The sequence below is a fragment of the Rhodanobacter sp. DHB23 genome (assembly GCF_014842975.1).
Taxonomy (GTDB): Bacteria; Pseudomonadota; Gammaproteobacteria; order Xanthomonadales; family Rhodanobacteraceae; genus Rhodanobacter_A.
Genome location: NZ_JACYXK010000029.1, coordinates 110,784 through 223,099, shown reverse-complemented (window position 1 = coordinate 223,099; position 112,316 = coordinate 110,784). Strand labels below are relative to the sequence as shown.

Annotated in this window: 103 protein-coding genes (2 of these 103 cut by a window edge); 55 read left to right on the top strand and 48 right to left on the bottom strand. The window is 68.3% G+C overall.

Annotated elements, in window-relative coordinates; all coding sequences use genetic code 11:
• The 3 genes from IHE47_RS15835 to IHE47_RS15825 form a co-directional block, all read right to left on the bottom strand.
• Nucleotides 1-319, bottom strand: partial view of a parallel beta-helix domain-containing protein gene (locus IHE47_RS15835; RefSeq protein WP_192107619.1) — the beginning only. 917 nt of this gene lie to the left of the window's left edge; the window shows 319 of its 1,236 coding nt (coding positions 1-319); the start codon lies at nt 317-319; its stop codon lies beyond the left edge, outside the window.
• 128 nt (nt 320-447) lie between these two features.
• Nucleotides 448-1,542 (bottom strand): AraC family transcriptional regulator, encoded by a 1,095-nt coding sequence (locus tag IHE47_RS15830; RefSeq protein ID WP_192107616.1) that lies wholly within the window; start codon nt 1,540-1,542, stop codon nt 448-450.
• 187 nt (nt 1,543-1,729) lie between these two features.
• Nucleotides 1,730-2,476, bottom strand: a complete 747-nt coding sequence (locus IHE47_RS15825; protein WP_192107614.1) for a glucose 1-dehydrogenase — start codon at nt 2,474-2,476, stop codon at nt 1,730-1,732.
• Nucleotides 2,477-2,588: 112 nt separating this feature from the next.
• On the opposite strand from IHE47_RS15825, the gene IHE47_RS15820 reads away from it, so the two are divergent.
• Entirely contained in the window at nt 2,589-2,969 is a 381-nt protein-coding gene (locus IHE47_RS15820) for a helix-turn-helix domain-containing protein (protein WP_192107612.1), read from the top strand.
• Nucleotides 2,970-3,072: 103 nt separating this feature from the next.
• Here IHE47_RS15820 and IHE47_RS15815 read toward each other — a convergent pair whose 3' ends face one another.
• Together IHE47_RS15815 and putA are read right to left on the bottom strand one after the other, a co-directional pair.
• Nucleotides 3,073-3,807 (bottom strand): TlpA disulfide reductase family protein, encoded by a 735-nt coding sequence (locus IHE47_RS15815; RefSeq protein WP_192107610.1) that lies wholly within the window; start codon nt 3,805-3,807, stop codon nt 3,073-3,075.
• Nucleotides 3,808-3,908: 101 nt separating this feature from the next.
• Entirely contained in the window at nt 3,909-7,064 is a 3,156-nt protein-coding gene (gene putA, locus IHE47_RS15810; protein ID WP_192107608.1) for a bifunctional proline dehydrogenase/L-glutamate gamma-semialdehyde dehydrogenase PutA, read from the bottom strand.
• Between the two features lie 103 nt (nt 7,065-7,167).
• Between putA and IHE47_RS15805 the strand changes: the two genes are divergently transcribed.
• From IHE47_RS15805 to IHE47_RS15790, 5 genes are all read left to right on the top strand, one after another.
• Nucleotides 7,168-7,767 carry a DUF2244 domain-containing protein gene (locus IHE47_RS15805; RefSeq protein ID WP_343227493.1) on the top strand — a complete coding sequence of 200 codons (600 nt, stop codon included), beginning with the start codon at nt 7,168-7,170 and terminating at the stop codon, nt 7,765-7,767.
• A gap of 20 nt (nt 7,768-7,787) precedes the next feature.
• On the top strand, nt 7,788-8,738 hold the full coding sequence (gene coxB / locus IHE47_RS15800) for a cytochrome c oxidase subunit II (protein ID WP_192107606.1): 951 nt from the start codon (nt 7,788-7,790) through the stop codon (nt 8,736-8,738).
• A 79-nt stretch (nt 8,739-8,817) separates the two neighbouring features.
• Nucleotides 8,818-10,431 carry a cytochrome c oxidase subunit I gene (gene ctaD, locus IHE47_RS15795; protein ID WP_192107604.1) on the top strand — a complete coding sequence of 538 codons (1,614 nt, stop codon included), beginning with the start codon at nt 8,818-8,820 and terminating at the stop codon, nt 10,429-10,431.
• Between the two features lie 19 nt (nt 10,432-10,450).
• Nucleotides 10,451-10,585, top strand: coding sequence for a hypothetical protein (locus tag IHE47_RS17920; protein ID WP_255523505.1), 135 nt, complete (start codon nt 10,451-10,453; stop codon nt 10,583-10,585).
• Between the two features lie 79 nt (nt 10,586-10,664).
• The gene (locus IHE47_RS15790) at nt 10,665-11,552 is read left to right on the top strand and encodes a cytochrome c oxidase subunit 3 (RefSeq protein WP_192107602.1); all 888 of its coding nucleotides are present in this window, start codon (nt 10,665-10,667) and stop codon (nt 11,550-11,552) included.
• A 235-nt stretch (nt 11,553-11,787) separates the two neighbouring features.
• Here the strand turns inward: IHE47_RS15790 and IHE47_RS15785 are convergent, their stop codons facing one another.
• Nucleotides 11,788-12,003 (bottom strand): twin transmembrane helix small protein, encoded by a 216-nt coding sequence (locus tag IHE47_RS15785; RefSeq protein ID WP_192107600.1) that lies wholly within the window; start codon nt 12,001-12,003, stop codon nt 11,788-11,790.
• 104 nt (nt 12,004-12,107) lie between these two features.
• Here IHE47_RS15785 and IHE47_RS15780 point away from each other — a divergent pair, with 104 nt between their 5' ends.
• The 7 genes from IHE47_RS15780 to IHE47_RS15750 all read left to right on the top strand — a co-directional run bounded on the left by IHE47_RS15780 (nt 12,108) and on the right by IHE47_RS15750 (nt 21,039).
• Entirely contained in the window at nt 12,108-12,794 is a 687-nt protein-coding gene (locus IHE47_RS15780) for an SURF1 family protein (protein ID WP_192108336.1), read from the top strand.
• Nucleotides 12,795-12,809: 15 nt separating this feature from the next.
• Nucleotides 12,810-13,382 (top strand): hypothetical protein, encoded by a 573-nt coding sequence (locus IHE47_RS15775; RefSeq protein ID WP_192107598.1) that lies wholly within the window; start codon nt 12,810-12,812, stop codon nt 13,380-13,382.
• Entirely contained in the window at nt 13,382-14,545 is a 1,164-nt protein-coding gene (locus IHE47_RS15770) for a COX15/CtaA family protein (protein ID WP_192107596.1), read from the top strand. The genes IHE47_RS15775 and IHE47_RS15770 overlap by 1 nt, the downstream gene beginning before the upstream one ends.
• Nucleotides 14,542-15,441 (top strand): heme o synthase, encoded by a 900-nt coding sequence (cyoE, locus tag IHE47_RS15765; protein WP_192107594.1) that lies wholly within the window; start codon nt 14,542-14,544, stop codon nt 15,439-15,441. The genes IHE47_RS15770 and cyoE overlap by 4 nt, the downstream gene beginning before the upstream one ends.
• Before the next feature lie 423 nt (nt 15,442-15,864).
• Complete coding sequence (locus tag IHE47_RS15760; protein ID WP_192107592.1) at nt 15,865-16,071, top strand: hypothetical protein; 207 nt, start codon at nt 15,865-15,867, stop codon at nt 16,069-16,071.
• A gap of 445 nt (nt 16,072-16,516) precedes the next feature.
• Entirely contained in the window at nt 16,517-19,168 is a 2,652-nt protein-coding gene (mgtA, locus tag IHE47_RS15755) for a magnesium-translocating P-type ATPase (RefSeq protein ID WP_192107591.1), read from the top strand.
• Between the two features lie 209 nt (nt 19,169-19,377).
• On the top strand, nt 19,378-21,039 hold the full coding sequence (locus IHE47_RS15750; protein WP_192107588.1) for a Na/Pi cotransporter family protein: 1,662 nt from the start codon (nt 19,378-19,380) through the stop codon (nt 21,037-21,039).
• A gap of 4 nt (nt 21,040-21,043) precedes the next feature.
• Here the strand turns inward: IHE47_RS15750 and IHE47_RS15745 are convergent, their stop codons facing one another.
• From IHE47_RS15745 to IHE47_RS15735, 3 genes are all read right to left on the bottom strand, one after another.
• A complete protein-coding gene (locus IHE47_RS15745) occupies nt 21,044-21,949 on the bottom strand; it encodes a hypothetical protein (RefSeq protein ID WP_192107586.1) in 906 nt (301 codons plus the stop codon).
• A gap of 138 nt (nt 21,950-22,087) precedes the next feature.
• Entirely contained in the window at nt 22,088-22,708 is a 621-nt protein-coding gene (locus IHE47_RS15740) for a DedA family protein (protein ID WP_192107583.1), read from the bottom strand.
• A 97-nt stretch (nt 22,709-22,805) separates the two neighbouring features.
• Nucleotides 22,806-24,602, bottom strand: coding sequence for a DNA primase (locus IHE47_RS15735; protein WP_192107581.1), 1,797 nt, complete (start codon nt 24,600-24,602; stop codon nt 22,806-22,808).
• Between the two features lie 182 nt (nt 24,603-24,784).
• Here IHE47_RS15735 and IHE47_RS15730 point away from each other — a divergent pair, with 182 nt between their 5' ends.
• Nucleotides 24,785-25,420, top strand: coding sequence for an N-acetyltransferase (locus tag IHE47_RS15730; protein ID WP_192107579.1), 636 nt, complete (start codon nt 24,785-24,787; stop codon nt 25,418-25,420).
• 138 nt (nt 25,421-25,558) lie between these two features.
• On the opposite strand, the gene IHE47_RS15725 is transcribed toward IHE47_RS15730, so the two are convergent.
• The 3 genes from IHE47_RS15725 to rpsU form a co-directional block, all read right to left on the bottom strand.
• Nucleotides 25,559-25,729, bottom strand: a complete 171-nt coding sequence (locus tag IHE47_RS15725; protein ID WP_192107577.1) for a DUF1328 domain-containing protein — start codon at nt 25,727-25,729, stop codon at nt 25,559-25,561.
• A 168-nt stretch (nt 25,730-25,897) separates the two neighbouring features.
• Nucleotides 25,898-26,344, bottom strand: coding sequence for a GatB/YqeY domain-containing protein (locus tag IHE47_RS15720; protein WP_192107575.1), 447 nt, complete (start codon nt 26,342-26,344; stop codon nt 25,898-25,900).
• A gap of 162 nt (nt 26,345-26,506) precedes the next feature.
• The gene (gene rpsU / locus IHE47_RS15715; protein WP_192107573.1) at nt 26,507-26,722 is read right to left on the bottom strand and encodes a 30S ribosomal protein S21; all 216 of its coding nucleotides are present in this window, start codon (nt 26,720-26,722) and stop codon (nt 26,507-26,509) included.
• 136 nt (nt 26,723-26,858) lie between these two features.
• Between rpsU and tsaD the strand changes: the two genes are divergently transcribed.
• Entirely contained in the window at nt 26,859-27,881 is a 1,023-nt protein-coding gene (gene tsaD, locus IHE47_RS15710) for a tRNA (adenosine(37)-N6)-threonylcarbamoyltransferase complex transferase subunit TsaD (protein WP_343227505.1), read from the top strand.
• Between the two features lie 111 nt (nt 27,882-27,992).
• Here the strand turns inward: tsaD and IHE47_RS15705 are convergent, their stop codons facing one another.
• From IHE47_RS15705 to IHE47_RS15695, 3 genes are all read right to left on the bottom strand, one after another.
• The gene (locus IHE47_RS15705) at nt 27,993-28,712 is read right to left on the bottom strand and encodes a pseudouridine synthase (RefSeq protein WP_192107569.1); all 720 of its coding nucleotides are present in this window, start codon (nt 28,710-28,712) and stop codon (nt 27,993-27,995) included.
• Nucleotides 28,713-28,812: 100 nt separating this feature from the next.
• On the bottom strand, nt 28,813-29,592 hold the full coding sequence (locus IHE47_RS15700) for an ABC transporter permease (protein WP_192107567.1): 780 nt from the start codon (nt 29,590-29,592) through the stop codon (nt 28,813-28,815).
• Complete coding sequence (locus IHE47_RS15695) at nt 29,589-30,533, bottom strand: ABC transporter ATP-binding protein (RefSeq protein ID WP_192107565.1); 945 nt, start codon at nt 30,531-30,533, stop codon at nt 29,589-29,591. Before IHE47_RS15695 ends, IHE47_RS15700 begins: the two co-directional genes overlap by 4 nt.
• 89 nt (nt 30,534-30,622) lie before the next feature.
• On the opposite strand from IHE47_RS15695, the gene IHE47_RS15690 reads away from it, so the two are divergent.
• Together IHE47_RS15690 and IHE47_RS15685 are read left to right on the top strand one after the other, a co-directional pair.
• Nucleotides 30,623-31,369, top strand: coding sequence for an FAD-binding oxidoreductase (locus IHE47_RS15690; RefSeq protein ID WP_225562012.1), 747 nt, complete (start codon nt 30,623-30,625; stop codon nt 31,367-31,369).
• 213 nt (nt 31,370-31,582) lie between these two features.
• Nucleotides 31,583-31,939, top strand: coding sequence for a hypothetical protein (locus IHE47_RS15685; RefSeq protein WP_192107561.1), 357 nt, complete (start codon nt 31,583-31,585; stop codon nt 31,937-31,939).
• Between the two features lie 62 nt (nt 31,940-32,001).
• Here IHE47_RS15685 and IHE47_RS15680 read toward each other — a convergent pair whose 3' ends face one another.
• The 4 genes from IHE47_RS15680 to IHE47_RS15665 all read right to left on the bottom strand — a co-directional run bounded on the left by IHE47_RS15680 (nt 32,002) and on the right by IHE47_RS15665 (nt 37,259).
• A complete protein-coding gene (locus IHE47_RS15680; RefSeq protein WP_192107559.1) occupies nt 32,002-33,120 on the bottom strand; it encodes a fimbrial protein in 1,119 nt (372 codons plus the stop codon).
• The gene (locus IHE47_RS15675) at nt 33,117-35,792 is read right to left on the bottom strand and encodes a fimbria/pilus outer membrane usher protein (protein WP_192107557.1); all 2,676 of its coding nucleotides are present in this window, start codon (nt 35,790-35,792) and stop codon (nt 33,117-33,119) included. The genes IHE47_RS15680 and IHE47_RS15675 overlap by 4 nt, the downstream gene beginning before the upstream one ends.
• Before the next feature lie 86 nt (nt 35,793-35,878).
• Complete coding sequence (locus IHE47_RS15670; protein ID WP_192107555.1) at nt 35,879-36,625, bottom strand: molecular chaperone; 747 nt, start codon at nt 36,623-36,625, stop codon at nt 35,879-35,881.
• Between the two features lie 88 nt (nt 36,626-36,713).
• The gene (locus IHE47_RS15665; protein ID WP_192107553.1) at nt 36,714-37,259 is read right to left on the bottom strand and encodes a fimbrial protein; all 546 of its coding nucleotides are present in this window, start codon (nt 37,257-37,259) and stop codon (nt 36,714-36,716) included.
• A gap of 576 nt (nt 37,260-37,835) precedes the next feature.
• On the opposite strand from IHE47_RS15665, the gene IHE47_RS15660 reads away from it, so the two are divergent.
• The 7 genes from IHE47_RS15660 to IHE47_RS15630 are packed head-to-tail and all read left to right on the top strand — an operon-like array spanning nt 37,836 to nt 42,788.
• Nucleotides 37,836-38,486: a hypothetical protein gene (locus IHE47_RS15660; RefSeq protein WP_225562011.1), complete on the top strand. Its 651-nt coding sequence runs from the start codon at nt 37,836-37,838 to the stop codon at nt 38,484-38,486.
• A complete protein-coding gene (locus IHE47_RS15655) occupies nt 38,483-38,914 on the top strand; it encodes a hypothetical protein (RefSeq protein WP_192107551.1) in 432 nt (143 codons plus the stop codon). The genes IHE47_RS15660 and IHE47_RS15655 overlap by 4 nt, the downstream gene beginning before the upstream one ends.
• A complete protein-coding gene (locus IHE47_RS15650; protein WP_192107550.1) occupies nt 38,911-39,111 on the top strand; it encodes a helix-turn-helix transcriptional regulator in 201 nt (66 codons plus the stop codon). The genes IHE47_RS15655 and IHE47_RS15650 overlap by 4 nt, the downstream gene beginning before the upstream one ends.
• Entirely contained in the window at nt 39,108-40,685 is a 1,578-nt protein-coding gene (locus IHE47_RS15645; RefSeq protein ID WP_192107548.1) for an alpha/beta hydrolase, read from the top strand. The genes IHE47_RS15650 and IHE47_RS15645 overlap by 4 nt, the downstream gene beginning before the upstream one ends.
• Entirely contained in the window at nt 40,682-40,855 is a 174-nt protein-coding gene (locus IHE47_RS15640) for a hypothetical protein (RefSeq protein WP_192107546.1), read from the top strand. The genes IHE47_RS15645 and IHE47_RS15640 overlap by 4 nt, the downstream gene beginning before the upstream one ends.
• Nucleotides 40,852-41,586: an ATP-binding cassette domain-containing protein gene (locus tag IHE47_RS15635; RefSeq protein WP_192107544.1), complete on the top strand. Its 735-nt coding sequence runs from the start codon at nt 40,852-40,854 to the stop codon at nt 41,584-41,586. Before IHE47_RS15640 ends, IHE47_RS15635 begins: the two co-directional genes overlap by 4 nt.
• Nucleotides 41,583-42,788, top strand: coding sequence for an ABC transporter permease (locus IHE47_RS15630; protein WP_192107542.1), 1,206 nt, complete (start codon nt 41,583-41,585; stop codon nt 42,786-42,788). Before IHE47_RS15635 ends, IHE47_RS15630 begins: the two co-directional genes overlap by 4 nt.
• A gap of 30 nt (nt 42,789-42,818) precedes the next feature.
• Here IHE47_RS15630 and IHE47_RS15625 read toward each other — a convergent pair whose 3' ends face one another.
• Together IHE47_RS15625 and hemH are read right to left on the bottom strand one after the other, a co-directional pair.
• Nucleotides 42,819-43,676, bottom strand: a complete 858-nt coding sequence (locus tag IHE47_RS15625) for an alpha/beta fold hydrolase (protein ID WP_192107540.1) — start codon at nt 43,674-43,676, stop codon at nt 42,819-42,821.
• Complete coding sequence (hemH, locus tag IHE47_RS15620) at nt 43,673-44,707, bottom strand: ferrochelatase (protein ID WP_192108333.1); 1,035 nt, start codon at nt 44,705-44,707, stop codon at nt 43,673-43,675. The genes IHE47_RS15625 and hemH overlap by 4 nt, the downstream gene beginning before the upstream one ends.
• Nucleotides 44,708-44,782: 75 nt before the next feature.
• Here hemH and IHE47_RS15615 point away from each other — a divergent pair, with 75 nt between their 5' ends.
• The 5 genes from IHE47_RS15615 (at nt 44,783) to IHE47_RS15595 (ending at nt 48,057) form a co-directional block, all read left to right on the top strand.
• Nucleotides 44,783-45,478 carry a lipid-binding SYLF domain-containing protein gene (locus tag IHE47_RS15615; protein WP_192107538.1) on the top strand — a complete coding sequence of 232 codons (696 nt, stop codon included), beginning with the start codon at nt 44,783-44,785 and terminating at the stop codon, nt 45,476-45,478.
• Nucleotides 45,479-45,546: 68 nt separating this feature from the next.
• Entirely contained in the window at nt 45,547-45,795 is a 249-nt protein-coding gene (gene tatA / locus IHE47_RS15610; protein WP_192107536.1) for a Sec-independent protein translocase subunit TatA, read from the top strand.
• A 21-nt stretch (nt 45,796-45,816) separates the two neighbouring features.
• Nucleotides 45,817-46,206 carry a Sec-independent protein translocase protein TatB gene (tatB, locus tag IHE47_RS17810; RefSeq protein ID WP_225562010.1) on the top strand — a complete coding sequence of 130 codons (390 nt, stop codon included), beginning with the start codon at nt 45,817-45,819 and terminating at the stop codon, nt 46,204-46,206.
• Nucleotides 46,196-46,948 (top strand): twin-arginine translocase subunit TatC, encoded by a 753-nt coding sequence (gene tatC, locus IHE47_RS15600; RefSeq protein WP_192107534.1) that lies wholly within the window; start codon nt 46,196-46,198, stop codon nt 46,946-46,948. Before tatB ends, tatC begins: the two co-directional genes overlap by 11 nt.
• Nucleotides 46,948-48,057 carry an alpha/beta fold hydrolase gene (locus IHE47_RS15595; protein ID WP_192107532.1) on the top strand — a complete coding sequence of 370 codons (1,110 nt, stop codon included), beginning with the start codon at nt 46,948-46,950 and terminating at the stop codon, nt 48,055-48,057. Before tatC ends, IHE47_RS15595 begins: the two co-directional genes overlap by 1 nt.
• A 46-nt stretch (nt 48,058-48,103) precedes the next feature.
• Here the strand turns inward: IHE47_RS15595 and IHE47_RS15590 are convergent, their stop codons facing one another.
• The 3 genes from IHE47_RS15590 to IHE47_RS15580 all read right to left on the bottom strand — a co-directional run bounded on the left by IHE47_RS15590 (nt 48,104) and on the right by IHE47_RS15580 (nt 53,673).
• Nucleotides 48,104-50,281 (bottom strand): sulfatase-like hydrolase/transferase, encoded by a 2,178-nt coding sequence (locus IHE47_RS15590; protein WP_343227492.1) that lies wholly within the window; start codon nt 50,279-50,281, stop codon nt 48,104-48,106.
• Between the two features lie 94 nt (nt 50,282-50,375).
• Entirely contained in the window at nt 50,376-51,599 is a 1,224-nt protein-coding gene (locus IHE47_RS15585) for a multifunctional CCA addition/repair protein (RefSeq protein WP_192108328.1), read from the bottom strand.
• Between the two features lie 19 nt (nt 51,600-51,618).
• Entirely contained in the window at nt 51,619-53,673 is a 2,055-nt protein-coding gene (locus IHE47_RS15580) for a transglycosylase SLT domain-containing protein (RefSeq protein ID WP_192107529.1), read from the bottom strand.
• A gap of 118 nt (nt 53,674-53,791) precedes the next feature.
• Here IHE47_RS15580 and IHE47_RS15575 point away from each other — a divergent pair, with 118 nt between their 5' ends.
• Nucleotides 53,792-55,396: a glycoside hydrolase family 17 gene (locus IHE47_RS15575; protein WP_192107527.1), complete on the top strand. Its 1,605-nt coding sequence runs from the start codon at nt 53,792-53,794 to the stop codon at nt 55,394-55,396.
• Between the two features lie 14 nt (nt 55,397-55,410).
• A complete protein-coding gene (locus IHE47_RS15570; RefSeq protein WP_192107525.1) occupies nt 55,411-56,094 on the top strand; it encodes an SDR family oxidoreductase in 684 nt (227 codons plus the stop codon).
• On the opposite strand, the gene IHE47_RS15565 is transcribed toward IHE47_RS15570, so the two are convergent.
• From IHE47_RS15565 to IHE47_RS15545, 5 genes are all read right to left on the bottom strand, one after another.
• Nucleotides 56,078-56,461 (bottom strand): hypothetical protein, encoded by a 384-nt coding sequence (locus IHE47_RS15565; RefSeq protein ID WP_192107523.1) that lies wholly within the window; start codon nt 56,459-56,461, stop codon nt 56,078-56,080. The two genes, IHE47_RS15570 and IHE47_RS15565, sit on opposite strands and share 17 nt — an antisense overlap.
• Nucleotides 56,458-57,237, bottom strand: a complete 780-nt coding sequence (locus tag IHE47_RS15560; protein ID WP_192107521.1) for an endonuclease/exonuclease/phosphatase family protein — start codon at nt 57,235-57,237, stop codon at nt 56,458-56,460. Before IHE47_RS15560 ends, IHE47_RS15565 begins: the two co-directional genes overlap by 4 nt.
• 71 nt (nt 57,238-57,308) lie before the next feature.
• A complete protein-coding gene (locus tag IHE47_RS15555; RefSeq protein WP_192107519.1) occupies nt 57,309-57,977 on the bottom strand; it encodes a thiol:disulfide interchange protein DsbA/DsbL in 669 nt (222 codons plus the stop codon).
• A 51-nt stretch (nt 57,978-58,028) separates the two neighbouring features.
• Entirely contained in the window at nt 58,029-58,922 is an 894-nt protein-coding gene (locus tag IHE47_RS15550; RefSeq protein ID WP_192107518.1) for a thiol:disulfide interchange protein DsbA/DsbL, read from the bottom strand.
• A gap of 69 nt (nt 58,923-58,991) precedes the next feature.
• On the bottom strand, nt 58,992-59,720 hold the full coding sequence (locus tag IHE47_RS15545) for a c-type cytochrome (protein WP_225562008.1): 729 nt from the start codon (nt 59,718-59,720) through the stop codon (nt 58,992-58,994).
• 172 nt (nt 59,721-59,892) lie between these two features.
• Between IHE47_RS15545 and yihA the strand changes: the two genes are divergently transcribed.
• Nucleotides 59,893-60,525, top strand: coding sequence for a ribosome biogenesis GTP-binding protein YihA/YsxC (gene yihA / locus IHE47_RS15540; protein ID WP_192108326.1), 633 nt, complete (start codon nt 59,893-59,895; stop codon nt 60,523-60,525).
• 27 nt (nt 60,526-60,552) lie between these two features.
• Here the strand turns inward: yihA and IHE47_RS15535 are convergent, their stop codons facing one another.
• Nucleotides 60,553-61,041, bottom strand: a complete 489-nt coding sequence (locus tag IHE47_RS15535; RefSeq protein ID WP_192107514.1) for a GAF domain-containing protein — start codon at nt 61,039-61,041, stop codon at nt 60,553-60,555.
• A 58-nt stretch (nt 61,042-61,099) separates the two neighbouring features.
• Between IHE47_RS15535 and IHE47_RS15530 the strand changes: the two genes are divergently transcribed.
• The 4 genes from IHE47_RS15530 to dcp all read left to right on the top strand — a co-directional run bounded on the left by IHE47_RS15530 (nt 61,100) and on the right by dcp (nt 65,183).
• Nucleotides 61,100-61,768 carry a TMEM175 family protein gene (locus tag IHE47_RS15530; protein WP_192107511.1) on the top strand — a complete coding sequence of 223 codons (669 nt, stop codon included), beginning with the start codon at nt 61,100-61,102 and terminating at the stop codon, nt 61,766-61,768.
• Nucleotides 61,765-62,439, top strand: coding sequence for a dethiobiotin synthase (gene bioD / locus IHE47_RS15525; protein ID WP_192107509.1), 675 nt, complete (start codon nt 61,765-61,767; stop codon nt 62,437-62,439). The genes IHE47_RS15530 and bioD overlap by 4 nt, the downstream gene beginning before the upstream one ends.
• 59 nt (nt 62,440-62,498) lie before the next feature.
• Nucleotides 62,499-62,849: a hypothetical protein gene (locus tag IHE47_RS15520; protein WP_192107507.1), complete on the top strand. Its 351-nt coding sequence runs from the start codon at nt 62,499-62,501 to the stop codon at nt 62,847-62,849.
• A gap of 114 nt (nt 62,850-62,963) precedes the next feature.
• The gene (gene dcp / locus IHE47_RS15515; RefSeq protein WP_192107505.1) at nt 62,964-65,183 is read left to right on the top strand and encodes a peptidyl-dipeptidase Dcp; all 2,220 of its coding nucleotides are present in this window, start codon (nt 62,964-62,966) and stop codon (nt 65,181-65,183) included.
• Nucleotides 65,184-65,242: 59 nt separating this feature from the next.
• Here dcp and IHE47_RS15510 read toward each other — a convergent pair whose 3' ends face one another.
• From IHE47_RS15510 to trxA, 3 genes are all read right to left on the bottom strand, one after another.
• A complete protein-coding gene (locus IHE47_RS15510) occupies nt 65,243-66,610 on the bottom strand; it encodes a glutamate--cysteine ligase (RefSeq protein WP_192107503.1) in 1,368 nt (455 codons plus the stop codon).
• 183 nt (nt 66,611-66,793) lie between these two features.
• Complete coding sequence (rho, locus tag IHE47_RS15505; RefSeq protein ID WP_192107501.1) at nt 66,794-68,500, bottom strand: transcription termination factor Rho; 1,707 nt, start codon at nt 68,498-68,500, stop codon at nt 66,794-66,796.
• Nucleotides 68,501-68,660: 160 nt separating this feature from the next.
• Complete coding sequence (trxA, locus tag IHE47_RS15500) at nt 68,661-69,041, bottom strand: thioredoxin TrxA (RefSeq protein ID WP_225562006.1); 381 nt, start codon at nt 69,039-69,041, stop codon at nt 68,661-68,663.
• A gap of 355 nt (nt 69,042-69,396) precedes the next feature.
• Between trxA and IHE47_RS15495 the strand changes: the two genes are divergently transcribed.
• The 5 genes from IHE47_RS15495 to ung all read left to right on the top strand — a co-directional run bounded on the left by IHE47_RS15495 (nt 69,397) and on the right by ung (nt 74,498).
• Nucleotides 69,397-71,115 (top strand): DEAD/DEAH box helicase, encoded by a 1,719-nt coding sequence (locus IHE47_RS15495; protein WP_192107496.1) that lies wholly within the window; start codon nt 69,397-69,399, stop codon nt 71,113-71,115.
• Between the two features lie 192 nt (nt 71,116-71,307).
• Nucleotides 71,308-71,985, top strand: a complete 678-nt coding sequence (ftsE, locus tag IHE47_RS15490; RefSeq protein WP_192107494.1) for a cell division ATP-binding protein FtsE — start codon at nt 71,308-71,310, stop codon at nt 71,983-71,985.
• A gap of 2 nt (nt 71,986-71,987) precedes the next feature.
• Nucleotides 71,988-72,941, top strand: coding sequence for a permease-like cell division protein FtsX (ftsX, locus tag IHE47_RS15485; protein ID WP_192107492.1), 954 nt, complete (start codon nt 71,988-71,990; stop codon nt 72,939-72,941).
• Between the two features lie 19 nt (nt 72,942-72,960).
• Entirely contained in the window at nt 72,961-73,803 is an 843-nt protein-coding gene (locus IHE47_RS15480) for a response regulator (RefSeq protein WP_192107490.1), read from the top strand.
• Nucleotides 73,800-74,498, top strand: a complete 699-nt coding sequence (gene ung, locus IHE47_RS15475; RefSeq protein WP_192107488.1) for a uracil-DNA glycosylase — start codon at nt 73,800-73,802, stop codon at nt 74,496-74,498. Before IHE47_RS15480 ends, ung begins: the two co-directional genes overlap by 4 nt.
• On the opposite strand, the gene IHE47_RS15470 is transcribed toward ung, so the two are convergent.
• Nucleotides 74,499-75,182, bottom strand: coding sequence for a Fe2+-dependent dioxygenase (locus IHE47_RS15470; protein WP_192107486.1), 684 nt, complete (start codon nt 75,180-75,182; stop codon nt 74,499-74,501). It abuts the gene before it with no gap.
• A gap of 236 nt (nt 75,183-75,418) precedes the next feature.
• Here IHE47_RS15470 and rpoH point away from each other — a divergent pair, with 236 nt between their 5' ends.
• The 6 genes from rpoH (at nt 75,419) to IHE47_RS15440 (ending at nt 84,457) form a co-directional block, all read left to right on the top strand.
• Nucleotides 75,419-76,276, top strand: coding sequence for an RNA polymerase sigma factor RpoH (gene rpoH / locus IHE47_RS15465; protein ID WP_192107483.1), 858 nt, complete (start codon nt 75,419-75,421; stop codon nt 76,274-76,276).
• A 173-nt stretch (nt 76,277-76,449) separates the two neighbouring features.
• Nucleotides 76,450-77,127 carry a response regulator transcription factor gene (locus tag IHE47_RS15460; RefSeq protein WP_192107481.1) on the top strand — a complete coding sequence of 226 codons (678 nt, stop codon included), beginning with the start codon at nt 76,450-76,452 and terminating at the stop codon, nt 77,125-77,127.
• The gene (locus IHE47_RS15455) at nt 77,111-78,496 is read left to right on the top strand and encodes a HAMP domain-containing sensor histidine kinase (RefSeq protein WP_225562004.1); all 1,386 of its coding nucleotides are present in this window, start codon (nt 77,111-77,113) and stop codon (nt 78,494-78,496) included. The genes IHE47_RS15460 and IHE47_RS15455 overlap by 17 nt, the downstream gene beginning before the upstream one ends.
• 130 nt (nt 78,497-78,626) lie before the next feature.
• Complete coding sequence (locus IHE47_RS15450) at nt 78,627-81,833, top strand: efflux RND transporter permease subunit (RefSeq protein WP_192107480.1); 3,207 nt, start codon at nt 78,627-78,629, stop codon at nt 81,831-81,833.
• Nucleotides 81,820-83,010: an efflux RND transporter periplasmic adaptor subunit gene (locus IHE47_RS15445; RefSeq protein WP_192107478.1), complete on the top strand. Its 1,191-nt coding sequence runs from the start codon at nt 81,820-81,822 to the stop codon at nt 83,008-83,010. Before IHE47_RS15450 ends, IHE47_RS15445 begins: the two co-directional genes overlap by 14 nt.
• Nucleotides 82,997-84,457, top strand: a complete 1,461-nt coding sequence (locus tag IHE47_RS15440; RefSeq protein WP_192107476.1) for an efflux transporter outer membrane subunit — start codon at nt 82,997-82,999, stop codon at nt 84,455-84,457. The genes IHE47_RS15445 and IHE47_RS15440 overlap by 14 nt, the downstream gene beginning before the upstream one ends.
• A gap of 33 nt (nt 84,458-84,490) precedes the next feature.
• Here the strand turns inward: IHE47_RS15440 and IHE47_RS15435 are convergent, their stop codons facing one another.
• The 6 genes from IHE47_RS15435 to IHE47_RS15410 form a co-directional block, all read right to left on the bottom strand.
• Entirely contained in the window at nt 84,491-85,756 is a 1,266-nt protein-coding gene (locus IHE47_RS15435) for an NAD(P)/FAD-dependent oxidoreductase (RefSeq protein ID WP_192107474.1), read from the bottom strand.
• A gap of 37 nt (nt 85,757-85,793) precedes the next feature.
• Nucleotides 85,794-86,201 carry a type II toxin-antitoxin system VapC family toxin gene (locus tag IHE47_RS15430; RefSeq protein ID WP_192107472.1) on the bottom strand — a complete coding sequence of 136 codons (408 nt, stop codon included), beginning with the start codon at nt 86,199-86,201 and terminating at the stop codon, nt 85,794-85,796.
• Nucleotides 86,202-86,203: 2 nt separating this feature from the next.
• A complete protein-coding gene (locus IHE47_RS15425; RefSeq protein WP_192107470.1) occupies nt 86,204-86,428 on the bottom strand; it encodes a CopG family transcriptional regulator in 225 nt (74 codons plus the stop codon).
• Nucleotides 86,429-86,529: 101 nt separating this feature from the next.
• Nucleotides 86,530-87,477, bottom strand: a complete 948-nt coding sequence (locus tag IHE47_RS15420) for a sterol desaturase family protein (protein ID WP_192107467.1) — start codon at nt 87,475-87,477, stop codon at nt 86,530-86,532.
• 67 nt (nt 87,478-87,544) lie between these two features.
• The gene (locus tag IHE47_RS15415) at nt 87,545-89,722 is read right to left on the bottom strand and encodes a primosomal protein N' (RefSeq protein WP_192108322.1); all 2,178 of its coding nucleotides are present in this window, start codon (nt 89,720-89,722) and stop codon (nt 87,545-87,547) included.
• Nucleotides 89,723-90,099: 377 nt separating this feature from the next.
• The gene (locus tag IHE47_RS15410; protein ID WP_192107465.1) at nt 90,100-91,251 is read right to left on the bottom strand and encodes a DUF3667 domain-containing protein; all 1,152 of its coding nucleotides are present in this window, start codon (nt 91,249-91,251) and stop codon (nt 90,100-90,102) included.
• Nucleotides 91,252-91,450: 199 nt separating this feature from the next.
• On the opposite strand from IHE47_RS15410, the gene IHE47_RS15405 reads away from it, so the two are divergent.
• Nucleotides 91,451-92,848 carry an MATE family efflux transporter gene (locus IHE47_RS15405; RefSeq protein ID WP_192107464.1) on the top strand — a complete coding sequence of 466 codons (1,398 nt, stop codon included), beginning with the start codon at nt 91,451-91,453 and terminating at the stop codon, nt 92,846-92,848.
• Nucleotides 92,849-92,902: 54 nt separating this feature from the next.
• On the top strand, nt 92,903-94,813 hold the full coding sequence (gene sppA / locus IHE47_RS15400; RefSeq protein ID WP_225562002.1) for a signal peptide peptidase SppA: 1,911 nt from the start codon (nt 92,903-92,905) through the stop codon (nt 94,811-94,813).
• Between the two features lie 80 nt (nt 94,814-94,893).
• Here sppA and IHE47_RS15395 read toward each other — a convergent pair whose 3' ends face one another.
• Nucleotides 94,894-95,706 carry an ATP-binding cassette domain-containing protein gene (locus IHE47_RS15395; RefSeq protein WP_225561995.1) on the bottom strand — a complete coding sequence of 271 codons (813 nt, stop codon included), beginning with the start codon at nt 95,704-95,706 and terminating at the stop codon, nt 94,894-94,896.
• 67 nt (nt 95,707-95,773) lie between these two features.
• Entirely contained in the window at nt 95,774-95,992 is a 219-nt protein-coding gene (locus IHE47_RS15390; RefSeq protein WP_192107462.1) for a hypothetical protein, read from the bottom strand.
• Nucleotides 95,993-96,069: 77 nt separating this feature from the next.
• Here IHE47_RS15390 and IHE47_RS15385 point away from each other — a divergent pair, with 77 nt between their 5' ends.
• On the top strand, nt 96,070-96,849 hold the full coding sequence (locus IHE47_RS15385; RefSeq protein ID WP_192107460.1) for an SDR family oxidoreductase: 780 nt from the start codon (nt 96,070-96,072) through the stop codon (nt 96,847-96,849).
• A 104-nt stretch (nt 96,850-96,953) separates the two neighbouring features.
• Here the strand turns inward: IHE47_RS15385 and IHE47_RS15380 are convergent, their stop codons facing one another.
• A complete protein-coding gene (locus tag IHE47_RS15380; protein ID WP_192107458.1) occupies nt 96,954-97,898 on the bottom strand; it encodes a DegV family protein in 945 nt (314 codons plus the stop codon).
• 159 nt (nt 97,899-98,057) lie between these two features.
• Between IHE47_RS15380 and IHE47_RS15375 the strand changes: the two genes are divergently transcribed.
• The 3 genes from IHE47_RS15375 to IHE47_RS15365 all read left to right on the top strand — a co-directional run bounded on the left by IHE47_RS15375 (nt 98,058) and on the right by IHE47_RS15365 (nt 103,169).
• Nucleotides 98,058-98,849, top strand: coding sequence for an AMP nucleosidase (locus IHE47_RS15375; protein ID WP_192107456.1), 792 nt, complete (start codon nt 98,058-98,060; stop codon nt 98,847-98,849).
• A gap of 949 nt (nt 98,850-99,798) precedes the next feature.
• Nucleotides 99,799-99,975, top strand: a complete 177-nt coding sequence (locus tag IHE47_RS15370; RefSeq protein ID WP_192107454.1) for a hypothetical protein — start codon at nt 99,799-99,801, stop codon at nt 99,973-99,975.
• The gene (locus IHE47_RS15365; RefSeq protein WP_192107452.1) at nt 99,972-103,169 is read left to right on the top strand and encodes a TonB-dependent receptor; all 3,198 of its coding nucleotides are present in this window, start codon (nt 99,972-99,974) and stop codon (nt 103,167-103,169) included. Before IHE47_RS15370 ends, IHE47_RS15365 begins: the two co-directional genes overlap by 4 nt.
• 220 nt (nt 103,170-103,389) lie before the next feature.
• Here the strand turns inward: IHE47_RS15365 and IHE47_RS15360 are convergent, their stop codons facing one another.
• The 5 genes from IHE47_RS15360 to IHE47_RS15340 all read right to left on the bottom strand — a co-directional run bounded on the left by IHE47_RS15360 (nt 103,390) and on the right by IHE47_RS15340 (nt 109,768).
• Nucleotides 103,390-104,955 (bottom strand): sulfotransferase, encoded by a 1,566-nt coding sequence (locus IHE47_RS15360; RefSeq protein ID WP_192107450.1) that lies wholly within the window; start codon nt 104,953-104,955, stop codon nt 103,390-103,392.
• A gap of 68 nt (nt 104,956-105,023) precedes the next feature.
• Nucleotides 105,024-106,628, bottom strand: a complete 1,605-nt coding sequence (locus IHE47_RS15355; protein WP_192107448.1) for a sulfotransferase — start codon at nt 106,626-106,628, stop codon at nt 105,024-105,026.
• A 28-nt stretch (nt 106,629-106,656) separates the two neighbouring features.
• Nucleotides 106,657-107,562, bottom strand: a complete 906-nt coding sequence (gene grxD / locus IHE47_RS15350; RefSeq protein ID WP_192107447.1) for a Grx4 family monothiol glutaredoxin — start codon at nt 107,560-107,562, stop codon at nt 106,657-106,659.
• A gap of 162 nt (nt 107,563-107,724) precedes the next feature.
• The gene (locus tag IHE47_RS15345; RefSeq protein WP_192107445.1) at nt 107,725-108,327 is read right to left on the bottom strand and encodes an SGNH/GDSL hydrolase family protein; all 603 of its coding nucleotides are present in this window, start codon (nt 108,325-108,327) and stop codon (nt 107,725-107,727) included.
• 199 nt (nt 108,328-108,526) lie between these two features.
• Nucleotides 108,527-109,768 carry an aminotransferase class I/II-fold pyridoxal phosphate-dependent enzyme gene (locus tag IHE47_RS15340; protein WP_192107444.1) on the bottom strand — a complete coding sequence of 414 codons (1,242 nt, stop codon included), beginning with the start codon at nt 109,766-109,768 and terminating at the stop codon, nt 108,527-108,529.
• A 142-nt stretch (nt 109,769-109,910) separates the two neighbouring features.
• Here IHE47_RS15340 and rsgA point away from each other — a divergent pair, with 142 nt between their 5' ends.
• Nucleotides 109,911-110,966, top strand: a complete 1,056-nt coding sequence (gene rsgA, locus IHE47_RS15335) for a ribosome small subunit-dependent GTPase A (protein WP_192107442.1) — start codon at nt 109,911-109,913, stop codon at nt 110,964-110,966.
• A 136-nt stretch (nt 110,967-111,102) separates the two neighbouring features.
• A protein-coding gene (locus IHE47_RS15330; protein WP_192107441.1) for a flavohemoglobin expression-modulating QEGLA motif protein crosses the window boundary here: on the top strand, nt 111,103-112,316 show its 5' portion. It continues 49 nt past the right edge of the window; the window shows 1,214 of its 1,263 coding nt (coding positions 1-1,214); it begins with the start codon at nt 111,103-111,105; the stop codon falls past the right edge of the window.

Below are 112,316 nucleotides of genomic sequence, written 5' to 3'. Positions count from 1 at the left end.
TGAGGTTCTCGATGGTGAAGTCGTTGGCGTTCACCAGCAGGCCCTCGGGGCCGACCACCTGGCCCTTGAACGAGAGCACGGTCTGGTCCTTGCCGGCGCCCTTGATGGTGACGCCGTCGGTGCGCAGGCTGAGGCCGCGGGTGAGGTGGTAGTGGCCGGCGGGAATGTCGATCACGCTGCCGGGTTTGGCATCCAGCAACTGTTCCTGCAGCTTGGATTCGAAGCTGGCATCGCCCTGGTTCTGCGGTGCCGGGGCCTGCTGGCTGCTGCAGGCGGCGAGTGCGGTGGCCAGCGCCACGGTGATGAGCGTCTTGCGCATGATCGTTGAACTCCCCATTCGAACGGCAGTGCGGATGCCGTCACTGTCCCGCAACACGTTGCGGTTGGGGAGGGTAAAACGGCCAAGGTATGGGGGGCAAAGCGGTCAGCGTTGGCCGCTGGAGTCGATCAGGCCGCGGCGCGGCGGGCTTCCTGCGGCGCCATGCCGGTCCAGCGCTTGAACGCGCGGCGGAATTCGCGCGGGTCGCTGAAGCCCACTTCGCCGCCGATCTCGGCCACGCTCAGGTCGCCGCCCTGCAGCAGTTGCAGGGCGCGTTCGGCGCGCACGCGGTCGTGGATCTCGCGGAAAACGCGGCCGCTCTCGGTGAGCCGTCGGCGCAGCGAGCGTTCGCTGAGGTTGAGCGTGCGCGCCACCTCGTTGAGCGTGGGCTGCTGGCGCAACTGGCTGCGCAGCAGGCGTTCCACCGCGGCGACGATTTCCTGGTGCGGCTCGCCACCGTCCGGCGTGCGTTGCTGCGCGCACAGCGCCAGCGCCTGCTGTGCAGTGAGCGGGTTGTAACCGGGCAGCGGACGGGCCAGCCATTGCGTGTCGAGCAGCAGCCGGCAGCGCGGCGCGTCGAAGCGCAGCTCGCAGCCGAACAGTTGTGTGTACTCGTCGGCGTGGCGCGGGCGCGGATAGGCCAGTTCCACGCGCAGCGGGCGCAGTTCGGCGCCGACCAGTTCGCGCGCGATCAGCGTGGAGCTGGCGAACAGCTCCTCGCAGAAGAACGGCAGCAGGCTGGCATCGTCGAACAACGGCAGCGCCACCATCGCCACGGCCTGTTCGTCCACCGGCTCGAACGCGAGGTCGAGCAGGCAGCCGCAGATCTTGTGGTAACGGATGCCCGACTGCATCGCCTCGCCGAAGGTGCGCGAGGTCATCATCGCCAGCCCGAGCAGGCCGAAGCCGCCGACGGTGCCCTCGCGGCCGATGCGCAGCCCGGCATCATGCACGCCTGCCGTACCCAGCGCGGTGAGCGCGCGATGCACGAACAGGCTGGCCTGCCGGTAGGAAACGCGCAGCGCCGGATCGGCGATCTGCGCGCGGTTCAGGGCCAAGCCGCCGAACCACGAACGGGTGTCCACACCACAACCGTCCGCGAGCTGGGTCAGGTAGAGCAGCTTGTTGGTGGGGAACTCCGCGGCGGTCAGGCGCGGATCGTCCGTCACCGGCGCGGCGTGCGCGCTGGAGTGGAAGCCGATCATGCCGGCGGGACGTGCCATGGTGCCGATGCTCCGCAAGGGCAGGCCGGGCGGCCTGCAGTCCGCACGTTCTAGCACGCTTGCGCCGCCGGCCGCTTGTGCATTGCGCAAGCGGCCGGCCGAAGAGCCGTCTTCCGATCAAGGCGCCGGTGGGGAAACGTCCTCGGCATTGCCGGTGCCGAGGATCGTTCCTTGCCGCGCAGATCGTTCAGTGCATGCCGCCGCTGGCGTAGAGCTTCTCGCCGGTCAGCCAGCCGGCGTCGTCGGACGCCAGGAACACCGCGATGGCCGCGATGTCCTGCGGCTGGCCGATGCGGCCCAGCGGCGTCTGCGTCACGGCATGTGCCGCGAAATCCGAGCCGATGAAGCCGGCGCTGTGGGTGCCTTCGGTTTCCACGATGCCCGGATTCAGCGCGTTGACGCGGATGCCGCGCGGGCCAAGCTCCCGGGCGAGCGCGCCGGTGATGCCTTCCACGGCGGACTTGGTGGCCGTGTACACCGCCGAGGCGGGCGGCGTGATGCGGCTGACCAGCGAGCCGATGTTGATGACGCTGGCGCCCTGGCCGAGGTGCTTCGCCGCGGCCTGCGTGGTCAGCAGCAGGCCCAGCACGTTGACGTCGAACTGCTTGCGGTAGTGCTGCTCGTTGATGTCCTCGATCGGCGCGAACTCGTAGACGCCCGAGTTGTTGACCAGGATGTCGAGGCGGCCGAAATGCTCGACCGTCTGCGCGACGATGGCCTGCGCGTCGGCGGCCTTCGAGACGTCGCCCTGCACGGCGAACGCCTTGCCGCCGGCCTTGGTGATCTCGGCCACCACGGCGTCGGCGCCGGCCTTGCTGGAGGCGTAGTTCACGGCGACGGCGGCGCCTGCGGCGGCGAGTGCCTTGGCGATGGCGGCGCCGATGCCCTTGGATGCGCCCGTGACGAGGGCGGTCTTGCCTTGGAGCTTGCTCATGGTGGATTCCTGCGAGTGTGCGGGTGGGGGGGATAGTTTGGGTTCTTTGTTCCTGTAGTTCAAGATATATGAACTATGGAACCAATCGTCAAGGGGCAGGTAAAATGCCGCCATGCGCCCGCTGTTCCACCCATCGATCGACGACGTCACCGTGGAGGGCATCCTCCACGCGCTGTCCGATCCCGTGCGCGCCTCGATCTATGCCAGGCTGGCGGGCCTGAGCTGCGCTGCGGCCTGCACCGCGTTCCAGCAGGCTGGCGACCGCGTCATCCCCAAATCTTCGCTGTCGCAGCACTTCCGCGTGCTGCGCGAGGCGGGCCTGGTGCGCAGCGAACGCTCCGGCGTGGAAATGCACAACACCACGCGCTGCGAAGAAATCGAGCAGCGCTTTCCCGGCCTGATACCCGCCATCCTCAACGCGCATCGCATGCAGGCCGGGGCCGGCGTGGGGCGGCGGAAATTGGTGGCGGCGAAGAAGGCAAAGAGCCGCTGAGCGTGTTGTCGCCGCAATCGCCGCAAATGTCGACAAAATGATTGGCGTGCGTCGGGTGGATGGCGCACGCACGTTGCGGCGTGCCGTCCCGATCAGCGCTTCGTCATGATTTGCGGTGCTGATTCACCCACTGCGTGATTTCGCTGGCCGTGGGGATGCCGTGATCGGTCTTGGTGGCCAGCGCAGTACTGACCGAGGCGGCGACCAGATGGCCTTGCGGGTCGATCAGCAGCAGGGCCGGGTAGGTCGAGACACCGAGCGCGTCGATCCATGCCTGGGCATCCACCAGGCTGGGGACTTGCAGCTTGCGCTGTCTGGCGAACGCCAGCGCGGTGTCGCGTGATTCGTAGGTCACCGTGAGCAGTTTGAAGTCTTTGTGTTGCTTCGCCAGCGCGTTGAGCGAGGGTACCTCGGCGATGCACGGGATGCAGTCAGCGAAGTAGAAGCTGAGCAGGGTGTAGTGACCCTTGAAATCCGCATTGGTCGCGCGCTGGCCCTGCGCGGTGTGCAGGTCGAAGGCGGGCAGCGCGTCGCCGGGCTTGAGCTTGAGCGACAGCGTGTTGGCTGCCGGTGCCTGATGGGCGGGGTTGATGCGCAGTACTACGTTGGATCGAGCGTCGACGTCCTTGGAGAACGACGCTCCAGGAGTACGGGCCTGACGCATGAAATCGTCGTAGCTGATGGGCCTGCCGCTAGTGTCGAGGAAGCTGATGTTCGCGTTGCTGGGCAACGCCAAGGCGGAAATCAGTTGCTGCTTCTGGGTGGCGGTTTGTGCGTAGGCGGCCGCGCCGACGAGCAGGCTGGCAAGCAGGCAGGCGATTGCAGGCAGGCGGGGCATCGCGGTTCCTTGTGGATGTGGAGCCGCGAGGCTAATACAGAGTGACGCGAGACAGGGGTTCCCCTCGCCCTCGACGGAATCGAGAGCGAGGGGGTAGTGCCTTACTCGCCGATGGTCAGCAGCGACGCGTTGCCGCCGGCCGCGGTGGTGTTGATGGTGAGCGTGCGCTCGCCGGCGAAGCGCAGCAGGTAGTGCGGGCCGCCGGCCTTGGGGCCGGTGCCGGAGAGGCTCTCGCCGCCGAACGGCTGCACGCCGACCACCGCGCCGATCTGGTTGCGGTTGACGTAGCAGTTGCCGACGCGGGCGTGGCTGCGGATGTATTCCACGGTGTCGTCGATGCGGCTGTGCACGCCCAGCGTGAGGCCGTAGCCGGTGGCGTTGATCTGTTCCACCACCTGCTTCAGCTCGCTGCCCTTCCAGCGCAGCACGTGCAGCACCGGGCCGAACACTTCGCGGGTGAGCGTGGCGAGCGCGGGGATCTCGTAGGCGCGCGGCGCGAAGAAGGTGCCGTGGGCGGCGACGTCGGCATCGAGCTTCGCCTCGGCGATCTTCTTCGCTTCCTTGTCCATGCGCGAGGCGTGGTCGACCAGGATCTGCTTGGCGTCCTCGTCGATCACCGGGCCCACGTCGGTGGTGAGCTGGCCGGGGTCGCCCACCTTCAGCTCGGCCATCGCGCCGGCGAGCATGCCGACCACCTTGTCGGCGATGTCTTCCTGCACGAACAGCACGCGCGCGGCCGAGCAACGCTGTCCGGCGGACTGGAAGGCAGAGGCGATCACGTCCTTGACGATCTGTTCGGGCAGGGCGGAGGAGTCGGCGATCATCGCGTTCTGGCCGCCGGTCTCGGCGATCAGCGCGGCGATCGGCGCGTTGCGCGCGGCGAGCGCGCGGTTGATCGCCCAGGCGGTTTCGGTGGAGCCGGTGAAGGCGACACCGGCCACGCGCGGGTCCTTGGTCAGCGCGGCGCCGACCACGGCGCCGTCGCCGGGCAGGTACTGCAGCACGGCCTCGGGCACGCCCGCTTCGTGCAGCAGCTTCACCGCGGCGTAACCGATCAGGCTGGTCTGCTCGGCGGGCTTGGCGATCACGCTGTTGCCGGCGGCGAGCGCGGCGCTGACCTGGCCGAGGAAGATCGCCAGCGGGAAGTTCCACGGGCTGATGCAGACGAACACGCCGCGGCCGTTGAGGAACAGCTGGTTGCTCTCGCCGGTGGGGCCGGGCAATTGTTCGGGCTGGCCGAACAGGCGGCGCGCCATGGTGGCGTAGTAGCGCAGGAAGTCGGCGGCCTCGCGGATCTCGGCAATGGCGTCCGGCAGGCTCTTGCCGGCCTCGCGCACGCACAGCGCGATGAATTCGGCGCGGCGCGCTTCGAGCTGCTCGGCGGCGTGCTCGAGGATCGCGGCGCGGCTGGCGGCCGGCAGGCGGTCCCAGTCGGGCTGGGCGGCGACGGCGTTGGCCAGCGCCTGGTCCACCAGCGCGGCGTCGGCGCTGACGTAGCTGCCCACGGTCTGGCGGCGGTCGGCGGGGTTGGTCACCTGTACGGTCGGGCCGTTGCCCTTGCCGCCGGGCACCAGCGGCTCGGCGTTCCACGGGCCGCACTTGGCGTTGACGGCTTCGGCGGTGGCCTTCAGTTCGTTGTCGTTGGAGAAGTTGATGCCCATGGAATTCTTCCGAAGCTCACCAAAGAGATTGACCGGCAGCGGGATGCGCGGATGGGGAATGGAGGCGAAGCGGCGCACCGTCTCGCAGGGATCGGCGACCAGCTCGCGCACCGGCAGCGTCTCGTCCACCACGCGGTTGACGAAGCTGGTGTTGGCGCCGTTTTCCAGCAGGCGGCGCACCAGGTAGGGCAACAGGTCTTCGTGCGTGCCCACCGGTGCGTACACGCGGCAGGGCACGTTGAGGTTCTGCGGGCCGATCACTTCCGCGTACAGGTCGGTGCCCATGCCGTGCAGGCGCTGGAACTCGAACGGACGCCCGCGCGCGATGTGATGCACGGCGGCGATGCTGTGCGCGTTGTGGGTGGCGAACTGCGGGTAGATCAGTTCCACGCCGGCGTCGAACAGCTTGCGCGCGCAGGCGAGGTAGGAGACGTCGGTGTTCGGTTTGCGCGTGTACAGCGGGTAGCCGGCCAGGCCCTGTTCCTGCGCGCGCTTGATCTCGGCGTCCCAGTAGGCGCCCTTGACCAGGCGCACGTACCAGCGGCGGTTGGCGGCGCGGGCGGTCTCGATCAGCCAGTCGATCACGAACGGCGTGCGCTTGGAGTACGCCTGCACCACGATGCCGAGGCCGTTCCAGCCCTGCAGCGAGGGATGCGCGAACACGTCGCCGATGATGTCCAGCGAGAGTTCGAGGCGGTCGGCTTCCTCGGCGTCCACCGACAGCGCGATGCCCTGCTTCATCGCCAGCTGCGACAGCTCCAGCAGCTTGGCGGTGAGATCGCGGCGGGCGATCTCGCGCTTGGCCACTTCGTAGCGCGGATGCAGCGCAGACAGCTTCACCGAGATCGACGGCGCATCGGTGTGGTTGGCGAACGGGCCGCGCGCGCCGATGCGCGCGATCGCGCGGCGGTAGTCTTCCTGATAGCGCTCGGCGGTCTCGCTGGTGAGCGCGGATTCGCCCAGCATGTCGTAGGAATAGCGGTACACCGCGTATTCCTTCTTGGCGCAGCGGTCCAGCGCCTCGTCGATGGTCTGCCCCATCACGAACTGGTGGCCCATGATGCGCATGGCCTGGCGCACCGCGAGGCGGATCGCCGGTTCGCCGGCGCGGCCGGCGAGGCGCTTCAGCGCGCCGGTGAAGTCGCGGCGGGTCTCCTCGGCGAGATTGACCAGGTGCCCGGTGAGCATCAGGCCCCAGGTGCTGGCGTTGACGAACAGCGATTCGCTCTGGCCCAGGTGCTTCTTCCAGTCCGCGTCGCCCAGCTTGTCGCGGATCAGCTTGTCGGCGGTGGCCTTGTCGGGGATGCGCAGCAGCGCCTCGGCCACGCACATCAGCAGCACGCCTTCCTCGCTGGAAAGGTCGTACTGGCGCATGAAGGATTCCACCGCGCTCTGGTCCTTGGCGCGGGCGCGCACGCGCGTCACCAGGCCGGCGGCGACGTCGATCACCTGCTCGCGCTCGACGGGCGGCAGGGTGGCCTGGGCCAGCAGGTCGTTGACCGCTTCGGTCTCGTCGCGCAGCCACGCGGCGGTGATGCGCGCGCGGGCCGGCTCGGCGCCGGCGGGGAGTTCGGGGCTGAGGATGGGTTGGGTCACGGTGGAACCGATGCGGTGGGAGGGGTGAAACGGAACGCGGGATTGTACGCCGTGCGCGGCCGTGCCGCCGCAACCGGGCCTCTGCATGCGGGGTGCGCCGCGCATGCCGGCAAACGGCACCGGCAAAACTGATCTGGCTCAAGCGCCTGCGGCATTCTTGCCCCTTGCGCCCATGCGACCTATCATCGAAGCGCTCTTGGCACGCCGGATCTCCATGATCGTGCTACGACCAGCCGCCGCCGGCTTGCCCCGCGTGTCGATATGGCTCAGGCCCAATCGCACGCTCAGCCGGCGCGGGCTGCGTCGGCTCATCATGCTTCTGGTGCTGCTGGCGCTGGCTGTCGCCGGCCTGGGCGCGTGGGTGGGGAATGTGTTCGCTCCACTGTTCGCCCTGGTCGAATCGGCTGCCGTGGCCGTCGCCTTGCGCGTGGCCTGGCGGGTTGGCCGCCGCGGCGAGCGCATCACTCTCGACGAAAGGTCGCTGGTGGTGCAGTCGCTGCCGGGGCGCCACTGCGTGCGTTTCCAGCCTTGCTGGGTGCGCGTGCGGCTGGACGAGGGGGATAACGGATGTCACCGCCTGCTGCTGTCGTCGCACGGGCGCGAGCTGGAAATCGGCGGGTTCCTTGCCGAACAGGAACGTGTCGAGCTGTTGCGGAAACTCAAGCTGCTGCTGGGCGAGGTCAACGGCCGGCGGCGCGGATAGGTTCAACAAAGGGCGAGAGCATGACATCTGGCAGCATCAGGACTGGCAGGGCCGAACCGGGCCGCGGGCTGGGCATCAGGCACGCCGTCGCGGCGGCCCTGGCACCCGCGCTGGCGCTGTTTGCCGGCTTCGCGCAGGCCAACCCCGAACCGGGGCAGCTCAACATGACGCGCGGCGTGACCACCTGGTCGGGCGAGCCGTACTTCCTCAACAACGTCGCGCTCGGCGTCTGCGTCGTCATCGGCATCGTGGTGTTCGGCGCGATGTTCATCGCCATGTTCCGCTTCCGCAAATCGCGCGGCGCGGTACCGGAGAAGTGGTCGCACAACACCACGGTCGAGATCATCTGGACGGCGATCCCGGTGCTGATCCTGATGGCGCTGGCGTGGATGGCCACCGGCGGGCTGGTCTCGTTCGCGGACACCACCGGCGCGCAGATGACGATCAAGGTCACCGGCTACCAGTGGAAGTGGCGCTACGACTACGTGGACTACCAGGGCAAGCCGGTCAGCAAGGTCGGCTTCATGTCACGGCTCGACGAGCTGAGCGACAAGACGCGCCAGCTGCACTCGGGCCTGGATCCGTATGCGGTGACCACCGACGGCTACAACACCTACCTGCTCAACGTGGACAAGCCGCTGGTGCTGCCGATCCACACCAAGATCCGCTTCGTCATCACCAGCGACGACGTGATCCACTCGTGGTGGGTGCCCTCGTTCGGCTGGAAGATGGACGCCATCCCCGGCATCGTCAACTCGGCCTGGACCAACATCAACGTGCCCGGCACCTACCGTGGCCAGTGCGCCGAGTTGTGCGGCCAGGACCACGGCTTCATGCCCATCGTGGTGAAGGCCGTTCCGCAGGAGGATTTCGCCAAGTGGCTGGCGGCGCAGGAGCAGGCGAATGCGCCGGCGCCGGCCGCGACGCCGGCGGCCGCCTCCACCGCCGCCGCGCCGGCCGGCCACGGCTGATCCGCCGCGAAGGCATCCGTATTCCGAAGAGCGGCCGCCCGCGGCCGCGCCATCGACAGACTTGAGGCAGAGGTGCGCAATGGCCCACGAAGCCACCCACGACCAGCACGACCACCACCACGCACCGCAGGGTTTCTTCCAGCGCTGGGTGATGTCCACCAACCACAAGGACATCGGCACGCTGTACCTGATCTTCTCGCTGACGATGTTCTTCATCGGCGGCAGCTTCGCGATGGTGATACGCGCCGAGCTGTTCAAGCCGGGGCTGGACCTGGTGCAGCCGTACTTCTTCAACGAGATGACCACCATGCATGCGCTGGTGATGATCTTCGGCGCGATCATGCCGGCCTTCGTCGGCCTCGGTAACTGGATGATCCCGCTGATGATCGGCGCGCCGGACATGGCGTTGCCGCGCATGAACAACCTCTCGTTCTGGATCCTGCCGTTCGCCTTCGCGCTGATGCTGTCCACGCTGTTCCTGCCCGGCGGCGGCCCGGCCGGCGGCTGGACGATGTATCCGCCGCTGTCGCTGCAGAGCGGCTCGCTGGCCTACGTGGTGTTCTCCATTCACCTGATGGGCATCAGCTCGATCATGGGCGCGATCAACATCATCGCCACCATCCTCAACATGCGCGCGCCCGGCATGGACCTGCTGAAGATGCCGGTGTTCGTGTGGAGCTGGCTGATCACCGCCTTCCTGCTGATCGCGGTGATGCCGGTGCTGGCGGGCGCGGTGACCATGCTGCTCACCGACAAGTACTTCGGCACCAGCTTCTTCAACCCGGGCGGCGGCGGCGACCCCGTGCTGTACCAGCACGTGTTCTGGTTCTTCGGCCACCCCGAGGTGTACATCATGATCCTGCCCGCGTTCGGGATCATCTCGGAGATCGTGCCGACCTTCGCGCGCAAGCCGATCTTCGGCTACCGCGCTATGGTCTACGCGATCGCCTGCATCGCCTTCCTGTCGTTCATCGTGTGGGCGCACCACATGTTCGCGGTGGGCCTGCCGCTGGGCGCGGACATCTTCTTCATGTACGCCACGATGCTGATCGCGGTGCCGACCGGCGTGAAGGTGTTCAACTGGGTGGCGACGATGTGGGGCGGCTCGATGACCTTCGAGACGCCGATGCTGTTCGCCATCGCCTTCATCATCCTGTTCACCATCGGCGGCTTCTCTGGCCTGATGCTGGCGCTGGTGCCGGCCGACTTCCAGTACCACGACACCTACTTCGTGGTGGCGCACTTCCACTACGTGCTGGTGACCGGCGCGGCGTTCGCGATCATGGCCGCCACGTACTATTGGCTGCCGAAGTGGACCGGCCACATGTACAACGAGTTCTGGGGCAAGGTGCACTTCTGGTGCAGCGTGGTGTTCGTCAACGTGCTGTTCTTCCCGCAGCACTTCCTCGGCCTGGCCGGCATGCCGCGCCGCATCCCCGACTACAACGTGGCGTTCGCCAACTTCAACATGATCAGCTCGATCGGCGGCTTCCTGTTCGGCGCCTCGCAGCTGATCTTCCTGGGCGTGGTGGTGCACTGCGCATTCTTCGCCAGGAAGAAGGCCGCCGACCGCGTTTGGGAAGGCGCCAAGGGCCTGGAGTGGACGGTGCCGTCGCCGGCCCCGCACCACACCTTCGAAGTGCCGCCGGTGGTGCGCGACGAGGAACTCGCGCACGGCCACGTGAATGACTGACCGGCAAGGGAGCGCAGGCATGGCCAGCCAGGTCGCGGAAGGGCAGCCCGGGCAGGCGCATCGCCACGGCGTGCGCCGCACCGTGGTGGTGTTGGCCATCGTGGTCGGCGCGTTCTTCCTGCTGCCGTTCGTACAGATCCTGTTGATGAAGTAGTCGCGGCGGCCCGCCGCCACATTGGGTGAAGCGGTCGCGGCATCCGCCGCTTCACGGGGAAACTCCACGGAGTCTCAGCATGTCCCAGCAGCACGACATCTACTACGTACCGAGCAAGAGCCAGTGGCCGATCGTGGCCGCGGTGGTGATGTTCATCACCGTCTTCGGCGCGGCGCACTGGCTGAACGCGGAGCCGGGCGAGAGCGGCTTCGGCAAGACGGTGATCACCATCGGCGCGATCGGCATCCTCGGCATGTTCTTCGGCTGGTTCCGCTCGGTCATCAAGGAATCGCTGGCCGGCAACTACAACCACCAGGTGGACACCTCGTTCCGCATGGGCATGATGTGGTTCATCTTCTCCGAGGTGATGTTCTTCGGCGCGTTCTTCGGCGCGCTGTTCTACATCCGCAACTTCTCGGTGCCATGGCTGGGCGGCGAAGGCCACGGCGTGCTCACCCACCAGTACCTCTACGGTGCCTACAGCGCCGCGTGGGGCGCGGCGGGCGGCAACGGCCCGCTGCAGGTCGGCGGCGCCTTCAGCGTGGTGCAGCCGTGGGGCCTGCCGCTGCTGAACACGCTGATCCTGCTCACCTCCAGCGTCACCGTGACCATCGCGCACCATGCGTTGCGCGCCGGCCATCGCGGCAAGATCCTCCTGTTCCTCGGCCTCACCGTGCTGCTGGGCGCCACCTTCCTGTACTGCCAGGCGCACGAGTACATGGAGGCGTACAAGGAGCTCAACCTCACCCTGCATTCCGGCGTGTACGGCTCCACCTTCTTCATGCTCACCGGCTTCCACGGCCTGCACGTGACCCTGGGCACGATCATGCTGGCGGTGATCTGGTGCCGCGTATTGAAGGGCCATTTCAACAAGGAACACCACTTCGGCTTCGAGGCGGTGGCGTGGTACTGGCACTTCGTGGACGTGGTGTGGCTGGGGCTGTTCCTGTTCGTCTACATTCTTTGACGCGACATCCTGTCGCGGAGAGCGAAGATCAAGAACCGGCCGTCTTTACCTCACGCGACATCCTGTCGCGGAAAGCGAAAGTCAAAAACCGGCCATCCGTGGCCGGACTTTTCAGAGAAGCGTTGCTTCGGATCGAGTTCTTGAACAAAAGAAGCCCGCCAATTGGCGGGCTTCTTTTGTCTTGCGATGGCGCGATCGTCGCAGGGCGGACGCGTGCGGGATCAGGCGGCTACAATCACTGGCCGACGTCGTGCGGTTGCAGCCAGCCCATCCAGATGCCGAACACGACCATGCCGATCAGCAGCAGCGACAGCGCGATGCGGCGGGTCAGCGCCCAGGCCATGCGCTTGTCGTCGTGCTTGTCGGTCATCATGTAGTACAGCGCCTGGCCGAGGCTGAAGATCACCACCAGCAACACCACCACCACCGCGTATTTGTAGATGGGGCCCACGTGACTGATCCGGTCGATTCTGTTGCAGCGAGTATAGCGACCGGAGCGCGCGTACCGTGCTAGGCGGGTTCCGCCGCCCGCCGTGGTGGGCCATCGCGCTGACCATGGCCGCGGCCGCGCTTTTCGTGCGGCTGGGCTTCTGGCAGCTGCATCGCGCCGCCTTCAAGGATGACCTGCTGCGACGCTATGCCGCGGCTGCCGTCGCGGCGCCGCAGGAGTTCGACCTGGTGGCCCTGCAGCCGCCGCCGGACGCCTATCCGCGGGTGCAGGTGCATGGCCGCTACCTCGCGGACCGCATCTACCTGCTCGACAACCCGAAGCACGACGACCGCGGCGGCGTGGAGGCCTACGTGCCGTTCCAGCCGCAGGGCGGCGATCGTCTGCTGCTGGTGGATCTCGGCTTCCTGCCCGGCAACGGCACCGATGAGGCACCGCAACTGCCGCCGCTGCCGCAGGACGTGCAAAGCCTGCGCGGCCTGTACCTGCCGCCGCCGGGGCACGGCATCGAGATGGGCGGCGATGCCTTGCCGCGGCAGGCGCACTGGCCGAAGACGACGATCTATCTCGACCTGGCCCAGGTCGCCGGCGACCTGGGCGACAAGCTGTATCCGCGCGTGCTGGCGCTGGATGCCGACCCGGCCTCGATCTACGTGCGCGTGCACGCGCTGGATTTCGGCGACATGCCGCCGGCGCGGCATCGCGCCTATGCGTTCCAGTGGTTTTCCTTCGCCATCGCCGTGGTGGTGATCCTGCTGGCGTTGAACCGCAGGCGCGGTTCGCGTCGTTCCTGATCCTTGGATGTCCCGATGAATGCCGTCGATCCCGTCGCGTTGCGCAAGAGCCGCCTGAAACTGCTGCTGGTCGCCTCGATCTTTGCCGCCCCCTTCGTGCTGGCGATGATGCTCACGTTGGCCGGCTGGCAGCCGACGGCAAGGGGCAATGGCCTGCCGATCAATCCGCAGCGCAACTTCGCGCAGGAGCGGTTGCCGGTGCAGCTCGCCGCTGGCGGCACGTGGGCATGGCGCGACAGCGAGCCGCGACTCACCCTGGTCGCGCTGCCCGGGCCGGATTGCGCCGCACGCTGCTACGACGCGTTGACCGCGATGGCCAAGGCGCGCGTGATGCTCAACCGCAACCAGTCGCGCCTGCGGCTGCTGTACGTGGGCACGCCGCCCGCCGATCCGCAGCAGCGCGCAGGCATGGCGAACTACTGGCAGCTTGGCGAGGATGTGGACGGCAAGCTGGCGCAGTGGCGTCCGGGCACGCCGGACAGCGTGGCCGCGCTGCTGGTGGAATCCGATGGCACGGCGCTGGCGAGTTATCCTGCCGGATTCGATGCCTCCGGGCTGGCCCAGGATCTGCAGAAGGTCATCAAGTAATGTCGTTGCAAGTGGGCAAAATCCTGCGCTGGCTGGCGCTGCTGGCGGCCGTGTTCGCGTTCGGGCTGGTGATGTTCGGCGCCTTCGTGCGGCTGTCCAACGCCGGCCTGTCCTGCCCGGACTGGCCCACCTGCTATGGCGAGGCGACCTGGCCGCAGCACGCGCAGGCGGTGGCCAAGGCCGATGCCGCGTTCCCCGACCGGCCCTATGAAGCGCACAAGGCCTGGCGCGAACAGGTGCACCGCATGCTGGCCGGCACGCTGGGCGTACTGGTGCTGGCGATGGCGTTGCTCATCGCATGGCGCGACTACCGCGCGCGCGTGAAGGTGGTTGCAGGCGCGGTGTGCGCCGCGATAGGCGTGATGACATACATGCGCGGCGACTACGCGATTTCGTCGGCCTTGTCCGCGATGGCGATCCTGTTGCCGATGCTGGCCGCGTGGCGATTGCGTGACAGCGGAGCGTGCCGGATCGTCGTGCTCGCGCTGGCCGTGATCATCTTCCAGGCCATGCTGGGCATGTGGACAGTGACCCTGTTGCTGAAACCCGTGGTGGTGACCGGGCACCTGCTGGGCGGCATGACCACGTTCGCGCTGCTGGGCTATGCGGCGGTGCGCCTCGCCGGCGTGGGCGCGGCGGACGACGCGCTGGCGGGCCTGCGCAAGCTGGTGATCCTCGGCATCGTGCTGCTGGCCTGCCAGATCGCGCTGGGCGGCTGGACCTCGTCGAACTACGCGGCGCTGGCCTGTGGCTTCGGCGACTCGGCATTCCCGCAATGCCTGGGGCAGTGGTGGCCGCCGGGCGATTACCACCAGGGCTTCATCGTGTGGCGCGGCATCGGCGTGAATTTCGAAGGCGGCATCCTCGACCAGGATGCGCGCACCGCGATCCAGATGGTGCACCGGATCGGCGCGCTGGTGGTGTTCTGCTACCTCGGCTGGCTGTCGCATCGGCTGGCGCGGCGCGGCCTGCGCTGGTGCGGCATCGTGGTGGGCGTGGCGCTGGTCTGCCAGGTGCTGCTCGGCATCAGCAACGTGCACTTCGGCCTGCCGCTGCCGGTGGCCACCGCGCACAACGGCATGGCGGCGCTGCTGCTGTTCACCCTGGTGGCGACACTGGCGCGCACGCAGCGCCGGCATGACGAGTCTGGAGTGGCCGCATGAGCGTGCTGGGCGAATACCTGCAACTGACCAAGCCGCGCGTGGTCGCGCTGCTGGTGTTCTGTGCCGTGATCGGCATGTTCCTCGCGGTGCCCGGCATCCCGCCGTGGCGCGCGCTGGTGTGGGGCACGCTGGGGATCTGGCTGGCTTCCGGCTCGGCGGCGGCGTTCAACCACCTGATCGATCAGCGCATCGACAAACTGATGGCACGCACCGCGCGGCGGCCGTTGGCCACCGGCCACCTCAAGCCGTGGCAGGTGCTGGTGTTCGCCATCGTGATAGGCGTCGTCTCGATGCTGGTGCTGGCGCTGCTGGTGAACGGCCTCACCGCCTGGCTCACCTTCGGCGGGCTGATCGGTTATGCGCTGGTGTACACGGCGTATCTCAAGCGCGCCACGCCGCAGAACATCGTGATCGGCGGCCTCGCCGGCGCGATCCCGCCGGTGCTGGGCTGGACCGCGGTGACCGGCGCGCTGCATCCGTTCGCGCTGCAGCTGTGCCTGATCATCTTCGTGTGGACGCCGCCGCATTTCTGGGCGCTGGCGATCTTCCGACGCGAGGATTACGCACGCGCCGGCGTGCCGATGCTGCCGGTGACCCACGGCGTGGCCTACACGCGCTGGCAGGTGCTGTTCTACACCGTGCTGCTGGTGCTGGTGACCCTGCTGCCGGCGATCACCGGCTACAGCGGCTGGCTCTACCTCGGCGGCGCGGTGGTGCTGGGCGCGGGCTTCCTGTACTACGCGATCCGCCTGCTGAACCCGCCGGACGAGTTCTTCGCGATGCGCGTGTTCAGGTACTCGATCATCTACCTGATGGCGCTGTTCGCCTTCCTGCTGGTCGACCATTGGGTGGCCGAGCCGTTGCGGCAGGGGCTGGTATTCAAGGCGGTGGGCTGATTTTCCCGTCATCCCAGCGAAAGCTGGACAAGCGCTCCGCGCGCAGAACGCTTGAAGGGCGGCCCCTTCGGGGCCAGCCTCCGGCTGTCCAACGCTCGCATGGTTCGCTTTTGTCCGGCTTTCGCCGGAATGACGAGCTTGATGCCGATTCGCCTTCCATGCGTTGACTCGATCCCTGCCGCACCGCAAAATAGGCGGGTCGCGCGACCGTGTCATCGTCGCCGGCATCCTGTCCTGACTAACCAAGGCATATGGACGTTTACCCTAGTCGCAACGTCGACATCCGCTCGCATCGGGTGCCGGCAATGCATAACAAGCTGAACGCCTGCGGCAGCCGCCAGCGGTCGGCCGGTCATTTCCTCGACTAGGAAGCGCCGGCCCATCCTCGACGGCGTCGCACGCCGCAACCGAGGAGATGGGCCCATGAAGCTCCTTCGCGATTTCTTCCGCCTGCGGACTCCCCGCCGCAGCCTGTCCGTCGCACGCCGCGACGCGCGTCGCCGCGTCTACGTGGTGACCGTGCCGGCGCCGCTGGCCGCGCCGGCCGCCGAGCCGCCGCGCCAGGCCGAGGCACGCGCCGCCGCGCCGTTGTCGTCGTCTTGTCATCTGCAACTGGCATCTAGCCACTGATGCGCATGCACGCGCCCCGCAGGTCCTGGCCTCCGCCAGTGCGGCGGGGGCGCGGTTCGTGTCCGGTGGTCGGCGTGGCCGCCACGGGCCATCCATCCGACGCGCCGTCCAGCTAGTCCGGCCCCTGCGCCGACACGCTGCCGCGGCGCACAACATCACGAAAGAGCCTGCTTATGCTCCCCAAGTGTTCCGCGTTGTCATCGAGTGGCCGCCAGGTGTTAGGGCGTGGCGCAGTACCTGACTGGCCGTCAGGTCAAGCCGTGCGCTGACGCATGGCGGCCACTCGATGGCAACCCGCAGGGCCGGGTCTGTTTGCCCGCATGCCGGCGTCATCACTCGGTCGTGGACCGACGTCCATTCCTTCGTTCTTCCTTGGCCTGCGCGCAAACAGTTCCCGGCGCGGAGCGTTTGGGGAGCATAAGCAGGCTCTAACCGGTAGCGATCCATGAGCAAGTCCTTCTCCCGCTCGACCGTCAAGGCTGCGGCCGCGGCCCATGTGCCTGCGGCGCAGGAGGCGTTCCGCGACAACGACAGCCTGCTGCTCATGCTCGAGACCTCGCTGCATGGCCTCGACGAGGAGAACATCACCGAGCGGCTGGACCGCGACGGCGCCAACGAGGTGTCGCACGAGAAGCCGCCGCACTGGTCGGTGCAGCTGCTGCGCACCCTGAAGAACCCGTTCATCGTGGTGCTGCTGATCCTGGCGGTGGTGGAGCTGGTCACTTCGCCGGACGATCCCTCCGGCCCGATCATCATCGGCGTGATGGTGGCGATCAGCGTGGTGCTCAGCTTCACCCAGGAATACCGTTCCTCGCGCGCCGCCGAGAAGCTCAAGGCGATGGTGCGCAACACCGCCACGGTGACGCGCCGCGCCTCGGACGGGCACAGCGAGCGCATCGAGGTGCCGGTGGGCGAGCTGGTGGTGGGCGACATCGTGCACCTGGCCGCCGGCGACATGGTGCCGGCGGACCTGCGCCTGCTGGCCGCGAAGGACCTGTTCATCAGCCAGGCCATCCTCACCGGCGAATCGTTGCCGGTGGAAAAGGCCGCGCCGGCGCAGGCGCACGCGGTGGAAGGCGGCGCGCACGGCGTGCAGCAGGGCAATCCGCTGGATTTGCCCACCGTGTGCTACATGGGCACCAACGTGGTCTCCGGCACCGCCACCGCCGTGGTGGTCGCCACCGGCACGCGCAGCTACCTGGGTTCGCTGGCGCACAGCATGAGCGGCCAGCAGGTGCAGACCAGCTTCGACCTCGGCGTGCGCAGCGTGAGCTGGCTGCTGATCCGCTTCATGCTGGTGATGGTGCCGGTGGTGCTGGGCATCCAGTGGTACAAGCAGGGCTTCCTCAACGCGCTGACCTTCGCGCTGTCGGTGGCGGTGGGCCTCACCCCGGAGATGCTGCCGCTGATCGTCACCGCGAACCTCGCCAAGGGCGCGATCGCGATGTCCAGGCGCAAGGTGGTGGTGAAGCGCCTCAACGCGATCCAGAACTTCGGCGCGATGGACGTGCTGTGCACCGACAAGACCGGCACGCTCACGCTGGACAAGATCGTGCTGGAGCGCCACCTCGACCTCGACGGCGAGGATTCGGAGGATGCGCTGGAATACGGCTACCTCAACAGCCACTTCCAGACCGGCCTGAAGAACCTGATGGACAAGGCGGTGCTGTCGCATCGCGACCTGGAGCCGATCGTCGCGCGCTACCGCGTGGTGGACGAGATCCCGTTCGACTTCCAGCGCCGCCGCATGTCGGTGGTGCTGGCCCAGGGCGACGACGGCAGGCACCTGCTGGTGTGCAAGGGCGCGGTGGAGGAAATGCTCTCCATCTGCTCCACCGAGCGCCGCGGCGACGAGATCATTCCGATGACCGACGCGCGTCGCCAGGAAATCAAGGCGATGACGCACCACCTCAACGAGGACGGCCTGCGCGTGCTGGTGGTGGCGATCAAGCAGGAGGAGCCGCACAGCCGCGCCTACGGCGTGGCCGACGAAGCCGGGCTCACCGCCGTGGGCTGCCTGGCCTTCCTCGACCCGCCCAAGGACACCGCGGCCACCGCGATCGCGGCGCTGCACCACCACGGCGTCGAGGTGAAGGTGATCACCGGCGACAACGAGGCGGTGACGCGCAAGATCTGCCGCGAGGTGGGCCTGGACGTGGCGCATTCCGCGCAGGGCCGCGACGTCGAGCCGCTGGACGACGACGCGCTGGACGAACTGGTCAGGCGCACCACCGTGTTCGCCAAGATGTCGCCGCTGCAGAAGGCGCGCGTGGTGGCGTCGCTGCGGCGCCAGGGCCACACCGTGGGCTTCCTCGGCGACGGCATCAACGACGCGCCGGCGCTGCGGGAGGCGGACGTGGGCATCTCGGTGGACACCGCCACCGACATCGCCAAGGAGTCGGCCGACATCATCCTGCTGGAAAAGAACCTGATGGTGCTGGAGGAGGGCGTGCTCGAAGGGCGCGTCACCTTCGGCAACATCATCAAGTACATCAAGATGACCGCCAGCTCGAACTTCGGCAACGTGCTGAGCATGATGGTGGCCAGCGTGTTCCTGCCGTTCGTGCCGCTGCTGCCGCTGCAGATCCTGGTACTGAACCTGCTGTACGACATCTCGCAGCTGTCGATCCCGTTCGACCGCATGGACGAGGAATACCTGCGCAAGCCGCGCAAGTGGGACGCCAGCGACATCGGCCGCTTCATGTTCTGGATCGGCCCGACCAGCTCGATCTTCGACATGACCACGTTCGCGCTGCTGTGGTACGTGTTCGGCGCGAACGGCCCGGCGCACCAGGACCTGTTCCAGTCGGGCTGGTTCATCGAGAGCCTGCTGACCCAGACGCTGGTGGTGCACATGATCCGCACGCGCCGGATCCCGTTCCTGCAGAGCGTGGCGGCGGCGCCGGTGCTGGGCCTGACCACGGCGATCATCGCGATCGGCATGATCATCCCGTTCACCGCCGTCGGCGCCAAGCTCGGCATGGTGCACTTGCCGGACGAATACTTCGGCTGGCTGGCCGTCACCGTCGTCGCCTACTGCGCGCTGACGCAGCTGGTGAAGGTGATCTACATCCGCCGCTTCGGGCGCTGGCTGTGATGTGAGCTGACCTGGAGGGGTCTGATCGGCAAGCTTCGTGCTCGTCGTTCCGGCGAAAGCCGGAACGACGAGCAAAAGCGGCGCTTTCTTGGCTTCGACTCCCTTGCTCACCAGAACGCGGCCATTCGTGGCCGCTCCTCGCGTCGCTTACTTTCGCAAGTTACGCTCAGCGCGAACGGGCCATGTCCCGATTCCATCCGGAGTCCATCATGAAAGGAACCCTGATCCTGCTGGACATCGCAGGCTACGTCGCCCTGTTGCTGTGGGGCACGCACATGGTCACCAGCGGCGTGCTGCGCGGCTACGGCAGCGCGCTGCGCCGCTGGCTGGGGCGTTACCTCAATCATCGCCCCGCCGCGTTCTGCTTCGGCCTGGGCATGACCGCGCTGCTGCAGAGCAGTACCGCCACCGGCATGATGGCCACCTCGTTTGCCGCGAACGGCTTCCTCGGCCTGGTGCCGGGGCTGGTGGTGATGCTGGGTGCGAACGTGGGCACCACCCTGGTGGTGCAGCTGCTGTCGTTCGACGTTGCGCTGGTGGCGCCGGTGCTGGTGCTGGCCGGCTTCGCGGTGTACCGGCGCAGCGACGACGCGCGCTTCGAGAACCTGGGCCGTTGCGCGATCGGCCTGGGCCTGATGCTGCTGGCGCTGCACATGTTGGTGGTGTCGATGGCGCCGGTGGAGGACACCGCCCTGCTGCGCACGGCGCTGCACAGTCTTGCCAGCGCACCGGTGCTGGCGATGCTGGTGGCGGCGCTGCTCACCTGGGCCTGCCACTCCAGCGTGGCCGTGGTGCTGCTGGTCGTCTCGTTGGCCACCACCAACGTGGTCGATGCGCAGGGCGCGCTGGCGCTGGTGCTGGGCGCGAACCTCGGCGGCACCCTGCCGGCGCTGTTCGATGCCGGCACGCCGGTGGCGCGTCGCCTGCCGCTGGGCAACCTGCTGGTGCGCGCCTTCGGTTGCGTGGTCTGCCTGCCGCTGCTGCATCCACTCACCGGGCTGCTGGCGCACCTGGGCGATTCGCCGGCGCGCATGGCGGTGAACTTCCACACTGCGTTCAACCTCGCGCTGGCGCTGCTGTTCATCCTGCCGGTGCAGCGGCTGGCGCGACTGCTGGTGCGCCTGCTGCCCGAGCCCCCGAAGCCGGCCGATGCCGGCGTGCCGCTCTACCTCGATGCCGGTGCGCTGGATGCCGCCAACGTGGCGCTGGCGAACGCCGCGCGCGAAGCCATGCGCATGGCCGACATGGTGGAGAACATGCTCAAGGGTCTGGTCGAGGTGTTCGGCAAGGACGACCGTGCGCGTGCCGCGGCGATCGGCGGCAAGGACGCCGTACTCGACCGCCTCGGCGTGGCGATCCGCGAATACCTCGCCGGACTGGGCAACGAGGCCTTGAACGAGGAGGACGGCGAGCGCAGCCAGGAGATCCTCGGCTTCGTCATCAACATCGAGCACGTCGGCGACATCACCGCCAACAACCTGATGGAGTTCGCCGCCAAGAAAGCCGCGAGCGGGCAGGACTTCAGCGCCGACGACATCCAGGACCTGGCGCGCATGCACGCGCAGGTGATGGAAAGCCTGCAGCTGGCCTGGACGGTGTTCCTGCGCAGCGACGTGCGCGCGGCGCAGCAGCTGGTGGCGCGCAAGGAGGTGCTGTGGCGGCTGGAGAACGAGATCTCCGAGCGGCACATCCGCGCCCTGCGCGAGCGCCGCGACGACGGCGGCGCGGGTGACGTCTACCTGCGCATCCTGCGCGACCTCAAGCGCATCCATTCGCACCTGGCGGCGCTGGCCTATCCGGTGCTGGAGCGCGCGGGCCTGCTGCAGGACCGCCTGCGCGTTGCCGCGCAGGCGGGTGCCGCACCGCGTTGAGTACTCAGCCCGCGGGGCGCACGTCCAGCGTCATCGCGTGGAAGTCCATCGTCACCACGCTGTGCGCGAAGAGCGGATTGCCCACGGTGGCCTCGAACAGGCCATCCGGCTGGTGCACCGGGTTCTTGCCCGAGCCCACGAAGTAGACCGTGGGGTTCGATCCGAGCAGGCGACGGTCGGCGAAGCCCAGGCTGCGGGCGGTCGAGCCCAGCATCTCGACGCCACCGTCGGTGTACCTGAACAGCCTGGGCGTGCCCTGCTTGTGCAGGTCCAGTCCGGCGAGCGCGGCGTCATAGACCACCATGGTTCCGGTGTACATGGTGTCGATCTGGGCACGCACCGGATGGCCGTCGACGGTGAAGGGCCCGCCGACCACGATGGGCGGCCCGTAATGGCCAAACCGGATCAGCTGCAGCGTGCCGGCGCTGCGTGCGGCCACGGTACCCGATGCGACGGGCGCGGAGATCCGCAGAAGATGGTGCGGGTAATCGATCTGCAGCACGCGATCCTTGAACGCGGTATAGGCCAGCGTGCCGTCGGCCGGCAGGGGGGCGGATCCGAAACTCGCGGGTCCGGTCACGGCGAACTCCACCGCCAGCGACGCCTTGCCCAGCGTGAGCACGTGCCGTCCGCCGTCCTGGAAGCCCGGCAACGGCTTGCCGTTGCGCAGTACCGGCGTCGATCGCCATCCCATCGACCTGGCGGCACCGTCCAGCATGATCGAGGCGGTGTCGCCGGTATCCAGCGCCAGCGTGCGCGGCTGCCCGCCGTCGATGCCGGCCTGGAAGCAGATCATGCCGTTGCAGTCATGGAAGGGCAGCACGGCGGCGAATTGCGGCGTGGCATCGGCGGCGCAGAGTGACGTCGCCAGCGGCATCGCGGCGATGGCAAGCAGAATCCTTTTGGACATGGCCAATACTCCTGCGTGGGGGAGTCGGCAGTTCAATGCGGCGACGGCGGCGGTGCCAGTGCGGGAAGTCATCGGCAGCCGCGCGGCGGTACCGCCGGCCGTGGCCGGCATGGCCGGGTGTTCGCCCCCGGACGGGCCTCAATCGTCCTGGCTGATGCGCCGACGGCTGTGTCGCCACCACAGCCACAGCACGCACAGCAGCACCAGGCCGAGCAACAGCCACATGCTGTTCTGGCCGCGCTGCATCCACTTCATCAGCCACACGTGGTTGTCGGCGCCGAAATAGCCCAGGTACACCCACACCGGCACGCTGATCAGCGCGGCGATGGCGTCGATCAGCAGGAAGCGCAGCAGCGACACCCGCCGCGTGGCGCCGGCGGACAGGTAGATGGTGGTGCGCATGCCGGGCAGGAAGCGGGCGACGAACAGCACGCGGTTGCCGTAGCGCGCGAACTTGTGCTGCACCACCTCGAAGCGTTCCGGAGGGAGCGCGCGCGCCACCCAGCGCCACTTCAGCATGCGCGCGCCGTAGTGGTGGCCGAGCATGAACACGGTGGCGTCGCCGAGCAGCACGCCGGCCATGCACAGCGCGAACATCACGTGCACGTTGGCGTAGCCCAGCCCGGCGATCACGCCGCCGGCGACCAGGGTGACGTCCTCCGGCAACGGCAGGCCGAGGCCGCAGATGGTCAGCGCGATCCACACCGCGACGTAGCCGTTCTCGGCGAAGATCGTGACCAGTCGTTCAAGCAGATCCATCAGCGTCCCTGCGGGGCGTGCAGCGTGCGTCGCGGCATGATCCCATACCCATGGACGACAAGCTTTCCGCAATGCGGCGTCCGGCCGGCACGCGGGTTCATTCCGGCGCGACGGCAGGCCGCACGCGTGCCGCCAGCAGCTCGCGCAGCTCGGCCTTCTCTGCATCGTCGAGCGGGCCGTTGCGCATCTTCGCGTGCAGCGTTTCGCGGCGCAGCGCCACGGCCTGCTCGTCCATGCGCAGCAATGCCTCCATGAATTCGGTGCGTTGCGCTTCCGGTTCGCCCACCACGGCGGCGGCCATCAGTTTCTGCAGCGCCGGGTATTCCGCGCGTTCGGCGAAATGCTCCACCAGCATGGCCGGGTTGATGCCGGGGCGGCTGCGCGCGAGGTCGAGCAGTTCGGCGAGCAGGGGGACGCCGGGCTTGTCCAGCCGCAGGAAGCGGTAGGGTTTCTCCACCTGATCCGCCATGCCGGGCTGGGCCAGCAGCAGGGCGATGGCGCTGCGCACCAGCGAGCGCTGCGTGTTCGCGGGTCGTTGCGCCTGTTGTGCGACAGGACTGGCCGCGAGACGCGCGCTCGCGCCGCTGCGCCGCTCCAGTTCCTGTGCCATCAGGTCGCGGAAGGCGCCATCGGGCAGCCGGGCGATCAGCGGCCGTGCGCGCTCGGCGAGCCGCGCGCGGCCGTCAAGGCTGGCCATGTCCACGTCGCGCGCCAGTTCGTCGAAGAAGTAGTCGGAGAGCGGCGTGGCGTTCTTCAGGCGCTGCCCGAAACCGTCCCTGCCTTCCTTGCGCACCAGCGTGTCCGGGTCCTCGCCATCGGGCAGGAACAGGAAATACGCCTGCCGCCCGTCGCGCAGCCGCGGCAACGCGGCATCCAGCGCCTTCCATGCGGCGGCGCGGCCGGCGCGGTCGCCGTCGAAGCAGAACACCACGTCGGGCGCGGCGCGGAACAGCAGCTCGGTATGCTCGGGCGTGGTGGCGGTGCCCAGCGTGGCCACCGCGATCGGCAGCCCGGCCTGGTGCAGCGCGATCACGTCCATGTAGCCCTCCACCACCACGATGCGCTGCAGGTTCGCGTTGGCCTGCTTCACCTGCCACAGCGCGAACAGCTCGCGGCCCTTGTGGAACAGCGGCGTCTCGGGGGAGTTGAGGTATTTGGGTGAGCTTTTTTCAGGAGTGCGGGCAGGGATGCCCGCTTCTTGATCTTCGCGCGAAGGACTCGCGCTCGAAGATCCGCTCAGTACGCGACCACCAAAGGCGATCACGCGCCCGCGGCGGTCGAGGATGGGGAACATCAGCCGTTCGCGGAAGCGGTCGTACCGGCTGCCGCGCTCGCCGGTGGAAACCATGCCGGCCTCGGTCAGCAGCTCCATCCGCCGCGGGCTGTTGCCCAGTGCCTTGGTAACGCCGTCGTAGCCGGCTGGTGCCCAGCCGAGCCGGAAGCGCGCGATGGTGTCGGCGTCCAGGCCGCGCTTCCTGCAGTACGCCTGCGCTTCGGCATTGCGCGGCAACTGCTCCTGGTACCAGCGCGCACTGGCGTCGAGCAGGTCGTAGAGATCGGTCTTGTCCTCGCGCGGGCGGTCGTCGCGGCCGCCTTCGCGCGGCACGGTGAGGCCCACCGACTGCGCCAGTTCCTCCACCGCGTCGGGAAACTCCAGCCGCTCGTAGTCCATCAGGAACTTGATCGCGCTGCCGTGCGCGCCGCAGCCGAAGCAGTGGAAGAACTGCTTGGCGGGGCTGACGTAGAACGAGGGCGTGCGCTCGTCGTGGAACGGGCAGCACGCGGTCCACTCGCGCCCGGCCTTCTTCAACGGCACGCGCCGCTCGATCACGTCGACGATGTCGACGCGGGCGAGCAGTTCGTCGATGAAGCTGTCGGGGATCAGGCCGCGCATAGACCGGGTAGTTTAGAGCCTGTTTACGATCTCCCCACGGTCCGTGCCGGGAGTCGTCCGCACACAGGCCATGGGGCGTAGCGGCCACGCAGGGGTGGCGCGCCGGCCAATCCGCGGCTGGCGGCGGGGAAATGCCGGCATCGCTGGTTAGCATGGACCGGGCTTCAGCGGGGAGACGAATGATGGCGGACATTCCGGAGGTGCGCTTCCGCGCGGCCACGGCCCAGGACGCGGCCACAGCGGTGCCGCTGATCCACAGTTCGGGTCCCGCCGCGTTCGACTACGTGTTCGCGGTGCCCGGGCGGAGCTCCGCGCTGGCCTTCCTGCATCGTGCCTTCGTCGATGGCGCGGGCGAGTTCGGCTGGCGCAACCACGTCGTGGGCGAGCTGGAGGGCGTGGTGGTGGCGGTCGGCGCGGGCTTCGGCGGCGAGGCGGCGCTGGCGTTCACGCTGGCGGCGGCGCGGCAGATCCTCGCGCACTACGGCCTGCGCCACGCGCCAGGCGTGATCGCGCGCGGCCTCAGGGTGGAGCGGGTGATACCGCCGCCTTCGCGCGGCATGCATTACCTCGCGCACCTTGGCGTATCGCCCGCGCTGCGCGGGCAGGGCATGGGCCGGGCGCTGATCGACGAACTGATCAGGCGCGGTGTGCAAAGCGGCCGCAGCCGCATGGTGCTGGATGTGGCGGCAAGCAACCCGCGGGCGCAGGCGCTCTACGCGCGGCAGGGGTTCGAGGTGACCGGCGAGCGGGCGTCCATGCTGGCCAATGCGCAGGGCACGGTGCCGGACCATCGGCGGATGGAGCGTGTGGTGGGCTAGAGGCTTCTTCCGCGGCGAGGAGGCCGATCCCGCGGTGGTGATCCATCCGGGCTTGCTTCGATCCAGGGTGGCCGCGGCGAGCACCCGCCGTTCATCCCGGCCTTCTCCCCGAAGAGGAGAAGGGGCGGCGGCGAGGTGCTACAGGATATGGAACACCCCGATCACGGCCAGCACGGCGATCAGGAACAGGATCACGAAGACCGCGAACAGGAATTTGGCGATGGTGGCGGCCGCGCTGGAAATGCCGCGGAAACCGAACAATCCGGTGACCAGCGAGATGATGGCGAAGATGATGGCCCACTTGAGCATGCGTTCCTCCTGCGGCCGGCAACGGGCCGCGTGCGAAAGGGTGCCGGGCGATGCCCTGACCCTTTCGCTTGTAGCAACGCATCCGTGAACGCGAGGCATGTGGGCAGCGCGTGGTCGCAGGCATCGCGGCGCGGCGGCTGCGCCTTGGCTGCGCTGGCTGTCGGCGCTTCAGCCGGCCAGCTTCGCCTTGATCAGCGCCGAGACCTTGCCCATGTCGGCGCGGCCGGCGGCCTTTTCCTTCACCGCGGCCACCACCTTGCCCATGTCGCGCGGCGAGCTGGCCCCGGTGGCGGCGATCGCCGCGGCGATCAGCGCGTCCAGCTCGGCGTCGTCGAGCTGGGCGGGCAGGTAGGTTTCGATCACCGCCATCTCGGCGCGCTCGACCTCGGCGAGGTCCTCGCGGTTGCCGGCGACGTACTGGCTCACCGAGTCCTTGCGTTGCTTGAGCATCTTCTCCAGCACGGCCAGGGTCTGGACGTCGTCCAGCTCGATGCGCTCGTCCACCTCGCGCTGCTTGACCGCCGCGAGGATCAGCCGGATCACGCCGAGGCGGTGCTTGTCGCCGCCGCGCATGGCGGCCTTCATGTCGTCGGTGAGCTGCTGCTTGAGCGTCATGGCGGGTGTTCCGGTGGATGGATTGGACATTTTACGGAAACGACAAAGCCGGCGTCGCCTTGCGGCAACACCGGCTGGTCGAATCCGGATGCGGGCGGCGGCAGCGAGCGGTCGCGCCAGCCGCGTGTCCTGCCTGCGCGGCGCGGAAGCGCCGCGGCAGACTCAGTACAGCCGGGTCTTGCGCGAAACGTCGCGCGACAGACGGCGCAGGTGGCGCTTCACCGCAGCGGCACGCTTGCGCTTGCGCTCCTGGGTCGGCTTTTCGTAGAACTCGCGCTTGCGGGTTTCGGCCAGGACGCCGGCCTTCTCGCAGGTACGCTTGAAACGACGCAGCGCGACTTCGAACGGCTCGTTCTCGCGGACTTTGACGTTGGGCATGGATACTCCGGGTGTTAATCTGTCCCGCTTCCGGGACTGTTGAATGCAGCGAGCCGCGAAGTATACCGTGACCGACCAGAGATTTTCAAAGCCCCAGCCGGAAGCCGCCGCCCGCCTGCCCGTGGCGGGCAAGCCGGTGCTGGGCATCGAGTCCTCCTGCGACGAGACCGGCGTGGCGATCCTGCGCTGGGAGCCGGACGCGCCGGGCCGCGGCCTGCTGGCCCACGCCCTGTACAGCCAGGTCAAGCTGCACGCCGACTACGGCGGCGTGGTGCCGGAGCTGGCCAGCCGCGACCACGTGCGCAAGCTGCTGCCGCTGGTGCGCGAGGCGCTGGCCGAGGCCGGGCTGACGCCCGCCGACCTCGGCGGCGTGGCCTACACCGCCGGCCCCGGCCTGGTCGGCGCCCTGCTGGTGGGCGCGGCGGCCGGGCGCGCACTGGCCTGGGCGCTGGGCGTGCCGGCGATCGGCGTGCACCACATGGAAGGCCACCTGCTGGCGCCCCTGCTGGAAGAAGACCCGCCAAAACCGCCCTTCGTCGCCCTGCTGGTTTCCGGTGGCCACTCGCTGCTGGTCCAGGTGAAGGCCATCGGCGAATACACCATCCTCGGCGACACGCTGGACGATGCCGCCGGCGAGGCCTTCGACAAGACCGCCAAGCTGATGGGGCTGCCGTATCCCGGCGGCCCGGCGCTGGCCAGGCTGGCCGAGCAGGGCAGGCCCGGTACGTTCCGCTTCTCGCGGCCGATGACCGACCGGCCGGGGCTGGATTTCAGTTTCTCCGGGCTCAAGACGCAGGTACTGCTGGCCTGGCAGCATTCCGACCAGGGCGAGCAGACCCGTGCCGACATCGCCCGCGCGTTCGAGGAGGCCATCGTCGATACGCTGGTCATCAAGTGCCGCCGTGCGCTGGAGGCTGCCGGTGCGCAGCGGCTGGTGATCGCGGGCGGCGTGGGCGCCAACCGCCGCCTGCGCGCGAACTTGGCCGCGGCAGGCGAAAGGGACGGTTTCCGCACCTATTTCCCGCGCCTCGCGTTCTGTACCGACAACGGCGCGATGATCGCACTGGCCGGGGCGATCCGGCTGGCCAGCGGCCAGCATCAGGGCGAGGCAGTCGAGGTGCGCCCGCGCTGGAACCTGGAAGACTTGCCCGCAGCCTGATGATTCGTGTCGTAGGAGCGCACCCTGTGCGCGATTGCTCCGATGTTCGATCAGAGCGAAAGGCAATCGCGCACAGGGTGCGCTCCTACGGCACATGCATGAGGCCGTGGCTCACCACTGCGTGCGGCCGGGCAGCAGGCCCTTCAACTCCGCATCGGTGAGGTTGCGCCACTGGCCGGGCTTCAGGTGTCCGAGCTTCACGTTGACGATGCGCACGCGGCGCAGCTGGGTCACACGGTAGCCGAACGCCGCCGCCATCAGGCGGATCTGCCGGTTCAGTCCCTGGGTGAGCACGATGGCGAAGCCGAACTTCGCGATCTTGCGCGTGCGGCAGGGCCTGGTCATCTGGCCGTGCACGCGCACGCCGCGCGCCATGCCGGCGAGGAATTCCTCGGTGACCGGCTTGTTCACCGCCACCAGGTATTCCTTCTCGTGGTTGTTCTCCGCGCGCAGGATCTCGTTGACGATGTCGCCGTTGCTGGTGAGCAGGATCAGTCCTTCCGAATCCTTGTCCAGCCGGCCGATCGGGAAGATGCGCTGCGCGTGGTCGACGAAATCGACGATGTTGCCCTTCACCGTGGCGTCGGTGGTGCAGGTGATGCCCACCGGCTTGTTCAGCGCGATGTAGGTGGCCTTCTTCGCGGCCGGCGTGGCGGCGAGGACGCGCGCCTTGACGAGCTCGCCGTCCACGCGCACCTCGTCGCCTTCCAGCGCCTTGGCGCCGGTGCCGACCGTTTCGCCGTTGATGGTGACGCGGCCGGCCACGAGCCATTCGTCCGCCTCGCGGCGCGAGCACAGGCCGGCTTCGCTGATGTACTTGTTGACGCGCATTTTCGAATCCCGATGTAGGAGCGCACCCTGTGCGCGAATGCCCCGATGTCCGGTCAGGGCGAAAAGCAATCGCGCGCAGGCTGCGCTCCTACGGGTATGGTTACGAGCGCAGCCCCACGCCGCGCTTCAGCAGGTGCAGCCCGAACGCGGTGAGCGCCACCACGAAGCCCAGCATCACCGCGAACGCCACGCCCACCTGCACGTCGCTGATGCCGAGCACGCCGTAGCGGAAGGCATTGACCATGTACAGGATGGGGTTGATCCGCGAGATCGCCTGCCACGGCTCGCCCAGCATCTGGATGGAATAGAACACGCCGCCGAGGTAGGTGAGCGGGGTGAGCACGAAGGTGGGCACCAGCGCGATGTCGTCGAACTTCTTCGCGTACACCGCGTTGACGAAGCCGGCCAGCGAGAAGATCACCGAGCCCAGCAGCACCGAGGCGAAGGTGATCAGCGGATGCTGCACGTGCAACGAGGTGAAGAACAGCGCGATGCACAGCACCAGCACGCCCACCGCGAGGCCGCGCACCACCGCGCCGGTCACGTAGCCGGCGAGGATCACCCAGTTCGGCATCGGCGACACCAGCATCTCCTCCACCGCGCGGCTGAACTTGGCGCCGAAGAACGAGCTGGAGATGTTGCCGTAGCTGTTGGTGATGATGCTCATCATCACCAGGCCGGGCACGATGTACTGCATGTAGCTGTAGCCGCCCTGGATGGTGCCGATGCGGCTGCCGATCAGCTTGCCGAAGATCACGAAGTACAGCGTCATGGTGATCGCCGGCGGGATCAGCGTCTGCGTCCAGATGCGCAGGATGCGCACGATCTCGCGGCGCACGATGGTGTGGAGGGCGACCAGGTTGGCGGCGGCGTTGCTCATGCGGCCTGCTCCTGGCCGTTGCGGCCCTGTTCCACCAGCCGCACGAACAGCTCCTCCAGCCGGTTGGTCTTGTTGCGCATCGAGGTCACCGTGATGCCGTGCGCGGTGAGCGCCGCGAACAGCGAGTTGAGGTCGTGGGTGCGGGCCATCTCCGCTTCCAGCGTGTGCTCGTCCACGCGGCGCAGGGTGACGCCAGGCAGTGCGGGCAGCTCACCCGGCACGTCGGTCACGTCGAACACGAAGGTCTCCACGTCCAGCTTGGAGAGCAACTGCTTCATCGTGGTGTTCTCCACGATGGTGCCGTGGTCGATGATCGCGATGTTGCGGCACAGCTGCTCGGCCTCCTCCAGGTAGTGCGTGGTGAGGATCACCGTGGTGCCGGCCGCGTTGATGCCGCTGACGAACTGCCACATCGAGCGGCGGATCTCGATGTCCACGCCCGCGGTGGGCTCGTCGAGGATCAGAAGCCTGGGTTCGTTCATCATCGCGCGGGCGATCATCAGGCGCCGCTTCATGCCGCCGGACAGGGTGCGCGCCTGCATCTGCGCCTTGTCCCACAGGCGCAGCTCCTTCAGGTACTTCTCCGCGCGCTCGGCGGCGATCCGCCGCGGGATGCCGTAGAAGCCCGCCTCGTTCACGCAGATGTCGAACGGCTTCTCGAACTGGTTGAAGTTGATTTCCTGCGGCACCAGGCCGATCAGCTTCATCGCCTCGTTGCGCTGGCGGTTCACCGAGACGCCGAACACCTGCGCGTCGCCGCCGCTGGAATTCACCAGCGAGGAGAGGATGCCGATCAGGGTGGACTTGCCGGCGCCGTTGGGGCCGAGCAGGGCGAAGAAGTCGCCGGGTTGCACGGTCAGGCTGATGCCCTTGAGGGCCTCGACGCCGTTGCCGTAGGTCTTGCGAAGGTTGTCGACGACGAGCGCGGGGGCGGAACTCATGGGCTGGCTGCACCGGAATGGGCGAGCCTTCTATTATAGCGGGCCGTTTTGCGCCGCCCGGCGCACGCACCGTTTCCGGAACATTATCCATGGCAGACCATTTCCAGCTACGCCTCGTCGACAGCCGCATGCTGGCTCCCACCGTGCGCCACCTCGTGTTCGAGCGCGTCGACGGCCAGCCACTGGCCTTCGTGCCGGGGCAGTTCCTGCAGATCCACTTCCACTACGACGACGGCGCACCCACCAAGCGCAGCTACTCCGTGGCCACCGTGGGCGACGGCAGCTCGCCCGTGCAACGCATCGAGATCGCGGTGAGCTACGTGGATGGCGGCGCGGCCACCAGGCTGCTGGGTGAACTGCCGGTCGGCGGCGTGATCGATGCCAGTGGTCCCTACGGCCGCTTCTGCCTGCAGGCGGGCGACGTGCACCCGCGCTACCTGCTGCTCGCCACCGGCACCGGCGTCACGCCGTACCGGGCGATGCTGCCGCAGATCGAAAAACTGCTGGCGCAGGGGGGGCGCGAAGTGGTGCTGCTGTACGGGGCGCGCAACGAAACCGAGTTGCTCTATGGCGAGGAGTTCGAGGACTTCGCGCAGAGCCACCCCGGCTTCACCTTCCACGGCTGCCTCAGCCGCCAGCCGCGCACCGTGCCGCGTGCGTCCGATCGCAGTGGCCACGTGCAGGGTGTACTGGCCGAGCTGGCGCCGTGCGCCGCGCGCGACATCGCCTATCTCTGCGGCAATCCCAACATGGTCGACGCGGCCTTCAATGCGCTGAAGGAGTCCGGCCTGCCGGTGCCGCAAATCCGCCGCGAGAAGTACATCAGCTCGCGTTGATGGGCACGCCCGGGCCGGCAAACTTCATGTGTCGCCTCAAGTTTGTCTGCGATGTGTCGAGAAACCCAAAGCTCGGGCGTCGAAGTCAAAACTACGTGAGTGTGAACTGGTTCGCATTTTTGCGAACAGGCTCGCCATGCCCCATCAAGTTGCCCGATCTGCGGCCGACAGCCCCTCGTGGCGCACGCTTTTGCGCGCCGACCGGGATGGCTCATGCGCAGTTGGAATCGCTGGATGCTCGGCTCGCTCATCGCCTTGGCGATGCCGGGCGCGTGGGCGCAAGGCGGCGCGCGCATCAATTTCACCGGTGTGGTGCTGGAGCCGACGTGTGCCGCCGATGCGATGCAGGTCGCCCCGGTTGGCGCTTTGCCGCCCCAGGCCATGCAGCCGTCCGGTCGTCTGGTTTGCGGCCAGACCGCGACCGACCCTGGCCGGACCTACTCGCGCACCGTGCAGGCCGTGGACGCGACGAGCATCGCCAATGACCGCCTGCTCGGCTACCTCGCCAGCTACGCGGTGGGGCCGGATGGCCAGTCGGCGGCGAACCTGGTGATACGTACCTACGACTGATCGCGGGTCCTGTGGTCGCCGCGTGGTCGCCCGGCCATCCGGTTCGATCCATGCGGGCGCGGTTACTGGTAGGTCAGCGTGTAGGTGGCCGTAGCGGTAACCAGGCCGGCGGTCGCTCCTGGTGCGGTCTGGTAGTAGCGAGCGTTGAATGGCAGATTCATGGTGCCGCTGGACGTTGCGCCCTCGGAGATCGCCGTGCCGAACGTGATGGGGTTGCCCTTGCCATCCAGAAGCTGCACGCCCACGTTGCCCGCATAGCCGTTGCCTGCAGTGGGTGCGATCACGCTGGTGGTGCCTGTCTGCTGGTTCGCGGTGGCCAGGGTGATGGAGAGGCTGGCGCCGGTCTGGCAGCTCAGCTGCACGTTGAACGGCGTCTGACCCGCAGTGGCGCCCGTGCCGGTGAATGCCGAGGCGAGAACCGCCGGCAGCGTCACCACGGTGGGATCGACGGCGACCGAACAGGCAGCCGATTTCACGGTGGTGCTGCCGAGAGCGAGAGTGGCGAAATATCCCTCGCTGGGGCCGATGCCGTAGACATACCAATTGAATTGCATCAGGTTGATGGCGTTGAGGGTGCCCGTTGTCACGGGGCCGGTCACGATCAACTGGGCGGTGAATGTCTCGCTCACGGATCCGCCGTAGGTGCCACCGTACGTGGAGCATGAACCATTCCCTTTGTACTGTATGCATTGCCAAGACGAACTCGGAGCGGTTACCGCCCCCGGCTCGAATCCCCGGGTGCTGCCTGGTCCGCCACGAACCCAGGCCCTGTCGTTGGCCTGGACGGGACTGGCGGTCAACTGCAGGGCCAGTCCCGGCAGGTTGGTGGCGAACATGATGCCGTTGCTGCCATTTGGATTGTCAGTGGCATCCGCAGGAGCGAGGTTGCCGGCCTGGATGGTGGCCGTGTCGCTGTAGTAGCTAGGTGCCGTCGGTTGGCTGTACGGGAGATTGCTGCACGTAAATGTCACGGTCACGGTGGCCGGCGAACCTACCAATGAGCCGACCGCTGGATTCTGGGGAACCGTGACCGCCGGAAGATCGAGGGTTCCCCCCGCAGATGTGCAACTGGTGGCCGCAGCCATTGCGCGCGGACCGCAGCCCATCAACATCACCAGTGCGAGCGTAAACAGTCCCAGTCTTCGCCAGAGGGAATGCGGATGAGTGACGACCAGCTTCATGGCGCGCTGCCTGTTGTTGTCTTTTGCGTATCCCCGCTGCCCGCGACACACGTCGCCTGGGTCTGTTGATACGTTTGCGTGTTCTTGCCGGACTTGGGCAGCGTATAGGAGAACGAGCAGGCGTGTGCCGCGCCCTGCTCATCGTCCCACTGCACGCTGAAACGCCCGCCGGCAGTGATGCCGCGCAGCAGCGCCATGCCGCCCTGCCCGACCACGCCCAGCGGTTGCGCCTTTGCGTCGAACACCTGTGCGCCGAACGGGACGGGCTGGCCGTCGGTCATGCGGATGCGCGCGATCACGGCATGGCTGGCCCGGCTCTTGAAGTCCACCCTCACCACCGCGCCCGCGTAGGGCGCCACGTCGGCGCTGGTGGCGTCCAACTGCACGCCCAGCGGCAGGCCCTGCGGATCGACCTGGATGGTGTCGAGCTGGTACGGGGTGAGGTAGGGCACCAGCGCGTAGCCCTCGTGATCCACGCTGAGGCCAGGCGCGTTGAGGATGTGCGCGCCGGTGGCGCCGGGCATGTGCACGATGGCGATGGTGTCGCCGGTCGGTTGGCCGAAGGTGATGCCGCCCGCGTGGACGACCACCGCGCCGTTGGCGCCGATGGACGCCTGCGAGTAGCCGCTGCCGTCGCCGACGCTGGCGTTGAACGTGGCATAAGGGCTGCTGTAGCCGGCGTTCGCGCTGTAGGCGTTGCCGGCGGCGCTGCCGCCGTGCGAGGCGGTGGCGCCGTAGGTGAACTGGTTCCACTGGCCCAGCGTGCCGTTGAGGGTGGCCTGTTCCTGGTTGCCGCCGTCGTTGTCGTGGCTGAGGTTGAACGAGATGCTGGGGGCGTGCGGCGTGTTGCCCAGCGGCAGGGTGGCGTTGAAGGACACCTGGTTGTCGTAGCCGCCCAGCGCCAGGCGCCCGCGGCTGACCGAGACGTTGTAGGCCAGGCGCCCGAGGTGGTTGTTGTAGCCCGCCTGGAACTGCGTGTCGTTGCCCGCCTGGTTCCAGTAGTTGTTGATCGAGGCGTTGGCGTAGAGCGAACCGCCGTTGCTCCCCAGTTGCTGGTTGAGCGTCAGGGTGAAGCGGTTGCGCTGCTGCAGCAGGCCGCGCGCGGTATACAGGGCATCGCTGTTGTAGGTGGTGCCGTTCAGCGCCGCGAGCTGGGCCGGCGTGAGCAGGCTCTGCACGGGCAGGCCGGCGATGGTCTGCACGTTGGTCGGCTGGTATTGCAGCGCGTCCATGCCGTGGTTGGCGTAGTCGCGCGCGGCCTCGGCGTCGCCCAGGCTGAGGAAGCCGCTGGTGGAATAGCGGTCGGCCGCCACGCTCAGCGAGGTGTTGGTTTCCGGGAGGACCTTGCTGTAGCTGATGCGGTAGCTCTGCCCGTTGTAAGTGCCGTAGCCGGGGATGCTGGCATGGGCTTGGGTGACGTCCAGCGCCAGCGCGCCGAAGCGCGTGTTGAGCGCGCCGCCGACCAGCGCCGCGGCGTAGCCTTCCGCCCCCTGCACGCCGGCATAGCCGGTGATGCGGTTGCTGAAACCGTGCTGCACCGCCGCCTGGATCACGTCGGGCCGATCCTGGAGCGTGGTGTCGCGCAACTGGCCGGCGGCGAGGTCGAAGCGGGTGACGCCGGGGCGCAACGACTGCGCCAGCGCGGCGTAGGGCACGGTGAAGCTGTGCTGGCGGCCATCGGCTTCCGTCACGTTCACCACCAGGTCGCCGCCGTAGCCGGTGGGGTAGAGGTCGTTGATCACGAACGGGCCGGGCGCCACCGTGGTCTGGTAGATCTGCACGCCGTTCTGGGTCACGGTGACCTTGGCGTTGGTGTAGGCCACGCCATGCACCACCGGCGCGTAGCCGCGCAGCGACTGCGGCAGCATGCGGTCGTCGGTGGCCAGCTGCACGCCGCGCAGGCCATAGCTGTCGAACACGGCGCCGTCGGTGTAGCTGTCGCCCACGCTCAGTTCGGCGCCCAGGCTGGGCAGCGCGCGCTGCACATAGGCGTCGATGTTGTGCCAGTGGCGCTGGCTGGGCTGGCCGGTACCCGATTGCAGCGTGGCGGTGCTGTCCTGGCGGAACTGCCACAGGCCGAGGTTGAAGCCGGAGCGCAGGCCCAGGTAGGTGCTGTCCTGGCTCTGGCCGCCGTTGCTGGTGCGGTAGCTGTCGAAGTTGTAGTTGAGCAGGAACGCCGGCACGCCCGCGTCCCACGAGGACGGGTTGACCCAGCCGCGCGGCCGCTGGTTCATGTAGGCCTGCGGCACGCTGGCGTCCATGCGCAGGTCGGACATGTCGAAGGACAGCGTGGCGCCGGGGATCAGCTCGCCCAGGCCCACGCAGGTACCCGACGCCAGCTTCGCGGCGGCCGCGGCTGCGGCGTCGGTCTTTGCCGGCACCAGGCCCATGCGGTCGAGCAAGTCGGTGCTGACGCAGGGCGCGGCGTTGGCATCGGCGGACGGCGCAGTGAAGCGCACGTCCATGCGCCCCACCCAGTTCTTGTTGAGGTAGATGTCGAGGTTGTAGAGGCCGGGCAGCACGGGATTGCCGTGCTCGAAGCGCGAGAGGTCGGCCGTGCCGCGGCCGGCGCCGGCCAGCATGCTGCGGTCGAAGTTGGCGAGGCCGCCTTCGGCGCTGGCGTCGGCCGGTGCGCTGGCATCGGCGGCTCCTGCCGGACGCGGATAACCCATGGCGACGCCCAACGCCAGGCCGCACGCCACCGCGAGCGCCGCATGGCGCCCGGTCGGGTGGCGACGAAGCGGGGCGCGCCGCAGGGTCACGGTGTCACGGTGCCCTTGTGGACGTCGGCCGCGCCGTAGTCGTCGATGGTGGTGAATGCGACGGGCGTGCCGGCGGCCGGTGCCTGCGCCAGCCCCTTGAGCGGCAGGCGCAGGTCGCCGAACGGCGCCACCATGCCGCTGGCGCCGTCGATGGTCTTGCCACCGGGACCGAGCGAGAGTTTGCTGATCGTGACGTAGTACGGCGTGGGGTTGTGCGCTTCCAGCGCGGCATCCGGGGTGCCGGCGGCCTTGAAGGTCAACTTGTCGGGTGCCTTCATCGCGTCGCCCGGCAGGCTGGCCGGGCGGTAGAACAGTTTCAGCCGCGAACGTATCGCGAACTGCAGGTAATTCTGGCCGGCGGCCTGCGGGCCACTGGGCTTGGGCGGCACCTCCAGCACGTTCAGCCAGAACAGCGACTCGCGGTCGGCCGGCAGCGGCTGGGCGCTCTGGGTGTAGATGATGCGCAGGTTCTGGTCCTTGTGCGCGTCCATGCGGAACAGCGGCGGCGTGATCAGGAAGGGCGAATTGGCGTTGTCCGGCGCCGAATTCAGGTCGCCCGCGTCGATCCATGCCTCGACCAGGGCAGGGTGGTCGCTGTCGTTGGTCAGGCGCACGGTGACTTCGTTCTGCTGGGCGGGAAGCACCACGCGGGTACCGCCCACGATGACGCTGGCATGGGCCGGGCCGATGCCGACGACGAGCGCGGCCAAGGCTGCGCCCAGGGTGCAGTAGAGGTTTTTCATCGAGGAATATCCCTGCCGGGCCGGATGCCGGGGGTGACGCGAAGGCGTGCCGCAGCCGGTTTCGGGCGGCTGCGGCACGCGGTGGCGCTTACTGGTAGGTGAAGGTCACGCTGGCGCTGGTGCTGACCAGGCCGGCCGTAGCTACGCCTGTGGCGTAGTACTGGGCGGCCATGTTGGTGCTGCCCGAGCCGCTGCTGAGCGAGACGGCCGGGGCATTGGTGTTGCTGCTGACGTTGATGACGCTGCCGCTGGTGCCGCCGGCCAGCAGCTGGACCTCGACGTTGCCGGCGCTGCCGGTGCTGGTGCTGTTCTTGAGGTTGCCGTCGGAGGCGTTGTTGGCGCCGCTGGTGAAGCTCAGCTGGGCCTGGGTGGCGTTCGCGTCGCAGTTGCTGAGGTTGAGGGTGAAGGCAGTGGCGCCTGCCTTGGCACCGGAGGCGGCCAGGCTCGACACCATGACGGGGGTCAAGGTCACGGTATTGCCGGAGCCGTTGACGGTGACCGTGCAGGTGTCCTGCAGCACCTTGCCGTTGATCTGGATGGTGCCGGTGTTGGTGGTGGCTGCCTGGGCGGCCGGGACGAAGGCCAGTGCGCCAAGGGTGGCGACGAGGGCAGCGGAAAGAAGCGTCTTGTTCATGTGTTTCCTTGGACTTCCGGAGTGTTGGTGGAAAACGCAACAGCTTGGTCGATGTATCCGCGGCGGACTCGTGGCGAAAACCTTCCAGCAGTCGTTGGTGCAAGCTGTCGATGGGACGGGCAGCAAAGAGCGGGCCAAAGTGTGATCCGGTGCTCACTTTAGCTTCACGGATTAAAGTTTTTGGGATTGCTGCCGAGCCTCCGCGGTTTCCGGACGCCATGAAGGGGTGCTCTCTGGTGGAAAGATTGGGCGTCGATCTCTGCGTTCATACATTTAACTTGCTGAAATTGCTTTATTTTTATGGGCGTCGGCTAGGGTTTCCTCTGGCTGAACCTTAGTTAGCTCATGCGGCCATGAAGCGGGCTCGCGATCCGGTTTCGATGGCTGTCGGGGTCGGTCCAGCCGGCCGTTCCTGGTGCCCTTGCGCGTCGAAAAATGACCTTGTGTCACTTGTTTGACGCGATCGTGGTGCGCCAGGAAGCTTGTGTGTAAAGCACGCTTGACAGGCCGCGCGCGGCCGGTCTACGCTGCGCGTGTAAAGGGTGCTTTACACGATGACAGGGGGATCCAGTGCGCATGCCCACGGGTGGAAACAGGCCGCCGCTGCGGCGCTTCACGGAAAGGCAGTACCAGCGCCAGGTGATGGCAGCGATGATCCTGTACGTCGGCTTCATGCTGCTGGCCTGGCCTTGGGTGAAGACCACCGGCAACCTGCCGCTGAAGCTGCTGCTGGCATTGGCACCGGCGGCGCTCATGCTCTATGTGATCGCGCTGCTGGCGCGGCGCATCCTGCACAGCGACGAACTGGAGCAGCGCACCCATCTGGTCGCGCTCGGCGTGGCCACGGCACTGGTCGGGGCGGCCAGCCTGGTCGGCGGCTTCCTTGCCGCGGCGAAGCTGGTGCAACTGGACGGCATCGTGCTGATCTGGGTGTTCCCGTTGCAGCTGGTGGCCTATGGCATCACGCGCTGGTTGCTGGGCCGGCGCTATGGCCATGACATGGCCTGCGCCGAGAGCAGCTTTTCCTTCCGCCAGCGCCTGGCCTTGATGCTCGCGCTGGTGGCGGCCGTGGCGCTGGCGACATGGCTGCGCCACGACGATTTCGACATCGGCATGCTGGCCGGCATGGGCTCGGCCCTGGTGCTGGTGCTGGCATGGCAGGGCTATCGGTACTGGCGCAGGCGCCATGCCTCCCGCGGCGCATCGGACGGGGAGCCGGCGCGATGAGCGGCCGCCGCGGTTCCGTCCTTGCCGGACAGCAGGCACGCACGCTGCAGCAGCATTACCTGCGCGAGTTCCTGCCGGCCATGCTCGGCTACCTGGTCGTGCTGCTGGTTTCGGTCGTGGTGCTGCTGCGCGTCGACATGCCGGCCGCGTGGAGGGCGGTGGTGGCCCTGCTGCCGGTGGTGCCGATGGCGTTCGTGGTGCGCGCGATGCTGCGGCACATGCTGCGCCAGGACGAGTTGCAGCAGCGCATCGAACTGCAGGCGGTGGCCATCACCTGCGCGGTGATCGGGATGGCAACCTTCGGCCTCGGTTTCCTGCAGAACGTGCGCGTGCTGCCCTCGCCGCCATGGGCGATGCTGTGGGTGCTGCCGCTGATGATCGGCGTGTACGGCGTGGTCCGCCTCCTGCTGTCGCGCCGCTACCAATGAACAACCACGTGCGCGAACTGCGTGGCGAGCAAGGCTGGTCGCAGGCGGATCTCGCCGAGCGGCTGGAAGTGTCGCGGCAGACCGTCAACGCCATCGAGACCGGCAAGTACGACCCCAGCCTGCCGCTGGCGTTCAGGATCGCAAGGCTGTTTGGACGTCCGATCGAATCCATCTTTGAACCGGGAAGCGATACATGAGCATGAATTCCAGGAAGCGCATGGGCGTCATCGCGGCCGTGGCGGCCGCGATCATCGCCGCGAACCATGCCAGGCATAAATCACCGGAACATGAGGCACCGGCACCGGCACCGGCGCAGGGCGCGGCGTCCGCACAGGCGAACGTGAAGCCCGCGCCGCCGCGCACCTGGCAATTCGGCAAGCTGACGCTGACCGCCTGCGACCTAGGCCAACCGAACAGCGGCCTGAGCACGGCGGCATGGTGCGGCGCGCTGGAGGTGCCGGAGAACCGCGCCGAACCGCAAGGCCGCAAGATCGCGCTGAAGCTGGCGGTGCTGCGCTCCAGTGCGCAGGTCGCCAGTCCCGACATGCTGGCCTTCCTCGCCGGCGGCCCCGGGCAGGCGGCCACCGATTACGCCGGCCAGATCGGGGCGATGCTGGATCCGTTGCGCGCGCATCGCGACATCCTGCTGCTCGACCAGCGCGGCGTGGGTGGTTCCAATGCGCTTGACTGCAAGGCCGACGACAAGGCCGATGCGGACGACGGCGTCGGCTTCGACCCGGACAAGCTGCGCGCCGCGGCGGCCGATTGCCTGAAGCAGGTGCAGTCGCACGCCGATCCGCGCTACTACACCACCACCGACGCGGTGGAGGACCTGGACGAGGTGCGCCGTGCGCTGGGCGTGCCGCAGTTCGACCTGGTCGGCGTGTCCTATGGCACGCGCGTGGCGCAGCAGTACGCCATGCGCCATCCCGACGCGGTGCGCAGCGTGGTGCTGGACAGCACGGTGCCGAACAGCGTGGTGCTGGGCGAGGATTTCGCGCGTAACCTCGACGATGCGCTGAAGGCGCAGTTCGCGCGCTGCGAAAGCGATGCCGCATGCAAGCAGCGCTTCGGCAACCCGTACCAGACGCTGATCCAGTTGCGCGATGCGCTGCGCGCGAATCCGCACCCGGTCAGCTTCCGCGACCCGCAGAGCTACCAGACCGTGCAGCGCGTGCTCAGCGAGGACTCGCTGGTGAGCGTGGTGCGCATGTTCGCCTATTCGCCGGTCACCGCCGCGCTGCTGCCGCTGTCCATCGACGCCGCGGCGCACGGCGACGTGGGTCCGCTGCTGGGGCAGGCCAAGCTGCTTACCGTGGACATGGCCGATCTCGCCGGCAGCGGCATGTCGTACTCGATCATCTGCAGCGAGGATGCCGACCTGCTCACCGCCCGTCCGCAGGATGCCAACACCCTGCTCGGCACGCACATGGTCGATGCCTACAAGGCGATCTGCTCGGCATGGCCCAGGGGCACGCGGCCGGCGGACTTCCACCAGCCGCTCAAGACCGACAAGCCCGTGCTGCTGCTGGCCGGCCAGTACGACCCGGTGACGCCGCCGCGCTATGCCGACGAGGTGGCGAAGTCGCTGACGGACGCGCGCGTGCTGCTGTTCAAGGGACAGGGCCACAGCGTGCTGGCGACGGGCTGCGGGCCGCAACTGGTGCAGCACTTCGTCGAAAAGCTCGATCCGAAAACGATGGATGCGAGCTGCCTCGACCGCCTGCAACAGCAACCCTTCTTCATCGATTTCAACGGAGCCACCCCATGAGAAAGCCATACGTTCCGGCAAACGCCGTACTGTGGGCTGCGACGGCTATCGCCGCAGCCGTGCTCGATGCTCCGCATGTCTTCAGCCAGATCCTGTTGCCGCTGCTGGCCGTGTTTTCCGTGACGGCTGCCGGCCCGGACGCCTGCCTCAAGCGGGGTGGACGGCCGTGATCGAAGTCAGGGACCTGCACAAGGCGTTCGGCACGGTGAAGGCCGTGGACGGCGTCAGCTTCACCGCCCGCGACGGCGAGATAACCGGCCTGCTCGGCCCCAACGGCGCCGGCAAGACCACCACCCTGCGCATGCTCTACACGCTGACGCAGCCCGACAGCGGGCAGGTGCTGGTGGACGGCGTCGACGCCGCGACCGATCCGCTGGCGGTGCGCCGCGCACTGGGCGTGCTGCCGGATGCGCGCGGCCTGTACAAGCGGCTCACCTCGCGCGAGAACATCGAATACTTCGCGCGCCTGCACGGCATAGCCGAAGCCACGCTGCGCGCGCGCCACGACGCGCTGGTCGACGCGCTGGAGATGCGCGACATCCTCGACCGCCGCACCGAGGGCTTCTCGCAGGGCCAGCGGGTGAAGACCGCGATCGCCCGCGCGCTGATCCACGACCCGCGCAACGTGATCCTCGACGAACCCACCAACGGCCTCGACGTGATGGCCACGCGCGGCCTGCGCCGCTTCATGCAGCAGCTGAAGGCGGAGGGACGCTGCGTGCTGTTCTCCAGCCACATCATGCAGGAGGTGGCGGCGCTGTGCGACCGCATCGTGGTGATCGCGCACGGCCGCGTGGTGGCCGACGAAACGCCCGACGCGCTGCGCGCGCAGACCGGCGAAGCCAATCTGGAGGATGCCTTCGTGAAGATCATCGGAACCGACGAGGGCCTCGCCGCATGAACGCCGTCGCCTCGCAAGCGCGCCGCACCGGCGCCATGCTCACCGTGTTCCTCAAGGAGGTGCGCGAGAACCTGCGCGACCGCCGCACCGTGCTGAGCGCCTTCATCACCGGCCCGCTGCTGGGTCCGCTGCTGTTCGTGATGCTGATCAACATGCAGGTCAGCATGCAACTGGACAAGATCGACAAGCCGTTGCACGTGCCGGTGATCGGCGCGCAGTACGCGCCGAACCTGGTCGATGCCTTGAAGGAGGGCGGCATCGTTCCCGATGCGGCGGTGGCCGACCCGGGCCAGGCCGTGCGCAAGCAGGATGCCGACGTGGTGCTGCGCATCGCCGCCGGCTACGGCGCGGCCTGGCGCAAAGGCGAGCCGGTGCAGGTGGAGATGTTCTACGACTCCTCGCGGCAGGACACCAGCAGCGCGGTGGAGCGCGTGCAGAAACTGGTGGAGGCCTATGCGCGCCAGCAGGGCGCGATGCGCCTGGTGGCGCGCGGCATGTCTCCGGGGACCGCGTGGCCGGTGCTGGTCGCCAAGCGCGACCAGGCCACGCCACAGTCGCGCGCGGTGCTGCTGTTCGCGATGCTGCCGTACTTCTTCGTGATCGCGCTGTTCATCGGCGGCATGCCGCTTGCCATCGACCTCACCGCCGGCGAGCGCGAGCGGCAATCGCTGGAGCCGCTGTTCGCCAACCCGGTGGAGCGCTGGAAGATCCTGGCGGGCAAGCTCGCGGCGATCTGCGCGTTCTCCTGCGCCAGTCTCGCCATCACCGTGCTGGCGTTCGCGGTGGTGGGGCAATTCATCCCCGCCGAAAAGCTGGGCATGGAGCTGGATCTAGGCTGGCATTTCGCCGGCACCGTGTTGCTGCTGATGCTGCCGCTGGTGCTCTTGCTGGCTTCCCTGCAGACCCTGGTGGCGGCGTTCGCCAAGAGCTACCGCGAAGCGCAGACCTACGTCTCGCTGCTCATGATGGTGCCGGCGATCCCAAGCGCCGTGCTGGCCTTCCTGCCGATCAAGGCGCAGGCATGGATGTACGCGGTACCGCTGCTGGGCCAGAACCTCGGCATCATGCAGCAACTGCGCGGCGACGGTGTCACGCTGGACCAGCTCGGGCTGTGTCTCGCCGGCACGCTGGCGGCGGCGCTGGTCGCGGCAGGCATCACCGCGCAGTTGTACCGTTCGGAGCGCCTGGCGATTTCGGGCTGATCCACCCGTAGGAGCGCACAGGGTGCGCTCCTACGAGGCAGACGCGGGATGGCGCAGCACCCACTGCGCCACCGCCTGCGGATGTTCGAGCTGCAGGTGGTGGCCACCAGCCATGCGTTCGACCTCGATGCCCGGCACACAGGCGGCGCGCGCTTCCATCTGCGCCGCGGGCAGGTAGGGCGTGGCCGGTTGCGAGAGCAGCAGGGCGGTAGGCGCCTCGATGCCGGCAAGCAGGGCGTGGATCTGCGCTTCGGCCAGCCGGATCGCGCTGGGCCGCACGAGGCGCGGGTCGCTGCGCCATTGCCAGCCGCCAGCTGTTTCGCCCAGGCCGCGTTCGATGATCGGGAGGGCAAGCTCCGCGTCGAGTCCGCTGGCGATGGCGCGTGCGCTGGCGGCCTGCCCGATGCTGCGGAACAGGCGCAGCGCCTTGCCATCGGCGGGTGGCGCCGCCAGCGCATCACGGTAGCGCTGCAAGGTGTGCGTGCCGTCGTCGCCCAGCGGGCCCAGCCCTTCGATCAGGTGCAGGCGCTCGATGCGCGCAGGCGCGGCCGCCGCGACCAGCGAGGCGATGCCGGCGCCCAGCGAATGGCCGAGCAGGCTGCAGCGCGGCAGTTCCAGTGCGTCGAGCGTGGCCAGCACGGCGCGCACGTGGTCGAGGTAGTGGTAACCGGCGCCTGCGGGCAGGTGATCCGAGTGGCCGTGGCCCGGCAGGTCCAGCGCGATCAGGCGAAGGCCGTCCGCGAGCAATGGTGCCAGCGCGGTGAAACTGCCGGCGTTGTCCAGCCAGCCGTGCAGCGCGAGCAACGGCGGCGCCGACGCGTCGCCCCATTCCTGCGCGGCGAGGGTGAGATGGGGCAGTGCGATGCGGCGCTCGCGCGGTGCGGTCACGCGGGCCAGCCCTGCAGGTGCCGCCGTGCCAGCGCGGCAAGGCTGCGGACCTGTCCTGCGCCGTCGTTGAGCGCGGGGATGTAGCGCAGGCTGCCGCCACCGGCGGCGGCGAAGAAGTCGCGGTTCTGCATGGCGATCTCCTCCAGCGTTTCCAGGCAATCCACCGCGAAGCCGGGGCAGGCCACGTCGAGCCTGCGCACGCCTTCGCCGGCGAGGCGGCGCACGGTGGCGTCGGTATACGGCCCCAGCCAGCGTTCGCGGCCCACGCGCGACTGGAAGCACAGCAGTACCTGCGATTCGTCCAGCCGCAACCGTTCGCGCAACAGGCGCGCGGTGGTGCGGCATTGTTCGGCATAGGGATCGCCGAGCTGGGCGTAGCGCTCGGGGATGCCGTGGAAAGAGAGCAGCAACCTGTCGCCGCGGCCGTGCTCGGCCCACCAGCTTTCGATGCTGGCGGCCAGCGCCTCGATATGGCCGGGGTCGTCGTGGTAGTCGTTGACGAGGCGCAGCTCCGGCGGCCAGCGCAGCGACTTCATCGCGTCGGCCACGGCGTCGATCACCGAGCCGGTGGAGGTGGCGGAATACTGCGGATACAGCGGCAGCACCAGCAGGCGGCGCACGTCTTCGCCGTGCAGCCGCGCGATGGTCCGTGCCACCGGGGGCTCTCCGTAGCGCATCGCCAGCGCCACGCGCACATCCGGGCCCAGTTCGGCCTGCAACGCCTTCGCCAGTGCCTCGCTGTGCCAGCGCAGCGGTGAACCCTGCGTGTCCCAGATGCGCGCATAGGCATGCGCGGAGCGCCGCGGGCGCACGCGCAGGATCACGCCGTGCAGGATCGGCCACCACTTCCAGCGCGGGTAGTCGATCACGCGCGGGTCGGACAGGAACTCGGCGAGCCAGGGCCGCAGCGCCTTGGCCGTGGGCGCGGCAGGCGTGCCGAGGTTCACCAGCAGCACGGCAGTCTGAACGGATGCCGCGGCGGCGCGGGCGTAATGGCTTGCGGGGCCGTTATAGTGGTCGTGGTCAGGCATTGCGGTGTTGGCGACAAAACTGCCGCGAGTCTGCCACAAGCGCCCCGTTCCCACTCTCCCAACACGGAGCTGCCCATGTCCAAGAAGACATCCCTGTACCGCTTCATCATGCTCGGCGCGGCCCTGCTGCTGCCGGCGATGGTCGCGCATGCCGACGACGACACGCCGCAACAGCGCGCGCAGAGCGCGGTGCGCGTGCTGAACGACATCGAGCAGGCGCCGGACAAGTCCATCCCCAGCGACCTGCTCAAGGACGCCAAGGCGATCGCGGTCATCCCCGACGTGCTGAAGGTCGGCTTCGTGTTCGGCGGCCGCCGCGGCGAGGGGCTGATCTCGGTGAAGAGCCCGGACGGCACCTGGTCCAACCCCAGCTTCATTTCCTTCGGCGGCGGCAGCGTGGGCTTCCAGATCGGCGTGTCGTCCACCGACGTGATCCTGGTGTTCCGCACCGAGCGCGGCGTGGATTCTATCGTCAACGGCAAGTTCACCATCGGCGCCGACGCCAGCGCCGCGGCCGGTCCGGTGGGCCGCACCGCCTCGGCCGCCACCGACCAGCAGCTGAAGGCGGAGATCTATTCCTACTCGCGCGCGCGCGGCCTGTTCGCCGGCGTGGCGCTGGACGGCTCGGTGCTGAAGATCGACCAGGACGCCAATGCGGCGGTGTACGGGGCCGGCATCACGCCGCGGCGCATCTTCGAGGGCGGCGTGAGCAACGTTCCGCCGGACGTGGTGAAGTTCCGCGACACGCTGGAAGAGTACACTTCACGCTGACCGCCCTGTGCGATGATCGGCGGTTCCGGGCGGAGCCGTTTCCGCCCCGAAGCGCCTCGAGGAACATCATGGGTTTTGACAGCATCTGGCATTGGATCATCGTGCTCGTTCTCGTGTTGCTGATCTTCGGCACCAAGAAGCTCGGCAACGTCGGCTCGGATCTCGGCAACGCCGTGCGCGGCTTCAAGAAGGCCATGCACGGCGACGAAGGCGAGAGCGAGAAGGAAAAGACCAAGGAACAGTTGCGCGCCGATCCGCCGGCCTCGCCGGCGAGCGCCAGCACGCAGGACCAGCGCGACTCGCACGAGTCGAAGTAAGCGCGGCCGGGCTTTGCGGCGATGATCGAGATCAGCTTCGGCAAGCTGCTGCTGCTCGCGCTGGTCGCGTTGATCGTGCTCGGCCCCGAGAAGCTGCCCGGCGCGGCGCGCACGGCAGGCGCGTTGCTGCGCCGCGTGCGCAGTGGCTGGGACAGTGTGCGCGCCGAAGTGGAGCGCGAGCTGGAAGTGGAAGAAATCAAGCGCACCGCCCGCGAAGCCGCCGCCCGCGCCGAGGCTGCGCAGAACGAGTTCAAGGAAAACATGCAGCAGGTGCGCCAACCGGTGGAGGACGCGGCGGCGACGCTGAAGTCCGCGGTGGCGCCGGCGGCCGAGGAAGTCCTGCCCGGAGCGCAGCCACCGCTGCCGCTGGACGAGCCGCTCGCGACGAAGGAGTCCGCGCATGGCGGCTGATTCGGACGGCCCCGGCGACGACCTGCAGCAGGGCCTGTTCTCGCACCTGATCGAGCTGCGTTCGCGCCTGCTCAAGGCGATCGCCGCCGTGCTGCTGGTGCTGGTGGCGCTGGTGCCGTTCGCGAACAAGCTGTACTCGGAGCTGGCCGCGCCGCTGGTGGCGCGCCTGCCGCAGGGCGCGCACCTGATCGCCACCGAGGTGGCCAGCCCCTTCATCACCCCGCTGAAGCTGGCGTTCTACGCCGCGCTGTTCATCAGCATGCCGGTGATCCTCTACCAACTGTGGGCCTTCGTCAGCCCCGGCCTGTACAAGCACGAGAAACGCCTCGCGCGGCCGCTGCTGGTCGCCACCCTGGTGCTGTTCTACTGCGGCTGCGCGTTCGCGTATTTCCTGGTGCTGCCGGCCGCGTTCCGCTTCCTCACCGCGGTGACGCCCGCGGGCGTGGAGATGATGACCGACATCACCCACTACCTCGACTTCGTGATGCTGATGTTCTTCGCCTTCGGCCTGTGCTTCGAGGTGCCGGTGGCGGTGGTGATCCTCGCCGCGGTGGGCATCGTGGACATCGCCAAGCTGCGCAACGCGCGGCGCTACGCCGTGGTGGGCGCGTTCGCGGTGGCCGCGATCATCACGCCGCCGGACATCACCTCGATGATCATGCTGGCGATCCCGATGTGCCTGCTCTACGAGCTGGGCATCGTGGCTGTGCGCTGGCTGCTGCCGAAGAAGGCGGCGGATTGATGCATGGTGCGTCCCGTGCGCGAATTCTTCTGGTCACGTGGGCCATTTCGATTGCGCTGTGGGCCGGGTCGTCCGATGCCGCAACTACCGTGTCTCGAACCGCAGTCACGGACCTGCCGGCGTCGGCCTATGAGCACGCGCAGGCCCTGATCCCGCTGCCCGATGGTCGTCGCCTGAATCTGTTTTGCATGGGCGCGGGTACGCCTGTGGTCATCCTCGAGGCCGGCCTGGGGGATGACGACTTGAGTTTTCGGCGTGTGCAAGGACGCCTGGCTGCCGTCACCCGCGTCTGCAGCTACGACCGTGCGGGCATGGGTTTCAGCGATCCTTCGGACGCTCCCGGTACCGCTTCCCATGTGGCAAATGACCTGCATGCGCTGATCAGGCAGGCGTCGATACCTTTGCCGGTCATCCTGGTGGGGCATTCCAACGGTGGCCTGTATGTCGCCTTTTACGCCGCCGACTTCCCGCAGGAAGTCGTGGGCCTGGTGTTGATCGACCCGGACAGTTTCGGTCTGGATGAAGCGGCCAGGACAGTCCTCGACCAGCCGTGGCTGGATCGGTGGCGCGCCGGTACCCGGGACGAGATCGGGCAGGCACGCACTTGTGTCGCCCTGGCGCAGAGTGGTGCCTTGAAGAAGGCGCCAGGACGTTATCCGGATTGCATGGACAATCCGCCGAACGCCGATCCGGTGCTTCATCGACTGCTAGACGCGCAGTTGGCTCGTCCTTCCGAGCAGGAAGCGATATCGGCCGAGACACAGGACACCGATCCGCCACCGAACCGGGATCTGTCGGATGCCGAGCTGGCCTTCCAGCGCCTTCACTTCGACTTCGGCGACAAGCCGATCATCGTGCTGAGCGGTACGAACGAGCTTGGCGAGCTACCCCCTTCGCAACGGGCCAAAGTCGCGAAGGCGATGCTGGCGAACGAGGCCGCCATGGCCGCGTACTCCACGCAAGGCAGGCAGATCCTTGTCGACAGCACGTCGGAGTACCTGCAGACGTATGCCCCCGATGTGGTCGTGCGTGCGGTAACGGAGGTCGTCCGGAAAGTCAGGGCGCGCATTGCAGCACCCCAGGCCGGATTCGCGGTGCAAAAGAAATAGCGGTGCCCTCTCGCCCGGTCGTGGGTGAGAGGGTATTCCGTGGTCGCTATTGAACGCTCGTGGCCGGTGCCGGCGCAGCAACCGTGGCCGCCGTTGCGGGTAACGGCTCGACCTTCGCATTGTCGTCCGCGCGCAGCTTCAATCCGCCATCCTTGAAGAGGTCGCTGGCCACCTGGTAGTAGGCGATCGCGGTATCCACCAGATCCTGCTTCACCGGCACCACGGGCGTGGCGTCGCCGGTGGCGAAGTCCGGCTTCAGCTGTTCGAGGCGCTTGCGCGGTTCGAGGATGGTGAGCGTGTCGCCGCGCACGTAGCCCAGCTTCTCGTAGGTGCCAGGCAGGGCACGGCCCCGGTCGGGCGTCATCTGGAACACGTCCTGGCCGAAGAAGCGCGAGCGGTAGCTGAAGTCGAGCAGGCCGAGCAGGGTGGGCGGGATGTCGAGCTGGCCCATCAGTTCCTCCACGCGTTGCGGCTTGAACTGCTTCGGCGCGTAGATCCACAGCGGGATGTGGTAGTGGTTGATCGGGATGCTGGTCTTGCCGGCGCTGGAGGCACAGTGGTCGGCGGTGATCACGAACACGGTGTCGTCGAAGTACGGCTTCGCCTGCGCGCGCTTGATGAAATCCTCGATCGACCAATCGGTGTAGGCCACCGAACCTGGCCGCGACGGCGCCTGCCATTTCACGCGGCCCGCCGGGTAGGTGTACGGGCGGTGGTTGGAAGTGGTCATGATGTGCAGGAAGAACGGTTTGCCGGCGGCATTCGCCTCGTCCATCTGCTTCAGCGCCAGCGTGTAGAGGTCCTCGTCGGCCACGCCCCACACGTTCTGGCTGTGGATAGTCGTGCCCGGCGCGATGGCGCTGCGGTCCACCGTCTTGTAGCCGTTGTGGCTGAAGAAGTAGTTCATGTTGTCGAAGTAGCCGTAGCCGCCGTACACGAACTCCGACTCGTAGCCGCGCGCGTTGAAGATGCTGGCCAGCGAGAACAGGCCTTCGTTGTTCTTCTCGCGCACCAGCGAGTCGCCCGGCGTGGGCGGCACCGACAGCGACAGCGCTTCCAGCCCGCGCACCGTGCGGGTGCCGTTGGCGTAGAGGTTGTCGAAGAAGATGCTCTTGTCCACCAGCGAATCGAGGAAGGGCGTGAGGCCCTGCTTGTTGCCGAAGGTGCCGAGGTAGTCGCCGGACAGGCTCTCCACGCTGATCAGCACCACGTTGAGGTGCTTCTCGGGCCCCGCCGCATGGATGGCGCGGGTGAGGTCGTGCGGGTCGTTGCTGGTGAAGGTGGCGTTCGGCGCCTTGAGCTGTTCGCGCAGCAGCTTGAACGCCTCGTCGTCGGGCAGCGACTGGTAGAACTTCTTGTATTCGAGATGGCTGCTGCGGAACGCGGCGAAGAACTGGTAGATGCCGTTGCCGGCCAGTTCGTTGACGTAGTTGTTGGCGCTGCGGTCCTTCATCTCGCCGTTCACGCCGGCCACCGAGACCACCGTGAGCAGCAGCCACACCAGCGGCACGCGGGCGCGCTGCCACAGCGTGCTGCCGTCGTCGCGTGCGCGCAGGCCGCGACGGCTCAGCACGAAGGCCACCAGCGCCACCACCACCAGCAGCGCCAGCCAGGTGCCGATCGGATAGGACTCGCGGATGTTGCCGATCACCTCGGTGGTGTAGACGAGGTAGTCCACCGCAATGAAGTTGAAGCGTGAGCTGAACTCGTTCCAGAACACCAGCTCCGACGCCGCCACGAACAGCAGGCCGTACAACAGCACCAGGCCGAGCACATACAGGCCCCACTGCCCGCTGGCGCGGTTGTACGCCAGCGCCGGCATCGGCAGGAAGAACAGGAACACCGCGAGCACCGGCCACGACTCGTGCACATGCACGTGCCACAGCAGGAAGAACACGCCCAGCGTGGCCGCATACAGCGTCGCCATGCCGACGAGATACGCCAGCCAGCGACCTGCGCCCGCCACCGGTGCACGCCGCGTCGGCACCAGCCACAGGAACAGCACCATCGGCCAGGCCAGGTACACGAAGGTGACGAGGTCGTAGCCCAGGCCCACGCCGAACGCGTACAGCCAGCTCAAGGGATTGGGTGGCACGTTGTGGCCCGACATCACCAGCAGGGCGATGCGCGTGACGAAGCAGACGACGAGAAACGTGATACCCAGCCACCACAGGGGACGGAAGCGCTGGCGCAGCGGAGACGGGGAAAACAGGGCGCGCGACACGGGCAGCTCCAGGCGACGGGGAAGGCAGGCGGGGATCGGCACGGGTGGCGCCGCAAGGGCGTTATACCCGCATCGGCCTAGATGTTACATAGTTTCATTTCAGCGATTGCCCGGCGATGGCCGCGGCGCGCGCCCGTTCCATCGCCGCGCCTATCGCCGGGCCCGCCAATCCCTGCGCCACGAACGGTGCCGCGGTCACCGCCGCGGCGGCCTCGCGGGCCTGGCGCAGGTACGCGGCCTGCGGGTACGCATCATGCCCGTGGCCCAGGCGGCCGCGCTTGTCGGCGAGGCAGGCGGCGAGGAAGGTTTCCAGCCGTTCGGGCCGGCGCAGCGCGTCCAGTGCGACGAGCAGCTTCAGCACCGTGGCCGGCTTCAATTCCAGCGCGCGATGCGCGTTGAGGTGCTCGCGGCACACCACCTCGGCCAGCGCGGCGTGTTCGGCGGGTACCTTCAACCGCGCTGCCAGGGCGCGCAGCGGCGCCACGCCGCGCTGCTCGTGCATCACGTGGCGCGGCAGTTCGTCCACCGGCGTCAGTGCCTTGCCGAGGTCGTGGGTGAGCGCGCAGAAACCCACCAGGTCGTCGCCCGGCGCAATCGCCGCCGCCGCATCCAGCACCATCTCCATATGCACGCCGGTGTCGATCTCGGGGTGGAACTCCGCGCGCTGCGGTACGCCGTACAGTGCGTCGACCTCCGGGAACAGCACGCGCAGCGCGCCCGCTTCGCGCAGCACGCGCAGGAAGGCCGAGGGCTGCGGTTCGGCCAGCGCCTTGCGCGTCTCGGCCCACACCCGCTCGGGCACCAGGTGATCCACCTCGCCCTCGGCCACCATGCGTTGCAGCAGTTCCATCGTCTCGTCCGCCACGCGGAAGCCCAGTGGCGCGAAACGCGCGGCGAAACGCGCCACGCGCAGCAGGCGCACGGGGTCTTCGACGAAGGCCGGCGAGACATGGCGCAGCACGCGCGCCTCGATGTCGCGCGCGCCGCCGTAAGGATCGATCAGGATACCGTGTTCGTCTTCGGCGATCGCGTTGATGGTGAGGTCGCGCCGCGCCAGGTCCTGCTCCAGCGTTACCGACGGATCGGCCTGGAACAGGAAGCCGTGGTAGCCGCGGCCGCTCTTGCGTTCGGTGCGCGCCAGCGCGTATTCCTCGCCGGTCCGCGGATGCAGGAACACCGGGAAATCCTTGCCCACCGGCCGGTAGCCCAGCGCCAGCAGGTCCTCCGGGCACGCGCCCGTCACTACGTGGTCGCGGTCGCCCTCCGGCCGTCCCAGCAGCTTGTCGCGGACTGCGCCGCCGACGAGGTAGGTGTGCATGGACAAGTGGGCCCCGGTTTTACTTGCCTGCGGCCGTTGCCGCAGCCGTCGGAGCCTGCGTCGAACCCGCCGGCGCTGGCGTCACCGGCGCCGGGCAATCCACCGCCTTGCGCGGCGTCATGCTGTTCGGCAGGGCGTAGAGCTGGCCGATCGGGGTGAGGCGGCTGGATACCGGCAGGGCGTTGCCGTGCAGGCGCCAGTCGTACATCACGCTGTAGTCCATCACGCGCGCCACGTATTCGCGGGTTTCCTTGTACGGCATGGTGGCGATGAACAGGTCGGGGGCGAGCGCGCCGCGTGCCGCCAGCCATTGGCTCACGCGGCCGGGGCCGGCGTTGTAGGCGGCGCTGGCCAGCCAGGGCGCGCCGTTGAAGCGCTCGGCCACTTGCGCGAGGTAGCGCGTGCCCAGGGTGACGTTGGTCGCGGGGTCGTACAGGCTGTCGCCGCCGCTCCATGGCAGGCCGTTGCGCCGGGCCACCAGCGCGGCGGTGTCGGGCACGAGTTGCATCAGGCCGCGCGCGTCGGCGCCGGAGCGCGCGTCGGTCACCCACGCGCTTTCCGAGCGCAGGATGCCGTAGGCCCAGGCAGGGTCGATGCCGGATTGCCTGGCCTGCTCGACCAGGCCGATCTGGCTGTCCAGCGGCAGGCGCAGCGCGTAGTAGTGCATCAGCTCGCCGTGGTTGAGCGTGAACGCGGCGCGGTCGTACCAGCCGCGGGCGTCGGCGAGCTCGACGGCCAGCACCTGGGTGCGGTCGTCGCTGCCATCGAGGGCGAGCGTCCATTCGCGCCGCGCCTGTTTCGGCAGGCCCACGGCGAACAGTTCGAAGGCGCGTTGCAGGCCGGGTTGCGCCAGCAGGGCCTGTTGCTGCTGCGGGTCGTCGATCGGCGTGCGCGGGCAGATCGCGTAGGGCTGGTTGACTTGGTCGGCGGCGAGGTAGCCGAAGAACGTGGTCTGCTTCGCGAGGCTGGCGTAGATCGCCTGTGCCTGTCCGGCCTGCCCGGTGGCGGCCAGCGCGCGGGCGCGGAACCAGCGCCACTCGTCGGCCTGCTGCTGGTCCGCCGGCATCGCCGCGATCGCCGCCAGCACGGCGGGCCAGTCCTGCGCGGCCAGAGCCACGCGCACGCGCCATTCGCGGGTGGTGGCGGTCTGCGCGGTGGCGGGCAGGGCGATCAGCTGCTGCAGCGCGTCCGGGTCGTAGTCGCTGGCGTGGAAGGTTGCCAGTGCGCGCCGGACCGCGTCGCGCTGGCTGGCGCTGAAGCTGAGATGCGATTGCAGCTGCTGCCACGCTGCGTCGGCGTTGTCGGTGTCGCGCCGGGCCATGCTTTGCAGCGCCAGCGCGGCGGCCTGGCGCGCGCGCGCGGTGTCGGGCCAGTTCGCGGCGGCGGCCACGGCGGATTGCGGGTCGCGCAACGCCTGCGCCAGCCATTGCGCTTCCTGGTTCTGTGGCGCGGGCAGCCAGTTGGCCAGCGTGGCAATGGTGCCGCCCTTGCCGGTGTCGGCGGCGCGTTCGATGCGCGACCACAGGCGCGGCGTGGTCAGCAGGCCTTGGTCGTGCGCGGCCTGCAGCACCGGGTCGCAGGCACCGGGCAGGCTGGGCTTGGCCCACAGTGCCGCGAGGTCGCGATCGAAGTCGAGCGCCGCGCCGCTGGCCATGTGCGCCTGCAGGGCGTCGCAGGCGAGCGTGTCGTTGGTGCCGGGCTGGTACAGCGCGAGGAAGCCGTTCCAGTCCTGGCGTCGCGCCAGTTCCAGCAGGAAGTCGCGGCGCAGGTCCTGCGCGGGGATCAGGTCGGGATACCGGGCGAGGTAGGCCTGCACCGTGGGCAGGTCGACCTGCTGGATGTCGTGTTCCAGCGCGGCGGCGGGCAGGTAGGGATAGAGCGGATAGCCGCGCAGCTGCGCATCCCATGCGTGCCAGCCGTCGCCGCCCTGCTGGGCCGCGGCCCAGGCCTGCCTGAATGCGGCGCGCTGGGCGTCGATGGACGCGGCGGCGCGTGCGCCGAAGCAGGCGAGCAGGCTGCAGCAAGCCAGCAGCATGGTGAGGGAATGGCGCCGGGGTGCGGCCTTCGCAAACATGGAAACTCCTCGGTGATCCCCTGCGGCGGATTGTAGTGGATGCGGCCGAATGCGCCGCCGGGACCGCGGGCATGCCTGATAAGCTGGCGCACCTCGCTCCCGCCCGTTGCAGGCCCGCATGTCGTTTTCGCCCTCGTCCCGCGGCCGTCGCCCCGTCGCCTGGTTGATGCTGGCGCTGCTCGCCCTGCTTGGCGCGGCGTGGTGGTGGGCGGGCGGGCGGCCGGTGGCGTTGCCCGATGCGCCTTCGGCGCGGATCGCCTGCGTTTCCTATGCGCCGTTCCGCGAGCCGGGCGAGACGCCGCTCGATCCCGACGCCTTCGTGAGTCGCGCGCGCATCGAGGCGGACCTGAGCGCGCTGTCCGGACGTTTCGATTGCGTGCGCACGTATTCGCAGGGGCAGGGCTTGTCGGCGGTGCCGGAGATCGCCGCGCGCCACCACATGCAGGTGCTGATGGGCATCTGGCTGGGACGCGATGCCAGGGCCAACGCCGCGCAGATCGCGCTGGGCATCGCCACCGCGCGCAAGTATCCGCAGGTGTTGCGCGGAGTGATCGTGGGCAACGAGGTACTGCTGCGCGGCGAGTTGCCGGAAGCCGCGCTGGCGGCGGACATCCGCGAAGTGCGTGCGGCGTTGCCGCCTTCGATCCCGGTGAGCTACGCCGACGTGTGGGAGTTCTGGCTGCGCCATCCGCGGCTGGCCGATGCGGTGGATTACGTCACCGTGCACATCCTGCCCTACTGGGAAGACCAGCCGGTGCCGCCCGAGCGTGCGATCCGGCACGTCGCGGAGGTGTACGCGAGGGTGAAGCAGGCGTTTCCCGGCAAGCGCGTGATGATCGGCGAAACCGGCTGGCCCAGCGAGGGCCGGGCGCGACGCGGGGCCGCCGCCAGCGTGGTGAACGAGGCGCGCTACCTGCGCGAGTTCCTGCGCTACGCGTCCAGCGTGGACATGCCGTACAACGTGATCGAGACCTTCGACCAGCCGTGGAAGCGTGCACAGGAAGGCACGGTGGGCGGCTACTGGGGCATCTTCGACGTGCACGCGCAGCCCAAGTTCCCGATGCAGGGGCCGGTGGTCGAGGTCCGGCGCTGGTGGCTGGGGTGGCTGGCGGGTGCGGCGGGCGCGCTGCTGTTCGTGCTGTCGGGCCTGCGTCGCCGGCGCTGGCAGCGCGGGCATGGCTGGCTGGCGCTCGGGCTGGCCGGCTTCGCCAGCGGTACGGCGCTGGCGTGGCAGGTGCGGCAGATGATCTACGCGTGCCGCGATGCGTGGGAATGGTCGCTCTCCGTGGTTGCCTGCGTCGCCGCGCTGCTCACCGCCCTGCGGCTGGCGCAATGGCTGGCCGGGCGGCTGGCGGGCGCACCGTTCAAGCCCGCGCCGGCGGGCCGGTTGCGCGCTGCGTGGCTGTTCGTGCTGGCGCTGTACGGCTTGCTGATGGTGTTCGACGGCCGCTACCGCGATTTCCCGCTGGGCCTGTTCGCCCTGCCCTGCGCCGGCTACGCGTTGACGGCGTGGCTGGACGAGCGCCGGCGCATGCCTTCGCGCGAAGCCTTGTTCCTCGCCGCGTGGCTGCCCGTGCTGGCCGGCGTGGTGGTGGCGCTGGAGCTGGGCGAGAACCCGGTGACGTGGCTGTGGCTGCTGCTCAACCTGTCGATCGCCGCGTCGGTGTTCGCCGCGTGGCGGCGCGCGCGTGCCACGCCGGTTATGCTCGACGATCCCCGCTGAAAGGAGTGATGGACATGCGCCTCGACAAGCAACGCATCGTGGTGACCGGTGCCTTCGGCACGCTCGGTGCGGCGGTGGTGCGTGCCGCGCTGGACGCGGGCGCGCGGGTGGCGGCGGTCGACCGCGCGCCAATGAAAGAGCGGATCGGGGCGCAATGCAGTTTTGGTGGCGTGGATCTTTCCGATACCGCCGAGGCGAAGCGCGTCATCGATGCAGCGGCAGAGAAACTGGGCGGCCTTGATGCGCTGGTGAACATCGCCGGCGCGTTCCGCTGGGAGACGCTGGCCGATGGCGATCCCGACACCTGGGACCTGCTCTACCGCGTCAACCTGCGCACCGCGGTGGCGGCGAGCAAGGCCGCGCTGGCGCACCTGCCCGACGGGCGCGGGCGCATCGTCAACATCGGCGCGAATTCGGCGCTGCGGGCCGGCGCGGGCGTGGGCGCCTACACCGCGTCCAAGGCAGGCGTGATGCGCCTCACCGAGTCGCTGGCCGAGGAGCTCAAGCCGCGCGGCATCACCGTCAACGCACTGCTGCCCAGCATCATCGACACGCCGCCGAACCGGGCCGACATGCCCGACGCGGATTTCGACCGCTGGGTGAAGCCCGAGCAACTGGCGGACGTGATCGTGTTCCTGCTGTCCGACGCGGCCAGCGCGATCACCGGCGCCTTGATCCCGGTCACCGGGCGGGTGTGACCGCCGCCGGCGCGCCGTCCGCGCCCTGCAGGTGCACGAGGCGCAGGCTGCCGACCAGCAGGGCCAGCGCGCCCGGTTCGTAGTTGTAGAACTGGAGGGCGAACGCGCCCAGGGCGGCGGCCAGCCACGCCAGCGTGCGCGAACGACGCAGCAGCGAGAGCGCAGCGACGACGACGGCGGCGATGCCGTACGCGTCGTGCAGGAAGCCCGTCACCAGCGCCTGCCGCAGCGCGCACCACGCGGGTGCCTGGGCGGCCGTGCACCGTTCCGCCATCGCGGCCGGCTCGATCAGGCCGTAGCGCAGCCATGCCGCGCCGGCGCCGGCCAGCGCGACCAGCAACCATGGGACCAGGGTGCGTATCCTCATCGGTGTGCTCCGTGATGCGGGGGCAGGCGGATTTCCGCCGCCAGCGCGAGATGATCCGAAAACGCCTGCGGCAGCGTCCACGTCTTTTCCAGCGCCACCGTGGGCGAGGCGAGGATGTGGTCCAGCGCCCGCTTCGGCTTCCAGCTGGGGAAGGTGGGCGTGGCCTGCGCGGGCGGCTGCAGCCGCGAACGGGCGAACAGCTGGCGCATCTCGGGGCTGCCGACGTCGGTGTTGAGGTCGCCCATCAGCACGGCGTGCGGATGGTCCTCGAGGATCTCGGCGATGAAACCCAGTTGCCGCGTGCGCGTGACCATGCCCAGCGAGAGGTGGGCGATCACCACGGCCAGTGCGTGTTCGCCCGAGCCGAAGCGCACCAGCAGCGCGCCGCGGCCGCGGCCGGGCAGCGGGTAGTCGAGCACGGCACTGGGTTCGATGCGGCTGATGAGCCCGTTCGCGGTATGCGACAGCCCGGCCACCGGCCGGTTCGGCTGGTGGCTCCAGTACGGCATGCCGGCGGCTTCGGCGAGGTAGCGGGTCTGGTTGAGGAAGCCGGAACGCAGGCTGCCGGCGTCGGCTTCCTGCAGGCCGATCACGTCGAACTGCGGCAGCAGCGCGGCGAGGCTGTCGAGGTTGGCGATCTTGCGGCGCCCCGGCAGCACGGCATTGAGGCTGCGGGTGACGTATTCGCTGTAACGCTGCACGCTGGCGCCGGCGAGGATGTTGCAGCTCAGCAGGCGCAGGCGTCGTTCGACGGGGGCTGGTGCGGTACGTTCCATGGGGCTGTGTACGGTACACGCGCGGAGCCGCAGCGGGCGTGAATGTCCGCCGCGGCGCCGATCGGGGGGAGTTACTTGCCGGCCTTGTCCGCCGCGTCCAGTTCGCGCTTGGCCAGCCACTGGGCCACCGCGGAGAGCTCGTCCAGCGTCTTCACGTGGGTGATGCGGTACTTGCCGTCGATCACGATGCCGGGCGTGCCGTCCACGCCCCATTTCTGGATCAGCGCAAGGTCGGCCTTGAGCCTGGCGGTGGCTTCGTCGGAGCTGGCCAGGCGCATGAACTCGGCGCGGTTCACGCCCTGGCTGGCGTAGAAGTCGGCGAGGTCGTCCAGCGAGTTCAGCGGATAGTGCTGGGCGAACTTCGCCTGGAACAGTTGCAGGTGGGTGCGGTCCACCACGCCCAGCTTGTCCGCCGCGTAGTAGGCGCGCGCGAACGGCAGCCATTCGTCGCTGAAGGGAGCCGGCACCAGTTCGAACTTCACGCCGGGTGGCAGGGCCTTCTTCAGCTTTTCGGCGATGGGCGCGAACTGGGCGCAATGGATGCAGCCGTAGGAAAACACCTCGGCCACTTCCACCTTGCCGTCGTTGCTGTAGCGCTGGTAGGGCGCGGGCAGGGTCACGTACTGGTCGCCCTCGGTGTACGGCGCCGCTGCATCGGCGCTGGATTGCGCAGTGCAGGCGGTGGCCAGCAGCAGGCCGGTGACGAGGGTCAGGGTGCGCAGGTGGGCGAGGTACTTCATCGGGGGATGCTCGGCGGGGCGATGGGGAATAATGGGGGTCATGGCGCCGGCTTACTTGCCGGCGGCTTCCTTGGCCACCAGCCACTGGGTCAGCTCGATCGCACGCTGCACGCTATGCACGTCCGAGGGCGAGAAGCGGTACTTGCCGTCCACCACGATGGTGGGCGTGCCGCCCACGCCGTAGGCCTTCATGAGGTCGTCGGCCTGCTTCATCTTGGTGTTCACCGAGAAGGAGTTGGCCACCGCCACGAACTCCTTGGGATCCACGCCGTACTTGGCGTAGAACTTCGCGATGTCGGCTATCGTGGGCCATGCGCCCTTGGGCTTGGGCTGGCCGGTGGACAGGTCGTAGGTGGCCGTCTCGCCGGTCTTCCAGGTGGCGTCGAAGAAGGCGTCGTGCGCCTTGGCGCGCACGCCCAGTGCCTCGGCGGCGAAGAAGGCGCGCTGGTACACCGGCCAGTTCTCGTCGGGGCGGAACGCGGCGGGCAGGTAGTGCACCACGGCGTTCGCCGGCAGGGTCTTCTCGATCTGGTCCATCGCGCCGTGGAAGGAATTGCAGGCCGGGCAGGCGTAGGAGAACACCTCGACCACCTCGATCTTGTCGGTGGGGATGTACTTGGGCTGGGCCGGGTCGATGCGGAAGTAATCCTTGCCCTCCACCCACTGGCCGTTGTCCACGAACGGCTGGGCTGGCGCTGCCGGCGTGGCGGCCGCGGCGGTGGCCGCCGCCGCGGGAGCTGCCGCCGCGCTGGCGTCCGCCGCCGGGGCGGTGGTGGTGGCGCTGGCCGGAGCCGTGCCGGCCGTCGCCGGAGCGGTGGCCGGTGCTGCCGGCGCGGTCGCGGTCGTGCTGGTGGCGGCCGGTGCGGCGGTGCCGTTGTCGGTGGATTGGCCGCAGGCGGCCAGCGCCAGCACGGTGGCGCACAGGAACGGCAAACGCTTCAGCATGGTGTACCTCGGGGATGGACAACGTCGGGAGCGGGCGGGCCGGCGCGGGCCGGCGCGCCCGGGGATCGATCAGGGCGTGGCGGCGGGCGGCGGCGTCTGGTCGGCCGCGGTGGCCGGGTGCAGGCCTTCGACATAGCTGGCCACGGCGGCGATGTCGTTCGGGTCGAGCTTCCGGGCAATGCCGGGCATGATCTGCGAATGCACGTCCGTGCCCCAGGCGTCACCATCGTGCCAGGCCTTCAGCTGGGCTTCGATGTATTGCGCGTGCTGGCTTTGCAGCTGCGGGTACTCCGCGCCCGGATTGCCGCGGCCGTCGATGCTGTGGCAGGCCATGCAGGCGGGGATGCCGCGCTTGACGTCGCCCTCGCGGAACAACTGCTGGCCGTGCTCGACCAGCGCCTGGTCGGCCACGCCGGGCAGGGCGGTCTTGCTGGCGAAGTAGGCGCCGACGTCGTGCATGTCCTGCTCGGACAGCGGCGTGGCCATGCCCAGCATGATCGGGTTCTGCCGCTTGCCGCTCTTGAAGTTCTCGAGCTGGCGGACGATGTACTGCTCGCTCTGGCCGGCCAGCTTGGGGTACTGCGGGTCGGTGGAGTTGCCGTCCATGCCGTGGCAGGCGCCGCAGGCGGCGGCCTTGGCCTGGCCCGCGGTGGCGTCGCCGGGCTTGGTCGCGGCCTCAGCGGCGGCGGGTGCGGCCGGGGTGGCGGCAGTGGCGGCAGGTTGCGCGGCCGTGGCGGCCTTGGCCGGAGTGGCCGGCGGCTCGGCGGCGGCCTGCGCCATCGCCGTGCCCGCAGCCATGGCGAAGATCAGGGCCGCGGCAGAGCGCTGCGCTGCGGGTCGAAAACCTGCGAACCGAAAACCCATACACTTCCCCTCCCAGTAACTGTCGAAGGCTGCCATCGCCGGTCGGTATCGGCACCACGGGCAGAACCATCGGATTATCCCCATGCCTTCGCACTCCGGTCAAACCATGCCCAATCCGCTGCACGGCGCGCAATTCGTGCTCGCCGCCCACCGCGTCGACCAACTGCCGGCCGACCTCGGCGCCGAGGTGGCGTTCGCCGGCCGCTCCAACGCGGGCAAGTCCAGCGCGCTCAATGCGCTCACCGGCCACAAGGGCCTGGCGCGGACTTCCAAGACGCCCGGACGCACCCAGCAGATGGTGGCGTTCGCGTTGCCGCCGCTGGCGCAGGGCGAGGGCGAAGCGCCGCTGGTCGCGCGCCTGATCGACCTGCCCGGCTACGGCTACGCCAAGGTGCCCGAGGAGTTGCGCGCGCACTGGAAGCAGGAGATCGACGCCTACCTGCATCGCCGGCAGAGCCTGCGCGGCGTGGTGCTGATCGCCGACATCCGCCATCCGCTGAAGGAATTCGACCGGATGATGCTGGACTTCTGCTTCGCCACCGGCCTGCCTTGCCACCTCCTGCTGACCAAGGCCGACAAGCTCTCGCGCAACCAGGCCGCGCAGGCGCTGGCGGCGATGCGCAAGAGTTTCCCGGACGGCCTGCATGCCACGGCGCAGGTGTTTTCCTCGCCCGCCGGTACGGGCGTGGATGAAGCGCGCGAACGGGTGGCGGATCTGTTGCGCACACCGCGCCTGTAGGAGCGCACGGCAGAGTGCGCCAGGTTGCTACCCGGCGTGCTCCATGAACGCCGCGCACAGCGCCTCCATGCCGGTGCGGTCGTCCGCGTCGAAGCGCGCCACGTGCGGGCTGTCCACGTCCCACACGCCTAGCAGGCTGCCGTCGGCCTTCACCAGTGGCACCACGATCTCCGACTGCGACGCGGCGTCGCAGGCGATGTGGCCGTCGAACGCGTTGACGTCGCGTACCACCTGCGTCTGCCGCGTCTGCGCGGCGGTGCCGCACACGCCCCGGCCCAGCGCGATGCGGATGCAGGCCGGCTTGCCCTGGAACGGCCCGACCACCAGTTCGCTGCCGTCGTAGAGATAGAAGCCGCACCAGTTGAGCCCGGGCAGGCTGTGGAACACCAGCGCGGAGAAGTTCGCGGCGTTCGCGACCAGGTCGTGCTCGCCGGCGAGCAGGCCGCGTGCCTGCTGCACGAGGTCGGCGTAGTGCGCGAGCTTGTCCGCGTAGGCCTGCGTCTTCAGTTCGAACATGGCGTGGGTCCGGTGGCAAAGCACGTATTATGCGCGTGTCTCACGGAGAGGACTCTGCATGAGCCTGGTCGAGCATCGCGAAGGGATCGAGGCAGGACGGCTGGACATGTTCGTGGACGGCGCGTTCGCGTTCACCCTGACCTTGTTGGCCATCGGTGGCGAAACCATCCCGAATACGGCGGAAAAGCTGCTGCACATCCTGGCCGGCGTGCCGGCGGCGGCGCTGTGCTTCGCGCAGATCGCCTGGATGTGGCACGGCCACGTGCAGTGGCGCCACCTGTGCACGCGGTCCACGCGGACCGGCCTGTTGCTCTCGCTGCTGCTGGTGTTCTTCGCGCTGATCTTCGTCTATCCGCTGCACATGGTGTTCGGCTCGGCGTGCTATGGCCTGAGCGGCGGCGTGCTCTCCGGCGATGTCGCAGTGCAGCCCAACGATGCGCGGACGATGTTCGTCTGCTACGGCCTGGCCTATATCGCCATGGCCGGCACCCTGGGCCTGCTCTATCGGCACGCCGCGCGCCTGTGGCCGGCGGGCACCGGGGAACATCGCCAGGCTGGCATCAGGACGGTGATGTGGTCCATTCCGGCCGCGATCGGTTTGCTCTCGGCACTGACTGCGCTGTTGGTGCCGAAGGGGCTGCTGTCGCTGGCGGGTTTCGAATACGCCCTGCTGGGCCTGACCGGCCCGGTGATCACGCGGTACAAGCGCAGGTACCCTGAGGGATGAGCGCGGCGCTGTTCGTCGCCGGCACCGATACCGGCATCGGCAAGACGCATGCCGCCTGCACGCTGCTGCATGCGCTGCGCGCCAGGGGTTTGCGCGTGTGCGGCATGAAGCCGGTGGCCAGCGGCTGCACGGAGACGCCTGACGGATTGCGCAACGAGGACGCCCTGGCCTTGCTGGCGGCGGGCAGTGCGCCGTTGCCGTATGCGCAAATCAACCCGGTGGCGCTGCGCCAGCCCCTGTCGCCGCACCTGGCGGCGGCGCACGAAGGCGTGACGATCGCGCTACCGCCGTTGCGCGCCGCCTTCGACACCTTGCGCGCTGGGCACGACGCCGTGGTGGTGGAAGGCGTGGGTGGCTGGCGCGTGCCGCTGGCGCCGGGGCTGTTCGCCTCGGAGATCGCGAGGCAGTGGAACCTGCCGGTGATCCTGGTGGTGGGGTTGCGCCTGGGTTGCCTCAGCCACAGCCTGCTCAGCGCCGAGGCGATCCTGGCCGACGGCTGCCGCCTCGCCGGCTGGATAGCCAACCGCATCGACCCGTCGATGGAGGCGGTGGAGGAAAACCTGGCCACCTTGCGCGAACTGCTGCCCGCCCCCTGCCTCGGCGTGTTGCCGCATGGCGTGGGGCCCGCACAGGCGGCCGCATGGCTAGCCCCGGCCGGGCTGGTCGATTGAATTCACGTCCGGCATGCCTGCCCGTGCGCATGCTGGCGGGGACCCGCAGGGAAGAAGCCATGAACAGCCGCAACCACTATTACCTCACCATCGCCAACATCGCGCAGGCGCGCGGCAGCGACGCCGCATTGAGCTGGAGCGGCGCCGGTCCTGCCGACTTCGCCGCCGCGCTGGAGGAGGCGCTGCACAGCCCGATGCTGTTCGAGCGCTGGCGCGCGCGGCAGCCCGAGCCGGACGAAGTGGATCCCGCGCTGGGCGCCACCGATGCGCAGGCGCAGGTGCGCGCACGGGTGGCGGACCTGCACGTCGAGGTGGACGTACTCACCTGCCTGCCGATGAGCCTGCTGCGCCAGCGCCTGAACTGGCTGATCGGCACGGCGTGGCAGTTGCACGATGTGCGCCCGGCCTGAAGCGGGCGGCGGCTTCGCTGCACTGCGGCTGGCGGAGCCGTGGCGCTGTCGTTACATTCGGCGGTCGACGTTTCTTTCTGACCGCGCCTCGCGCGCACCGACCGGGAATACCCCATGCTCCGTCTACGTGCCCTCGTCATCGCCACCAGCATCGCCCTCGCCGCCTGCTCGCAGGGCCCGGACGGTGCCGGCCAGTCCGCACCGGCGCCGGCTTCCACCGCGCCCGCCAAGTCCGCGAGCACGGCCGCGCCGGTGGCCGACGTGAACGCCGCCAATCCGTTCTTCGCCGCCAGCACGCTGCCGTTCCAGGCACCGGAGTTCGACAAGATCAAGGACGGCGACTACCAGCCGGCGATCGAGAAGGGCATGGCCGACCAGCTCGCCGAATGGCAGAAGATCGCCAACGCCCCCGACGCGCCCACCTTCGAGAACACCTACGTGGCGCTGGAAAAGAGCGGTGCGCTGCTCGACCGCGTGATGATGGTGTTCAACGGCGTCACCAGCGCCAACACCGACGATGCACTGCAGAAGGTGCAGGAGGAAGAGGCGCCCAGGCTCGCCGCGCACCAGGACGCGCTGTACCTCGACAGCAAGCTGTTCGACCGCGTGCAGAAGGTGTACGACCAGCGCGACTCGCTCAAGCTCGATCCCGAGTCGCTGCGCCTGGTCGAGGTGACCTACCGCAACTTCGTGCACAACGGCGCCAAGCTGTCCGATGCCGACAAGGCCAAGCTGAAGGCGCTCAACCAGCAGGAATCCACGCTGGAGGCGCAGTTCAACAACAAGCTGCTCGCCGCCGCGAAGGATGGCGCGCTGGTGGTGGACGACAAGGCCAAGCTCGCCGGCCTGCCCGACGAGGACATCGCCGCCGCCGCGCAGGCCGCCAAGGATCGCGGGCTGGACGGCAAATGGGTGGTCGTGCTGCAGAACACCACCCAGCAGCCGGCGTTGCAGTACCTGACCGACCGCGACACCCGCAAGGCGCTGTTCGAGGCCTCGTGGAACCGCGCCGAGAAGGGCAACGCGGACGACACCCGCGACATCATCGAGCAGCTGGCGCAGCTGCGTGCGCAGGAAGCCAGGCTGCTGGGCTTTCCGAACTACGCCGCGTGGACGCTGCAGGACCAGATGGCGAAGACGCCAGAAGCCGCGATGGGCTTCATGGAGAAGCTGGCCCCCGCCGCGGTGGCCCGCGCCAGGCAGGACGCCGCCGAGATCCAGGCGCAGATCGACAAGGACCAGAAGGCGCTCAACCAGCCCACCTTCAAGCTGGAGCCGTGGGACTGGCAGTACTACGCCGAGCAGGTGCGCAAGGCCAAGTACGACATCGACGAGTCGCAGATCAAGCCGTATTTCGAGCTGGACAACGTGCTGCAGAACGGCGTGTTCTACGCCGCCAACCAGCTCTACGGCCTCACCTTCAAGGAGCGCAAGGACATCCCGGTGTACAACCCGGACGTGCGCGTGTTCGAAGTGTTCGACAAGGACGGCAAGTCGCTGGCGCTGTGGTACTGCGACTACTTCAAGCGCGACAACAAGAACGGCGGCGCGTGGATGGACAACTTCGTCGGCCAGTCCAAGCTGCTCGGCACCAAGCCGGTGATCTACAACGTCGCCAACTTCACCAAGCCGGCGTCCGGCCAGCCCGCGCTGCTGTCGTGGGACGACGTGATCACCATGTTCCACGAGTTCGGCCACGCCCTGCACGGCATGTTCGCCGACGAGCAGTACCCCACCCTGTCCGGCACTGCCACCGCGCGCGACTTCGTGGAGTTCCCCTCGCAGTTCAACGAGCACTGGGCCAGCAACCCCAAGGTGTTCGCCAATTTCGCCAAGAACTACCAGACCGGCGCGCCGATGCCGCAGGCGCTGGTGGACAAGATGCAGAAGGCCGGCAAGTTCGACAGCGGCTACGCGATGACCGAACTGGTCGCCGCCGCCATGCTCGACATGAACTGGCACATGCTCGGCGCCGACGCGCCCAAGCAGGACGCGGACAAGTTCGAGGCCGAGGCGCTGAAGAAGGACGGCGTGGACCTCAGCTACGTGCCGCCGCGCTACCGCTCCAGCTACTTCCTGCACATCTGGAGCAACGGTTATTCCGCCGGCTACTACGCCTACCTGTGGACGCAGATGCTCGCCGACGACGCCTTCGTGGACTTCAAGGAGCACGGCGGCCTCACCGCCGAAAACGGCCAGCGCTTCCGCGACATGATCCTCTCGCGCGGCAACACCGTGGAATTGTCCAAGCTCTACAAGGACTGGCGCGGCCAGGATCCGGACATCGAGCCGATGCTGGAGAACCGCGGGTTGAAGGATGCGCCGAAGAAGTAAAGCGCCGCGTCATGTACCAGGAAAAAGGCCGGCATTGCCGGCCTTTTTCATTGGCGGGATCAGTATGCGAATTCCTTGAACACCGGGTCCACGCTGCCGCCCCACGCGCCGTGGAACAGCTCCAGCTTGCGCTCGGCAGGCGTCTGGCCAGCCTCGACGATCTCGAGCAGCGGTTCGAGATAGATGCGTTCGTCGGCGCCATTGCGGTTGAGCTGCGCGCGGCGCTGCAGGCCGTGGGCGGCGATCTTCAACGTCTCGCGGGCCAGGTCGCGCACCGTGCCGTGGCGGAAGGGCAGCTTCAGCGCCTTTTTCGGCACACCGTTGCGCAGGGCGCGGCGTTCGGCCATGGAGAAATCCTTGACCAGGTCCCACGCCGCATCCAGCGCCTCGTCGTCGTAGAGCAGGCCCACCCACAGCGCGGGCAGGGCGCACAGGCGGTTCCACGGGCCACCGTCGGCGCCGCGCATCTCCAGGTACTGCTTCAGCCGCACCTCGGGGAAGGCGGTGGTGAGGTGGTCGGCCCAGTCCTTCATGGTGGCCTTCACGCCCGGGGCGGCGGCGAGTTCGCCAGCCATGAAGCGCTTGAAATCCTGCCCGGCGAGGTCGATGTAGCGGCCGTCCTGGTAGCTGAAGTACATCGGCACGCCCAGCGCATAGTCCACGTAGCGCTCGTAGCCGAAGCCGTCCTCGAACACGAAGTCCAGCATGCCGGTACGGTCGGGGTCGGTGTCTTCCCATACGTGCGAGCGGTAGGACTGGTAGCCGTTCGGACGTCCGTCCGTGAACGGCGAGTCGGCGAACAGCGCGGTGGCGATCGGCTGCAGGGCGAGGCTGGTGCGGAACTTCTTCACCATGTCGGCTTCGCTGGAGAAATCCAGGTTCACCTGCACGGTGCAGGTGCGCGTCATCATGTCCAGGCCGAGGTTGCCGACCTTGGGCATGTATTCGCGCATGATCTTGTAGCGGCCCTTGGGCATCCAGGGCATCTCGTCGCGCCGCCACTTCGGCTGGAAACCCATGCCGAGGAAGCCGACGCCCATCGGGTCGGCGATGGAACGCACCTCGTCCAGGTGCTTGTTCACCTCGCAACAGGTCTGGTGGATGGTTTCCAGCGGCGCGCCGGAGAGCTCCAGCTGGCCGGCGGGTTCCAGCGTGATGTTGGCCTTGTCGCGGACCAGCGCCACGGGGAATTCGCCTTCGCGGGCGATCTCCCAGCCGTAGCGCGCGGCGATGCCTTCCAGCAGCGCGCGGATGCCGCGTTCGCCTTCGTAGGTGGGCGGCCGCAGGTCGTCGGTGCGGAAGCCGAACTTCTCGTGCTCGGTGCCGATGCGCCAGGCCTCGCGCGGCTTCTCGCCGGCGGCGAGGTAGTCGATCAGCTGCTGGCGCCCTTCGATGGGCGTGCTCTTGACGGCGCTGGGGATGGACACGGGCGCGACCTCGCGGGGGGGAGCACCGACTATGGAGGCACCGCGTGGCGGCGAAAAGGGGTTGACGGAAAATTTTTGTACGGGGCGGTACAGGAGATTGCGGTTGGCGAGCCGCGGGGATTGAAAACGACAAGGCCGGCACGAGGCCGGCCTTGTCGCTGATGCCTGCGGAGGGAAGGGCCCTCAGCGCTTCATCGAATTGAAGAACTCGTCGTTGGACTTGGTGTTCTTCATCTTGTCGAGCATGAACTCCATCGCGGCCAGCTCGTCCATCGGGTGCAGCAGCTTCCGCAGGATCCAGATCTTGGCCAGCATGTCCGGCTCGATCAGCAGGTCCTCGCGGCGGGTGCCGGAGCGGTTGATGTCGATGGCGGGGTAGACGCGCTTCTCGGAGATGCGGCGGGACAGGTGCACTTCCATGTTGCCGGTGCCCTTGAACTCCTCGTAGATCACCTCGTCCATCTTGCTGCCGGTGTCGATCAGCGCGGTGGCGATGATGGTGAGGCTGCCGCCTTCCTCCACGTTGCGCGCGGCGCCGAAGAAGCGCTTCGGGCGCTGCAATGCGTTGGCGTCCACGCCGCCGGTGAGCACCTTGCCGGAGCTGGGCACCACGGTGTTGTAGGCGCGGGCGAGGCGGGTGATCGAGTCGAGCAGGATCACCACGTCGCGCTTGTGCTCGACCAGGCGCTTGGCGCGCTCGATCACCATCTCGGCGACCTGCACGTGGCGCACGGCCGGTTCGTCGAAGGTGGAGCTGATCACCTCGGCGCGCACGGTGCGGGCGATCTCGGTCACTTCCTCCGGGCGCTCGTCCACCAGCAGGATGATCAGGTGGGCGTCGGGGTGGTTGTACTGGATCGCCTGCGCGATGTTCTGCAGCATCATCGTCTTGCCGGACTTCGGCTGCGAGACGATCAGGCCGCGCTGGCCGCGGCCGATCGGCGCGACCAGGTCGAGGATGCGGCCGGTGATGTCCTCGCTCGAACCGTTGCCGCGCTCCAGCTTGAAGGCCTTGCGCGGGAACAGCGGGGTGAGGTTCTCGAACAGCATCTTGTTCTTGGACGCCTCCGGCGGGTCGCCGTTGATGTCGTCCACGCGCAGCATCGCGAAGTAGCGCTCGCCCTCCTTCGGATGGCGTACGCGCCCGGTGATGTAGTCGCCGTTGCGCAGGTTGAAGCGGCGGATCTGGCTGGGGCTGACGTAGATGTCGTCGGGGCCGGCCAGGTAGCTCTCGTCGGCCGAGCGCAGGAAGCCGAAGCCGTCCTGCAGGATCTCCAGCACGCCTTCCGCCCAGATGCCGCCGCCGGAGCGGGCGTGCGCCTTGAGGATGGAGAAGATCACGTCCTGGCGGCGCGCGCGCGCCACGCCCTCACGGATGCCCAGCGACTCGGCGTAGGCAATGAGCTGCGGCGCCTTCATGCGCTTCAGCTCGGTGAGGTTGATCAGGCGGTCGTCGGCGCCCGGGTCGGCGTTGTCGTCGTCCACCGGCAGGCCGTGCGGGTTGTTGTAGCGCGGATTGTTGCCGCCGCCGCTGCCGCCTTGCTGCGGGCGCTGCTGGTTGCGTTCGTGGCGGCGGCGACGGCCGCGGCCTTCGCGGTCGTTGCGGTTGTTGTTGCCGTTGTTCTGGCCCTGCTGCTGTGGGTTCTGCGGCTGGCCGCCTTCGCGCGCCTCGGGCGTGGCGGAAGCGTTGGGCTCGCCGGCAGGTGCAGCGGCTGGCGCCGGTGCCGGGGCTGGTGCGGGCGCCTCGAACAGTGGCGCAGGTGCGGCGGCTGGCGCTTCGCCGGCGGACTTGGCGCCGCGCGGCTGGCGTCGCGGTGTGCGCGGACGCGACTCGGTCGGGGTCTCGGCGCCGCCGGCGTCGTTCGGGATGGTGCTATCGGTATCGGACACGGGCAAACCTCACGGGGCGCCGTTGGGAAACAGGAGGGAAGTGTGCGTCGCGCCAGGGAGGGCGCAGGGGGATCATGAGGATCCCGACGGACGCGGAGGGCAATCTAGCATCCGCCGCGCGTGGCCGTAAAGCACTGCGCGCGGCGGACGGCGAAGGCGATCAGATCGCCTTGTCGATCATCTGGGCCAGTTGGCCCTTGCTGACGGCGCCGATCTGGGTGGCCTCGACCTTGCCGTTCTTGAACACCATCAGGGTGGGGATGCCGCGCACGCCGTAGGTGCGGGGCGTCTTCTGGTTGTGGTCGATGTTGAGTTTCACCACGCGCAGCTTGCCCTGGTACTGGCCGGCCAGCTCGTCGAGGATGGGTGCGATGGCCTTGCACGGGCCGCACCACTCGGCCCAGAAATCCAGCAGCACGGGGGTGTCGGACTGCAGCACTTCCTGCTCGAAGGCGTCGTCGCTCACATGTGTAATCAGGTCGCTCACCGGGATCTCCGAAAGACGGGAGGAAGGAAGGTTCGGCGACCGCGCGGCCTGCATCGGCTACACTGGGGCGCCCAAGAAGCGCGGGTCGAACCGGGAAAGAGGGGCTTGGCCTGACGGCCTGGTGCCTCATTGCAACGTAACTCGGGGCGCGATTCAAGCGATTCAAGGGCGGCAACGGACGGTTCCGTTGACATAGGCGAGGCGACTCAAGCGCTTGCGGGGCAAACGCGGGCATCCGGGTTCGTCGAGTCCTTTCACCTATGCCAGCGGGACTGCCGGTTGCGCCCAACGACCCGGCGCTGCGTATGTATCGCCACGCGCCGCACATCCCACCGCTCCGCACGCGCTCCCCGCGACCGGAGCCGGGCCGGCCCACGCCTGCGCCCGCATCCCACCGGCTTTCCATTCCATGTCGCAAACCGTACTCACCGAAACCTTTTTCGCCAACTTCGAACTCCACCCCCTGTTGCAGCAAGGCCTGGCCGACGCCGGCTTCACCCGCTGCACGCCGATCCAGGAGCTGACCCTGCCGGTGGCGCTGACCGGCCGCGACGTCGCCGGCCAGGCGCAGACCGGCACCGGCAAGACCTGTGCCTTCCTGGTCGCGCTGATGAACCGCCTGCTCACCACGCCCGCCGTGGCCGAGCGCAAGGACAGCGACCCGCGCGCGCTGGTGATCGCACCGACCCGCGAACTGGCGATCCAGATCGACAAGGACGCGCGCAACATCGGCCGCCACACCGGCCTGAAGACCGCACTGATCTACGGCGGCGTCGACTACGACAAGCAGCGCCAGCAGCTGCACGACGGCTGCGACATCATCATCGCCACGCCGGGCCGCCTGCTCGACTACTACAAGCAGCAGGTGTTCGGCTTCAACGGCGTCGAGGTGATGGTGATCGACGAGGCCGACCGCATGTTCGACCTCGGCTTCATCAAGGACGTGCGCTTCATCTTCCGCCGCCTGCCGGCGCGCGAGCAGCGCCAGGTGCTGCTGTTTTCCGCCACGCTGAGCCACCGCGTGCTGGAGCTGGCCTACGAGCACATGCACAACGCCGAGAAGCTGGTGGTGGAAAGCGACAACGTCACCGCCGACAAGGTGCGCCAAGTGGTGTACTTCCCGGCCAAGGAGGAAAAGCTGCCGCTGTTGCTCAACCTGATCGACAGGCACCAGCCCAAGCGCAGCATCATCTTCGTCAACACCAAGGCCGCCGCCGAGCGCGTCACCGAGCGCGTGAAGCGCCACGGCTGCCGCGTCGGCGCGATCTCCGGCGACGTGCCCCAGCTCAAGCGCCAGAAGCTGCTGCAGCGCTTCCAGGACGGCCAGCTCGACATCCTGGTCGCCACCGATGTGGCCGCGCGCGGTCTGCACATCCCCGCGGTCAGCCACGTGTTCAACTATGACCTGCCGCAGGACGCCGAGGACTACGTGCACCGCATCGGCCGCACCGCGCGCCTAGGCGCGGAAGGCGACGCGATCAGCTTCGCCTGCGACCTCTACGCGATGAGCCTGCCGGACATCGAGACCTACATCGGCCAGGCCATCCCGGTGGCGGCCATCGAGCCCGAACTTCTGGTGATGCCGAAGCCGCGCGAGATCGATGCCGAGTTCGCCGCGAACGCCGCCGCCGACAGCGCCGCGTTCGGCGACCGCGTCGAGTCGCGGCACGACGACAAGAAGGACGGCCGTTCGCGCCGCAGCGGCGGGCGCGGTGGCGAACGTGGCGAGCGCGGGCCGCGCGAAGGCCGGCCGCACGATGCGCGGCCGCCGCGTGCGCCGCGCGCCGACGCGCCGGCTGCCGAAGCTGCGGCTCCTGTCGCAGCGGTGGCGAACGAAGCCGCCGCGGCCGGCGCAGCCGGCGAGGGCGAGCGCAAGCGCCGCCGTCGCCGTGGCGGCCGCAACCGTCGCCGCGAGGGCGAAGTGGCGGCCAACGCCATGCCGGGCAATCCGCAGGCGGCGCCGGGCGAAGGCGGCCGGCCGCCACGCGGGGAGCGTCGACCGCGCGAACAGAATGCGGTGGAAGGCGCGCGCCCCTCGCGCCAGGTGGCCGCGACCGTCGCCGAACCCGCGCACCCGAACAAGCCCAGCCTGTTCCGCCGCCTGACGCGCTTGTTCACGGGCCGCTGATCGCCCGCTCCTTCCCCTCTCCCACTTGTGGGAGAGGGTGCCCCGCAGGGGCGGGAGAGGGCCCGGGCGGAGCGCAGTGCCGAGGCAAGTCCGAAACCTTCTCCCCGGCCCCGTTCCCAGAGGGAGCAAACCGGCGACCTTGTGCCCCGCATCCCTTATCCTTGTCGTCGATACGGCAGGCGAGGATGCGCGGTGATCCAGTTCGACCAGGTGAGCAAGCATTACGCGGGCGGCCACGAGGCGCTCTCGCAGCTTTCCTTCACCGTGCCCACGGGCGAGATGGCCTTCGTCACCGGCCACTCCGGCGCGGGCAAGAGCACCCTGCTCAAGCTGCTGGGCGTGATCGAGCGGCCCAGCCACGGCACGATCTCGGTGGGCGGACAGAACCTCGCCAAGGTGCGTGGCCGCGGCATTCCCAAATTGCGCCAGCGCATCGGCATGGTGTTCCAGAACCATCGCCTGCTGATGGACCGCACCGTGTTCGCCAACGTCGAATTGCCGTTGACCATCGCCGGCATCGCGCGGCAGGAACGCGGCCGGCGCGTGCGCGCGGCGCTGGAGAAAGTGGGCCTGCTTTCCTATGAGCGCCAGTTGCCGGCCACGCTGTCCACCGGCGAACAGCAGCGCGTGGGCATCGCGCGCGCCATCGTGGGCCGGCCGTCGTTGCTGATCGCCGACGAGCCCACCGGCAACCTCGATCCGCAGCTCGCGCTGGAGATCATGGGCCTGTTCGCCGAGTTCCAGCAGGTGGGCACCACGGTGCTGATCGCCAGCCACGACCTGCCGCTGATCAAGCGCATGCGCAAGCGCGTGGTGGTGCTGGACCATGGCCGGCTGGTGGCCGACCTGGCCGCCGAGGAGGTGCTGTGACCATGGATGCCGCCAGCCACCCGCGCAACGAACCCAGCCGCACCCGCAGCGTGTCCAGCTGGCGTGAGCACCACGGCTGGAGCGCCGCCGACAGCCTGCGCCGGCTCGCCGCGCGTCCGTTCGGCAGCCTGCTCACCATCGCGGTGATGGGCTTGGCGCTGGCATTGCCGCTGGCGTTCTGCCTGCTGCTGGGCAACGTGCAGCAGATGGGCCGGGCGCTGGGCCAGGACCAGGCGATCAACGTGTTCCTGCAGCCGGACCAGGGCGAATCGCAGGTGCAACTGCTGGCGAAACAGGTGGGCGACCGTTCCGACGTGGCGGCGGTGACGGTCAAGACGCCGCAGCAGGGCCTGGACGAGTTGGCGAAGCTGCAGGGCTTTTCCGGCGCGCTCGACGCGCTGGAGCAGAATCCGCTGCCCTACGTGCTGATGGTGCAACCCAAGCCTGGTCTCGATGCGCCGACCGTGGAACGGCTGGTCGGCGACCTGCGCGACCTGCGCAGCGTGGCCCAGGTGCAGGACAGCGGCAGCTGGCGGCAGCGGCTGGATGCCCTGCTCGGCGTCGGCGACCGCGTGGTGCTGGCGCTGGCCCTGATGCTGGCGGTGGCCGCCCTGCTGGTGGTCGGCAACACGGTGCGGGTGGACATCGCCAGCCGCAGCGAGGAGATCGGCGTGCTGCTGCTGGTGGGCGCCAGCGGCGCCTTCGTGCGCCGCCCCTACCTGTATGCGGGCATCTGGTACGGCCTGTTCAGCGGCATCCTTGCCGCGCTGCTGGCATTGGCGATCGAATTCGCGTTGAGCGGGCCGGTCGCGCAGTTGAGCCAGGCCTATGATGGCAAGCTGCACATCAGCGGCCTGCCGCTGTGGTTGTTGCTGGCAACGCCGGTGGCCGCCGCGGTGCTGGGCTGGCTGGGCGCGCGGCTGGTCAGCGCGTGGCAGTTGCGCAAGGCGGCCTGATCGGGGGCAGGGGACGGGCATGAACACGAACATCAGCAACCGTTCGGCAGGCACGGCGCCACGCGTGCTGGTGGTCGACGGTTCCCGCATGGTGCGGCAGATGATCGCCCGCGTGCTGACGGCCGAGCTCCCGGGCGTGGAGGTGGTGGGCTGCGGCAGCGGCGGCGAGGCGCAGCAACTGCTGGGCGAGGGCGTGTTCGACTTCATCACCACCGCGCTGCGCATGCCCGACATGGATGGCCTGGAACTGGCGCGCTTCGTGCGCGAATCCGCGCCGCAGGCCTACGTGCCCATCGTGGTGGTTTCCGGCGACGTGGACGACCGCCTGCACCGGCGCACGCTGGGCGAGGACGTCACCGACTACTTCGACAAGTCGCTGGGCTTCCAGGCGCTGGCCGAGTTCATCCGCGGCTACGTGCGCCCGGAGGGCAGCGCGGAAGGCGAGGTGCTGTACGTGGAAGACAGCCGCGTGGTCGCGCTGGCCACCCGCCGCATGCTGGAGAAGTACGGCCTCACCGTGCACCACGTGGTCAGCGTGGAAGACGCGCTGGCGATGCTGGAAACCGCCAGGGTGCGCGGCGAAGTGGGTGCCGACGTGGTGCTCACCGACGTGAGCCTGAAGGGCGAGCTCACCGGCGGCGACCTGCTTGAGCGCATCCGCAACCACTTCGGCTACGGCAAGGGCAAGCTGCCGGTGCTGGTGATGACGGGCGACGAGAACCCGGCCAACCAGGCCGCGCTGATCAAGGCCGGCGCCAACGACCTGGTGGAAAAGCCGGTGGACGAAAAGCTGCTGGTCACCAAGCTGCTGTTCCAGTTGCGCGTGGCGCGGCACCTGCGCCAGCGCGGCGCCGCCGCATGAGCGAGGTGCGGCTGGAGCCTTCGTGGAAGGCGCGCATCGGCGCCTGCCTGCAGCGGCCCGAGATGCAGGCGCTGGCCGAATTCCTGCGCAGCGAGAAGCGCGCGGGCAAGGCGGTCTATCCGCCGGGCGCGGAGATCTTCGCCGCGTTCGACCACACGCCGTTCGACGCGGTGCGCGTGGTGATCCTCGGCCAGGATCCGTACCACGGCCCCGGCCAGGCGCATGGCCTGTGCTTCTCGGTACGCCCGGGCGTGCAGACGCCGCCGTCGCTGGTGAACATCTTCAAGGAAATCGACCGCGACCTCGGCATCGCCCCGCCCGACCACGGTTGCCTCACGCCCTGGGCCGACCGCGGCGTGCTGCTGCTCAACGCGGTGCTCACTGTGGAGCGCGGGCTGGCCGCCTCCCATCAGGGCAAGGGCTGGGAAGGTTTCACCGACGCGGCCATCGATGCGCTCAACCGCGAGCGCGAAGGCCTCGTGTTCATGCTCTGGGGCAGCTATGCCCAGCGCAAGGGCCAGCTCATCGACACGCGCAGGCACTGCGTGCTGAAAAGCGTGCATCCCTCGCCGCTGTCGGCGCACCGCGGCTTCCTCGGCTGCGGGCATTTCTCCGCGGCCAACCGTTACCTCGAGGCGCACGGGCAGGCGCCAGTCGACTGGTCGTTGCCGTCGCGCGCTGCGTTGCCGGGTTGATTACCCGGTCACTTCAGCCCACATGCGCAGCAGGTTCGCGTGCGAGCGGCTCACGGCGTCGAAGGCCGTGCTCTTGCCCTCGCGCCCGAAGATGTCGCGCTTGGCGCTTTCCAGATCCCACAGCAGTTCGCGCCGGGCCGGGTCGCGCACCATGCTCTGCACCCAGATGATGGCCGCGTCGCGTGCGCCGCGGGTCACCGTGCCGACGTGGTGCAGGGTGTTGGCCGGGTAGGCGATGGCGGCGCCGGCCTCCAGCTTGAATCGGTGTTCCATGCCGCCGCTGGCATGCGTCACCAGTTCGCCACCGTCGTAGCTGCGCGGATCGGAGAGGAACACGGTGATCGCGATGTCGCTGCGCACCGCGTTGCCCATGCTGCCCATGATCGGGGAGTCGACGTGCGCGCCGTACTCCATGCCGCCGGCATAGCGGTTGAACAGTGGCAGGGTGCTCGCCGCCGGCAGCAGCGCCGCCTGCAGCAGGCCATGGCGGTGGAAGGCGGTGCGCACGATGTCGGCCATCCGCGCGTAGTTCGCACTGCCGGTGTCGATCTGCTGGTTCTTCTTCACGGTGCGCGCCGACCAGCCGGCCGTGGCGGCGCCGTCGACGAAGGGAGCGGATTGCAGTTCGGCGCGCAGCGCGGCCAGTTCCTGCGCGGTCAGCACATCGGGTACACAGACGATCAAGCAGATTCCCCTTGTGGCGTGGCTTCTCCCGGCATTGTAGTAAGCGCCGCGGCCACCCCGCGACCGTTTTCAAGCCCTGCCCAACGGCCCATGCCCGGCAGGGCCGCGGGGTGCAGGATGGACAAGCAGCCCATATTTCTGTACGATTCGGTTCACTAAAGGCCGTGAACTATCCGCGGCTTTAGCACTCCAATCACCAGAGTGCTAACCTGAAGTCCTTGTACCGGAGGTTTCCCATGTCCCAAGCCTTGGCGACCATCCCCTCGACCTTGCCCAGCGTGGTCGGTAGCCTGGATGCCTACATCTCGGCCGTACACCGCATCCCGGTGCTGAGCCAGGACGAGGAGCAGGATCTGTCGCGCCGCTACAACGCGCAGGAAGACCTGTCGGCGGCGAAGAAGCTGGTGATGTCGCACCTGCGTTTCGTGGTGCACGTGGCGCGTGGCTATTCCGGCTACGGCCTGCAGCTCGCCGACCTGATCCAGGAAGGCAACATCGGCCTGATGAAGGCGGTGAAGCGTTTCGACCCCGACCAGGGCGTGCGCCTGGTCAGCTTCGCGGTGCACTGGATCCGCGCCGAGATGCACGAGTTCATCCTGAAGAACTGGCGCATCGTGAAGGTGGCCACCACCAAGGCGCAGCGCAAGCTGTTCTTCAACCTGCGCAAGAGCAAGAAGCGCCTGGGCTGGATGAATGCCGAGGAAGTGCGCGCGGTGGCGCAGGACCTGGGCGTGCCCGAGGCCACGGTGCGCGAGATGGAATCGCGCCTGTCCGGCCGAGACATCGGCTTCGAGGCCCCGGCGGATGCCGAGGACGACGCCAAGCCGGCGCCGGAAGCCTTCCTGGTCGATGAAGGCGCCGACCCGTACGACAACCTGGCCGAGGCCGACCAGAGCGACAACCAGCTCAACACCCTGTCGAGCGCATTGCGGAACCTGGACGAGCGTTCGCGCCACATCATCCAGCGCCGCTGGCTGGACGAGGACAAGGCCACGCTGCAGGAACTGGCCGACGAGTACGGCGTGTCCGCCGAGCGCATCCGCCAGGTCGAGGCGAACGCGATGAAGAAGATGCGCGGGCTGTTCGCGGCCTGATCCAATGAGGTAACAGACAACGGCCCGCGATGCGGGCCGTTTCGTTTGCTCCTCCCCCTGCATGCAGGGGGAGGTTGGGAGGGGGTAAGGTTGCCGAAGCAAAGGCACCCCACCCCGACCCTCCCCTGCTAGCAGGGGAGGGCGCTGAAGCTGACGCCACCCCGGATTCCGCGATGCCCCGCATCCTGGTCATCGAAGACGACGAAGTCACCGCGCGCGAGATCGTCACGGAACTCGCCGCGCACGGCATGGTGGCGGACTGGATAGCCACCGGTCGCGCGGGCCTGGAGCACGCGCTGGCCGGCGGCTACGACCTGATCACGCTGGACCGCATGCTGCCGGGCATGAGCGGCATCGACGTCATTACCGCATTGCGCGAGCGCCGCGTGGAGACGCCGGTGCTGATGATCAGCGCCTTGAGCGAAGTGGACGAGCGCGTGCGCGGCCTGCGCGCAGGCGGCGACGACTACCTCACCAAGCCGTTCGCGCCGGACGAAATGGCGGCGCGGGTCGAGGTGCTGTTGCGGCGGCATCAGCCGCAGGCGGAGAATCGCCTGCGTGTGGCCGACCTAGAACTCGATCTGGTGCGGCACGTCGCCTGGCGCGACGGCCAGCCGCTTTCGCTCTTGCCCACGGAATACCGGTTGCTGGAGTTCCTCATGCGCAATTCCGGCCAGGTGCTCAGCCGCACGATGATCTTCGAGCACGTCTGGGGCTTCCATTTCGACCCGGGCACCAACGTGATCGACGTCCACATCGGCCGCCTGCGCCGCAAGATCGACGTCGCGGGCCTGCCCGCGCTGATCCACACCGTGCGCGGCTCGGGGTATCGCCTTGCGCCCGCTGATTGACGTCTGGCGCTCGGCCACCTCGCGCCTGATCCTGATCTACGGCGCGCTGTTCGTGGTGTGGAGCGTGGTGCTGCTGGGCGCGATCCAGTGGGAAAGCTCGCGCTACCTCACCCACGTGCTCGACGAGATCGTGTCGCAGCGCATGCAGTACCTGGGGCAGATGGACGAGGCGCACTTGCCGCAGGCGGTGGATGCGGCGGGCACGCTGGATCCGCACGGCATCATGTCGGCCGGGTTGTTCGACACACAGGGCAGGCCGTTGGCCGGCAACATCGCCAGCCTGCCGCAAGGGTTGGTGGCGGACGGCCGGATGCATCTGCTGCCCAAGGGCGTGCTGCGCATGGATCGTCTGCGCAGCGACATCAGTGCACGCGCGATGGGGCAACGTCTCCATGGCGGCGAACTGCTGGTGCTGGCCAAGGACACCAGCACCATCGACGGGCTGGGCGCGATCATCCGCCGCACCCTGTTGTGGGGCCTGTCGCTGACGGTGATCCCGGGCCTGCTCGGCGGCCTGCTGCTCAGCCGCGGCCCGGCGCGGCGCATCCGCGCGATCCAGCTGGCCACCGAACCGATCCAGCGCGGCGACCTCACCAGACGCCTGCCGGTGAGCCGGCGCGGCGACGAACTGGACGTACTGGCCGGCATCGTCAACACCATGCTGGGCGAAATCGAACGCCTGATGGGCGAGGTGAAGGGCGTCTGCGACAACATCGCGCACGACCTGCGCACGCCGCTGACGCGCCTGCGTGCGCGGCTCTACCGCGCCCAGCAGCAACTGGACGGCAGGCCCGAGGCCGAATTGATGGAGGCCTGCGTGGCCGACATCGATGCGGTGCTGACGCGCTTCCGCGCCCTGCTGCGCGTGTCCGAACTGGAAGACCGGCATCGCAGCGCGTGCTTCAGCGAAGTGGACCTGGAACGCGTGCTGCAGCAGGTGCACGACTTCTACGCGCCGCTGGCCGAGGACCGCGGCCTGCGCTTCGTGCTGGAACTGGCGCCGCTGGTGCCGCTGCGTGGCGATGCGCATCTGCTGTTCGAGGCCTTCGCCAACCTGGTCGGCAATGCGATCAAGTTCACCCCCGCCGGCGGTCGCGTGCTGCTGCGCGCGCAGATGGAGCGCAATGGTCCCCGCGTGGACGTGGTGGATGGTGGTCCAGGCATTCCCGCGGGGGAGCGCGATTCGGTAACGCGGCGCTTCTATCGTGGCGACAACAGCCGCAGCACGCCGGGCTCGGGGCTGGGGTTGAGCATCGTCAGCGCGATCGTGCGCCTGCACGGCTACGCGCTGGAGATCGGCGACGGCGACGGTGGCGGCGCGTGCATCAGCATGCATTGCCTGGCGGAGCCGGCGGTCGAGGCAGCGTAAGCCATCAAGCCCCTCTCCCACTTGTGGGAGAGGGGAGCAGGGCGGGTACATGAAATTATCTTCATGAGGCTGGGCGCCCCTCGCGTGGGAAAATTACCGCGATGCAACATCGGCGCTCGGAATCCCCAGCATGCTAGATCTAGTCCGGATCGCGCTCTCGCGACCGTATACCTTCGTCGTCCTCGCCCTGCTCACGCTCATCACCGGCACGCTCGCCGCCATGCGCATGCCGGTGGACATTTTCCCGAGCATCAACATCCCGGTGATCGCGGTGGCCTGGCAGTACACCGGCCTGCCGCCCGACCAGATGGCCGGGCGCATCGATACCCCGTTCGAGCGCGGCCTCACCACCACGGTGGACGACATCGAGCACATCGAGGCGAACTCGTACACCACCTTCGGCATCATCAAGATCTTCTTCCACCCGGGCGCGAACATCGCGATCGCCAACGCGCAGGTCACCGCCTTCGCGCAGACCATGCTGAAGCAGTTGCCGGCGGGGGCGACGCCGCCATTGATCCTCAACTACAGCGCCTCGACCGTGCCCATCATCCAGCTGGCGCTGTCGGGCAAGGGCCTGAACGAGCAGAACCTGACCGACATCGGCATCAACCAGGTGCGCACCCGGCTGGTGACGGTGGAGGGCGCGGGCATTCCGTACCCGTTCGGCGGCAGGACGCCGCAGGTGATGTTCGACCTCGATCCGGCCGCGCTGCAGGCGCGCGGACTCACCGGCAACGACGTCGCCAATGCATTGGCTGCGCAGAACCTGCTGACGCCGGTGGGCACGCAGAAGGTCGGCAGCACCGAATACGTGGTCAACCTCAACAACGCGCCGTCGGGGCTCGAAGACCTCGCCAACCTGCCGATCAAGTCGGTGAACGGCGCGATGGTCTACATGCGCGACGTGGCCAACGTGCACTTCGGCAGCGCGGTGCAGACCAACATGGTGCACGTGGACGGCAGCCGCTCGATCCTGCTCAGCGTGTTCAAGAGCGGCGCCACCTCCACGCTGGACATCATCAGCGGCATCAAGAAGATGCTGACGGAGCTCAAGCCCACCTTGCCGGACGCGCTGCAGGTCAAGCCGGTGGGCGACCAGTCGGTGTTCGTCAGTGCGGCGGTGACCGGGGTGATCCGCGAAGGCGTGATCGCGGCGGCGCTGACCAGCCTGATGATCCTGCTGTTCCTCGGCAGCTGGCGCTCGACGGTGATCATCGCCGTGTCGATCCCGCTGGCGGTGCTGGGCTCGGTGGCGATCCTCGCGGCGCTGGGCCAGACGCTCAACATCATGACCCTGGGCGGCCTGGCGCTGGCGGTGGGCATCCTGGTGGACGACGCCACGGTGACCATCGAGAACATCAACTGGCACCTCGAGCACGGCAAGGACGTGGAAACCGCGATCATGGACGGCGCGGCGCAGATCGTGACGCCGGCCTTCGTCTCGCTGCTGTGCATCTGCATCGTGTTCGTGCCGATGTTCTTCCTCGAAGGCGTGGCGCGCTACCTGTTCGTGCCGATGGCCGAGGCGGTGATGTTCGCGATGGTGTGCTCGTTCATCCTGTCGCGCACGCTGGTGCCGACGATGGCGAACTACCTGCTGAAGGCGCATGCGCCGGGCGTCGGCGCGCATGGCGACGACAGCCTGCACGCGCCGTCGCGCAATCCGCTGGTGCGCTTCCAGCGCGGCTTCGAGGCGCGCTTCGAGAAGATCCGCGTCGGCTACCACGGCATGCTCGGGCTGGCGCTGCGCCATCGGCGCGTGTTCGTGATGGGCTTCCTCGCCTTCGTGGTGCTGTCGTTCGGACTCACGCCCTTCCTCGGCCGCAACTTCTTCCCGTCGGTGGATGCCGGCCAGATGCTGATCCACGTGCGCGTGCGCGTCGGCACGCGGCTGGAGGACACCGCCGCGCAGTTCAGCCACATCGAGCAGTCGATCCGCCAGATCATCCCGGCGCAGGACCTGGACACGGTGGCCGACAACATCGGCGCGCCGTTCCTGTCCTCGATCAACACCGTCTACAACAACACCGGCACCATCGGCGAGCAGGACGGCGACATCCAGATCGCGCTGCGCGAAGGCCATGCGCCGACCGACGACTACGTGAAGCGCCTGCGCGAGGAGCTGCCGAAGCGCTTCCCCGGCGTGACCTTCGCCTTCCTGCCGGCGGACATCGTCAGCCAGATCCTCAACTTCGGCACGCCCGCTCCCATCGAGTTGCAGGTGCGCGGCCGCAACTTGCCGGAGGATTTCGCCTATGCCAACAAGCTGCTGGCGCAGATCCGCCGCGTTACCGGCGTGGCCGACGCGCGCATCCAGCAGTCGCAGTCGCTGCCCACGGTCAACGTGGACCTCGACCGCACGCGTGCGCAGTACACCGGCGCCACCGCGCGCGACGTCACCAACAGCATGGTGGTGAACCTCGCCGGCAGCAGCCAGGTGGCGCCGACCTACTGGCTCAATCCGCAGAACGGCATCACCTATCCGATCGTGATGCAGACGCCGCAGTACCGCCTGGACTCCGCCGCCGCGCTGGCCGACATGCCGGTCAACGCCACCGGCGGGCCGACCACCGTGCTCGGCGGCATCGCGGACATCAAGTACGGCCGCGCCGACGCGGTGTTCTCGGAATACGACATCCAGCCGATGGTGCAGATCTTCGCCAGCACGCAGGGACGCGACCTCGGCGCGGTGGCGGCGGACATCCAGAAGATCATCGCCGCCAACGCCAAGGACGCCCCGAAGGGTTCCACCATCGTCCTGCGCGGCCAGGTGCAGACGATGAACAGCGCGTTCTCGGGCCTGCTGTTCGGCCTGCTCGGCGCGATCGTGCTGATCTACTTCCTGATCGTGGTGAACTTCCAGTCCTGGGCCGATCCGTTCGTGATCATCACCGCACTGCCGGCCGCGCTGGCCGGCATCATCTGGATCCTGTTCGCCACGCACACCACGCTGTCGGTGCCCGCGCTCACCGGCGCGATCATGTGCATGGGCGTGGCCACGGCCAACTCGATCCTGGTGGTGAGTTTCTGCCGCGAACGCCTGCACGAGCATGGCGACGCGACGCGTGCCGCGCTGGAAGCCGGCTTCACCCGCTTCCGCCCGGTCTGCATGACCGCGCTGGCGATGGTCATCGGCATGCTTCCGATGGCGCTGGCGCTGGGCGAGGGCGGCGAGCAGAACGCGCCGCTCGGCCGCGCGGTGATCGGCGGCCTGGTGTTCGCCACGATTTCCACCCTGCTCTTCGTCCCTGTCGTGTTCAGCATCATCCATCGGCGCTATGGCCAGAAGCATGCGCCGCAAGGCAACCCCGGAGTAACCCATGTCCCAGCTTGATCCGCACACCCAGCCGCAAGCCGCCGCACCGCGCGGCTTGCGCACGGCTGGCATCGCCGCCGCCGTGGTGGCCGCGGTCGTCGTCGTCTATGGTCTGGTCAGCCGCGTCCACGGCACGGAACAGATGCACGACTGGACACAGCAGCAGGCGCTGCCGGTGGTCACGCTGGTGCAGCCGGAACTGGCCGCGGGCCAGTCCAGCCTGCAACTGCCGGGCCGTCTGCAGGCCTTTGTCAGCGCGCCGATCTACGCGCGCGTCTCCGGCTACCTGAAGAGCTGGAACACCGACATCGGCGCGCACGTGAAGAAGGGCGACCTGCTCGGCACCATCGAAACGCCCGACGTCGACCAGCAGCTCGCGCAGGCGCAGGCCAGCCTCGGCGTGGCGCAGGCCAACGCCAAGCTGGCGCAGATCAGCGCGAAGCGCTGGCAGGCGATGGCCGGCACCGACGCGGTCGCGCAGCAGGACATCGACCAGCGCACCAGCGCGCTGAACGCGGCCGAGGCGCAGGTGAAGGCGGCACAGGCACAGGTGGACCAGCTCGAAGTCGAGAAGGGCTTCGCCAGGCTGGTCGCGCCGTTCGACGGCACGGTCACCGCGCGCGACACCGACGTGGGCGCGCTGATCAACGTCGGCAGCGGCGCCGGTCCGGAGCTGTTCGTGGTGTCCGACACCAGCAAGCTGCGCCTGTACGTCAATGTGCCGCAGAACTACGTGCCGCAGGTGCCGAAGGGCACGCACGCGGTGCTGCGCGTGCCGGAGCATCCGGGCCAGACCTATACGGCCACCGTGCTCGACTCGGCGGGCTCGGTCAACGCTTCCAGCGGCACCACGCTGATGCAGCTGCTGGTGGACAACGGCAAGGGCGCGCTGATGCCCGGCGGCTTCGCCAGCGTGGAGCTGGACCTCGGCGCGGCGCACAACGACCTCAGCGTGCCGTCCAGCGCGCTGGTGTTCAACGGCAAGGGCATGCAGGTGGCCACGCTGGGCAGCGACGGCAGCGTCACGTTCAAGCCGGTGACGGTGCTGCGCGACGACGGCAAGCACGCCGTGATCGGCTCCGGCCTCGATGCCGGCGACAAGGTGATCGACAGCCCGCCGGACGGCATCGGCACGGGCGACCACGTGCGCGTGGCCGAACAGCAGCAGGCAGGCGATTCCCATGCGAAGGGCTGACCGCTTCCTGCTCGCGCTGCCGATCGCCGCGGCGCTGGCCGGCTGCAACCTGGCGCCGGCCTACAAGGTGCCGGTCACGCCGGTCGCCGCGCGATACAAGGACACCGGCCCGTGGGTGCAGGCGCAGCCGGCCGACCAGCTGCCGCGCGCGGACTGGTGGTCGCTGTACGGCGACCCGCAACTCGACCAGCTGCAACAGCACCTGCTCGCCAGCAACGCCGACCTCGCCGCCGCGCTGGCGCACTACCAGCAGGCGCAGGCGCTGTTCCGCGAAGCACGTTCCGGCTATTTCCCGCAGATCGGCGCCAGCGCGGGCGGCGTGCGCCAGCGCCAGTCCGACACCGCGCCGATGCGCAGCCCCACGGCGCCGGCGGAGTACGACACCTACAGCGCAGGCGCGCAGCTCAGCTACGAAGTGGACCTGTGGGGCCAGGTGCGCGACACCGTCGCCGCCGGCCGGGACGAGGCGCAGGCCGCCGCCGCCGATCTCGCTTCCGTGCAGCTCAGCCTGCAGGCGCAGCTCGCCGACGACTACCTCGCGCTGCGCGGCATCGACCAGCAACTGCAGCTGCTGCAGCAAAGCATCGATGCCTACCGGAAGGCGCTGCAGCTCACGCAGACCCTGCACGGCGGCGGCATCGTCTCTGGTCTGGACGTGGCGCGTGCGCAGACGCAGCTGTCCACGGTGAAATCGCAGTGGGCGCAGACCGCGGCGCAACGCGCGCAGATGCAGGATGCAATCGCCGTGCTGGTGGGCGAATCCGCCTCGCAGTTCAGCCTGCCGGCGCAGACCGCGAGCATCCCGCTGCCGCAGGTTCCGCTGGCCGTGCCGTCGACCCTGCTGCAACGGCGCCCCGACATAGCCGCGGCCGAACGCCGCACCGCCGAAGCCAATGCCGAAATCGGCGTGGCGCGCTCGGCCTACTTCCCCTCGCTGACGCTGGACGCGCAGGGCGGCTTTCTCAGCAAGGCCTACGGCGGACTGCTCACCGCACCCAACCACGTCTGGGCGCTCGGCCCCTCGTTGCTGCTCGACGTCTTCGACGGCGGCAAACGCAAGGCGCAGGTCGCCGCCGCCAGGGCCGCCACGGACGAAGCCGGCGCGAAATACCGCGGCGTGGTGCTGGCTGCGTTCCAGCAGGTGGAGGACAACCTCGCCCTGCTCGACCGCCTCGGCGCCGCGATGGTCGACCAGCAGGCCGCTTCCACCGCCGCGCAACACTCGCTGGACCTGGCGATGAAGCAGTACAAGGTCGGCGCCGCCAGTTACCTCGACGTGGTGCAGGCGCAGACCGCGGCCCTGCAGGCGCAGAGCGGCGTGCTGACCCTCGGCACGCAGCAGTTGCGCGCCAGCGTGCAGCTCATCCGCGCGCTGGGTGGCGGCTGGTCGCGCGAGCAGTTGGCGCAGAAGCCAGCGCAGGGCGGCGACAAGGCAGCCGGCGGATAACATCCCCGGCTGTTCGATGCACGGGGAGTGCCGTCAGCCTCGATCCGTGCGCTTGTCCTGTCCGGTGATGATCCGCGCGTGCCGAGCCTGGGTCCAGTACGCCATCGCCCAGTCCAGCATCACCACGAGGCGGTTGCGGAAGCCGATCAGGAACCAGATGTGCGCGCCCAGCCACACCCACCAGGCGAGCACGCCGGACAGGCGCAGCTTGCCGAACTGGGCGACGGCCGCCATGCGGCCGATGGTGGCCAGCGCGCCGGTATCGCGGTAGCGGAACGGCATGGCCTGCGCGTCGTCGTGCAGGCGCGCGGCGATCAGCTTGCCCGCGTGTTCGCCCATCTGCTTGGCGGCGGGCGCCACGCCGGGCACCGCGTGGCCATCCTGCTGCACGCTGGCGAGGTCGCCGATCACCAGCACCTCGGGATGGCCGGGCAGGCTGAGGTCGGGTTGCACCAGCACGCGGCCCGCGCGATCCAGTGGTGTGTCGAGGCAGCGGCCCAGCGACGAGGCGGCCACGCCTGCGGCCCACAGCACGGTGCGCGTGGCGATGCGTTCGCCGCCCAGTGCCACGCCCGTGCCGTCCACGGCAGTCACCGCCTGGCCCAGGCGTACCTGCACGCCCAGCCGTTCGAGTTGTCGCTGCGCCTTCGCCGACAGCGCGGGGTCGAACGCAGCCAGCACGCGCGGGCCGGCTTCCACCAGCAGGATGTTCGCCGCGCCCGGTTGTGCGCGGCGGAACTCGCCGGCCAGCGTGTGCCGCGCGATCTCGGCCAGCGTGCCGGCCAGTTCGACGCCGGTGGCGCCACCGCCCACCACCACGAAGTTGAGCCAGGCCTGGCGGCGGGCGGGATCGTCTTCCTCTTCGGCGCGCTCGAACGCGGTGAGCACGCGGCGGCGGATCGCCAGCGCGTCGTCCAGCGATTTCAGCCCCGGCGCATCGGCGGCCCAGTCGTCGTGGCCGAAGTAGGCGTGCGCGGCGCCGGTGGCGACGACCAGCCAGTCGTAATCCAGTCGCTCGCGCGTGAGCTGCACGTGGCGTTGCGCGAGATCGATGCCGGTGACCTCGTTCATCAGCACGGTGACGTTGCGCTGGTGGCGCAGGATCTGCCGCAGCGGCGCGGCGATCGAAGGCGCCGACAGGCCGGCGGTGGCAACCTGGTACAGCAGCGGCTGGAACAGGTGGTGGTTGTGCCGGTCCACCAGGGTGATGCGCGCCGGTGTGCGGGCCAGGGCCTGCGTGGCGGTGAGCCCGCCGAAGCCGCCGCCGAGTATCACGATGTGGGGCAGTGCATCGGGCATGGAGTGACTCCTTAATCCGGTGCTTCGAAACCCGCTCTTATCCAGCCTCGTGCCAATTCACCCAATGCAATCCCGGCACGCGCGAAAACTCGCGTTCGTTGCGCGTCACCAGCGTGGCCTGGTGGCGCAGCGCGGTGGCGGCGATCAGGGTGTCGTGCGGACCGATCGGCGTGCCGGCGGCTTCCAGTGTCGCGCGGATGCGGGCCGCATGCTGCGCGCACTCGCTGTCGAACGGCAGCATCTGCATGGGTTGCAGCAGTTGGGCCAGCGCGGCCAGGCGCGGCGTGGCCGCCTCGGCCGGCAGGCGCAGCAGGCCATAGCGCAGTTCGTATTCCACGATGGCGGGCACGCCAATCTCTGCGGGACGGAGGGCTTGCAGCCGCCCCACCACGCTAGCGTCGCCACGGAAGTAGTAGCTGATGGTGTTGCTGTCCAGCACCAGCATGCTCAGAAGCCCAAGCGCGGCATGTCGGCCACGCTGGGCGCATCCTCGCGCAGCGGGAAATCGGCGAAGCGTCCGGCCAGTGCCAGGCAGTCTTCCGGCCATTCGTGGGCCGCGTATTTGCGGATGGCTTCGGCCACCCAGCGGCTCTTGGACAGGCCGCTGGCCTGTGCGGCCTCGTCCACCAGCGCCTGCGTGGCGTCGTCCAGATACAGGGTGATTTGGGACATGGTGGCCTCCAGGAGGTTTCCAGATTATATGTTGATTATAAGTGTTCAGGGTTGCGCATTCAATCGAGAAGGGGCGCGGATCAACGTCCGCCGGCTGCCGATCAATGGCCCGGCGAGCCCCAGCCGGGCGGCATCACGATCAGCAGCGCGCGCTTCTTCCAGGAGTCCGCATTCCGGATGTCGTGCCAGAGCAGGCCGATTTCGCCGAAGTAGGTATCGGTGAAATCGTTGGGCTTCTGTGGGCGACTCAGGCCGTATCGGGGCCTGATGTCGGGAATCTCGCGGCGCAGCGTGCCAAACAGCTTGTCCCAGATCGGCAAGGTGTTGCAGTAGTTCGTGTCGATGTATTCCGGGTTGCTGGAGTGGTGGACGCGATGGTCCGAAGGCATCAGCAGCAGGGTGTCGAGGAAGCTGCCGGATTTGCCGGACGGCCAGAGTTCCTCGCTGCAATGGATCAGCGAGCCCCAGCAGGAATCGATCACCATGCACAGGATCAGCAGTTCCATCGGCACGCCGAGGATCGAGCAGATCGCCGTGCGCACGAAGTTCGCGTAGGTGCCCTGCAGGAAGAACGCGGCGAAGATCACGCCGAGGTTCATGTGGGTGGGGGCGTGGTGCGGCGAGTGCAGCACCCACAGCAGCCGCACCTTGTGGCAGGTCCAGTGGTAGACGAAGTGGCTCAGCTCCCACACCACGTAGGCATAGAAGAACCAGCCGATGCGCAGCGTCGCGGTGAATGGCGCGAGCGCGGCGAAGTGCCGCTGCGTCCACAGGAACACGTCGACGTTGACCAGCAGGCCGATGATCCAGTTGAACACGTACATCAGCACGGGGATCTTGTAGGCCCCGTAGAGCCTGCCCGGCGAGCGATGCCAGGCCCAGACCAGGAAGGCGATCTCGCACAGCAGGATCGCGGGGAAGATCGGCGAGACCACCGCCTCGATGCCCTGGATGCTCTCGAACGAAGCTAGCGTCAGGTGATGCGTGGACCTCAGCGTCTCGATGCCGCCAAGGCCGAAAAAGTTGACCAGTGCTGCGGGCAGTTGCATGCGGCCTCCCATCGTCGTCCGACCGATGCTAGTGCGGCACGAAATTAGACGGGGTGAAACTGCACGATCAGTAGAGGTCGATCGGATCCACGTCCAGCGACCAGCGCACTTTGCGTGCGCAGGGCAGCTGCGCGAGTCGTATGGCCCATGGGCGCAATGCGGCGTGGAGGTCTCGGCGGCTGGCGGCTTCCAGCAGCAGCTGCCCGCGCTGGCGACCAGCACGCAGCGGCATCGGCGCGGGCATCGGGCCGGCGACCTGCAGGCCGTGGTCGATGGGCAGGGCGGCAGCGGCATCGGCGAGGAAGGCATCGACAGCGCTGCGCTGCGTGGCTTCGGCGCGCAGCAGCGCCTGGTGCGCGAAGGGCGGCAGCATGCCTTGCCGCCGTTCGGCGAGCAGGGCTTGCGCGGCGGCGGCATAGCCCTGCGCCAGCAACTGGCGCAGCAAGGGGTGATCCGGGTGATGCGTCTGCAGCAGCACGCGGCCGGGCTTGGCGGCGCGTCCGGCGCGTCCGGCGACCTGCACCAGTTGCTGCGCCAGCCGTTCGCCGGAGCGGAAGTCCACGCTGAGCAGACCCTCGTCCACGCCGACGATGGCGACCAGGGTGAGGTTGGGCAGGTCGTGGCCCTTGGCCAGCATCTGCGTGCCGACCAGGATCGCGGGCTTCGCCTCGTCGCGCAGGTCGCCCAGCAGTTGCTCGAAGGCGTCGCGGCGCCGCGTTGTCTCACGGTCGATGCGCAGCACGGGCACGTCGGGGAAGCGCGCGGCCAGCGCCTCTTCCAGCCGCTCGGTGCCCTGGCCCTGCGGCTTCAGTTCGGTGGCGTTGCAGCTCGGGCAGGCGGCGGGGATGCGCGCGTGGTGGTCGCAGTGGTGGCAGACCAGCGCGCGCCGCCCGGCGTGCAGGGTCATCGGGCGCTCGCAGCGCGGGCAGTCGGCGTGCCAGCCGCAGGCGTGGCAGTACAGCACCGGCGCGTAGCCGCGGCGGTTCTTGAACACCAGCACCTGTTCGCCGCGCGCCACGGTGTCGGCCACCGCGGCGAGCAGGGTGGGCGAGAGGCCGTGTTCCAGTCGCTGCGCGCGCATGTCGACGATCTGCACCGTGGGCGGCCGCGCCGCGGCGGGGCGCGCGCGCAGGTGCAGCGCGCGGTAGCGGCCCGCCTCCACGTTGGCCAGCGATTCCAGCGACGGCGTGCCCGAACCCAGCAGCACCGGCACGCCCAGCGCGCGCGCGCGCACCACCGCGAGGTCGCGCGCGTGGTAGCGGAAACCTTCCTGCTGCTTGTAGGCGCCGTCGTGCTCCTCGTCCACGATCACCAGCCCGGCCTGCGGCAGCGGCGTGAACACCGCCGAGCGGGTGCCGAGGATCACCCTAGCCTCGCCGCTGCGCGCGCGCAGCCAGGCGCGGGCGCGTTCGCCGTCGGCGAGGTTGGAGTGGATCACTTCCACCGGCACGCCCAGGCGCTCGCGCAGGCGGCGCAGGGTCTGCGGGGCGAGGCCGATCTCCGGCACCAGCAGCAGCGCCTGCCGGCCCTGCGCCAGCACGCGTTCGATCAGCGCGAGGTACACCTCGGTCTTGCCGCTGCCGGTGACGCCGTCGAGCAGGAAGGGCTGGTAGCCGCCGAGGCTCGCCGCCACGGCGTCCACGGCTTGTTGCTGTTCCCCGCTGAGCGCGGGCGCGTGGCGCGTGGGCGGGTTCGTGCCGGCGCTGCGTTCGCCGCGCGCCACGAGGCCGGCGGCGAGCAGCCGGCGCGCCGCGGCGCGCCAGTCGGGCAGGCAGGCATCCAGTTCGGCCGCGCTCAATGCGCCCGCGGCGAGTTCGGCGAGCAGGGCGCGACTGCCGCCGCGCCGGCTGCCGGCATCCAGTGCGCTGCGCCCGGTGGTGGTGAGCGACCAGCATTCCTCGCCCAGCGGCGGCAGCGGCTTCGCTTCGCGCAGCGCCAGCGGCAGCGCGTTGGCGTAGGCCTCGCCGGGTGCGGCCAGCCAGTAGTCGGCGGCCCAGGCCAGGGTCTGCATCAGTTCGGCGTCGAGCAGGGGCGTGTCGTCCAGCAGGCGCAGCGCGCGCTTGAGCTTGCCTGCACCGATCGCGGCTTCCACGCCCGTGGCCACTACCACACCGACCGTCTGGCCACGGCCGAACGGCACCAGCACGCGGCAGCCCGGCTGCACGTCGTCGCCCGCCGCGGGCGGCAGGTAGTCGAACAGGGTGGGCAGGGGCACCGGCAGGGCGACGCGCAGGACGGCAGGCATCATGGCGGGCAGTTTAGCGGTGGGGTCAAGCTGCCGAAGGGTGGATTCCCGGGACACGGATCCAGTGGTGCGGAGCTTGCGGGTACTTTCTGCCTGGGGGTCGAGGAACGAGTCGCAAGTCACTCTTCGGCGCAGGTTTTTCCGCTTATCCACAAAGCCTGTGGAAAAGTCTGTGGATGAGGCGGGGACGAGGGGCGCCGAAGCGCATGGCGGCGCCCTTCGCGACGGTCTGGACATGTTTTGGTCATGTTGAAAACGTTTTTTATATCAATGACTTGCAAATCCGTGTCAGAAGGTCTTCACAAGGCGACCGGGTCGCCGCGGATGCCTTGACAGTTACTTGACGCTGTGCAAAACCGCGGCCGGGCGGCCTGCGATCAGTGCGCCAGACCCAGCCCCAGCGCACAGAACAGCACGAAGCCGAGCAGCCAGAAGTAGAGCCAGCCGATGCACCAATATTTCAGCAGGGTCATCGGCCAGCCCTGCCGGTAGATGCGCTTTTGCATCAGCAGCAGGTAGATCGGCGCCCACCACAGCAGGGCCGCCCGCAGCCAGCGCAGCGGGTGGTCGACCCAGGCCGCGTGCGGCACCAGCCAGCCGTCCAGCATGGTCAGCAGGATGAGCATCAGCAGCCACAGGAACAGGAAGGCCTGGCTGTGCAGCGCCACGATCAGCTGCTCCATGTAGAGCCGCCGCTTGAACACGTAGAACAGCTTGAGCAGCAGCGCGAACACCGGCACCAGCACCAGCATGGCGCCCGGCAGCTTGCCGAAGACGCCGGTGATCATGCGATCCCGGGCGGCCTCCCTGCCTGCCTCGTCGCCGTGGGTGGCTGCGTACATGTTGTCGTTGATGTGCTGGGCGACCGCATTCAGCCGTTCGTTGGCCGAAACGGGCAGCCAGGAAATCCGGAAATGCTCCACCCGATGCGGGAACGGCGACTCCGGTGTCGCGGAGGAACTGGCGGCGGCCGGGAGCGGCTGGGCATGCAGTTCGGCCAGTCGCTGGTCGGCGGCCGCGCGCAACTGCTGTTTCGCGCTGCCCACCGCGGCGGCGGCCGCGTCGCTGCCGAAAGTCTGCACGGCGTCGAGGGCATTGATCTTGTCGTCGAGCAGTTCGCGCACCTTGTCCGCGCTGTCGGCCTGCGCGAAGTCGCTGCCGCGGTCGTTCAGCACCTTCTGCTGGTGCTTGGCGAGGCCCTGGTCGATCACTTCCGAGGTGGCCAGGTGCAGCGCGAAGAAGCACAGCAGGCTCAGCACGAACATCAGCCGGAACGGCGCGATGTAGCGCACGCGGCGGCCGGCGAAATATTCCAGCGTGAGGAAGCCGGGCTTGAGGAACAGCGGCGGCAGCGTGTGCACGATGCGGCTGTCGATGTGCAGCACCGTCTCCACGGTTTCCTCGACCATGTGGTGCATCGGCTTCAGCACGCTGTGCACGGACTGGCCGCACTCGTGGCAGTACTCGCCCGCCAGTGGCGTGCCGCAGTTGGCGCAGTGCAGCCCTTCGTGGCTGACCAGGGATTTCATCGCGTGCCCCTCTTGGCATTGCAGCCTGCGATCTTGGCACAGCATGCGGCATGTGCCGACTCTGCTTTGGCTCGTCATCCCGGCGTAGGCCGGGATCCAGTGGCGATTACGCTCGCCCATGCATCATGGCTACTGGATTCCGGCCTGCGCCGGAATGACGGGCAAAGCCGGATGGCGCCTCGGCTAGAATGGACGCGTCATGAGACCTTTCCGTCCCGAGCGTGCCCGCGTGCGGCACGAAATCGGCGCCACCGTGCGCCTCGCCATTCCGCTGATCCTGGCGCAGCTCGCCGCGGTCGGCAGCAACGTGATCGACGCGGTGCTCTCCGGCCACGTGGGTGCCCACGTGCTGGGCGCCGTGGCGGTGGGCGCCAGCATCTGGTCGCTGGCCATCGTCAGCGGCATCGGCATGATGATGGCCGTGCCGCCATCGGTGGCGCAGCTGGATGGCGCGGGACGCCGCGGCGAAGTGGGCGCGGTGTTCCGGCAGGCGCTGTGGCTGGCCGTGGCGATGGGCGCGCTGCTGTGGTTCGCGGTGCGCCACGCGGGGCCGCTGATCGACTTGATCGGCGTGACGCCCAGCCTGCGCGGCGACGTGCTGCGTTTCCTGTCCGCGATCAGCTGGGGCGCACCCGCGCTGACCTGCTATTTCGCGTTGCGTGGCCTGTCCGAAGGTCTGTCGCTGACGCGCCCGTCGATGTACTTCGGCTTCGGCGGCCTGTTGCTGCTGGTTCCGCTGGGCTATGTGCTGATGTTCGGCAAGCTGGGCATCCCGCCGCAGGGCGCGCATGGTTGCGGCATCGCCACCGCCACGGTGCTGTGGCTGGAGATGGCCGGTTTCGCCGTGTACGTGACGAAGCATCGCAACTATCGCGGCCTGAACCTGCTGGAGCATTTCGAATGGCCCGACTGGCGGCGCATAGGCGCGCTGCTGCACGTGGGCGCGCCGATGGCGGTGACCCTGCTGGCCGAGGGCGGCCTGTTCGTGGCCACCGCGCTGATCATCAGCACGCTGGGCGAGGACGTGATCGCCAGCCACCAGGTGGCGCTCAACGTCGCCACGCTGTTCTTCATGGTGCCGCTGGGCCTGGCGATGGCGATCACCGTGCGCGTGGGCAACGCGGTGGGGCGCGGCGACGCGCGCGGCGTGCGCTATGCCGGCTTCTGCGGCATCGGCCTGACGCTGGCCTCGCAGCTGGTATCCGCCACGATCATGCTGGCGGTGCCGCATTTCATCGCCACGCTGTACACGCACGATGCGAAGGTGATCGCGCTGGCGGCGCAGCTGATCGTGCTGGCCGGGCTGTTCCAGTTCTCCGACGGCGTCCAGGTCGCCTCGAACGGCGCGCTGCGCGGCCTCAAGGACACCCGCGTGCCGATGGCGATCACCCTGTTCGCCTACTGGTGCGTGGGCATGCCCGCCGGCTGGTGGCTGGCTTTCCACCACGGCCTGGGCGCGCGCGGCATGTGGATGGGCCTGATCGCCGGGCTTTCGGTGGCGGCGGTGATGCTGTTCGTGCGCTTCTGGCGCAGTGCGCGGCGCGAGCGCTGGCGGGCGCACCTGTCGCCGTCGGCAGGGGTGGCGGCGCAAGCCTGACGCGCCGCCACGCGAACGGCTACGCTAGCGGCCACCTGCAAGGAGCCCGCAACGATGCCGCCACCGCCCATGCCCTCCCGCCCCTCGCCGCCGCCCGTGCCGCCGCGCCGCAACGGTTTCTGGGCCGCGCTGTGCGGCATCGGCCGCGGCATCAACGTGGTGCGCCTGCTCATCGTCAACGCGGTGTTTTTCTTCTTCCTGTTCATCGTGCTGCTGCTGGTCATCGGCGGCGTCGCCGCCGGCCGCGGCAAGGGCGCCGTGCTGGACGGCAGCGTGCTGGTGCTGGAACCCGAGGGCCAGCTGGTCGAGCAGTACAGCGTCGACCCGCTGCAGCGCGCGCTGGCGAAACTCTCCGGCGACAAGTCGCAGCAGGTGCAGTTGCGCGACCTGGTGGGCGCCATCGACGCCGCGGCGAAGGACAGGCGCATCAGCCGCATCCTGCTGCTGCCGGACGAGCTGCATGCCGGCGGCTTCGCCGCGCTGCGCGAAGTGGGCGCGGCGCTGGACCGCTTCCGCGCCACCGGCAAGCCGGTGCTTGCCTGGGCGGCGAACCTCGACCAGGGCCAGTATTACCTCGCCGCCCACGCCGACCGCGTGCTGCTCGATCCGCAGGGCGGCCTGATGCTCACCGGCCTGGCCAACTACCGCCTGTTCTACAAGGACCTGCTCGACAAGCTGGGCGTGGACGTGCATCTGTTCCGCGTGGGCGAGTTCAAGAGCGCGGCCGAGCCGTACATCCTCGATCACGCCTCGCCCGCCTCGAAGGAAGCCGACGGCTACTGGATGGGCGGGCTGTGGGACGAATACCTCGCCGAGGTGGCGAAGCTGCGCAAGCTCGATCCGGCGACGCTGCGCGCCGACGTGGACGACCTGCCGCAGACCATCGGGAGCACCCAGGGCGATCTCGCGCAACTGGCGCTCAACCAGCACCTGATCGACGGCACCGCCACGCGTGCCGAGCTGATCGCGTCGCTGCGCGAGCAGGGCGTGCCCGCCGCGAAGAGCGGCCGCGGCTTCCGCTCGGTGGACCTCGCGCATTACGCCGCCGACGTGTCGAACGGCGCGGACCTGTTCGCCTCCGGCGTGACCGTGGTGGTGGCCGAAGGCGAGATCGCCGGCGGCAAGCGGCCGGCGGGTTCCATCGGCGGCGAATCCACCGCCGCGCTGATCCGCGCCGCGCGCGAGGACAAGCGCACCAAGGCGCTGGTGCTGCGCGTCGACTCTCCCGGCGGCGAGGTGTACGCCGCCGAGCAGATCCGCCGCGAGGTGGCGCTGACCCGCGAAGCCGGCATCCCGGTGGTGGTGTCGATGGGCGACGTGGCCGCCAGCGGCGGCTACTGGATCTCGATGAACGCCGATCGCATCTTCGCCGAGCCCAATACCATCACCGGCTCCATCGGCATCTTCGGCATGTACTACTCGGTGCCGAACACGCTGGCCAAGTTCGGCGTCCAGAGCGACGGCGTGGCCACCGGGCCGATGGCCGGCGCCTTCGACATCACCCGCCCGCTCGATCCCAGGGTGGGCGCGGTGATCCAGGCCATCATCGACAAGGGCTACCGTGATTTCGTGGGCGGTGTGGCCAAGGCACGCGGCAAGGATTTCGAGGCCATCAACGCCATCGCGCAGGGCCGTGTGTGGACGGGCAGCCAGGCACTGGAACGTGGCCTGGTCGACCAGCTCGGCGGCCTTGGCGACGCGGAGGACGAAGCGGCCAGACTGGCGAAGCTGGGCACGGATTATTCCGTGCACTACCAGCAGGCGCCGATGGGCGCGTTCGAGAGCTTCCTGGTCGGCTTCAGCCAGAGTGCCAGCGTGGAGTTGCTGCAGGGCTGGGGCCTGCGGTTGCCGCCATGGTTCGCGCAGGTGCATGCGCTGGCGGCGCCGGAGTTGTCGCTGCTGCGTGATGCGAAGGCCGGCGCGCCGAACGTCTACGCCTACTGCTTCTGCAGCACCCCGCAGTGAATGAGCTGTAAGGAGCGCATCCTGTGCGCGATGGCTCTGGTGCTTGATCGAAGCAAGAGCATCGCGCACAGGGTGCGCTCCTACAGGACGGCGGCCTCGTACCACTCGCCGTGCCGCGTCACGCGTACCGGCATGCCGAACGCCTCGCCCAGCGCCTCGCCGGTGAGCGTGGCGGCCTTGTCGCCTTCGCGCAGCGTGCGACCGTCCTTCAGCAGCAGCACCCGGCCGATCTCGGGGATGATTTCCTCGACGTGATGGGTCACCAGCAGCAAGGTGGTGCCGCCGCGCGCCAGCGCGCGCAGGGTCTCCAGGAAATGACGGCGGCTGGCGATATCCAGCCCGGCGCAGGGTTCGTCCAGCAGCAACGCGCGCGGGCGATGCACCAGCGCGCGGGCGATCAGCACGCGCCGCGCCTCGCCGGTGGACAGGCTGGCCATCTCGCGGCCGACCAGGTGGCTGGCCTCCGTCCGGGCCAGCGCGGCGTTCGCACGCTCGCGCATGGCGGCAGTGATTTCGTGGTCCAGCCATAGCCCGCGCGCGGCAAAGAAGCCGGAGACCACCGCGTCGAACACCTCCAGCGGCGTGTCACTGGTGTATTCGCGCTGCAGCGCCGGCGAGACGATGCCGAGCAGGCTGCGCAGTTCGGCCACGTTCCAGCGGTCGCGGCCGAACACGCGCACCGGGCTGCGGCCGTCGCCCGGCGCCAGCGGGTAGAGCTGGCGTGCGACCAGTTGCACCAGGGTGGACTTGCCCGAGCCGTTGGCGCCGAGGATGGCCGTGTGCTGGCCCGCTTCGACGCGCAGGCTGAACCGGCCGAGCGCCGGGCGGTTGCCGCGCAACACGGTGGCGTCGTCGATCTCGAGCAGGGGCGGTGCGGCAAGGCTGGCATCCATGCGCGGAACGATGCCGGCAAATGCCATGGCGCGCAAGTATTTGGCCGTCAAGACGGCCAAACGGCAATCACTGCGTCTGCGCCTCGATCTGCTTGTTCTGGTCGGCGGCCTGCTTGTCCACGATCTTCTGCACGTCCTTGGCGCGCTGTTCGTCGGCCTTCATCGCGTCCCAGGGCGCGGCAACGTGGCTGCTGGACGCGGCGGCGGGCTGCGCGACCGGTTCCGGCGGCTTGCCGGAACAGGCGGCGAGGGTGGACAGGCACAGCAACGGCAGCAGGATTTTCATCGCGGGGGCCTCCCAATGGCAGGTGCCGAGTGTCCCGCCGGGACGTCCGGCGGGCAAGCTTCCTGTAAGCTCGTTGCATGAACAGTCGCATCGACGCCTGGCAACTGCACGGCCACACTGCCCTGGTCACCGGCGCCAGCAAGGGCATCGGCTACGCCACCGCGCGCGAGCTGGCCGGACTGGGCGCGAACCTGCTGCTGGTGGCGCGCGACGAGGATTACCTCGAACAGGTGCGCGTGGAGCTGGCCGACGAGCACGCCGGCATCGCGGTCCACGCGATGGGCGCCGACCTGGCCGATGCGGAAGACCGGCTGGCGGTGTTCGACTGGGTGGCCGACCTCGGCGTGCCCTTGTCGCTGCTGGTCAACAACGCCGGCGGCAACGTGCCGAAGCAGGCGCTGGAATACGGCGACGACTACCGCGCGATCTTCGAGCTGAACCTGTTCGCCGCCTTCGAGATGTGCCGGCTGGCGCACCCGCAGCTGGTCCAGCACGCGAACGCGGCCATCGTCAACGTGGGTTCGGTGTCCGGCGCCACCCACGTGCGCACCGGCGCGCCCTACGGCATGAGCAAGGCCGCGCTGCACCAGCTCACCCGCAACCTCGCCGCCGAGTGGGCGGTGGACGGCATCCGCGTCAACGCGGTGGCGCCCTGGTACATCCGCACCCAGCGCACCGACCCGGCGCTGGCCGACGAGGATTACCTGGAGGAGGTGCTGGACCGCACGCCGCTGCGCCGCATCGGCGAGCCGGAGGAAGTGGCCGCGGCGATCGCCTTCCTGTGCCTGCCCGCGGCCAGCTATGTCACCGGGCAGGTGCTGGGCGTGGACGGCGGCTTCCTCAGCTACGGGTTCTGAAACCCGGCGTGCCGTTGGTGGTGCAGGAGCGCAGCCTGTGCGCGAATGCTCCTGCTCCGATCAGGCGCCCGAGCCATCGCGCACGGGGTGCTCCTGCCGCGGCATCAGAAATCAGGCTCGTGTTCCTCGGCGGCGAAGCCCAGCGCCACCGCGCCCTCGCCCACGTTGACCATGCCGGTGATGCTCATCGGCGCCTCCAGCAGGGCGACGCCGCATTCCTCGCAGGCCGTGCGCAGCTTGTCGTAGCCGGGCAGTTGCGCCAACACGGCCAGATCGCCGCCATAGCTCACGCATACCATCGGCACGATCAGGCCGGCGCGCACGCGGGCGGCGGCATAGTCGAACAGCTGCTGCGCGCCCTGCTCGAAGCCGCGCGCCTTGCCCACCGGCCCGGTTTCGCCGCGGAAGCAGCGCAGGATGGGCTTGATGTCCAGCGCCGAGCCCAGCATCGCGCTGACCAGGCCCACGCTGCGGTCGTTCTTCTTCTTGGCGCGCGCGCGCAGATAGTACAGGTCGCGCGGCATCAGGTAGCCGTAGGTGTGGCTGGCGATGTGGTTGAGCCGCTCGCGGATCGCCGCCGGCGGCATGTCGGCGGCGATCAGCCGCGCCGCCTCCCATATCGCCGGTGCCGTGCCGGCGAACAGGTTGCGCGTGTCGATCACCCGCATCATGAACTGGCCCGGGATGCCGGCCTGCTCGCGCATCTCGCGGTAGTTGCGCAGCACGTTGAAGCTGGCTCGCGTCACGTTGTCGTGGATCGGGCTGCGCGTGGCGGTGACGGTGAGGCAGAACACGCAGTCGTACTCGAGCACCAGGCGTCCCAGGAACAGTTCCTGCACCTCCTCGGCCGTGGTCGGCTCGGTTTCCGCCGAGTGGCTGCGGCTGCCGAGGCGGCGGTCGATGAAGCGCTGCACCTCGGCCGGGTCGCGGTTGTCCGTGAAGGTTTCGTCGTCCACCCTGATGGTGACCGGCATCACCACGATGCGGTGCTGTTGCAGGAAGTCCTGCGGCAGATCGCAGGAAGCGTCTATCGTCAGTCCCATGCGCATGTGTCGTGGCCCTGTTTGTGTGGCGATCGCAACATAACACGGTGCAGATCGGCGGGCAGCGTACATAATGAAGGCAGACTCCAGGAACCCGCCGGCGTGGCGTCGCCGGTCAGCTTCCGCCGGGCCGGCGGAAGGACACATCCGACAAGGCAATACCCCATGAAGGACAAGCACGAGATCGTCGCCAACTGGCTGCCGCGCTACACCGGCACGCCGCTGGAGCAGTTCGGCCAGTACATCCTGCTCACCAACTTCGGCCACTACGTGGACCTGTTCGCCGACTGGCACGGCGTGGAGGTGCACGGCCGCGACCGCCCCATGCCCAACGCCACCGCCGACGGCATCACCCTCGTCAACTTCGGCATGGGCAGCCCCAACGCCGCCACCGTGATGGACCTGCTCGGTGCGATCAGGCCGCAGGCCGCGCTGTTCCTCGGCAAGTGCGGCGGGCTCAAGAAGAAGAACCAGATCGGCGACCTGGTGCTGCCGATCGCCGCGATCCGCGGCGAGGGCACCAGCAACGACTACTTGCCGCCCGAGGTGCCGGCCCTGCCCGCGTTCCAGTTGCAGCGCGCCGTCTCCACCATGATCCGCGACCTCGGCCACGACTACTGGACCGGCACCGTCTACACCACCAACCGCCGCGTCTGGGAACACGACGAAGCGTTCAAGGAGCGGCTGCGCCAGACGCGCAGCATGGCGATCGACATGGAGACCGCCACCATCTTCGCCGCCGGCTTCGCCAACGAGATCCCCTGCGGCGCGCTGCTGCTGGTGTCCGACCAGCCGATGATCCCCGAAGGCGTGAAGACCGAGGCCAGCGACCGCAAGGTCACCGAGAAATACGTCGAGGCGCACATCCGCATCGGCATCGAGGCGCTCAAGCTGGTCCGCCGCAACGGGCGCAGCGTCAAGCACCTGCGCTTCGAGGAGGATGGCGAGGGGGAGTGAGGCAGGTCCACCCGGTCATGCCCGGCCTGATCGGTGGCAAGCCCAACCAGTGCCACGCGTCTGGCTTGAGGGGTCTGGCCCAGGCGAGGTCGGAAGTAGATTTCCGGCGCGTCATTCCAGCTTTCGCTGGGATGCGATGACGAGCGAAATCGGAGGTTTCCTGGTTGGCCACATATCTCATGGATGCTGATTTTGCTCGTCATCCCAGCGCAGGCTGGACAAGCGCATGGCGCGCAGAACGCCCGCATAGCTCGCTTTTGTCCTGCCTGCGCAGGAATGACGAGCAAGAACCCGGTTGATCAGACCTTCCTTGAGATGGCGAAGGGGGATCCGTCGAGGGTTTGGTCTTGCCCGGCATGAAGAAGCCTCTGGTCGGATCCCATCGCCAGCCGGGCGAGGCTGACGGAGATGATATGCATGGGAAGCATAAGGTCGCCGGGCCCTGTGCCTGCTGCGCCTTCGCCTCGATTCGTCTGTCCGCTGGAGCTGGGGCAGTGCCTTGTCCACCGCATGGACATTCCGCAGGGCAGGGTGTCACCCGGATACATCTTGTGATGCATCGGCGTTCGCGGGATGCGCGATGGTTTCGCGCAGGAACCCGGTGGCTCTGGCGGCTTTAACCGTCCGTCGGCAAGTGTTGCAGTGTCGGGGACCAACAGTGGCGCCCCTGTCGCATGAAAATGCGGTGTCGCCTGCCCGGCTGGAGCGCGTGCCTTGCCGGCATCTGCCGGCAACAGGCTGGTGGATGTGCGGATTGCTGTTTGATCTTCGGTCGATTCAGGCGTGCCCGGGCACAGGGAGGCTATTGCCACTTTCAAATGTACTGTTGGCGCCAAATTAATACGCCGATCACGCAATAAATTTCGAATCGATTATTTGCAACACCTCGTAATTTTTTGCCTGCGTACGCAATTTCTTGAATGTTGACTTTGTGTTAGCGGAATGCGTAATGTCGGCCAGCAAGAAGCAGCATTGCGGCGAGTGTGGCAGTGGCTGTGGCTTTAGGTATGCCCCGCTTCAATTGCGCCATGGCCCAGGTCATGGCGACGTTCAAGTGGAAATCGCAGCCGCTCTGCTTTCTCGCTTTGAAGTAGTCATTTTTACCGGGGAGTTTCTGATCTCATGAATATCCAGAAGTTCAATAGCGAAACGCGTCGTTCCGTATTGCGCCGCACCGCGCTGGCCGTGGCCATCGTCGCCGGCGTCGGCATGACGGGCCAGGTGCTGGCGCAGGCCACCACCGGCTCCGTGTTCGGTACCGCGCCGGTGTCGGCCGGCGAGACGGTGCGCATCGTCAACAACCAGACCGGCCTGACCCGCGAAGTGGCGGTCGGCAGCGACGGCCGCTATGGCGCCAACCAGTTGCCGGTGGGCGACTACACCGTGTCGTTGATGCAGAATGGCAGCGTGGTGTCCACGCATGACCACGTGCAGGTGAGCGTGGCGGGCGGCACCCCGGTGGCGTTCTCCGCCGCCAGCAACAATGTGCAGAACCTCTCCAGCGTCACGGTCACGGCCAACTCGTTGCCGGCGATCGACGTGTCTTCCACCCGCCAGACTTCGGTGATTACTGCGCAGCAGTTGAAGACTCTGCCGGTGGCTCACAGTGCCGAAGACATTGCAATGCTGGCTCCGGGCGTGAGCTTTGGCGGCGCCTCCTTGGGTACAGGCCCGACGGGCGAGCCGCTGGTTTCCATGGGCGGCAACACTGTCGTGGAAAATGCCTATTACCTCAACGGTTTCAACACCACCGATCCGATCGGTGGCTCGGGTGGTGTTGAGTTGCCGTTCTTCGCCATTTCCGAACAGCAGACCATCACTTCCGGCTACGGCCCCGAATACGGTCGTTCAACCGGTGGCGTGATCAGCCAGATCGGTCAGCGTGGCAGCAACGACTGGCATGCCGGTGTATACGTATCCTGGCAGCCGTCTTGGGCACAGGGCAGCTTCGACAACGTCTATTACAGCAACCCAAATACGCCGGTCGGTGCTGAGACCAGTGCTGGCAAGCCTTATCTGAACCCCACTCAGGGCACCACGAACTATCCCGCCGGCTATGGTCAGATCGACTACGGGAAGAGGCAGAACAGCAATTGGGAGACGGTGTATGACGCTTACCTCAGCGGCCCGCTGATCAAGGACAAGCTGTTCTTCTTCATCACGGCTGAATGGCAGCACGACAGCATCGGGCAAGGCGTGGGGAACAATGGCCTGACGTCGCCGTCGGGTTTCTATCAGTCAGAGGCCACGAAGTCGCCGAAGCTCTACGGCAAGCTGGACTGGAACATCAACGACAATAATGTGCTGGAGTTCACGGGCGTCCAGACCCAGCAGGACGAGACCAGCAGCAACTTCTACAACTACAACTACTCGAACCAGAGCATTGGTTCGTTCTATGGTCCGGGTGTAACGACCAAGAACACCTATAAGATCGGCATCCTCAAGTACACCTCGTACATCACCGATGACCTCACGCTTGAATTGCAGTACGGCGTGATGACGGGGCAGTACTACAGTGCCTTCGCTGGTGGTGATGAAGCGCCGGTGTCTTTCTCGGGAGTCCCTGTACCGGCGGGCGTCACCGTCCCGAACCTGGTCGATACAACCATCGCCAACGCGGATCACACCACCAAGACCGCCAACCTGCGTGTCGACTTTGACTGGAAGGTCACGCCCGATCACGACATCAAGTTCGGTATCGACAACATCCAGTACCGTGACGATCACGACGGTTTCGAGACCCTTGGCGGCGGTAGCTATACGTATACCAGCGGCCTGCCGCCCTACTCGGGCGTCAATGGAGCGCCTTACGTCAATGCTCCCGTGGTGGGCAACTACGTCACGGAGAATTTCTTCGGTTCGGACGTGAATCTGGCTGTCCGTCAGAAGGCACAGTACGTGGAAGACCGTTGGCAGGTTACGCCCAACCTGCTGCTTGACCTTGGTCTGCGCAACGACCAGTTCGAAAACCTCGGTCCGACGGGTATTGCCTATGTGAGGGAAACCAGCCCGCAATGGGCGCCACGCCTGGGTTTCAGCTGGGACGTGTTCGGCGACAGCTCGTTCAAGGTCTTCGGTAACGCAGGTCGCTACTACCTGGCCTTGCCGGCGGGTCTGGCGACGCGTAACTCGGCGATGGGCACGATCAACGGCGAAGTCACCTATACCTATACCGGCGTCAGCGCGACTGGTGTTCCGACCGGGCTGACCCCGCTTCCCGTGGTCTTGGCTCCGGGTGTGACAACGCCAGGGTACTACTCGCCGGATGGTGAGAATGGCGTCCCCGGCAGTGGCAAGGACTATGCCTCGACCAACCTCAAGCCGGAGTATCAGGACGAGTTCGTGCTGGGTTTCCAGAAGATGCTCGGCGATAGCGGTCTGGTGCTTGGCATGCAGGGAACCTATGAGAGGACGGGTAACTTCATCGACGACACCGATATCTTCGACGGTGCCGCTGGTGCCCTGGTCAATCCGGGCAAGACCAACTACATCCCGCAGGCCGATGGCACGCTGTATGTCTGGAATCCGAACACGGGACAGGGGGTCACGCAAGGCTTCCTTGCTACGTACCCGGTGTCGCCGTCGCGCAAGTACTATGCTCTGGATACCTATCTGGAACATACGTGGGACGGCAAGTGGTTCGGCAAGATCGACTACGTGTTCTCCAAGTCGTACGGTACCGACGAAGGTCCGACCGATACCGCGACGGGGCAGACCACGAACTCTCAGGGCAGCCATTTTTCCGGTAGCACTACGGCGAACTGGGATTACACGGACATCGAGGCGAACACCAATGGTGATCTGCCCAATGACCATCGCCACACGCTCAAGGCTTTCGGCTCCTATGCCATTACGCCGGAGTGGATGGTCAGCGCCACCGTCATCATCCAGTCGGGTTCGCCGAAGGTCTGCTTGAGCGGTTACGGTCCCACGATTGATCCGGACCTGTATGGCGGCCCCTATGAGCACTTCTGCGGTGGTGTGCCGAGCGGAATCTCGGGCGTGGTGGACGCCAGTGGCCATCCTGTGGGTACCGGTGGCCAACCGTCTGCTCCGGGCGCCAGTGGCTTTACGCCGTGGACCCATCAGCTCAACCTGAGCGTGACGTACACGCCGGAGTGGGCGAACAAGCACCTCACCCTGCAAGCGGCAGTGCACAACGTGCTCAATGAGCAGAAGCCGACGCTCTACACCAGCGGTTACGCCATCGATCCTGGTGCCCAGGGCAACGGAGTGTCTGTGTACAATCCGATCTACAACACTCCGATCGCGACGGAAATGCCGCGTTACTTGACGCTTACTGCGAAGTACGAATGGTAAGCCGCACTCTCCAACCTCATGTCGTCGTAGCGCCGGCATGAGGGAAAGAGATGCATAAACCAACAAGGCCGCCGGGCAACCGGCGGCCTTGTTTTATGGTGTTTGCCTTGGCAAGTGCCCTCGTTCGTACGTGGAACGAAGAAGCCATGTAAGGATCAGGCCATCGGGATGCCTGTCGTGATGGGAGTGTCCGTCTCGGACTTTGTACACGTTTCTCGTGTTACTTCGACAACTGCTCCCGCAGCAATTGCAGCCACTCATGATACGGTGTGCTGTGTGCCGTATCCGCGCGAATAGGTTCGCGCACTTGGGCTGCACTTGCCGTGCTGAGCACTTCGCGCCTGGTTCGATGGGGCGTAAGGCATGCAACGTCGAAGGAGAGGTCGCAGAAGGCGAGTAGGCGACGGATCTGTGTCTCGGGTTCTTGCACCAGGGTTTCGTAGGGGAAATCCAATATGTGCTTTGGATAGCGCGTTAGCCAGAACGTGCTGAGGCGGCTGTAGTCGCGGTAATGCTCGGCCATCTCGCCAAGGTCGTAGCTGTAATGCACGCCGTGTCGGAACAGGTGGCGGTAGCAGGAGAAGCAGGTTTCCACCGGGTCGCGGTGGCAATGGATGATCTTTGCACCGGGCAGCATGCGGCGTACGGCGCCCAGCAACGGCCAGTTGGTGACGTTCTTGTCGGTGAAACGCGGGCGTTGCTCGCGCCAGCGCGCGGTGCGGGTGAGGTAGTCCTGACCCAGCCGGTGCCAGTCATCGGCTGTGGCTGCGGCTACCCATTGCGGAAAAGGCTGGCCGCGCCGGTTCGATTCGTCTTCGATCACCTGCGGCAGGTCGGAGATCTCGTTGGCGCCCTCGACATCGGGATGCGTCGCGAGAATGTGCTCGACCAGCGTGGAGCCCGAGCGCGGCATGCTGGCGATGAAGATGACTTCGTGCCCCAGCGCGGGGCTTGTCGGTACAGGCGGAGGGGGACTGAAGGCTTGCATGATGCGGTCGATTCGCGTGCGTTCAGCGACAGCATCCCACTCCACCTGCCGTCGCTTGTCCGCGTTGGCCTGGCGCAGCGCTTCAAAAGCGCCGGCATAGTCGTGTTGGTCCTCTAGCGCGCGGAACAGGCTGAAGCCGAGCAGTACCCTCGTGTCGGACGGCAGATTGGGCTGGTATAGAGCGTGACGAAGCAGATCGATGTCGGCAGGCCCCAGCGACTCGGTTTTGAGGTTGGCCAGCCCGTGCCATGCCTCGGCACGATCGGGTTGCAGGCGCAGCACGTGCCGATATTCGGCTACGGCGCGGGTGATGTCGCCTTGCATGGTGGCGATATCAGCCACGCCGATGCGGGCTAGCACGTGCTGTCCGTCCAGTGCCAGCGTGTGGCGAAAGGCCTCGTTGGCATCGCGCAATTGACCCTGCTGCTTCAGTGCCTTGCCGAGGTTGTAGAGGTGCTTGGCTTGCCGAGGTGCCAGTTCGCAAGCCCGGCGCAGGTGGGTCAAGGCTTCGTCCAGTGCGCCGGCATCATGCAGAGCGCAGCCCAAGTAGGTTTGCATGTTCGCGTCGCCGGGACGCTGCGCAACGGCCTTGCGCAGGAAGCCGGCGGCCTTGGCGGCGTGGCCGCCCATCAGGCAGGTGACGCCGTACAGGAACTGCGCGTCGGCAAGCCCGGGATCCGCGGCCAGGGCTTGCAACAGCGCACGCTCGGCGGCGGGCAGCTTGCCCTGGCTCAGCGCCGTGCCTGCTTCTGCCAGCAGCTGGCCGATGCCGGCCTGGGTGGGGGTCTGTCGCTGCATGGCGGTCGGTATCTGTTTACGGAGGTGGCTGTCGGGTGTCTGGATCGCCGCGATGGCATCGATCGGCTTCAGTCGCTCGCGGGCAACAGGCCCGCGGCGCGCAGCCGGTCGCGCAATGGATCGAGCCTGTCGCCGTAGCGCGGGGCGCGGGCGGTGCCGCCGCGCAGCGGCTGGCGTACCTGCGCCGAGCTGATCGTCAGCACGGTGCGGGGGGTCCGGTGGTGGGCGAGGCAGGCGGCGTCGAAGGGAAGGCCGCAGGCCTGCAGCAGCCGGCGGATCTGCGCCTCGGCATCCTGCGTCAGCGCTTCGTAGTCGTGGTCGAAGTATTGCCGCGGGAAGCGTTGTCGCCACAGCGCGGCCAGCCGCGCGTAGCCGGCGTAGTAGTCCACGATGTCGTCCAGGTCGTAGCTGTAATGGATGCCGGTGGCGAACAGTTGGCGGTAGCAGGCGAAGCAGGTTTCCAGCGGATCGCGGCGCGCGTTCACCACGCGGGCGCCGGGCAACATCGCCAGCGCCGCGCCGACGAAGGCCCAGTTGCCCACGTTCTTGTCGGTGAAGCGAAGGTGGCGCCGGCCCCAGTGGCGCGTGCGTTCGAGGTATTCCGTGCCCAGGCGGTGCCAGTCGGCGGCGGTCGCCGCGGGAACCCACGCCGGGAAGGGGCAGCCGCGCCGCGCCGATTCCTCGTCGAGGAGCTCGGGCAGCACGGGGATCTCGTCGCCCCCGTCGACTTCCGGGTGCGAGGCGAGGATCTGTTCGACCAGCGTGGAGCCCGAGCGCGGCATGCAGGTCACGAAGATCACGTCCTGGCCGAGCGAGTCATCCAGCGGGCTGGGCAGCGGCTGTGCGAAGGCGCCCGCGATGGCTTCCACGCGGGCGCGTTCCTCGTCGCGGCTCCAGTACAGCTGGCGCCGCCGCATGGCGTTCGCCTCGCGCACCACGTCGAAGGCGGCCGGGTAGTCGGCCTGGTCCTCCAGCGCCTTGGCGAGGGTGAAGCCCACCAGGATGCGTTCGTCGTCGGGCAGGCCGGGCTGCCGGAACAGGCCACGCAGCCGGACCGCGTCGCTGCCGTCCAGCTGCTCGATCTTCAGGTTGCCGAGGGCGAACCAGGCGTCGACGTTGTCAGGGTGCCTGCGTAGTGTTTCGCGCAGCGTCGCAACGGCGGCGGCCGTGTCGCCGAGGTTGGCCAGTACCGTGGCCAGCGCATTGCGCGCCCTGGCGTAATCCGGGGCGAGCTCCACTGCGCGGCGCAGTGCTTCGGATGCAGGCTGCATGCGGGCGGAGACCTGCAGCGCCCGGCCGAGGTTGTACCAGGCCGCCGCATCCCCGGGGGCGAGTTCGCAGGCGCGTTGCAGGCTGGCCAGCCCGGCGTCGGCCTCGCCGGTTTCGAACAGGGCATTGCCCAGGGTCATGTGGATCGTGGCGTCGCCCGGGCGCACGGCGAGCGCATCGCGCAGGTGGCCGATGGCCTGCGGGTTGTCGCCGTCGATCAGGGCGGCGACGCCCAGCAGCCGATGGGCTTCCGCGTCGTCCGGCGCCAGTGCCTGCGCCTGGGCCAGCCAATGCCGGGCGGACGCGGTCTGGTTGGAGCCCAGTGCCCGGCGCGCCTCGTGCAGCAGCCGCTGCACGCTCGGGCCGTCCGGCAGTCCGGAGGATGGTGCCATGGATGGGGTCATGGGCAACCCGCTCCGCCGGAGGATGGGTTCAGGCGACGCCCGCGACCCACGCTTCCATCCCGCCTGCCACGTTGTGCACGTTGCTGAAGCCGTGCGCGGCGAAGCGCTCGGCCACGCCCTGGCTGGAGATGCCGCGCGTGCAGACGAAGGCGAGCGCGGTGTCCTTGGGCAGGCCGGCCAGCGCTTCGTAGCCTTCGTCGTCGAGGATGCGCGCCTGCGGCAGCGGGGCGAGCTGGGCGCGCGCAGCGGCGGGGCGCACGTCGACCAGGGTGATGTCGCCGGCGGCGAGGCGCTGCTGCAGTTCCTGCACGGTCAGCGACTTCACTTCCTGGGCGCCCGGGAACTTCAGGCTGAGGCCTTCGCCCTGCACGGTGGACACCCAGTCGATCACGATGCCCTTGGCGCGCTGCGCGCTGGCGGGGTCGAAGTGCACTTCCAGGCCGTTGGCGTGGGCCACGATGTCGTGCTCGCTGGCGGGGGCGAGCTGGAAGCCGGCGCTGTGGTCGGGGCCGATCTCCAGGTGCAGCGCCAGGCCCTGCGCGTTGGCGGTGCCTTCGCGGATGGCCTTGGCGGCGGCGTCGGTGATGGTGATCTGCGGCGGCGTGCGATCCGGCGCGGCGAGGCCGAACAGCGCGTGCAACTCACCGCTGCCGTACATCTGGCGGATGATGTCGGCGCCGCCGACCAGTTCGCCTTCCACGTACAGCTGCGGGATCGTCGGCCAGTCGCCGTAGGCCTTGATGCCTTCGCGGATTTCCGGGTCGTCCAGCACGTTCACCGTGTGGTATTCGGGCAGCAGTTCGTTGAGCGTGTTCGTCGCGGCGGCGGAGAAGCCGCAGGCCGGCGCATGGCGGTTGCCCTTCATGAACAGCACCACGCGGTGGCTCTTGAGCAGGGATTCGATGCGTTCGCGGGTGGCGGGGGCTAGGGACATGGGGGAGGCTCCGGCAAAGAGGGTCAATGATACTGCCAAAGCTCTTCAAGCCCCTCTCCCGCTTGCGGGAGAGGGGTTGGGGAGAGGGTGCTTTTCAGCCATGCTGCAAGCCGTGGGCTCTCCCAACGGCCCCTCTCCCGCAAATGGGAGAGGAGAGTCGTGCTAGGCCGCCAGCATGCCGCGCGCCACGGGCAGTGCGGCTTCGGCCCACAGCGCGTATTGCGCGGCGGAAGGGTGCAGCCCGTCGTCGGCGAGCAGGGTGGGGTGATGGCGCGAGATGGCCGTGATGTCCACCCAGCGCGTGTCCTGTCGCAGGGTTTCCTCGCGTGCGGCGGCGTTGTAGGCGTCCAGTTCGGCGGCGATGCGCGCGGTGTCGCGGCCGCTGTCCCGCGCGAACGGGGTGACGCCCCAGTCGGGGATCGACAGCACCAGCGTGCGTCCGGCCCGCCCACCGGCCAGCGTGACCGCACGCTGCAGCAACTGGCGGAACTCGCCGCGGTAGTCGTCCACGCTGCGGCCGCGGTACTGGTTGTTGACGCCGATCAGCAGGCTGACCAAGCCGTAGGGCGGCGCGAAGGCCGCGCCATCCATCGCGGCGGAAAGCTCGTCGGTGGTCCAGCCGGTGGTGGCGAGGATGGCCGGTTCGGCGAGCACCCTGCCTTCGCCACGCAGCATGGCGGCCAGTTGCATCGGCCAGCGGTCCTCGGCCGGCACGCCTTCGCCGATGGTGTAGGAGTCGCCGAGGGCGAGGTAGTTCAGCGGCATGCGAGTCTCCTGCGCTTCCTTCTCCCTGCGGGAGGCAAATCGGCAGGATTGCCGATTTGCACGGCGAAGCCGCCTGAAAGGTGAGGCACATGGACGTGCCGGATGAAGGTGGCCCGGAGGAGGGCCGGATGAGGGTTCGGGCGCGCAACTGCCCTCTCCCCAACCCCTCTCCCGCAGGCGGGAGAGGGGCTTGAAAGCATCACGCGGCGGCGACGCGGCGCGGCTGCTCCGCCGCCATGCGCGCCAGCACCTGCTCGATGCGTGCGAACACCTCGCGCAACTGGGCCGGCTGCGGCAGCAGGGTAAGGCGCAGGTGGCGGCTGGACGGCACGTTGAAGCTGGAGCCGGGCACCACCAGCACCGATTCCTCTTCCAGCAGGCGCAGCGCGAAGGCGTTGTCGTCGAAGGCGGGGATGGCGTCGATGCGGATCTGCGGGAAGGCATACAGCGCGCCGGCGGGCGAGACCACGTCGAGGTAGGCGCTGGCGGCCACGCCATCGAGCACGGCCTTGCGCGCCTCGTGCAGGCGGCCGCCCGGCGCGGTGAGCGCGGTGATGGTGGGCGCATCCTGCAGCGCGGGGAGCACCGCCCACTGCGCGGTGACGTTGGCGCACAGGCGCAGCGCGGCCAGCAGCTGCAGCGCGTCGCGGTAGTCGGCGCTGCGCGCGTGCTCGCCGGAAAGCGAGAGCCAGCCCACGCGGTAGCCGCAGGCGCGATGCACCTTGCTCAGGCCGCCGAAGCTCACGCAGGGCAGTTCGCCGGCGACTTCCGCCAGCGGCTGGAACGGCGTGCCGTCGTAGAGGATCTCGTCGTAGATCTCGTCGGCCAGCAGCAGCAGGTTGTGCCGCGCGGCCACCGCCACGATGCGTTCCAGCAGCGCGCGCGGGTAGACCGCGCCGGTGGGGTTGTTCGGGTTGATCAGCACCAGCGCGCGGGTGCGCGGCGTCACCAGCGCCTCGATCTCGTCGGGGTCGGGCAGGTGGCCGTTCTCCGCGAGGCAGCGGTAGTAGCGAGGCTTGCCGCCGTTGAGGATGGTGGCGGCGCTCCACAGCGGGTAGTCGGGGCTGGGCAGCAGCACTTCGTCGCCGGGTTGCAGCAGGGCGCGCAGGCTGAGGTCGATCAGCTCGCTGACGCCGTTGCCGATGAAGATGCGCTCCACGTCCACGTGGCGCGCACCCCGTGCGCGCTGCTGGGCGGCGATGGCCTCGCGGGCGGCATCCAGGCCTTGTTCGTGGCCGTAGGCCTCGCTGTCGCGCAGGTGGGCGGCGATGGCTTCGCGCAGGTGCGCGGGCGTTTCGAAACCGTAGCGGCCGGGGTTGCCGATGTTGAGCTTGATGATGTCGCGGCCGGCGGCCTCCAGTTCGCGTGCGCGCCGGGTGAGTGCGCCGCGGATCTCGTAACGCACGTCCGCCAGATGCGTGCTGGGTTTGATCGAAGCCAACGCCGGAGTCCTCGGTATCCTGGGCCGGCGCATGGCCGGGTCATCGTCGATCCTAGCAGCGTGGTGCGGTGCAGCGCGAGCCGTTGCGCGGGCATTTCCGGGGCAAGGCATAATCGGGCCACATGTCGAAGTCCCCAGACTCATGAGCGATGCCGAAACGATAGAGCGGCTGCGGCGCATCGGCTGGCGCGGCGAAGCCCTGCCCGCGGCGGGCCGCCGGCTGGCGCGCGTGGTGGCGCAGCATCGCGCCGGCTACGAACTGCACGACGGCGAGCAGAGCTTCGGCGCGCAGCCGGCCGGGCATTTCCTGAAGCGCAGCCTCGATCCCGGTGAACGGCCGGCGGTAGGCGATTTCGTGGAGATCGAGCCGGGCCAGCCACCACACATCGTCGCCGTGCTGCCGCGGCGCACGGTGCTGTCGCGGGCCGCCGCGGGCGAGCGCTACGCGCGCCAGGTCATCGCCACCAACATCGACTGCGTGCTGGTGCTCACCGGGCTGGACGGCGACTACAGCCCCGCGCGCATCGAGCGCTATCTCTCGCTGATCGAGGATTCCGGCGCACGGCCGGTGGTGCTGCTGAGCAAGACCGACCTGCACGAGGACGCCGCCGAGCGCATCGCCGAACTGCGCGCGCGGCTGGCGCCCGGCACGGCGATCCACGCGATCAACGGCAAGGACGCGGCCAGCGCGGCGCAACTCGCGCCCTACCTGCAGCCGGGCGACAGCGCGGTGCTGGTGGGTTCCTCCGGCGCGGGCAAGTCCACGCTCACCAACACCCTGCTCGGCATCGACAAGATGGCCACCGGTGCGGTGCGCCACCACGACAGCCGCGGCCGCCACACCACCACGCACCGTGCGCTGCTGCAGCTGCCCACCGGCGGCTGCCTGATCGACACGCCCGGCATGCGCGAACTCAAGCTCACCGGCGAGGAAAACCTCGACCTGTTCGCCGACATCGAGGAGCTGGCCGAAACCTGCCGCTTCGCCGACTGTGGCCATGGCAGCGAACCTGGTTGCGCGGTGCAGGCGGCACTGGACAGCGGCGAGCTGTCGCCGGAGCGCTGGCGCAACTACCTCAAGCTGCGCGACGAGCGCGAAGAGCAGGCCAGCACGCTGGAGGCCAAGCTGCGCCGCCAGCGCGGCGGCCGGCCGATCGAGCGGCCGCATGCGCAGCGTGGGAAACGGGAGCGGGAATGAAAGTCCATGCACGAACTACTGGTCTGCCGCCCCTCTCCCGCTTGCGGGAGAGGGGTTGGGGAGAGGGCGCTTTTGCGGTGCATGGCAAGGCCATGCCCTCTCCCCCGGCCCCTCTCCCGCACGCGGGAGAGGGGAGATGAGCGACGCGCCCGACCTGCAATGCATAGCCGCCCTCGACCAGCGCCTGCTGGCCGCGGTGAAGGGCATCCAGATCCTGCCCACGGTGGCATGGCCCGCCTCGCTGGAGAACCGCCTGATCGCGGATTTCACGGCAGGCCGCTTCGCCTTGCCCGAGGTGCAGTACCAGCGGCCCGACCTCGGTGCCGCGCGCACCGAACTGGAGGCCATCGAACGCGAGGCGCTGGAGCAGGGCGGTGCGCTGGGCGAATATCTCGCGCGCACCGCCGAGTCGTGGCGCATCGCGGCGGAGATGCTGGAGGTGGCGGGCTCGGCGCAGGTCACCGAGCCGTCGATCCTGCTGTATGGCCGCCCCGGCGACATGATCCCCGGCAGCGGGCGCAGCAACCTCGATGCGGCGAGGTATTTCGTGGAGCTGTCGGACGAACTGGGCGCCGGCCTGGCCGCCGACGATGCCTGCGCAGGCATCGACGCCGAGGTCCTGCGCGACGAGATGGCGCACACGCTGGACGATTTCTTCGGGGCGGGCCGGGTGAAGGTGGAGGTCGATCCCGAGCTCACCGCCAAGGCCGCCGCCGGCGCCACGCGCATCCGCCTGCGCGGCGGCGCCAGCTTCAACGAATACGACCGCCACCAGTTGCTGGCGCACGAGGCGCTGGTGCACACGCTCACCGCGCTCAACGGGCGCGAGCAGCCGCTGCTGGCCTCGCTGGCGCGCACCTCGCCGCGTGTCACCGCCACGCAGGAAGGCCTGGCGGTGTTCGCCGAGCTGATGTCCGGCGCCATCGACATCGCGCGGCTGCAGCGCATCAGCCTGCGCATCCTCGCCATCGAGATGGCGCTGGACGGCGCCGATTTCGTGGAGGTGTACCGCTTCTTCCATGCGCGCGGGCAGGGCGTGGCGGACAGCTTCCACTCCGCCCAGCGCGTGTTCCGCGGCGTACCCACCGGCGGCGGCGCGGCTTTCGCCAAGGACAACGTGTACCTCAGCGGCCTGCTCACCGTGCACACCTTCTTCCGCTGGGCGCTGAAGGAGCGGCGGCTGGAGCTGTTGCGCCACCTGTTCGCCGGCAAGCTCACCCTGTCCGACGTGGTGGCGCTGCAGCCGCATTTCGAATCCGGCGCCATCGTGCCGCCGCGCTGGCTGCCGCCGTGGATGCAGCATGTGCATGGCCTGGCCGGCAAGCTGGCGTTCTCGGTGTTCGTCAACGG

Coding starts and splice junctions, on each gene's coding strand:
- IHE47_RS15830 (WP_192107616.1), bottom strand. CDS start 1,542: ATGGCACGTCCCGCCGGCATGATCGGCTTCCACTCCAGCGCGCACGCC.
- IHE47_RS15825 (WP_192107614.1), bottom strand. CDS start 2,476: ATGAGCAAGCTCCAAGGCAAGACCGCCCTCGTCACGGGCGCATCCAAG.
- IHE47_RS15820 (WP_192107612.1), top strand. CDS start 2,589: ATGCGCCCGCTGTTCCACCCATCGATCGACGACGTCACCGTGGAGGGC.
- IHE47_RS15815 (WP_192107610.1), bottom strand. CDS start 3,807: ATGCCCCGCCTGCCTGCAATCGCCTGCCTGCTTGCCAGCCTGCTCGTC.
- IHE47_RS15805 (WP_343227493.1), top strand. CDS start 7,168: ATGCCGGCAAACGGCACCGGCAAAACTGATCTGGCTCAAGCGCCTGCG.
- coxB (WP_192107606.1), top strand. CDS start 7,788: ATGACATCTGGCAGCATCAGGACTGGCAGGGCCGAACCGGGCCGCGGG.
- ctaD (WP_192107604.1), top strand. CDS start 8,818: ATGGCCCACGAAGCCACCCACGACCAGCACGACCACCACCACGCACCG.
- IHE47_RS17920 (WP_255523505.1), top strand. CDS start 10,451: ATGGCCAGCCAGGTCGCGGAAGGGCAGCCCGGGCAGGCGCATCGCCAC.
- IHE47_RS15790 (WP_192107602.1), top strand. CDS start 10,665: ATGTCCCAGCAGCACGACATCTACTACGTACCGAGCAAGAGCCAGTGG.
- IHE47_RS15780 (WP_192108336.1), top strand. CDS start 12,108: ATGGCCGCGGCCGCGCTTTTCGTGCGGCTGGGCTTCTGGCAGCTGCAT.
- IHE47_RS15775 (WP_192107598.1), top strand. CDS start 12,810: ATGAATGCCGTCGATCCCGTCGCGTTGCGCAAGAGCCGCCTGAAACTG.
- IHE47_RS15770 (WP_192107596.1), top strand. CDS start 13,382: ATGTCGTTGCAAGTGGGCAAAATCCTGCGCTGGCTGGCGCTGCTGGCG.
- cyoE (WP_192107594.1), top strand. CDS start 14,542: ATGAGCGTGCTGGGCGAATACCTGCAACTGACCAAGCCGCGCGTGGTC.
- IHE47_RS15760 (WP_192107592.1), top strand. CDS start 15,865: ATGAAGCTCCTTCGCGATTTCTTCCGCCTGCGGACTCCCCGCCGCAGC.
- mgtA (WP_192107591.1), top strand. CDS start 16,517: ATGAGCAAGTCCTTCTCCCGCTCGACCGTCAAGGCTGCGGCCGCGGCC.
- IHE47_RS15750 (WP_192107588.1), top strand. CDS start 19,378: ATGAAAGGAACCCTGATCCTGCTGGACATCGCAGGCTACGTCGCCCTG.
- IHE47_RS15745 (WP_192107586.1), bottom strand. CDS start 21,949: ATGTCCAAAAGGATTCTGCTTGCCATCGCCGCGATGCCGCTGGCGACG.
- IHE47_RS15740 (WP_192107583.1), bottom strand. CDS start 22,708: ATGGATCTGCTTGAACGACTGGTCACGATCTTCGCCGAGAACGGCTAC.
- IHE47_RS15735 (WP_192107581.1), bottom strand. CDS start 24,602: ATGCGCGGCCTGATCCCCGACAGCTTCATCGACGAACTGCTCGCCCGC.
- IHE47_RS15730 (WP_192107579.1), top strand. CDS start 24,785: ATGGCGGACATTCCGGAGGTGCGCTTCCGCGCGGCCACGGCCCAGGAC.
- IHE47_RS15725 (WP_192107577.1), bottom strand. CDS start 25,729: ATGCTCAAGTGGGCCATCATCTTCGCCATCATCTCGCTGGTCACCGGA.
- IHE47_RS15720 (WP_192107575.1), bottom strand. CDS start 26,344: ATGACGCTCAAGCAGCAGCTCACCGACGACATGAAGGCCGCCATGCGC.
- rpsU (WP_192107573.1), bottom strand. CDS start 26,722: ATGCCCAACGTCAAAGTCCGCGAGAACGAGCCGTTCGAAGTCGCGCTG.
- IHE47_RS15705 (WP_192107569.1), bottom strand. CDS start 28,712: ATGCGCGTCAACAAGTACATCAGCGAAGCCGGCCTGTGCTCGCGCCGC.
- IHE47_RS15700 (WP_192107567.1), bottom strand. CDS start 29,592: ATGAGCAACGCCGCCGCCAACCTGGTCGCCCTCCACACCATCGTGCGC.
- IHE47_RS15695 (WP_192107565.1), bottom strand. CDS start 30,533: ATGAGTTCCGCCCCCGCGCTCGTCGTCGACAACCTTCGCAAGACCTAC.
- IHE47_RS15690 (WP_225562012.1), top strand. CDS start 30,623: ATGGCAGACCATTTCCAGCTACGCCTCGTCGACAGCCGCATGCTGGCT.
- IHE47_RS15685 (WP_192107561.1), top strand. CDS start 31,583: ATGCGCAGTTGGAATCGCTGGATGCTCGGCTCGCTCATCGCCTTGGCG.
- IHE47_RS15680 (WP_192107559.1), bottom strand. CDS start 33,120: ATGAAGCTGGTCGTCACTCATCCGCATTCCCTCTGGCGAAGACTGGGA.
- IHE47_RS15675 (WP_192107557.1), bottom strand. CDS start 35,792: ATGGGTTATCCGCGTCCGGCAGGAGCCGCCGATGCCAGCGCACCGGCC.
- IHE47_RS15670 (WP_192107555.1), bottom strand. CDS start 36,625: ATGAAAAACCTCTACTGCACCCTGGGCGCAGCCTTGGCCGCGCTCGTC.
- IHE47_RS15665 (WP_192107553.1), bottom strand. CDS start 37,259: ATGAACAAGACGCTTCTTTCCGCTGCCCTCGTCGCCACCCTTGGCGCA.
- IHE47_RS15660 (WP_225562011.1), top strand. CDS start 37,836: ATGCCCACGGGTGGAAACAGGCCGCCGCTGCGGCGCTTCACGGAAAGG.
- IHE47_RS15655 (WP_192107551.1), top strand. CDS start 38,483: ATGAGCGGCCGCCGCGGTTCCGTCCTTGCCGGACAGCAGGCACGCACG.
- IHE47_RS15650 (WP_192107550.1), top strand. CDS start 38,911: ATGAACAACCACGTGCGCGAACTGCGTGGCGAGCAAGGCTGGTCGCAG.
- IHE47_RS15645 (WP_192107548.1), top strand. CDS start 39,108: ATGAGCATGAATTCCAGGAAGCGCATGGGCGTCATCGCGGCCGTGGCG.
- IHE47_RS15640 (WP_192107546.1), top strand. CDS start 40,682: ATGAGAAAGCCATACGTTCCGGCAAACGCCGTACTGTGGGCTGCGACG.
- IHE47_RS15630 (WP_192107542.1), top strand. CDS start 41,583: ATGAACGCCGTCGCCTCGCAAGCGCGCCGCACCGGCGCCATGCTCACC.
- hemH (WP_192108333.1), bottom strand. CDS start 44,707: ATGCCTGACCACGACCACTATAACGGCCCCGCAAGCCATTACGCCCGC.
- IHE47_RS15615 (WP_192107538.1), top strand. CDS start 44,783: ATGTCCAAGAAGACATCCCTGTACCGCTTCATCATGCTCGGCGCGGCC.
- tatA (WP_192107536.1), top strand. CDS start 45,547: ATGGGTTTTGACAGCATCTGGCATTGGATCATCGTGCTCGTTCTCGTG.
- tatB (WP_225562010.1), top strand. CDS start 45,817: ATGATCGAGATCAGCTTCGGCAAGCTGCTGCTGCTCGCGCTGGTCGCG.
- tatC (WP_192107534.1), top strand. CDS start 46,196: ATGGCGGCTGATTCGGACGGCCCCGGCGACGACCTGCAGCAGGGCCTG.
- IHE47_RS15595 (WP_192107532.1), top strand. CDS start 46,948: ATGCATGGTGCGTCCCGTGCGCGAATTCTTCTGGTCACGTGGGCCATT.
- IHE47_RS15585 (WP_192108328.1), bottom strand. CDS start 51,599: ATGCACACCTACCTCGTCGGCGGCGCAGTCCGCGACAAGCTGCTGGGA.
- IHE47_RS15580 (WP_192107529.1), bottom strand. CDS start 53,673: ATGTTTGCGAAGGCCGCACCCCGGCGCCATTCCCTCACCATGCTGCTG.
- IHE47_RS15575 (WP_192107527.1), top strand. CDS start 53,792: ATGTCGTTTTCGCCCTCGTCCCGCGGCCGTCGCCCCGTCGCCTGGTTG.
- IHE47_RS15570 (WP_192107525.1), top strand. CDS start 55,411: ATGCGCCTCGACAAGCAACGCATCGTGGTGACCGGTGCCTTCGGCACG.
- IHE47_RS15565 (WP_192107523.1), bottom strand. CDS start 56,461: ATGAGGATACGCACCCTGGTCCCATGGTTGCTGGTCGCGCTGGCCGGC.
- IHE47_RS15560 (WP_192107521.1), bottom strand. CDS start 57,237: ATGGAACGTACCGCACCAGCCCCCGTCGAACGACGCCTGCGCCTGCTG.
- IHE47_RS15555 (WP_192107519.1), bottom strand. CDS start 57,977: ATGAAGTACCTCGCCCACCTGCGCACCCTGACCCTCGTCACCGGCCTG.
- IHE47_RS15550 (WP_192107518.1), bottom strand. CDS start 58,922: ATGCTGAAGCGTTTGCCGTTCCTGTGCGCCACCGTGCTGGCGCTGGCC.
- IHE47_RS15545 (WP_225562008.1), bottom strand. CDS start 59,720: ATGGCTGCGGGCACGGCGATGGCGCAGGCCGCCGCCGAGCCGCCGGCC.
- yihA (WP_192108326.1), top strand. CDS start 59,893: ATGCCCAATCCGCTGCACGGCGCGCAATTCGTGCTCGCCGCCCACCGC.
- IHE47_RS15535 (WP_192107514.1), bottom strand. CDS start 61,041: ATGTTCGAACTGAAGACGCAGGCCTACGCGGACAAGCTCGCGCACTAC.
- IHE47_RS15530 (WP_192107511.1), top strand. CDS start 61,100: ATGAGCCTGGTCGAGCATCGCGAAGGGATCGAGGCAGGACGGCTGGAC.
- bioD (WP_192107509.1), top strand. CDS start 61,765: ATGAGCGCGGCGCTGTTCGTCGCCGGCACCGATACCGGCATCGGCAAG.
- IHE47_RS15520 (WP_192107507.1), top strand. CDS start 62,499: ATGAACAGCCGCAACCACTATTACCTCACCATCGCCAACATCGCGCAG.
- dcp (WP_192107505.1), top strand. CDS start 62,964: ATGCTCCGTCTACGTGCCCTCGTCATCGCCACCAGCATCGCCCTCGCC.
- trxA (WP_225562006.1), bottom strand. CDS start 69,041: ATGCAGGCCGCGCGGTCGCCGAACCTTCCTTCCTCCCGTCTTTCGGAG.
- IHE47_RS15495 (WP_192107496.1), top strand. CDS start 69,397: ATGTCGCAAACCGTACTCACCGAAACCTTTTTCGCCAACTTCGAACTC.
- ftsX (WP_192107492.1), top strand. CDS start 71,988: ATGGATGCCGCCAGCCACCCGCGCAACGAACCCAGCCGCACCCGCAGC.
- IHE47_RS15480 (WP_192107490.1), top strand. CDS start 72,961: ATGAACACGAACATCAGCAACCGTTCGGCAGGCACGGCGCCACGCGTG.
- ung (WP_192107488.1), top strand. CDS start 73,800: ATGAGCGAGGTGCGGCTGGAGCCTTCGTGGAAGGCGCGCATCGGCGCC.
- rpoH (WP_192107483.1), top strand. CDS start 75,419: ATGTCCCAAGCCTTGGCGACCATCCCCTCGACCTTGCCCAGCGTGGTC.
- IHE47_RS15460 (WP_192107481.1), top strand. CDS start 76,450: ATGCCCCGCATCCTGGTCATCGAAGACGACGAAGTCACCGCGCGCGAG.
- IHE47_RS15450 (WP_192107480.1), top strand. CDS start 78,627: ATGCTAGATCTAGTCCGGATCGCGCTCTCGCGACCGTATACCTTCGTC.
- IHE47_RS15445 (WP_192107478.1), top strand. CDS start 81,820: ATGTCCCAGCTTGATCCGCACACCCAGCCGCAAGCCGCCGCACCGCGC.
- IHE47_RS15440 (WP_192107476.1), top strand. CDS start 82,997: ATGCGAAGGGCTGACCGCTTCCTGCTCGCGCTGCCGATCGCCGCGGCG.
- IHE47_RS15435 (WP_192107474.1), bottom strand. CDS start 85,756: ATGCCCGATGCACTGCCCCACATCGTGATACTCGGCGGCGGCTTCGGC.
- IHE47_RS15430 (WP_192107472.1), bottom strand. CDS start 86,201: ATGCTGGTGCTGGACAGCAACACCATCAGCTACTACTTCCGTGGCGAC.
- IHE47_RS15425 (WP_192107470.1), bottom strand. CDS start 86,428: ATGTCCCAAATCACCCTGTATCTGGACGACGCCACGCAGGCGCTGGTG.
- IHE47_RS15420 (WP_192107467.1), bottom strand. CDS start 87,477: ATGCAACTGCCCGCAGCACTGGTCAACTTTTTCGGCCTTGGCGGCATC.
- IHE47_RS15415 (WP_192108322.1), bottom strand. CDS start 89,722: ATGCCTGCCGTCCTGCGCGTCGCCCTGCCGGTGCCCCTGCCCACCCTG.
- IHE47_RS15410 (WP_192107465.1), bottom strand. CDS start 91,251: ATGAAATCCCTGGTCAGCCACGAAGGGCTGCACTGCGCCAACTGCGGC.
- IHE47_RS15405 (WP_192107464.1), top strand. CDS start 91,451: ATGAGACCTTTCCGTCCCGAGCGTGCCCGCGTGCGGCACGAAATCGGC.
- sppA (WP_225562002.1), top strand. CDS start 92,903: ATGCCGCCACCGCCCATGCCCTCCCGCCCCTCGCCGCCGCCCGTGCCG.
- IHE47_RS15395 (WP_225561995.1), bottom strand. CDS start 95,706: ATGGATGCCAGCCTTGCCGCACCGCCCCTGCTCGAGATCGACGACGCC.
- IHE47_RS15390 (WP_192107462.1), bottom strand. CDS start 95,992: ATGAAAATCCTGCTGCCGTTGCTGTGCCTGTCCACCCTCGCCGCCTGT.
- IHE47_RS15385 (WP_192107460.1), top strand. CDS start 96,070: ATGAACAGTCGCATCGACGCCTGGCAACTGCACGGCCACACTGCCCTG.
- IHE47_RS15380 (WP_192107458.1), bottom strand. CDS start 97,898: ATGCGCATGGGACTGACGATAGACGCTTCCTGCGATCTGCCGCAGGAC.
- IHE47_RS15375 (WP_192107456.1), top strand. CDS start 98,058: ATGAAGGACAAGCACGAGATCGTCGCCAACTGGCTGCCGCGCTACACC.
- IHE47_RS15370 (WP_192107454.1), top strand. CDS start 99,799: ATGTCGGCCAGCAAGAAGCAGCATTGCGGCGAGTGTGGCAGTGGCTGT.
- IHE47_RS15365 (WP_192107452.1), top strand. CDS start 99,972: ATGAATATCCAGAAGTTCAATAGCGAAACGCGTCGTTCCGTATTGCGC.
- IHE47_RS15360 (WP_192107450.1), bottom strand. CDS start 104,955: ATGCAGCGACAGACCCCCACCCAGGCCGGCATCGGCCAGCTGCTGGCA.
- IHE47_RS15355 (WP_192107448.1), bottom strand. CDS start 106,628: ATGACCCCATCCATGGCACCATCCTCCGGACTGCCGGACGGCCCGAGC.
- grxD (WP_192107447.1), bottom strand. CDS start 107,562: ATGTCCCTAGCCCCCGCCACCCGCGAACGCATCGAATCCCTGCTCAAG.
- IHE47_RS15345 (WP_192107445.1), bottom strand. CDS start 108,327: ATGCCGCTGAACTACCTCGCCCTCGGCGACTCCTACACCATCGGCGAA.
- rsgA (WP_192107442.1), top strand. CDS start 109,911: ATGAGCGATGCCGAAACGATAGAGCGGCTGCGGCGCATCGGCTGGCGC.